Below are 115,343 nucleotides of genomic sequence, written 5' to 3' on the forward strand. Positions count from 1 at the left end.
CCTGACTTTGCTGGATCAATTCCAACCAAAGGTTAATATCGTAACTCCGTGATAATCAACCACTTCATATTCTGAAACCAGGATGGATCGGTTACCCACGAGTCTACTTAGTAGTCTCGTGGGTTTGAATGTATTAATTAAGCCTGTAGGCATCCTGTTTCGTTTTTAATTTTCTTTAAAACGCTCCTAATAGTTACAGAACAAAAGTCAATAACCGTAAAAAGAAAATTTCAAGTTTTGTAATTCGAAAGGAATTGTAAGCGCTTCCTATGTAGCTGAGCTTTTGTGAGAATATAAAAAAATGGAGTGATGGGGAATGCAGTTATATGCAAGTAAGAAACGAAAAATAATGATTAGCGGCCTTTTATTTGTTGGAATGATTTTAAGTTTTTTTGATCGCGTTGCCATAAATGTCGGGATTATTCCTATTGCAGATGAGTTTCATCTCAATACGTCCCAGACAGGTATTTTAATTAGTATATTTTTTGTTAGCTACTCACTCATGCAACCGCTTGGTGGATGGATGACCGATAAGTATGGCGCCAGAGTCATGGTTACTGTTTCTTTGTTTAGCTGGTCCTTGTTCACTGTAATGACTGGGTTTGCTTGGTCATTTATGTCTTTATTATTCATCCGTTTTCTGTTCGGGTTGGGTGAAGGGCCTTTCTATCCTGCCAGTATGTCCACTATAAGAGATAACTTCCCGGAAGAAGAACGGGGCCGGGCAAATTCGTTTTTCCTGTCTGCCCAAAATATTGGCGGGATATTAGGTACTGCACTTGCCGCTTCCATGGTGGTGGCATTCGGTTGGCGGGGCATGTTTACCATTGCCGGAATTCTAGGGATATTAGCTTCTTTCGGAATTTGGTTCATTCTTAAGCCTCAAGGAAATCAAGAGGTTAAAAAAGACAAACCGAAACAAAAAAAGGTTGCTCTGAAACTGTTATTTAAAATCGAAAATATTTGGAAACTCATAACATTCAAGTTTATATCAAATATTATCAACTATGGTCTGATCACTTGGATGCCTATATATTTGGTTAAAGAAAAAGGGGTGGATTTAATAGCCGCAGGAGGTTTATTGGCAATCCCTTATATTTTTGGTTTCTTGATGTTTAATGTAAGCGGGTGGCTTCTGGATAAGCATATGGCTAACCGGGAGAAGTATCTTGCCGCTGCAGGCGCTTTATTATCGGCAATTTTTCTCTTTTTAATGTCTAACGCCACGTCTATAGCTCTTATCATCACTTATCTCACTCTCAACTCCGTAGCACTGTCTTTCTTTGGAACGGTTCTTTATACGATCATCATCAAATACTCACCAAAGGAACTAACGGGGTCTGCCTCCGGACTCGTAACTTTTGCCGGTCAAATTGCAGGTGCGGTTTCTCCTTTAGCCCTCGGTTTGATTATCAGTTTGTTTAATGACTCCTATAATGCCGCTTTCCTGTTTTTGGTGATAATAGCGTTATTGGGAACGATTGTTGCCGTATCTATTAAAAATAATCAGGCACAACCCGCTAAAGAATACGAAAAAACAACTACAATTATATAAAACTGGCATTCTGCTTTTGAGGAGACAGTTTGAAGTGTCCTGAATCCACTTCTCTAAAATTGAAAGGGCTTTCTGTTCGAGGTATGATATTAGTAATAGGCTAGAAGGAGAATGAATCATGAATATTGAACAATTGGAATATATCATCAAGGTAGCCGAGGTTAACTCGATTTCCATGGCTTCAGAAAGCCTCCATATCTCCCAATCTGGAATCAGTATGGCCATTACGAGTTTGGAGAAGGAATTAGGTATAAAAATCTTCAAGCGGTCAAGGTTAGGAACCATACCTACAGAAGACGGAAAGGAAATCATCCAGAAAGCTCTTGAAGTATTAAGCAAATTGGAAGAAATAAGAGACAGTGCCCAAATACATTCAGATACGATGGAAAAAGAGTTACGCCTATCATCAACACAAGGTTTATTTCTAACGGTTTTGCCTAAATCCTTGGCCTTATTTAAGAAGAAGTATCCCGAGGTGAAAATTGTCATTGAAGAAAAAGGGGGACAAGAGATAACCGAAGAAGTACTGAATGGTAAGATAGACATCGGGCTATTGAATATCCCAAAGGTTAAACCAAAAGAAATTGAGTTGGAATTCCAACCTTTGATGGAAGCTAAAGTGATTGTGATGGTCAGTAAAAACTCCCCTTTAGTGAACCGTAAAAGCATAACCCCAAAAGAGCTAATGGACCAAAATTTGGTCATTTACAATGGACCAAGAATGAAGTCGTTCATTAAAGGTTTTTTTGATCATTACGGTGAGATGAATATTTTGTTTTTCACAAATAATACAGAGATCATCAAAAAAACCGTCGCTGAGGGATTAGCGATTGCCTTTTCTTATGATGTTGGAGTTAACAGCGACCCCTATTTCCTAAGCGGGGAACTTGTGGCCATTCCATTGGTGGAGCTGGAAAATAATACAATGGAATTCGGTTACGTTCGCTCTAAGAAGCAGTATTTTTCAAAAGCTGCTAGGGAGTTTATTAAATGTCTCGATTTCTATACTACTCTTAAATATTAGTTTCCTATAATGATAGGGAACTAATATTTTTTTATTTACATCAATATTTTTTATATTTATATCATATATCCTTATTTTACTTAAATATTATTTACATTTAAAATTAATATTATAACATTTTAAATATTTAAAAAGTTCAAAGGAAATAAAAATCGAAAGGGGAAACTTATGGTAACGACCCAGGAAGAGAAATTAGAGGTACTTCAAACAAAGTTGCAGGATTTCATCCAAAATGAATTGCTTCCATATGAACAGGAGCATGGATTGAACGCTGAAGAGGATATCCCGATGGAATCCATAAAATGGGCAAGGAAACGATCCAGGGAATTAGGATTTTACGGAATTAATCTCCCTGAAACATATGGTGGACAGGATGTTAGTTTAAAAGGCTTATGCATGTTCAAGGAAGAATTGGCCCGTTCCGGAGCGGTTTTATGGGGGCAGGTTATCGGCGAGATTGGCGGGCCGCTAAGAATTGGTCAGATGTTGGAAAGTTTTACACCGGAGCAAATAGAAAAATATGTGATGCCCGTTGTGACGGGAGAAGCGAGCTGCTGCTTTGCCCTTACAGAACCCAATGCCGGTTCGGATGCCTTTGCTATCGAAACAACAGCCGTTAAAGACGGAAATGATTATATATTAAACGGAAAAAAACATTTTATCAGTGCTGCCCCCTACGCTGATTTTGCCATTGTCATAGCGAAAGAATCCCGGAATGGAGAAAAAGAAAGAATCACTGCTTTCCTAGTTGATAAAAAAACACCCCAACATCCGGGGTTTGAACTAGGAGACATTCAAGTTCCGCTATCAGGTGAACGCATACATGCTGAATTGAATTTCAATCAATGTCGAGTGCCTGCCGCCAATATAATCGGAGAACCAGGAAAAGGGTTGCTGCTCGGATTGAAAAGAATAAACACAAATCGCGCTTCTCATGCCGCCGGCTTTGTCGGTATGGCTCAACACCTTCTCGATCTATCTATTGAACATGCCAAAACGCGAGTCCAACATGGCCGGCCCATCGGTGACTTCCAGGCAATTCAGCATATGCTCGCAGATATGGCGACGGAAATCTATGCCGCAAAGTGCATGGTCTATGATGTGGTTGAAAAAATTGATCAAGGAAAAGAGGATCGAGCCGGCACGTCCATGGCTAAGCTGTTTGCTTCAGAAGTAAATTGCCGTGTGGCTGACAAGGCTGTCCAAATCTTTGGCTCCAAAGGCTTGGTAAAAGGGCATCCAGTAGAAAAAATGTACAGGAGTGCTCGGATGTATCGGATTCTGAGCGGAACCTCAGAAATTCAAAAAAATACAATTGCTAAAGCATTATTAAAGGGGTAAATCCTTTTTCGAGGGAGGAAATATACATGCTGCATAAGTTGACATTTCAGTCACTGTTGAATAAAGGAATAAAACGATTCGGCGAACTGCCGGCTATTACCTTGTTGCCAGCCGGAGAAACGATAACCTACGACGAGTTATGGAAGAAAACAGAACTTATCACTTCTTATCTACTTCGTTTAGGTGCAGGAAGGGGTGTCCGCATAGCGACCATCATTCCAAACAGTTTGGAAAGTGTGATGTTTGGTTTGGCCATCCAGCAATGCGGAGCCACCTTGGTCCCATTAAGTGAAAAACTGGGGAAACGAGAAATACAATTCATTTTAAAGGAAGCAAAACCAGAAGTGGTCATAATAGCTACACAGACACACTTTGACACCTTCTTTGAGTATTTGGAAGAAATGAAGAAGGAAGATGTCCATGTCATTGGGCTCCCAGGCTTTCATATTAATTATCCGGAGGAGTTTGAATCGTTTCAATGGCCTGGCGAAATTAATAATCTAGACTTGCCATTAGCTGAAGAAGATGACATTGCACTTCTGTCATATACAGGCGGGACAACGGGTACACCCAAAGGCGTCATGCATTCCCAGAAAGGACTCGGCGCCGCCATACTTTCTGCAGCTATCGAAGACCCGCTGGACGACCGTGACCGGGTATTGCTAAGTACGCCCATTGTGCATTCAGCGGGTTCATTACTTTGGAGATCCCTTGTTTCGGGCGTCCATGTCTATGTGATGGGCTCATTCGACGCTGCAGCATTCATACAGGCGATAAGGGAACATAAAATCACGACGACATTCATGGTACCGACCATGTTATACAGGCTCCTTGATCAGACAAAGAAGATGGAATATGATATGAGCTCCATGCGCAATATCTTCTACGGCGCGTCACCAATTTCTCAAAAGCGCCTTAAAGAAGCTTTTGAAGTATTCGGGCCTATCATGCGCCAGCAATACGGCATGACAGAATGCAATATTGTCATTACCAGACTATCGAAGAGCGCTCATGTATGGGCTTATCATAACAATTCGGAAATTTTGAAAAGCTGTGGGAAACCGTGCATTCTTACAGAAGTTCGACTGATTGATGAAGATGGAAATGATGTAAAACCAACCGAGCTTGGAGAAATTATCGTAAAATCACCAGCAATGATGGTAGGCTATTATCAAAGACCGGATCTTACCCAAGAATACATCCGTGATGGCTGGTTCTACACTGGGGATATTGGTAAATGGGATGAAAGCGGTTACCTTTATATTGTGGATAGGAAGAAAGATATGATCATTACGGGCGGGATGAACGTATATTCTTCAGAAGTGGAGCGAGTGGTGAACCAGCACCCTTCCGTTGCATTAAGCGCTTGCATAGGCGTTCCTCATCCAGATTGGGGAGAAGTAGTGTGTGTCGTGGTATCACCGCGAGATGGTTCGAACTGTACTAGTGAGGAATTAATTGATTTCTGCAAACAAAGAACCTCTAAGTATATGGTTCCTAAAGTAGCCTATTTTCTTGATAAGTTCCCATTAACGCCGATTGGAAAAATAGATAAGAAAGAATTAAGAAAGATGTTTGCACAAGGTATTCTAACCATCTAGCAACATTAAGGCCTATAGCAAATATAAGATAGAGCAGAGGAATGCAAAAAAGGCCTCGCACGTTAACCTGGGATCAGGACGTGTGAGGCCTTTTTGTACTATATCCAAGGTGTATTTGGAATATGAATGTAATTAACGTTGCAGTGAATGTTACATGAATAGAGATAAACACTATAAAGGAAATGATACTGAAATATCAATTCATGAATGAAAAAAATAGAGGGTTAGGATATAATATATTATTGTATTGGAGGTTCATTCTGGACTTTCCTTTTTTTATGGGCTTCACTTGTTTATGTCCTCAATGTATGGGGAAATAAATTATAGTTGTATATGTTTTTATAATAATAATTAGAGTTAAGTAGAGGGGTTTGTTTTAATGGAATTCATAGGAAAATTTATTAGTGAGACAAATGATGTGTTATGGTCTTCCATATTGATCATCATGTTGGTTGGATTGGGTCTCTATTTTAGCATCCGCACGAAGTTTGTCCAATTCAGAATGGTAGGGGAAATGTTCAGGCTTTTGGGAGAAGGTGCCACTGCGGATAAAAAAGGTGTAACATCCTTTCAGGCATTTTGCATAAGCACGGCATCGCGGGTAGGAACGGGTAACCTTGCAGGTGTTGCCATCGCGATCACGACAGGCGGACCTGGAGCAGTTTTCTGGATGTGGTTAATAGCACTGATCGGATCTGCTTCCGCATTCATTGAAAGTACACTTGCTCAAATCTATAAGGTCAAGGATGGGGATGCATTCCGCGGCGGTCCTGCGTATTATATGGAAAAAGCATTGAATGCCCGTTGGATGGGGATCACTTTCGCTGTGTTGATTTCGCTTACATTTGGACTAGCTTTCAACTCGGTACAAGCCAATACGATTACGAGCGCATTCAATGAATCGTTTGGGATTGAAAAGTGGGTTACGGCAATCATCTTGGCTATGGTCACGGCTGTCATCATTTTTGGCGGGATCAAAATGGTTGCAAAGGTCTCTGAAGTCATCGTCCCGATCATGGCAGGAGCCTATGTGATAGTGGCATTGATTATCATCATAATTAACATTACCGAGTTACCTGGTGTCTTTGCTTTGATCTTTCAAAGTGCATTTGATGGAATAAAAGAAGTGGCTGGCGGAGTACTGGGAGCTGCCATGATGCAGGGAATCAAGCGCGGCCTATTTTCAAATGAAGCCGGGATGGGTAGTGCTCCAAATGCCGGTGCGACGGCTGATGTCAGTCATCCCGTCAAGCAAGGTCTCATTCAGTCTCTAGGTGTTTTTGTCGATACGCTCATCATTTGCAGTTCGACAGCCTTCATCATTTTGTTTTCAGGTCTTTATACATCGAAGGAAACGGATGGTATCGTCCTTACCCAAAATGCCCTCGGTACGGCATTGGGATCTTGGGCGGGTATTTTCCTTGCCATTATCGTACTGTTATTCGCCTTTAGTTCGATTGTTGGCAACTATTATTATGGAGAGTCGAACATCGGCTTCATCAATGAAAATAAGGTTTGGCTGAATGTCTATCGTATCGCAGTCGTAGGAATGGTGATATTCGGTTCGCTTGCATCACTGGATTTTGTTTGGGGACTGGCTGACTTGCTGATGGCCCTTATGGCCATTATCAACCTGATCGCCATAGCTTTACTTGGAAAGATCGCTTTTGCTGCACTGGCGGATTATCAAAAGCAAAAGAAAAGTGGGAAAAATCCAGTCTTCCATGTGAACAATATTAAAGGTTTGAAGAATGTGGAATGCTGGGGTGACCCATCCGATAATGTGGATGTGAAGAAGGAGGCCTAAGTTCTCATTAAGCTTACAAGTAAGTCCTTGAAAGGGGATTGTACTTGTAAGCTTTTTTTTGTCTTTTCCTGCCTTTTTTCATCATTATTGAATATTGCTACGTTTTTTACACAAAATACCTTTGTCTTTAATACCGCAATGATAATTTAAAAACTAGGAGTGAAAATAATGGATAGCAAGCAATCAAAAAATGAATCTTCAGAAGTTGCCGGAAGAATATATGATGTCAGCGATTATAAACGGGAAGATCCATTATCCTCTGGACTGGCCAGAACTCACGAACAAGTCTCCGATACTTATGCGGAAGGCGAAATAAAGGCAGTCATTGATGATGTAAACGGAAGAGATATTGAGATTGCAAAAGAAAGATCTAAAGAAGAAAGGTAATAAAATTTGTTTTTTTATGAACAAGAATTATCGCCTGCTATTTTGTTGATAAATCGGTTAGTTCCCCTAGCTTCTGATGAAACAAGAGCTAGGGGAAACATAATTAATAAATTCTTTCTGTCTCCAACTTTTGAAGCAATTCTTTCTTCGTTCTTGGGAAAAAGTCCCTTTCAGAAGGGTTCCTTGATTGAAGAAGGGCCTGAAACATTTCAAAAACCCACGGTTTCTCCAGATGTGCCTGCAGCAAAACGTCTTCATCATGGAAAACGGAAATAGGGTCCCCTTGGTATATGACCTTACCATCGTTCATGACAACGACTTCATCAGCCCATTGATAAGCTAAATTAACATCATGAGTTGATAGGATAATCGTTTTGTCAGGGTGATGGATACTGTCCAGCAGAGCCATGATCTGTCTTGAGAAATAAGGATCCAATCCAGCGGTAGGCTCGTCCAAGAGCCAGACATCGGGTTCCATGGCGAGTATCCCCGCAATGGCGACACGTTTTTTTTGCCCAAGGCTCAAAAAATGGGTAGGTCTGTCTTTCAGTTCCGTTACTTCCGTTTGGGCCATTGCCCAATTTACTTTCTCCTGGACCTTAATTCTATTCAATCCTAAATTCATCGGTCCAAACGATATATCCTGTTGTACATTAGCGGAAAAGAGCTGCGAGTCGGGATCTTGAAAAACGATCCCGACTTGCTTTCGTAATGATAATAATGATTTACGGTCATATTTCATTTTCTTGCCCTTAAATCTGATTGTTCCTGCTGTAGGTTGTAAAAGACCATTTAAATGGAGGAATAAAGTCGATTTGCCGGCACCATTATTGCCTAATAATGCAATCTTTTTACCATGTTGAATCGTTAGCGACAGATCGTTTAAAGCGAACGTTCCATCTGCGAATTGATGGGTGAGGCCTTCTATATGAAAAATATGCTCGTCCATTGTTGGTTGCCTCCAATTTACAAATATCCATTAATAAAGATTAAGCTTCCTAATATTGCAATCGCGATCAGCCAATTGCGTGAGGAATAGGCATAAGTATCCTCGATATAGGAAAGATTCTCCTGATAGCCTCTTGCGTTCATGGCCATCGTCAATTGCCCAGAGCGCTGCAATACTCCTAAAAATAAAGACGAGATTAGTAATCCGAGTGAACGTATGCCTTTCCTTAATGAAACATACCCCAACCGTGAAGCTTGTGCTTGGTGAATGGCCAAAGCTGTATCTAAAAAAATAAAGATGAAGCGATAGGTCAATTCTATTAAATCGATCAATAAGGAAGGCACTTTAAATTTTCGCAGCACGGATAGGATGACGGTAATGGGTGTAGTTAAGGTAAGGAAATATAAACAGCTGATGCTGCCCAATACGACAGTGATCAAATTGGCCACTGTACCGACGCTGTCATCGCTTATGAATATTTGCCAGTTCCCGACCTTCCAGGACCACCATATATTCGATATCGATGTAAATTTACTTGTGAAAGAAAAAAGGATGGTAATTGTTCCAGATAGTATAAAAAATCCTGGCAATAGAAGTAATTTAAGATAATAGGAAAGCGGGATTTTTGCCGCAAAAATGATTAAAGCGCTCATCACCGTAAAAGTGATGAGCGAAACGGCCATATCCCTTACCGTTAACGAAAACAGCAAAAGGGAAAGTGCAAAAACCATCTTTTCCAACGGATGTACATCCTTTAGCCCATTGAAATAGGCATATTTATCAATGAGTAACATGCTTCGATTTTTCTGCCAATTCTTGTTTGGTTTGCTTATTCCTTTGTCTCATCACGCCAATGAAGTATCCAATGAAACCGGCTCCGATTGCAGCTTGAAGCGCAAATAATAAGCTTTCGGTTTCTGCACCTGGCGGCTCCCAAATACTGTTGAACCATGGCTTGTATTCCGGATGGATCTTAGTGATGGCTTCCTCAGCTTCGCCGTCGGCACCGCCAAATTCCGTTCCTTGTTGGGTGATTAACGGTATGGTTGCAAGAATGACAACCAGGAAAAGCAGCAGTAGACTTTTTTTCATATTAACGGGCCTCCTTGGATAAAACTCGCAGCAATTTCAATTCACCTAGATTGTATTTTTTCAAGAAATTCATCACGACGACTGTCAATAACCCCTCACTGATTGCCAAGGGAATTTGGGTCAGGGCAAAAATCCCTGCAAATTTACTGAAAGAGGCCATGAATCCTCCTACCTCGGATGGAAACGCAAGAGCAAGTTGAACGGAAGTGACCACATAGGTTCCTAAATCTCCAAAAGCAGCTGCCAAGAAAACGGCAAGTGAAAAAGACCACCCCAATTTAGTTGCACCCTTGAAGACAAAGTAAGCAATGAACGGTCCGCAAACGGCCATGGAAAATGCATTGGCTCCTAATGTCGTCAATCCTCCGTGAGCCAGTAATACAGCTTGAAATAACAGAACGATGGAGCCAACGACACTCATGGCCAATGGTCCGAATAATATGGAACCCAAACCAACTCCGGTAGGGTGCGAAGAACTTCCGGTAACGGAAGGGATTTTTAAGGCCGATAAAATAAATACAAATGCGCCCGATAGGCCAAGTATCATTTTTGTTTCTGGGTTTTCCCTTACTTTGGACCTAATGGACCGGTAACCCAAGATTAAAAATGGAAGCGTCAAGGCCCACCAGAATATAGCCCATTCTATGGGTAAAAAGCCCTCCATGATATGCATGGCCAATGCCCGTTTTGGAACAAAAAGCAGTAAAATGACAAAATAAATAATTTTCCAATTGGTTCTTTTCATTCTTTCTCCTTTCAACACTTTTAATTTTTCTGATCAATCTTGAGAAGAAAAGCGGCGCCCAAAATAAAAAGCACTTCTCTCAAAGGAAAGAAGTGCGTAATGAACAGGAATTGTGCAGCATGAACCAACCATGGGCCATTCTGCCTGATCCGCACGCCCATCCTCGTAGGCTGAAACAGTTTCACGCTTCATGGCAGGTCTCCTGGCTTTGGTTCATCATCCCATTACATCCTTCCCATCTCATTTGACAGTGGATTAAAGTAATGGAACTTCCCTTTACAGTGGCGGGACCGCTCCGGATTTTCACCGGCTTCCCTTTTAAGCTGAATTCCGAGAAATTCAACACCATGAAACTTATGTAATTATTTTGAAAATTCTCGTATAGTTTACCATAAAGAAATTATTCCAGCTACACTATCTTTTTTTTTTCGGGACGAAGTTTGTTGCGAGGAAAGGATTGTAACTGGTTTTACACTATTAAACTTTTCTAAACAGTCGGAATAAACTATTGAATTTTGATAAAGTTGTTATATGATAGATTAAGTTAGTTAGAAATGTATAATAAAACCAAATATTTCATTTTAAAAGTGCCCTTGTGTGAATAAGCAAGGGATAATAGGGAAATCGGTGAAAATCCGATGCAGCCCCCGCTACTGTAAACGCTGATGAAATTGTCGATAGCCACTGGCCTGATGCCGGGAAGGGACAAAGTAAAATGAAGCGTAAGCCAGGAAACCTGCTTTTAAAATTGCATGATACTTTTCGGAGGGAAAGGTAGAAGGACTATGACGATTTTGGGAGGATTTGGCATGCTTGCCTTAGGCTCCCCATTCATATAGTTTTTTTAAAACCTTGACTCTAATGTTAAGGTTTTTTATTTTGCCTTTTCCCTGAACTCAGGAGGAAGAAGATGACTACTTGGAATTTGACGGGTACAAATACGCATCTGTTGATTTGTAATGGGAGCAGCTGCATGAAAAAGGGCGGGGAAGAAGTAACCCAAGCGATTCGCGATGAAATTGCTTTAAAAGGACTGGATCTGAAAATCCATACAACCAGGACACGCTGTAACGGAAGATGTAAGGATGCCTGCGTTGTGATTGCCTATCCCCAAGGAAACTGGTATCGAGTGGAAACGCCTGATTTCGGTCGGCAGATCGTCAGTAATATCGATGAGGGTGAGTTTGTTCCACAGATGATCTATAAATTCAATGATGGCGAAATGACCCCTAATCCAGATTTTCCTGCTCATACGGGTATTTCAAAGAACAAAGCGTAAAAGGAGATGTCTTAATGAGTACAAACGGTAAATTATTCGTCGTGGGCTTTGGGCCCGGGAATTTTGAACACATTACCAAACGTGCCGTCGAAGCCCTTCAAGAAAGTGACTACATCATTGGTTATAAAACTTATGTTGAACTCATTCAGGGACTGCTTACAAATCAAACGATCATTAGTACGGGGATGACTGAAGAGGTATCACGTGCACAGGAAGCAGTGAAACAAGCGGAGCTGGGAAAGAAAGTGGCGGTGATTTCCAGTGGGGATGCCGGAGTTTACGGGATGGCAGGGTTGGTTTATGAAGTATTGATTGAAAAAGGCTGGAAAGAAGAAACTGGAGTGGGCATTGAAGTCATTCCTGGCATTTCTGCAATCAACTCATGTGCGTCTTTACTTGGGGCACCAGTCATGCACGATTCGTGTACGATCAGCCTCAGTGATCATTTAACTCCTTGGGAACTGATCGCTAAAAGGGTTGAAGCAGCTGCAATGGCAGACTTTGTCATTGCACTTTATAATCCGCGAAGCGGCAGGCGGACCCGGCAAATTGTTGAAACTCAGAAAATTCTCCTTCGCTACCGCTCGCCGGATACACCTGTCGGGTTGGTGAAAAGTGCTTATCGCGATAGGCAGGATGTTGTTATAACCAATTTGCAGGATATGTTGAATCACGATATTGGAATGTTGACCACCGTCATTATCGGTAATTCATCCACCTTTTTATATGATGACAAAATCATCACACCAAGAGGCTATCAGAGAAAATATACTTTGAATTCGGAAAAGCAAACATTGAAGCCGCATCAGCGACTGCAAAAAGAAGCGGAACCGTGGGCATTAGATCAAGAAGCCTTAACCGAGTCCGCTGGAGGAGTTGGATTACTTACAAAAGCACCAGAAAAGAAGCCAGCTTCCTTTGAAATGGCAATGGAGGCCCTGTCAAGAGTCAAGGGTCAAACCGTTAAGCAATCCATTCAGCCGATTGTTCAGCAAAAAATGGAGTCGGTATTCGAACTTGCGGTTAGTCCAGGTGTGGCGAATAAACAATTCACTCCCAAACAAATGATGACACTTGCGGAAGTTGTCGGGGAAAAGGGAACGATGGAATACACGCCAAATCATAAAATCGTCTTAAAGATTCCGACAACGGAGCCGGAAGTCATTACGGGGAAATTGCAATCAGCAAACTTTCTTTTGTCGCCGATTGGAGATGTACTGACATTAAAAGCCTGTGATTTCTGTGATGGTGAAAAAGCGGAATCCATTCCTTATGCGGATGAAATACACCGGGTGCTTGGCGGAATGAAAATGCCCAAGGAACTGAACATCGGTTTTAATGGGTGTGGGATGGCTTGTTATAGTGCTGTGATGGATGATATCGGGATTGTCTTCCGAAAAGGGAAGTTCGACTTATTTCTTGGAGCTAAACCAGTTGGAAGAACAGCCCATCCGGGTCAGCCGGTTGCGGAAGGCATTGAACCGGAACAGCTTGTTGAACTGATCACCGACATTGTCGGGGAGTATAAGCAAAATGCCCATCCAAATGAGCGGCTTTTTAAATACTTCAAACGTTCGAAAAAGATACAGAATTTTTCTTATCAAGACATCGCTCCCAAAATAAACATAGAGCCTGCGCCTTGTGAAGACTAATCAAGAGGGGGAAAGAAAATGAAAGCAGTTTTGTTCGTAGGACACGGAAGCCGGTTGGCTTCGGGAAATGAAGAAGTCCGTCATTTTATTGAAAATATGATTCCGGCAATGAACGAGCGTTTCCTAGTGGAAACGTGCTTCTTGGAATTTGCGGCACCGAATATATCCAAAGGAATTGATAATTGTGTAAAACGAGGGGCTACTGAAGTTATCGTCATACCGATCATTTTGTTGCATGCAGGACATTCGAAATTACATATCCCAGCTGAAATAGAGGATGGGAAAACTAAGTATCCAGAAGTGAAATTCACATATGGCCAAACGATCGGGGTCCACCATGATGTATTGACGATCCTGACAGACCGTCTTGAGGAAGCGGGATTCGATACGGCCTCTGAACATTCTGAGACAGCGATATTGCTAATAGGCCGAGGTGGCAGTGATGCTGATGCAAATAGTGATATCTATAAAATTTCACGATTATTATGGGAAAAATTAAACGTTAAATGGGTCGAAACAGCCTTCATGGGTGTAACGGACCCGCACGTTGATGAAGGTATTGAACGATGCATCCGATTAGGGGCAAAAAAAATAGTGATGCTGCCATATTTCCTCTTCACTGGGGTGTTGATGGAAAGAATGGAGGATATGCTGAAAGGCTATCAAGAGCAATATCATGATCGAGAATTCATTTTGGCAAAGTATTTTGGATATCATCCAACATTACAGAACATTCTGCAAGAACGAGTAATTGAAGCCAGTGAAGGCAGGTCAAGCGGGGCGCGTGATTTGGAAAACTATCGTAAACATGTCGAGGAACATGGACATGCTCACCATCATCACCATCACGACCACGATCACGATCACGACCACGATCACGACCATCATCACGATCACGATCACGACCATCATCACGACCACGATCACGACCATGATCATCACCACGATCATGATGGGCAAGTGGTGGGGACATCAAAATGATTTTGTTCTTGGCGGGTACAAGTGATGCAAGGGAATTAGCGATTGAGATGCAGCAGGTGGGGTTCAAGGTTTTGGCAACTGTTGTAACCGAATCGGCGGCTAAGAGTTTGCAAGATTCTGGGATATCCACCCGGATTGGCCGATTATCTGCAGAAGATATGACATCTTTAATCTCTGCAAAAGGTTTTCAGGCTGTAGTCGATGCAAGTCACCCATTTGCCGAAGAAGCATCGAAAAACGCCCTTAACGGAGCAAAGGCAGCAAATGTTCCTTATATTCGTTATGAGCGTGAAAGTCAACGGTTTCAGAATGATAAATTGATAGTTGTCCGTGATTATGAGGAAGCTGCCAAGCTTGCCGCTGCAAAAAGGGGAGTCATCATGCTCACGACCGGAAGTAAAACACTATCCGTGTTCGCAAAAGAATTGGTAGGGCTCGAGAATACCAGAGTCATAGCGAGAATGCTGCCACGCATGGACAATATGGAAAAATGTGCACAGCTGGGCATCGAACAAAAAAATATCGTTGCGATTCAAGGGCCGTTTTCCAAAGAATTAAATAAAGCTCTATATGAACAATATGGGGTCACATTGATGATAACGAAAGAAAGCGGCAAGGTCGGTGCGGTTGATGAGAAATTGGAAGCCGCGTTGGAATGTGGAATTGAGACGATCATGATATCTCGACCGGATGTTGACTATCAGAATGTTCATTCCAGTTTTGAACATGTCATTGCCGAGTTGAATAATCAGTTAAATGAAAAATAGGAGGAATGCAAGATGGATTTTAAAACGGATTTTAAACCACTAACGGTAGACCCTGACAAAATATATGATTATAGTTTTTCAATCATTGCTGAAGAAATGGGCAATCATGATTTTTCTGAAGATGAATGGAAGATCGTCCGCCGGGTCATTCATGCTTCAGCGGATTTTGAATTGGGAAGAAGTGTAATAATCCATCCAAATGCCATTCAAGCTGGTGTGGAAGCCATTCGCAAAGGCAGACATGTCATTGCGGATGTTCAAATGATCGAGAGCGGTACAGGCAAAAAACGATTTCAAAAACATGGCGGGGACGTTCATTGCTATATTTCGGATCCGGATGTGATGGTCGAGGCAAAACGTTTGAATACGACAAGGGCGATCATTTCGATGCAAAAAGCAGTAAAGGAAAATGAAGGGGGCATTTATGCGATTGGCAATGCACCTACCGCTTTACTAGAGCTCATTCGTCTTATTAAAGAAGGGATTGCAAAACCGGACTTAATCATTGGAATGCCTGTTGGATTTGTTTCTGCAGCAGAATCGAAAGAGGAACTGGCTAAGATCACAGAAGTGCCATTCATTACGAATATTGGCCGAAAAGGTGGAAGTACTGTCACTGTTGCAGCATTGAACGCGATTTCCCTTTTAGCTGATAGTTAAAAAACATGGAAAAGAAAGTGAAAAAAGACCCCTCACAAATGCGTCATGGATATACGACGGGAGCATGTTCAACAGCTGTGACCAAAGCGGCATTGACCGCTTTGATCACGGGGGATGCACTAGAGGAGGCAACCATTTCCTTGCCAATCGGCCGAGATGCTACTTTCACTATTGAGAAATATGAAATATCGGAAAATGCGGTTAGTGCAGAAACGATTAAAGATGCCGGAGATGATCCCGATGCCACACATTTGGCCCATATTATCTCTACTGTCAGCTGGTCGGATGCACCTGGGATTATCTTGGATGGAGGGACCGGAGTTGGTCGTGTAACCAAACCCGGTCTTCCCGTTCCAGTTGGAGAGGCCGCGATTAATCCTGTACCGCGCAAAATGATTTTAACCACTGTGCAACAAACATTGGAAGAATTTAAGATCAATAGAGGAGTGAAGGTCGTCATCTCCGTGCCCGCAGGAGAAGAAATAGCGAAAAAAACATTAAATGGCCGCTTGGGGATTGTAGGAGGCATTTCCATTTTGGGAACAAGGGGCACTGTCGTCCCTTTTTCCAGTTCCGCCTATATGGCAAGTATCGTTCAGGCCATCAGTGTCGCCAAAGCGAGTGGGTGTGAACATCTTGTTTTAACGACTGGCGGGCGCAGTGAAAAGTATGCCATGGGTCTTCTCCAGGATTTACCTGAGGAAGCCTTTATAGAAATGGGTGACTTTGTAGGCTTCTCACTTAAGCAATGTAAGAGGCAGGGGATTAAAAAGGTATCACTGGTCGGCATGATGGGGAAATTCTCCAAAGTGGCCCAAGGTGTGATGATGGTGCATTCAAAAAGTGCCCCCGTCGACTTCGGCTTTCTATCGGAAATAGCCCAAAGCGTCGGAGCTGATGATGATCTTGTTCTTGAAATCAAGAATGCAAACACAGCGTCACAAGTCGGGGATATGATGTCAGCCATTAATAATTTTGACTTTTTTAATAAACTATGTGAATCCTGCTGTCACTCTGCCATTAACCAAGTGAAGGGCGGCATTGAAATGGAAACGGCGATTTATTCGTTGAAAGGACAATTACTGGGAAGGGCTGTTGGAATTGAGTCAATCGATTAAATTAATCGGGATAGGGGATAACGGTCAGGAAAGCTTGCTGCCCCAATATGCCCAATGGATAGAAGAAAGTGAAGTGCTGGTCGGAGGTGAGCGGGTCTTATCGTTTTTCCCGAACTATTCTGGCAAGAAGATTGTCATAAAGGGCGGTTTGAAAAAGGTGGTGGAACAACTGCAGGATGAAACTCGTCCAACAGTGGTTTTAGCTTCCGGTGACCCAATGTTTTATGGAATGGGAGGCTATCTTTCCAGCAAAATCAACATGGAGGTTTACCCATATTTCAGTTCAATTCAGCTTGCTTTTGCAAAAATGGGGGAAAGCTGGCAAGATGCCTTCCTCGTTAGCATTCATGGCCGCAGTATGAAAGGGCTGGCACAAAGGATTGATGGGAAAGCGAAAGTTGCCTTGCTTACTGATAGTGAAAATAGCCCCAATCAACTGGCAAAATATCTCCTTTCATTCGGAATGACGGAATACCGGGCATTTGTGGCTGAAAATCTTCAAGGGGAAACCGAAGAATCTGGCTGGTATGAACTTGATGAAATGATGGAGCGGGAATTCTCCCCGTTGAATGTCGTCATTTTGAAAAGAAAATCAGAAGGTCCAAGCTGGTCCTTGGGGATAGAAGATGAAGAATTTTCGCAGCGAAAGCCGGACAAAGGCCTCATAACCAAAAAGGAAATTCGGGTATTAAGCCTGCATGCGTTGAAACTCAGAAAAAACAGCATAGTTTGGGATGTTGGGACGTGTACGGGCTCAATGGCAATTGAAGCTGCCAAGCTTGCATCCGAAGGTCAAATTTTCGCGATTGAAAAAAATGAGCCTGATTTAGAAAACTGTTATCAAAACCAACGTAAATTCCGTACCGATATAACGGCGATTCATGGTAAAGCCCCGGAGGGATTGGAAAATTTCCCTGATCCTGATGCGATCTTCATTGGCGGGACTGGCGGCGAAATGGGAGAGCTGATCAACACTTGCTGTAAACGGCTTAAAGAAGGCGGCAGGATCGTTCTTAATGCTGCGACGATTGAGAATCTTTACCGGGCTAATGAGGCATTTGCGGAAGCTGGTTTTCACACTTCCATCATGCATGCGCAAATCTCCAGAAGTAAGCCAATATTGGGAATGAACAGATTTGTACCTCTTAATCCGGTTTATATCATTACTGCACAACGAAAGGAAGACATGAATGAGTAATCTTGGTACATTATATGGCCTTGGCGTGGGCCCTGGCGATCCAGAGCTAATTACAGTAAAGGCATTTCGCGTGATTCAGGAATCTCCGGTCATTGCGTATCCCAAAAAAAGAAAAGGGAGTAAAAGCTACGCCCATCGCATTGTTGAAGTTTACATTCGTCCTGAAGAAAAGGATATGCTGGGCCTTGTTTTTCCGATGACGAAAGATCAAGCCATTTTGGATCGGGAATGGAACGGAACGGTGGAAAAGGTTTGGCAAAAATTAAATGAAGGTAAAGATGTTGCTTTCGTTACGGAAGGCGATCCGCTTTTATATAGTACGTTCATACATATGATGAAATTGATGCAGGAGTTGCATCCCGAAGTCGAAATCAAGACAGTCCCGGGCATTTCTTCCTTTAATGGATCAGCGTCAAGGCTGGGCATCGCCTTGGCTGATGGTGATGATCATGTTGCAATAGTTCCTGCAAGGGATGATTATGAAGCGATGAAGAAGGCCATCGAAGATCATGATGCCGTGGTGTTCATCAAAGTGGCAAAGGTCATCGATTTAATGATTACCGTTTTAAAAGATTTGGACTTGCTTGAAAAGGCCTCGGTCGTAACCAAAGTCACTTCCGATGAGGAAGTGATTTGGAAAGTGAGTGAATTGGAAGGACTTGAACTAGAATACTTAACATTGATGGTGGTGAGAAAATGAAGATATATATTGTAGGTGCCGGCCCGGGTGACCCGGATTTGATTACTGTAAAAGGATTGAACATTCTCCAAACGGCTGATGTGATTTTATATACGGATTCATTAGTGAATGAAGAATTGATTGCTAAGGCAAAACCAGATGCCGAGGTGCTGAAAACGGCTGGAATGCATTTGGAAGAAATTGTTGGCATCATGGTTGATCGTGTTAAGGAAGGAAAGATGGTTGCCAGAATCCATACAGGGGATCCTGCCATGTACGGTGCAATCATGGAACAAATTGTCCTATTGAAGAAAGAGGGTATCGGTTATGAGGTGATTCCTGGCGTAAGTTCGGTGTTCGCCTCAGCAGCGGCAATAGGAGCAGAGCTGACCATCCCTGATTTAACCCAGACACTTATATTAACGAGGGCTGAAGGACGTACGCCTGTTCCGGAATTTGAGAAGTTACGTGATTTGGCAAGTCATCACTGTACGATTGCCCTTTTCTTGAGTGCGACCTTGACCAAAAAAATCGTTAAAGAACTTCAGGAAGCCGGTTGGAAGGATGATACACCGGTTGCAGTCATTCAACGGGCAACATGGCCGGACCAAAAAATCGTCCGCACCACGTTAGTGAACTTAGATGATGATATGCGTCAAAATGGCATCCGCAAGCATGCGATGATTTTGGCTGGATGGGCTTTGGACCCTGACATCCATGATAAAGATGAATACCGTTCCAAACTATATGATGCGAGTTTTACCCACGGTTTCAGAAAAGGTGTTAAACCATGATCATTGAATTGAAAGAAGCGGAACTTGCTCCCATTAAACGGTCCCACACTTATGCGATCGTAGCGATTACAAAGCATGGTGTCGAGCTGGCACGAAAATTACATACTGTTTTTTCGAATTCCGATCTTTATTACATGAGCAAGTTTGAAAAAGGGGACGAAGAGCATAAACAGATCCAGCTTTTTTCGGGCAGTGTCCGTATGCTATTGCCAGCTTTATTCAAGGAATATAAGGGAATCATATTAATTATTTCACTCGGGGCAGTCGTGAGGATGATTGCACCAATTTTGAAGGATAAGAAAACGGATCCAGGTGTCGTTGTCATTGATGACAAAGGAGAAAATGTTATCAGTGTACTTTCAGGGCATCTGGGAGGGGCAAATGAACTGACTAAGGAAGTTGCTGCAGCCCTTGATGCAAGAGCTATAATCACCACGGCTTCGGATGTACAAAAAACGATTCCTGTCGACTTATTCGGCCAGCGCTTCGGCTGGATTTGGGATTCCGCAGAAAAATTGACTCCAGTAAGTGCGTCCGTTGTAAATGAAGAGCATGTTGCCGTTGTACAAGAATCAGGTGAACGGAACTGGTGGTCTTATGATACGGCATTACCTGAACGAATTATCATATACCCATCCATTGAAGAAGCGCTTCAAGCAAAGCCGCAAGCAGCTCTGGTCGTGACTCACCGCATGCTTAAGCAGTCGGAAAAGAGAATCCTGGAAAATGGAATCGTATATCGTCCAAAGGTCATTGCTCTTGGTATCGGGTGCAATAGGGGAACGGCGGCTGCTGAAATTGAGCAGGTGATTGCAGAAACACTAGCCGATTTATCATTTTCATTAAAAAGCGTTAAGGCGATCTGTACAATTTCCTTAAAGAAAGACGAACTTGGCTTGATTGAAGTAGTTGAAAAATATGGCTGGGAATTCGTGTATTATGAACCGGAAGAGCTTAATCAAGCCAAAATCGAAGCGCCTTCGGATACAGTATTTAAATACACGGGTGCATATGGTGTGAGTGAACCGGCTGTGAGGATTTATACTAAAGCCGAACAATTGGAGCTGGTTAAGAAAAAATCGGGGAACGTAACCATATCAGTTGGGATCATTCCTTTTTAAGGAGGGAGAAACAAATATGAATGATAGAAGATTGGTAATTGCAGGTACCGGAAGCGGTGTCGGTAAAACGACATTGACCATCGGAATCATGGCAGCCCTCCAGAAGAAAGGCTATACCGTTCAAGGGTTCAAATGTGGTCCTGACTATATTGATCCTACTTATCATACTGCAGTTACAGGACGGGTTTCACGCAATCTTGACAGTTGGATGTTTGAACATGACACTGTTCGAGAAATTCTTAACAAAGCAGGTGCCGGAGCTGATATATCGATCATCGAAGGAGTCATGGGCTTCTTCGATGGCAAAAGCCCTTTATCCAATACAGGTTCGACGGCTGAAATCAGCATCATTACGCAAAGTCCTGTCCTGTTGGTAGTCAACTGTGCCAGCATGGCCCGGAGTGCAGCAGCCATTGTAAAAGGGTTTCAGGACTTTTCGATTGGCCCGAACATCATTGGGGTCATTGCCAATCAAGTGGGAAGTGCAGGTCATTACAAAATTGTCAAATCAGCCATTGAGCAAGAATGCAATGTACCGGTGCTCGGTTATATGAAGCGGGAAATGGATATTGATATTCCAAGCCGTCATTTAGGTTTAATTCCTGCTATTGAACGCGGTGAACTTAACCCTTTTTTCGACAAGCTTGCACAATTGGTCATGGAAACGATCGATATCGATCAGTTGTACCGTTTGTCCAAGACAAGCTCCGTTACCAGCGGAAACTCAAATATTTTTCAACCCAAAAATGAAAAGGACGTGTGCATTGCCGTCGCAAAAGATGCAGCCTTCAATTTTTATTATCAGGAAAACCTTGAGCTGCTTGAAGCATTTGGGGCGAACATCAAATATTTTTCTCCTTTAAAAGGGGAAGAAGTTCCATTGGATGCCGATGGTTTATACCTTGGTGGCGGTTTTCCTGAGGAATTTGCAGCTGAACTTTCCGGTAACATGGGTGCCATAAAATCCATCAGAAGCTCCATTGAAAAGGGGATGCCGACTCTAGCGGAATGTGGCGGTTTCATGTTTTTGAGCAAATCGATTGAAACAACTTCCGGAGAAACGCATCAAATGGCAGGAATGATACCGGGCAGGATTAAAATGCAGAAAAAGCTTGCAGCACTTGGGTATCGTGAAATTAAAGGAACTCCAGGCAATTTTTTAATCAATGATATGGAGCAGGCAAAAGGTCATGAATTCCACTACTCGACATTTGAAGCGGATGATGATCTTACACATGCTTATGAAGCCAAAGGCAGATTCGGTTCGAAACAAGAGGGGTGTGTATTGGGCAATCTTGTTGCAGGTTATACTCACTTTCATTTTGCTTCAAATCCAACACTAGCAAAGAACTGGATCAATGCTTGCTTAAAACAAAAAAACAGATCTGCCCATGAAACTATCAACTAGGAAAAAGGTATTTTTTGAAGCTTAAGAGGAGGCGCGAGCATGAAACCGGGAAAAGTTCACCTGGTCGGTGCGGGTCCCGGAGATCCGAAACTGATTACGGTATATGGACTGGAATGTATCCAAAAGGCGGATGTCATTGCATATGACAGGCTTGTCAATCCAGAACTATTAAACTATGCAAAAGAAGATGCAGAACTGGTGTATTGCGGGAAATCACCAGGGAAGCATCATCTCATTCAAAATGAAATACATGAACTTTTAGTGGAAAAAGCCTTACAGGGGAAAAACGTCACCCGTCTAAAGGGTGGAGATCCATTTGTCTTTGGGCGGGGCGGTGAGGAAGCGGAAATACTGGCTGCTAACGGGATTGAATATGATATCGTCCCAGGAATCACAGCGGGTATCGCAGCACCGGCTTATGCGGGCATCCCGGTAACCCACCGTGAACATGCCTCAAGTTATGCAATTGTGACAGGCCATGGCCGTGATTACAAGGGGCAGGATAACCTGAATTGGCAGGCATTGGCTCAAGGCATCGATACCATTGCCTTTTATATGGGAATAGGTAATATGCCGTTCATCTGTGAAAAATTGATGGAGCATGGCAGGGACGGTAAAACGCCAGTGGCCATCATTGAATGGGGTACGACAGATAAACAAAGGACGATTACCGGCACCTTAAGTTCGATTTCCTTGAAGGCTATAACAGAAGAAATTCAAAATCCGTCAATCTTTCTAGTTGGGGATGTCGTCCAATTAAGAGAAAAAATCCAATGGTTTGAAAGAGTGATTGAATCAGAGTCCATTAAGGAAGGGAATGAGTTGGAATGTCCATCATTCAAGAATTGAAGGAGCGCCGGGCAATAAGGAATTACGAAGAAAAAGAAGTGGAAGACGAAAAAATCAGGCAGTTATTGGAAGCGGCTACCTATGCTCCTAATGACCGATTGCGTGAACCTTGGAGTTTTTATGTTATCAAGGGGGAAGCGAAGCACCGTTATGAGAGATTGGCAGAAAGGTATTTACATGAACGCTTTCCGACCAAACCAAAATTGATTGACAGTTCACTGGAAGTTGTAAAGACGACACCGCTTATCATTGTCGTGACTTCTGACATTTTACCTGACGATCCAGATTCATCCGAAGACAATGTATTCGCTTCTTGTTGTGCCGTCCATTCGATGTGGCTAGCCGCAAAAGAACTTGGTCTTGGATTCGTTTGGCGCACTAGAGGAGTGGGTCTTGTCAGGGATGAACGCCTGCACGAATTTATCGGTTCACCGGAAAACAAAAAAGTGATCGGCACCATTTTTGTCGGATACCCTAAAGGCGATCAACCGGTTCCTGCTACTAAAAGGACTTCATACATAGAAAAAACAGTTTGGCTATGAAGGTAGGTGAGTGAGTGGCACGCAGAGGATTAATGCTTATTTATACGGGAAACGGGAAGGGGAAGACGACTGCCTCATTAGGGGTGACTTTAAGGGCAATCGGCAGAGGAATGACTGTTAAATACCTTCAGTTCATTAAATCTCCAGAGCGTACTTATGGGGAAGCATTGGCTTTGAGAAAATTAGGAGTTGAAATGGAACAGTTAGGTATTGGTTTTACATGGACCAAAACACCAGAAGAACATCGTGATGCCTTATCGTTAGCTTGGGAAAAGGCGAAACGGGCCCTTGCTGATACGGATATTGATTTACTTGTTTTGGATGAGTTGAACAATGCGTTAGCGATCTCCAAATTCCCGATTGAAGATGTCTTGCCATTGGAGGAAGTCATCGATGCCATTCGAAATCGTCCCGCTCATATGCATATAGTCATTACCGGCAGGGATGCCAGGCCGGAGCTTATGGAAATGGCGGATTTGGTTTCATCGATCGACGCGACCAAGCATTATTATGACGAGGGTATCGGCGCTGTCAAAGGATTAGAGTTTTAGGGGGTGAACGTAATGAAGGCACGATCCATCATGATACAAGGGACGTCATCTGATGTTGGGAAAAGTTTGATTTGTACGGCATTTTGCCGGGTATTTTCCAATAAAGGATTACGTGTCGTCCCATTCAAATCACAAAACATGGCTTTGAATTCTTATGTAACCTTGGATGGCGGTGAAATCGGACGGGCACAGGGAGTACAGGCGGAAGCAGCACGGATCACGGCAACGACCGATATGAATCCGATATTACTGAAACCGAAACAGGATATGGTTTCGGAAGTCATCGTGCACGGAAAGCATTTCCTTGATATGAATGCAAAAAGCTATCGGTCCCAATTTGTCCAGGAAGCCATGCCCATCATCCGTAAATCGGTGGAAAAACTTCAAGATGAATATGACATCATTGTACTCGAAGGGGCAGGAAGTCCGGCTGAAATTAACCTTAAGGACCGGGATATAGCGAATATGCGAATGGCTAAACTCGCGGATGCAGCTGTCATTTTAGTGGCCGATATTGATCGTGGTGGAGTATTTGCGTCCATTATCGGGACACTTGCCTTATTGGATCAAGATGAACGAGATAGTGTAAAGGGCATCATCATCAATAAATTTCGTGGCATGCGTGAATTATTGGACGATGGCATTGAATGGTTGGAAAAGGAAACCGGGATTCCTGTTCTCGGGGTGCTGCCCTATCTAGAGGTGAATATTGAAGCGGAAGATTCACTTGCCCTCTCTTCCTTACGTTTTAAAAAACCTAAAAAGGCTGAGTTTCCGATCGATGTTGCCGTCTTGAGATTTCCGCGGATCTCCAATTTTACTGATGTGGATCCTTTTTTTGATGAACCCGGAGTAGGTGTCCGCCTGGTAAGCAGTGTACATGAGTTAGGTAATCCCGATCTGCTAATTTTGCCGGGTACAAAAAACACGATGGAAGATTTAGAGTGGTTGAAACGTATGGGATTGGATCGGGCCATCAATGAACTGCGGAAACAAGGAACGATGATATTCGGCATATGCGGCGGTTTTCAAATGCTAGGGACAAAACTTTTTGATCCCGACGCGGTCGAGGGTGACGGTGAGAACGCGGAAGGGCTTTCGCTTCTTCCGGTGGAAACCATTTTTCAAGCAGAAAAGAAAACGGTACAAATGGAAGGTGTCCTTTCTTCCGGGATAATGGAAGGTCAAATGAATCTTAACGGTTTCGAAATACATTTAGGCAGAACGACATTGAAGTCACAAGTAAGGCCCTTTCTTTTATTGAAGGATGGAAGAGAGGATGGAGCCATTTCCAATGACAACAAGGTAATGGGAACATATCTTCATGGGATATTCCATAATCGCTTGTTCACTAGATTACTAGTTAACCAAATTCGACGGAACAAGGGGTTGGAAGAAGTGAAGGAAAACGTTCAAAGCGACTCGGAGCGCAGGGAGGAAGCTTACAATCTCTTGGCTTCCCATTTGGAAGAGAACATTGATATGGATACGATCTATCAATGGCTGCAGCTGGAAACTGCAGAAAGTTGAAAAGGGTCATTAGTTTAATGTTGATCATAGCCCTTTAACCTTTAAAAAAGATCAATTTAGAGCGATAATTCCTTTTATTTAGCCATTTTAAGTGACAGAGGCATACAAGATATGTTATGTTGTCTACTCTACATACTTTATACAAAATAAAAGGATGAGGTGTTCATATGAATAAAACAGAATTAGTGAGCAGTGTTGCAGCACAAGCTGAACTGACAAAAGACGACGCAAAAAAAGTAGTGGACGCATTGTTTGAAACAATCACTGCTACACTTGCTAAAGAAGAAAAAATCCAATTAGTTGGTTTTGGTACATTTGAAGTGCGTGACCGCGCTGCCCGTACAGGAAGAAACCCGCAGACTGGCGAAGAAATACAAATTGCAGCTAGTAAAGTACCCGCTTTTAAAGCAGGTAAGGAATTAAAAGAAGCTGTAAAATAAAAGCGTAACGAAAAAAACCTGGCGATGCGATATTCGCCAGGTTTTTTTGTATACTGTCTGATTTTAATTTGCGCTTGGAAGGCAGTGAATGACAGTCATTTTTATATATTCGATGCCATTTTCAAACGGAGGCGTATAGGGCGTTCTCATGACCAACAATGGAAGAAGCCCACTCCATGAAGCGGTAATGGAATGTAACACAAATGAAAAAAAATTATAGTACTTATTTTTAAGGTTTATACTGTGACTATGTTAGGCTAAGTAATAACAAGTTTTAAAACCAAAATAAAAGAGGTGAAAGATATGCTGAAGAAAATAATGAAAAAAATCAAACAGCTTTCCCAAGGCAGCAGTGAGCGAAGACATGGTCATTATCGCCGAGGCAGCAGCAGCAGCAGCCGAGGCTACAAAAGGTATCCCATGAGTGGAAGTGACCGCTACAAGAGAAAAGGGCGCGGCAGTAGCAGCTAATTCAATTTCTTTGACTTCAATGCAGCCTGCAGGTCCATTGAGATTTCTTTAATATCTGAATAAGGTTCTTGGATGCTTAATAACCTTTTCAGTAAATGCACGGTTTCTTTTTCTAACGAAAGCTCTTCTGTCCAAGGAAGAGTCTTTTTACTTTTGGAGGCGTACGTCGTATAAAGTACATATAGAAGTATTTCCCCCAAGTCGTAAAAATCCTGCCTTTTCAGCTGCAAAATGGATTCTTTAGTAAAATTGGCCGAATTGATCATTTTAGACAAACCAAAGTCTATCAAAATGGGCTGATTGTTCTTTAGTAAAATATTTGGTATACGTAAATCTTGATGGAAAATGTCATGGTCATGTAGATAAGATACTAAACCGACTAGCTTATCCAGAAAAAATAGAGACTCCTTCTCATTGAATGTTATATGATTCAAGAAAATATGGTCTTCCAAATTATCTCCTTCTATGAAATCCATCACAAAATAAACATTTCCCTCATGTGAAAATTTCTCGTGAAATTTGGGGATGTTTTTGTGGTTTAACATTCGTAATATGGAAATTTCATTTTCAAACTGCTTCAGCTCTTCTTTTCTGCGGCGTTTACTTTTCCGGAGCTGCTTGATCACTATATTTCCATTTATTTTCAAATCATTGCAAAGATAAATAATACCGTAGCTTCCTGTTCCGATTACAGCTTTCACCTCGTAACGGTAATTCAAAACCACTCCTTTTTTTAAAGGTATATCCACAAAAAATTGGTAGAACTTTCTAAATGTACGCAAAATTGAAACTTTCCTCACCACTTTCATCTATTCAAGTCAAGACCAAAAAAGTCCATTATTAATTAAGCTGGAAATATGAATGAACATGGATAGTTTAACACTGATTTTTGATAATGCGGTAATGAAAGTCTTTTCTTCGGGGAGTTCTTTTGATAGTTCACAATTAAAAATAAATTTTTCATATAATTTCACATTATGAAATTATATGGGTTTTTAAAAATATTAAGTTTACTATAATGAATTCATAATAAAAGAGTAGGAGGTGATAAGATGGATGGGCGCGAGTTGAGAAATTGCTTTGGTAAATTCCCAACCGGAGTCACGATAGTGAGCTGGTTTGATGGGAAAGTTCAAAAGGGGATTACTGTGAATTCATTTACCTCGGTTTCCTTGGATCCCCCGCTTGCTTTAGTATCAATTCATAAAGAAGCAAAAGCCTGCACGAGCATGAAAGACAAATCTTTTACCATTAATATCTTGTCGGATGAACAGGAATCCATAGCATGGCAATTTGCAGGCAGTAAACAGGATACGATTGAAATTGACTGGGATAACAAGGGGGTTTCGCCAAAAATAATTGGAAGTGTTGCCTGGATGGAATGCAAACCATGGAGAGAGTATGATGCTGGTGATCATGTATTGTTCATCGGTGAGATCCAGGAGTTACAATTCGAAGATTTGGAAGCGCTTACTTTTTATCAAGGGAAAATGGGGTCTGCTAAACAACTTGTAAAATAAGGGGGATTCTTATGGGCATTAAAACCGGCGAAGAATATATTAATAGAATTAAATCAAGGAAGCCAGAAGTCTGGCTTGGCGGAAGAGTGGTTGAGGATATTTATAATGAGCCAATTTTTAAACAGCCGATACAAGAAATTGCAAAGTTGTATGACATTCAACATGACCCGGAATATCAAGATGAAATCACCCACATTTGCAAAGAAACCGGAGAACGTGTTAACAATGCTTTCATATTCCCGAAGACATCGGAGGATTTGCAAAAAAGAAGTAAATTATTTGAAGTGTATGCAAGGATGACATATGGACTTATGGGGAGAACGCCGGACTTTTTAAATGTCGTGGTCACTTCCATGGCACATAACTCTTGGTTTCTTGATAAATACAACAAAGACTGGTCAAAGAACATCAAGGATTATTATACCTATATTCGTGACAATGATTTATTCTTAACGCATGCGATCATTAATCCTCAAAATGATCGAAGCAAGCAATCTCATGAGCAAAAAGAAACATATACCCACTTAGGGACCGTTGAGGAAAAAGAAGAAGGAATACTTGTACGCGGTGCAAAAATGTTAGCAACCCTGGCACCGATCACCGATGAGGTGATTATCTATTCTTTCCCAGGATTCACACCAGGGGATGAACGTCATGCGGTAGCATTTGCATTGCCGATCGATACGCCTGGACTGCGTATAATCTGCCGGGAACCAATGCAGGACGGAACACGCTCGATGTTTGACCATCCACTTGCCTCACGCTATGAGGAAATGGACGCCCTGCTTGTATTCAATGATGTCCTGGTTCCTTGGAACCGCGTCTTCTTATACAACAATGTGGAGGCGGCAAACCGCTTGTATCCAATGACGGGGATCGCTGAACAGCCTGCTCACCAATCGGGAGTGCGTGGATATATTAAACTGGCATTTGCCGTTGAGGTTGCTTGTAAAGTGGCAGACTCTATCGGGGTTGATGGATTCCTGCATGTACAGCGTGATTTGGGTGAACTTGTTCAATCCGTCGAAGTCATCCGTTCACTGCTTCGGGTAGCGGAATATGAGTTCACGATCAATGACTACGGTGAGGCCCGGCCAAATCCGGATGCATTGGAAACGATTCGCGGCTTCCTTCCGGAGATGTATCCCCGTGCCATAGAGGTGATACAGACCATAGGAGCTGGAGGGCTTTTGATGTCTCCGACAGGGGCCGACTTTGATAATCCGGAATTGCGAGTAGATATCGATAAATATTATGGAGGACGAAGCGGGGTTTCAGCGGAAGAGCGCGTTCGGGTGTTTAAACTGGCTTGGGATTTATGCGGGGAAGCATTTGGGCAGCGCCTACTTCAATACGAACGCTATTACACGGGTGATCCAGTTAGGAAAAGAGCGATTTTTTATAATAAATATAAGAAAAACAAGAACTTTACCATGGTGGATGAGGTGCTTAACAAACCGATGCAAATAGCCATCGATGCGGTTAAACAGTAATTTTTATAGTTGAATAGGGAGGGGGGGGGGACCGTCATGATCTCGTCCGTTGAGAAGCTAATAAAGATACTTGATTTATTCACAAATGAAGAACCCTCACTTGGAAATAAGGAAATAGCTGAAAAATTGAATATGAGTCCGAGCTCATCCCATCATCTAGTGAAAACGATGTGCAAGGATGGGATGCTGATCCAAGGCAAAGATCGAAAGTACCGGCTTGGTTGGAAGTTACTTGAGTGGAGCAGTAAAGTCATGTATCAGCAGGATATTCATTATGAGGCAGGTCCTATTATCAGTAATCTTGTCCTGCAATTTAGAGGTAATTCTCACATCGGTATGTTTCACGAAGGCGAAGTCAGGTTTGTGATGAAAATGTCGTCCCCTCATGCCGAGCATATGACCACATATATAGGAGCAAGAAAACCAGCTTATTGTACGAGCACCGGGAAAGTATTACTTGCCTTTAACCCATCCTTCATTCAGCCTACGCTTGCAAAAGGGCTTTTGAAGCACTCAACTAACACGATCACTTGCATTAATAAATTGAATGAAGAGTTAAAGGACATCCGCAAACAAGGATTTGCGATTAGTGATGATGAAAATGATTATGGGTTATATGGTGTGGCAGCACCCATTAAATCCTATAATGGCCAAGTCATTGCGGCACTTAACCTCGTCGGGGACCGAAATTATATGATTGGGAAAGAAAAAACGAGAATTATTCAGTCGGTAATTCGTTCGGCACAAATGATTTCAAAACAAGTTGGTTATATGTCGCTAGTGTGAATTTTTTGACTATTATGAAAACTGGAGGTAGTTTATTTATGAAAGGATATGCTCAATCTTCAAAATTGCAGGCTAGATCATTAAATCTAATGAAAGTTATTGAAGACAATAAAAATTTATTGAAACCGCCGGTTAATAACAAAGTGCTTTGGGAAGATTCCGAATTCATTGTCATGCTACTGGGTGGTCCGAATTATCGGCGTGATTTTCATGTAGACCCTTCTGATGAGCTATTTTATCAGATAAAAGGCTCCTGCTATGTAGAATGTATCAATCAAAACGGCGAACGCGAAGTAGTGGAGGTGAAAGAAGGGGAAATGTTCATGCTGCCGGCTGATGTACCCCATTCTCCTCATCGTGTATCTGATACTTACGGCATTGTCATAGAACGCAAGCGTGCTAAAGATGAGCTTGAAGATTTTGTTTGGTTCTGCGGGAATTGTAACCATGAGATGCACAAAGTTACGATCCAATTGACGAATATTGAGATCCAGGTGAAAGAAGCCATCGAGGCTTTCAACGGTAGTAAAGAACTTCGCACCTGTAGTGAATGCGGTCATGTCATGTCAGAAAACGTTGAGGCTTGGAAATGCGAATAGATTTTCATACACATATTCTTCCGTTGGACCTCCCGGACTTAACCGGTAAATTTGGTCAGGGACGCTGGCCAGTACTAGAGCGGAAATGTTCTTGCGGGGCGGATATCATGGTAAGCGGAAAGCTGTTCAGGAAAGTGACTGACCAGGTATGGGACGCGGAAAAACGCATTCAGGATATGGATGCCGAAGGAGTCGATATGCAGGTGCTCTCACCGGTGCCAGTGACATTTTCATACTGGGCGCCAATTGACCAGGCGCTATATATGTCACAGTTCCAGAATGATTTCATTGCTGAGACTGTGAACAGGCATCCTGACAGGTTCATCGGTCTCGGTACTGTACCGCTTCAGGATTTGAAAGTGGCAATTGGTGAAATGGAACGCTGTAAATTTGAGCTTGGCCTGGCGGGAATCGAAATCGGTACTAACGTAAACGGAGAGAATCTGGATTCACCTGTTTTATTGGAATTCTTCCAAATGGCTGAAAAATGGAATGTCCCGCTGTTTATACATCCATGGGAGACAATGGCAAAAGACCGAACGGAACGGCATAACCTCATGTATACAGTGGCGATGCCGAGTGAAACGGCATTGGCGGCAGCAAGCATTGCATGGAGCGGCGTCATGGAAAAGTTCCCAAATCTGAAAATCTGTTTTGCACACGGCGGGGGCTCATTTCCATATATTTTACCGCGGATCGATCAGGGGTGGGAAGTATGGCCTGAATTAAGAAAAACATCAATGCCACCAAGCCATTATGCACAAAAGTTTTATTTCGATTCCCTGAACTATGATACCCGGAATATTCAGTATCTGATTGACCGTTTTGGGTATAAGAAAGTGCTGATGGGTTCCGACTATCCATTTTTATTGAGAGAAAAGCCTCCAGGTCAAGTGATTGATGACACTCTAAATCTTTCAGATGAAGTGAAAGCGAATCTTCTAGGTCGAAATGCATTGAGGTTCTTAAATTTGGAATCGCGAGGGGAGAAGCATGGAAAAACAGATTAAAGCGCCAGAACAAGTGCTTGAGGAACTTGGGATCATGCTAGAGCCGCCAAGGAAAGCGGTCGGCAACTATGTCAGCCACGTCCGGGTGGGAAATTTGATATTCACATCCGGACAAGGTGTTGATGATTTCCACGGCAAGCTTGGCAAAGAGCTGACGGAAGAAGAAGGATATCAGGCAGCGAGGCAGTCCATGATTAATCTTCTGAGGGTGCTTAAGGATGAGCTTGGAGATCTATCCAGAGTGAAGAAGGTAATCAAAATTCTCGGAATGATAAATTCAACAGAAAATTTCACAGGACAGCCTAAAGTATTGAATGGTGCATCAGATCTGCTTGTTGCCGTGTTTGGAGAGAGGGGCAGACATGCCCGGTCAGCAGTGGGGATGGCCCAGCTTCCAAATAACACTGCAATTGAAATTGAAATGATTGTGGAAATACAAGATTGAGGCACTTGATTTCTAAGCCAGTGTCTTAATTAAAGGGGAGGGATGTTTCATGCAAGCAGCAAAAGCTAGTATAAATACAGCTAAATCGATAGATTGCCGGCACTTTATTAATGGGGAATTCCTGAATCCAAATCAATCCAAGATTTTTGACAATATCAATCCCGCAACGGAAGAAAAGCTTGGATGGGTTGCAGAAGGGGGTATAGAGGAGGTGAATCAGGCTGTTTCTGCAGCAAGACGTGCGCTTAAAGGTCCTTGGAGATCTTTTACCGATAATGAACGCTCTGCGCTTCTAAGGCGTATCGGCGATCTCATTTTGGAAAAGAAAGAAGAACTGACAATGTTGGAAACCCTTGATACAGGGAAACCATATACCCTTGCACTTGAAATGGACATCAAGCGTTCAGCTCACAATTTTCACTTTTTCGCGGACTATATCACTGCACTTGGTAATGAATCCTACAATCAGAACAACATTGCACTTCATTATTCTATTAGGCGGCCCGTAGGCGTGGTAGGAATGATAAATCCGTGGAATTTACCTTTGCTATTGTTGACGTGGAAATTGGCACCGTGCCTGGCAGCTGGCAATACAGCGGTTATGAAACCAGCTGAACTGACACCGATGACAGCGACAAAGTTAATGGAAATATGCAAGGAAGCGGGGGTTCCCGATGGAGTTGTCAACCTTGTGCATGGATATGGTGTAGATTCAGCAGGAGCCGCTCTAAGTGAACATCCGGACGTCGATGCGATTACATTCACAGGGGAAACAAAAACGGGAACAGCGATCATGAAAGCTGCCGCTCCCACATTGAAAAAAATCTCTTTTGAACTGGGCGGGAAAAATCCGAATATTGTATTTGCTGACTCGAATCTTGATGAAGTAATCGAAACGACATTGAAATCAAGCTTCATGAATCAAGGTGAAGTTTGTTTGTGCGGATCACGAATCTATGTTCAGCAAGGTTTGTATGACGAATTCCTTGAAAAGATGGTCGCGCGAACAAAAAAATTAAAAGTCGGTGATCCGTTTGATTCCGATACGGAAGTAGGAGCTGTAATAGGAAAAGAACATTATGACAAAGTGATGAGTTACATTGATTTGGCGAAAGAAGAAGGAGCGAGAATATTAACTGGAGGAAGAAGAGCAGGACAGTTTGAAAAAGGGTTTTTCATTGAACCGACAATCATTGCCGGAGTTACGCGTGAATCCCGTTGTGTACGGGAAGAAATTTTTGGTCCTGTGGTAACGGTCATGCCTTTCGAAACGGAAGAAGAGGCACTGGAGCATGCCAATGACACACATTACGGACTGGGGGCAACGATCTGGACCAATGATTTAAGGAGGGCGCATCGTGTCGCTTCTAAAATAGAAGCGGGCATTATCTGGGTGAATACCTGGTATTTACGTGATTTGCGTACACCTTTTGGGGGCATGAAACACAGCGGCATCGGCCGCGAAGGCGGATCGCATAGTTTCGAATTTTACAGTGAATTGTCTAACGTCACGATTAAATTATAAAGAAGGAGGGAGGTTCATGATCGTTAGTTTAACAGAATGGTCTGCCAGGTTTTTGAAAGCGGAAAAAACAGGAATGGGAATATCGGCCCCCACCAGTGAAATTCCGGATTTGGATGTGGAGGATGCCTATCAAATTCAGCTTGAAACGATTCGAATGAAAACCCAGTCCGGTCTGGAAGTATCAGGTAAGAAAATAGGCTTGACTTCTAAGGCTATGCAGGAGGTACTGGGAGTGAATGAACCAGATTACGGACATTTACTTGATGCGATGGAAATAGAAAATAACGGCTGTATTTCGAGTTTGCGGTTAATCCAACCAAAAGTGGAGGCAGAAGTAGCTTTTATATTAAAGAAAGATTTACATGGCCCCAATATTACGGTTGATGATGTAATCGAAGCAACTGATTATGTGGTTGCTTCGATCGAAGTGGTTGATAGCCGAGTGAAGGATTGGGAGATCAAACTTGCAGACACTGTGGCGGATAATGCATCATCGGGCTTGTATATTCTGGGAGATCATAAAATTCACTTGAGTGAAATCGACCTCCCTTCCATTCAAATGAAACTATATAAAAATGGCGAATTCATTAACCAAGGAACAGGTGAAGCAGTACTTGGAAATCCAGCAACGTGCGTAGCATGGCTAGCAAATGAACTGCATCGGTTTAAAGGTTCATTGAATGCTGGAGAAGTCATTTTATCCGGTGCATTATCAGCAGCGATCAAAGCGAAACCGGGTGACCGTTTTACTGCTGACTTTGGAGAAAAACTTGGAAAGGTATCGGTTAATTTTGAGTGAAAGGAGCCCAGCGGCCTTGAAAAAACTAAAAGTAGGCATTATTGGATCAGGTAATATCGGCACGGACTTAATGATGAAAATTCATCGGTCGGATATTCTGGAAATGTCGGTGATGATAGGTATCGACAAGGAATCGGAGGGTTTGAAGAAGGCTAGGATGCACGGACATCATGTCATTGAAAATGGCATGGATGGATTTTTGGAAAGGCCGGAGCTTGCAGACATTTTATTCGATGCCACATCTGCGAAGGCGCATGTTTTTCACTGCGAAGCTTTGAAAAAGATGAACAAGAAGCTGATAGACTTGACTCCTGCCGCAATCGGACCGTTCATTGTTCCTTCCGTGAATTTAAAAGAAAATTTGAATGAGGCGGTTGTTAACATGATCACTTGCGGCGGTCAGGCGACAATCCCCATCGTTCATGCGATCAGTCAAGTGGCCCAGGTCGAATATGCCGAAATAATAGCGACAATTTCCAGCAGGAGTGCCGGTCCCGGAACCCGTGCTAATATTGATGAGTTCACACAAACGACGGCAAGGGCCCTGGAACAGGTGGGTGGAGCGAAAAAGGGGAAGGCTATTATTCTGCTGAATCCGGCAGAACCGCCACTCATCATGAGGGATACGATTCATTGTCTGCTTCAACCGGATTCCTTTGATATGAAAGCAATAACAGCGTCCATAAATAAGATGGCGGAAAAAGTTTCTGAATATGTTCCAGGATACCGCCTGAAGACAGAGCCGATATTTGATGGGAAACAAATAACAGTCCTTCTGGAAGTGAAAGGGTTAGGAGATTTTCTCCCCGTATATGCAGGTAATTTGGATATAATGACGGCTTCAGCTGTAAAAGTAGGGGAAGAAATCGCTAAAAGCCAATTCGAACACTATGTTTGAAAAAGATAATCGGAACTGTAAAGGTGGGGTTCATTTGCGTAAAGATGTATTGGTGACTGAAGTTGCATTGCGGGATGGGAGCCATGTAGTGGCACATCAATTCACCATCGATCAAGTAAAGAACATGACTGGGAAACTTAGTGCTGCAGGTGTCCCTTATATTGAAGTGTCGCATGGAGATGGACTGGGCGGATCATCCTTACAATATGGTTTTTCAAAAGTGAATGATATTGAATTGGTGAAAGCCGCTGTTGAAGCTGCTGGCCAATCGGTTATTTCAGTACTTTTAATCCCTGGTATAGGGACAATCGACCAATTAAGAGAAGCCGCTCACGTTGGGGCGAAAATGGCGCGGATTGCAACCCATGTAACGGAAGCGGACGTCTCAAAGCAACATCTGGAAGCAGCGAAACATCTCGGTATGGAAGCAATCGGGTTTTTAATGATGTCTCACATGGCATCACCGGAAAAACTACTTGAGCAAGCCGTTTTAATGGAATCCTATGGAGCGGATGCTGTGTATGTTGTTGATTCGGCCGGTTCTTTTTTGCCCCAAGATGTGAAGGCGCGGATCCGTTTACTACGATCAAAGCTTAAAATTGATATTGGTTTTCATGCTCACAATAACTTATCGCTCGCTATGGCAAATTCACTTATGGCAATTGAAGAAGGGGCGAATAGAATCGATGGCAGCATCCGCTGTCTTGGTGCAGGTGCTGGTAATACCCAGACGGAAGTGCTTGTTGCCGTTCTGGATAGGATGGGTATCCGTACCGAAATTGACTTATATAAAATGCTTGATCTTTCGGAGGAAGTTGGAAATACAATCATGCCCAAGCCCCAGGAAATAACGGACTCTAGTTTAATCATGGGTTATAGTGGCGTGTACTCCAGCTTTTTATTGCATGCAAATAAAGCGGCGAAAAAGTATGGAGTTGACGCCCGGGATATTTTGATGGAGCTTGGTCGACAAAAAGTGGTTGGTGGTCAGGAAGATACCATAATTGAAGTAGCTGAGCAAATGGCATTTCAGAAAGAAGGGACTTTAAGATGAAACTAGATCAACTGGCAAAACGGGTAGCCGAATCGCAAAAAAATGGTCTTGAAATGGATAAGCTTACATTATACAATCCTGAACTAACAGTAAATCAAGCGTATGAAATTCAGAAGTTGAGCATTAATGAGACACTTACTGGTGATAACAGATTGATCGGATGGAAGATGGGCTTGACGAGCAAAGCCAAACAACAGCAAGTAGGGGTAGAGGAAGCAATCTATGGCAGGTTGACATCTGACATGGAACTAACTAAACCAGTATTAAAAGTTGGGGAACTCATTCATCCGAGAGTGGAACCTGAATTTGCTTTTTTGTTCAAGGACGAACTGAAAGGTGCAAATATAACGGCGAAAGATGTCTGGCCGGCTGTAGAATGTGTATTTCTTGCTCTTGAAGTTATTGACAGCCGTTATAAAAACTTTTCTTTTACACTTACCGATGTAGTAGCGGATAACGCATCCTCAGCCAAAATCCTGCTTAGCAATCAAGCTTATTCACCGTATCACACGGACTGGGCTCAAGCAGAAGTTACGCTTTATCAAAATGGTGAAATGCAAAAGAGGGGTCGCGGTGAAGCTGTGCTCGATCACCCGATTCATTCGATTGTGGAGCTTGTAAAAATGATTAACCGGGAAGGACTTTCCATCCAGGCTGGAATGATTGTTTTAGTAGGCGGAATTACAGATGCCGTATCGATACAGGCAAGCGATGAAATAATAGCAGATTACGGTGAACTAGGGAAACTGACATTACATGTTATAGCGTGAAATATGGCAAAGAGGAGGGAATATATTGCGTGAGGTCAATGCTTCGGAAGTGGTAGGTAATAGTAGATTTGGCCGTTTTCATATAATGGTCTTCATGTGGTGTTTGTTCGCAATTACCTTTGATGGATTTGATATAGCCATGTACGGAGTAGGTTTGCCTTTGATGATGGAGGAATGGAACTTGACGCCAGTCGAAGCTGGCGGAATTGCAAGTTACTCATTGTTCGGTATGATGGTGGGAGCACTCATTTTTGCACCTCTTGCGGATAAAATAGGGAGAAAAAAAGTGCTTGCCATCTGTATATGTCTATTCAGTGTTTTTACATTACTTTCAAGTTTTGCCCCGGATCCTGCCTTTTTCTCGGTTATGCGATTTATAGCGGCCTTGGGAATGGGAGGATTAATGCCAAACGTCATCTCCCTAATGGCGGAATACTCACCCAAAAAGAATAAGGTTCTCATTGTAACCGCTATGTACTGCGGTTATTCTATCGGAAGCATACTCGCTTCTTTAATTGGAATGTATGTGATGGAACAAATGAGTTGGAGGGTTTTGTATTGGATAGGGGCGCTTCCCTTGCTGGCACTGCCATTCTTCATGAAGCAATTTCCTGAATCGCTTTCCTATTATGTTATTCGAAAACAAGGAGAAAAGCTTGCTGGAATCCTGAATCGCATTGATCCAGACGGCGACTATAAAGAGTCGGACGATTATGAGTTTGCCAAAGTCCAAGAAAGGGCAAAGGGCTTTCCAGTCAAGAAACTCTTTGAAAATAAGCGCACTCTTAGCACATTTGCGTTTTGGGTAGCTGCCTTTAATTGTTTACTTATGGTATACGGACTCAATACATGGTTACCCAAAATCATGCAGCAGTCCGGATACGGCCTTTCATCCAGTTTATCTTTCAATCTTATATCGGGAATAGGACAAATTGGCGGATCGATAATTGGAGGGTATTTAGTTGGGAAAATAGGCCATAGAAGAGTACTTTTATCCCTCTGTGCCATGGGTACGGTCTGTTTTGTTATATTAGGTTTGACCTCAAATGCAGCAGCATTATATATTCTGATCGCTTTTGGAGGGGCCAGTACAGTCGGCACGATGAATTTGGCCAATACGTATATATCCGAGTATTATCCGCGGGAGATAAGGTCCACCGGGATAGGTTGGGCCTTGGCTTTTGGTAGAATTGGAGCGATTGTTGCCCCAACATTAATAGGATTACTGCTCGCTGCTAACTATTCACCACAAAATGCATTCATGGCCTTCACGGTTCCGAGCATAATGGCTGCCTTGGCGTTACTCGTTGTGAAAGAGAGGTATGGCAGCTATGATAAACTGCAGCTTGAGGAAAATATAAAACTAAAAGCTACATCGAATGTATAATATTGTTCTCTAGTAGATGGCCTATATGTCAGCGGACAGTCATGCAACTGTTCCCTGCCATATAGGCTATTTTTAGAGAATAAAAGATTTCACGAGTAAAGTTGGAGAATTCACGAGTAAACCAGCTAAATTCACGAGTAAACAGGCCAAACTCACGAGTAAAACAGCTAAATTCACGAGTAAAACGGCCAAACTCACGATTAAAGCAGCTAAGCTCATTAGTAAAACGGCCAAACTCACGATTAAAGCAGCTAAACTCATTAGTAAAGCAGCAGAAATCCCATGTAAACATCAATTTCACGAGTAAAACGGCCAAACTCACGAGTGAATTACGTAGCGAAACCCATTGATTAAAGTGCCGTTAAACTGCTGGGTAAATGGGGGTTATGCAAGATTGAAAGGTTAGTAACCCTAAATCATTAAGTTGAAAACTTTCCGTAATACGTTTGACAATTGGATTTATCGTGTTAATATAAAGGCAAATGAAATTTAATATACAATTTGTACCACTAGGGGTGCTTTATAGGTGAAAGTTGATTTTTACCGCAGAAGCTGAGATTAAAGTATGACTTTAAGACCCTTAGAACCTGATCTGGTTTATACCAGCGTAGGGAAGTGGGGTCTGGAACAATACGTTTCTGTATTATTTCAAGTACAACCACTTTCTTTACGTTTAAGAAAGTGGTTTTTTGTTTGCAAAAAAAGGGGTGATAAAAGGTTTTTTTCCGTAACATTTCTTGAAAAATATAATTTGGAGGTAATGGACATGAAGTTTTCAGAGGAAATTCGTCAGGAAGCTGATCATATTTGGGAAGCTAGTTTTAATCACCCGTTTGTTGCAGGAATAGGAGATGGCACATTGCCATTGGAGTGTTTCCGTTTTTATGTCATGCAAGATTCCTATTATTTATCTCATTTTGCTAGAGTTCAAGCTTTAGGGGCAGTCAAAGCTACGGATTTACATACAACAAGCAGGCTTGCGGGCCATGCACAAGGAACATATGAAGCGGAGTTGAAGCTTCATGAGAATTTTTCTGAGAGATTAGGCATCACAAAAGAAGAACGGGATAATTTCAAACCTGCCCCGACTGCTTATGCTTATACCTCCCATATGTATCGTGCGGCATATTCGGGACATTTAGGGGATGTTATTGCAGCTATCTTGCCGTGTTACTGGCTGTATTATGAAATAGGTGAAAGACTGCAAGGGTGCATGCCGGAAGAGCCGATTTATCAAGAATGGATAGCGGCTTACGGAGGGGAGTGGTTCCGCACTTTGGTGGAAGAGCAAATTGCGAGGCTTGATGAGATTGCTGAAAAAGTGACAGACGAAGATAAGGAAAGAATGAAAGAGCATTTTATCCTCAGCAGCCAATATGAATACTCATTTTGGGAAATGGCTTATCGTTTAGAGACATGGCCTGTGCATAAGGAAACACTAGAAGTATAAAGGGGAATGAAACAATGAAAAAAGGATTGAAATTAACGGACATATTGGTCACGATCGTAATTGCGGTAGCATTTGGAATCGTTTATATCCTTTGGGGTTCGATCTATTATTCCGTTAAACCATTCGGGTTACATTTGGATCAACTTATTTATGGAATGTGGTTTATAGCTGGCCCCGTCGCCTTTTTAATTTTACGGAAACCGGGTGTGGCACTTTTGGCGGAGATAGCAGCAGCTTCCGGGGAGTTCTTTCTTGGTTCACCATGGGGGCTGACCGTGCTGTTATATGGGGTGGTACAAGGTTTGTTCGCGGAACTGGTGTTCAGGGCGTTCAAATATAAAAAATTCAATATGCCGGTGGCCGTTTTAGCTGCGATAGCTTCCTGCCTGGCATCAGTTATCATGGATTTTGCATACGGGGAAATAGGTGCGCTTTCTACTTGGAATCTATCGTTATTCATGATAGCGAGGTTTTTGGGTTCCATATTCTTTGCAGGTGTGACTGCTTATTATCTAGTTAAAGTCCTGGAAGCAACAGGTGTAACTAATCTTGTGCGTCCGGTTTCAAATAAAGATTATGCAGAACTGGATCAAAAGTAGAGGTTGAGGGCCATGGAACCAATCGTTTTTGTTGAAAAGTTAAGAATGAAATTTCCCGGTGATGAATCTTTAATATTCAAGGACCTATCACTATCGTTTGATCAAGGAGAAAAAGTGCTATTGTTGGGACCATCAGGATGTGGTAAGTCGACTCTTTTACAAGTGTTAAGCGGATTGATTCCAAATTCTATCGAAGTACCGATGAAAACGGAGAAATTGAAATGCCCTTCTTCATGGGGATATGTTTTTCAAGACCCTGATAGTCAGTTTTGCATGCCATTTGCCGATGAGGAAATTGCCTTCGTCCTTGAGAATCTTTCCGTCCCTAAAGAAGAAATGAAAGAGAAGATTCAAAATCATTTCCGTAAAGTAGGATTGAACCTGGGCCATACAAGTATTGGAACATTATCAGGCGGGATGAAACAGCGTCTGGCAATCGCTTCAGTATTGGCCCTTGAACCAGACGTGATATTTTTAGATGAACCAACCGCCATGCTTGATCCGGAAGGAACGAAAGAAATCTGGGAATTGTTGAAGGAAGTCGGACGAGACAAAACGGTTATTATCGTCGAGCATAAAATTGACCATGTTTTAGAATTCATCGAACGAATCGTGCTTTTTAACGATGACGGTCAAATCATAGCTGATGGTCCAAGAGACACCATTCTTTCACTATATAAAAATGAAATGAAAGAGCATGGAATTTGGTTCCCAGGTGTTTGGGATGAATATATACAGAAGTATGCACCGGTTCGGGAACACCCATTTACAGATGATTCACCTCTTATGGTTGTGCAGGGCTTTAGCGGTTTTCGGAATAAAGAGGAAAAAATCAAGGTGGAAGAGCTGAAGGTACATTCAGGGGAATGGATTGTAATCAGGGGGGAAAATGGCGCGGGGAAGAGTACTCTTTTGCATGCACTGATGCAGTTCATAAAAACGAATGGTAAGTATGAATTATTGGGAACACCCATTAAAAAGGTGAAAAATCCAACGGATCATATGACGTTTGTCTTTCAAAATCCTGAGTTTCAGTTCGTTGCAAATACTGTATATGAAGAGATTGCTTATTCATTGAGAATTGATAAAAGGCCGCAACAAGAAATAGATGAGAGAGTCCGCTCATTGCTTAAAGTGTTCCGCCTGGAGGCATATCGGGATAAACATCCGTTTCAATTATCAATGGGTCAAAAGCGTCGCTTAAGCGTAGCCGCCTCAATCGTAATAGACAAAAAAATCATTCTCCTGGATGAGCCAACCTTTGGCCAAGATTCGAAAAATACCTTTGCATTACTGGAATGGTTTGAAGAATATCGAAGACGCGGAATAACAGTGATCATGGTAACTCATGACGATCATATTTCAAAAAACTTTGCAACCAGGATCTGGACGGTTAAGGACGGAAACGTAATTAGTGATGAAAACATTGCGCAATCAGGATTTGTGGATACCAAAGTTAAAAGGAGTGTCATGTAGATGAATGTTTCAAATGCAGAAACATGGCTCCATAGAATTAATCCAAGCCTTAAACTTGGTGTGCTGATTGTGTTATGCATCGTGGCGTTATTCATTCATGACCTTAATTATATGATGAATATCACCATTGGCGTATTACTTTTATTTTTGTTTTTTACCGGGCATTCGATAAAGCGCATCTTACTTTTGTCGATTCCCTTTTGTTTCATTTTTATATCCACCTCTTCTGCAATGATATTATTCGGGCAAGGTGAGACGCTTTGGTTTGAGTGGGGCCTTATATCGATTACGGAAGAAAGTTTCATGAGGGGATTACTGGTAGGCTTTCGAGCTTTGTTCTTTGCGATCCTTGGTTTAACTTTTTCCTTAACGACGAGACCAGTGAACTTGTTTTATTCGTTAATGCAGCAAGTTAAGCTTAAACCGAAATATGCCTATAGTTTCATGGCGGCATTAAGGCTGATTCCCATCATGATGGAGGAGTTCCAAACGATACGAAACGCGATGAAGGTACGCGGCTTCGAAAGGGGAAAAGGGATAAAAGCGTTATATTTTAAAATGAAAGCCTATTCCATCCCGTTGTTATCCGGAAGCATCAGACGTGCTCACCGAATCGCGGTTGCTATGGAAGCAAAGCGATTTACAGACACACGGGATCGAACATTCTATTATGAATTTGGGTTTTCAAAAAAGGACCATGGTTTCATTCTGTACTTTATCATCCTGTTGTTGGCCGGCTTTTATCTGTCGATTCAATTCCCGTTAGTTTCTATTTGATTTTATGAGATTGTAACTTTACTTGTTAGGAGTCCTTAGTATGAGTGCACATGAATTGCATATTATTTCTACTGGGAAACAGCCAATTGAAAAGTTTGTGGAAATCGCTTCAAACATTCAGGAACATGTTGATTTCTTTTATCTAAGGGAAAAGCATATGAGTGCATCGGAACTTTATCGAGCAGTGACCCTGCTACATGATAATAAGATTCCGCTTTCTAAGATAATCATTAATGACCGGGTGGATGTAGCTTGGGTACACAAAGTATTTGGTGTGCAATTGGCTTTTCATAGTTTAGATACAGAAGTCGTAAAAGGAGCTTTTCCAGGGATGAATGTTGGCTGTTCGATCCATTCCATAGATGAAGCGAATGCCGCATTCAGCAAAGGGGCCGATTACGCGATTTATGGACATGTTTTTGAAACGGCTTCAAAAATCGGCCTTCCTCCTAGGGGAGTTGAGGAGCTTCATGCAATCTCAAGAAATGTCAATCTTCCGATAATTGCGATAGGCGGAATAACACCTTTCAATTGCCAAGTCGTACTGGATGCGGGGGCACGTGGAATTGCGGTAATGTCAGGTGTCCTTGAAGCTGAAAATCCGATTGAAGTCGTTAAAGAATATTCGAAGTCTTTGGGAAAGGAGACATAAGATGAATTCCATATATGATGCAATCATTGTTGGGGGAGGAGTAATAGGTGGATCCATTGCTTTTCAATTAGCCAAACGAGGTAAAAAGGTCCTTTTATTGGAAAAAGATAGACTTGCCAGTAAAGCATCCAGTGCTGCAGCCGGGATGTTAGGGGCACAAGCCGAGTTAGAAGCTGATAACCCGCTTTTTACATTGGCAAGCCGAAGCAGGGGGATGTTTCCTGCACTGTCGGAAGAATTAAAGGACATAAGTGGAATAGACATCGAATTAGTGAACAAGGGCATGTTTAAGGTGGCGCTAACGAATGATCAGGTAACCGAGTTGAAGAACATGATCAGAGCCCAGCAAGATGCGGGACTTGAGGCTGAGTGGCTATCGACTGCCGAAATAAGGAAAACGGAACCGCTTCTATCGGATGAGATTAAGGGAGCCATGTTCATTCCGAAGGATGGACAAGTTTCTGCCACTAGGCTGTCGCTAGCTTTTACTGAATCTGCCGCTGCCCTTGGTGTAGATATAAAGGAATTTGTTCATGTCTCCGACTTAGTTACTGAAAACGGATGTGTAACGGGAGTGGTGACGAACATAGGTGCATTTTCAAGTGAAAATGTCATCGTGGCAGGTGGGGCTTGGAGTGCTTTCCTCCTTGAAAAATTTGGGATGAAACTCGACAGTTATCCTGTAAAGGGAGAGTGCTTTTCAGTCCTGACCGATCGTCCATTGCTTGAAAAAACGATCTTCTCGCATGGCTGCTATCTTGTGCCCAAAGTTGGCGGAAGAATCATTGTCGGGGCAACGGTTAAGGCGGGCACTTTCGATCAAAAGGTAAGTCTTGACGGGATTTCTACTTTAATAGAAAGAGCAACGCAATTACTTCCGGCGATTAAAGGAACCGAATTGGAAAAGACATGGGCAGGTATACGCCCACAAACTGGGGACGGCATGCCGTACTTTGGTGAACATCCGGCATGCAAAGGACTTTTCATTGCAACGGGGCACTACAGGAATGGCATCCTGCTTTCCCCGATTACAGGTGTACTTATAGCGGATATTTTAGAAAGGAAGATAAATCCCGAATGGTCCGCTTTTCGATTGGACCGTTCGATACAGACCCTTTTTTCTTAATGGAGGTGGATGAATTGGAATTGATCATTAACGGCGAAAAAATACGGATTCCTGCCGATGAATCAACAGTTACAGGGCTTTTGCAACACTTTAATTTACATCAAAAAGTAGTGATTGTTGAATTGAATGATGAAATATTAGCAAAAGAAAGTTTAAGTGAAACACTTTTGTCAAATGGAGACAAGGTAGAGATTGTACATTTTGTAGGAGGCGGATGATTATGTTAAAGATTGGTTCTTATGAATTTTCTTCAAGATTGTTATTAGGTACTGGAAAATATCCAAACTTCGATGTTCAAAAGCAATCAGTGGAGGTTTCGGAGACGGAAATATTAACATTTGCGGTCCGGAGAATGAACATTTTTGAAGCCAGTCAGCCAAATTTTTTGGAAAAGCTTGATTTGAAAAAATACACACTCCTTCCCAATACAGCAGGAGCTAAAACAGCCAAGGAAGCAGTGCGCATAGCCAATCTTGCAAAGGCATCTGGCTTATGTGACATGATTAAGGTAGAAGTCATTGGCTGCCAAAAAACACTGCTGCCTGATCCGATTGAAACTTTGAAAGCTGCTGAAGAATTAGTGAAACTCGGATTCACCGTATTACCCTATACTTCGGATGATGTGTTGCTCGCTAAACGCCTGGAGGAAGTGGGATGCCATGCAATCATGCCTGGAGCTTCACCAATTGGCTCTGGACAGGGCATTATAAACCCACTGAACTTACGATTCATCATGGAACAATCAGAGGTTCCAGTAATTGTAGATGCAGGGATTGGAACGCCCTCCGATGCGGCAATCGCCATGGAATTAGGGGCGGATGGCGTATTGCTTAACACTGCTGTTTCGGGAGCAAAAGACCCAGTCAAAATGGCGAAAGCAATGAAACTTGCCATTGAGGCAGGTCGATTAGGGTATGAAGCAGGAAGAATCGAAAAAAATGATTATGCGATAGCAAGCAGCCCAGTTGAAGGATTGAGCATTGGATGAATGAACGTTATTCACGTCAGGAACTTTTTAGCCCTATTGGAGCAGAAGGGCAATTGAAAATTCGCAAAAAACACGTTTTAGTGATTGGAGCGGGTGCTCTCGGTACGGGAACTGCGGAAGGTCTTGTACGAGCCGGAATTGGGAAACTCACCATTGTGGACAGAGATTATGTAGAGTGGAGCAACCTTCAAAGACAACAGCTTTATTGTGAAGATGATGCACAAAAAAGAATACCGAAAGCAGTGGCAGCGAAGAATCGTTTGAATGCGCTAAATTCGGACGTTATCGTAAATTCATATGTGGCGGATGTTTCGGTTGATGAATTGGCGAAGCTGGTTGAAGGCGTGGATTTAATAATGGATGCGACTGATAATTTCGACACCAGGATGCTTATTAACGATACTGCGCAAAAATATAAAATACCGTGGATTTACGGGGCCTGTGTAGGAAGTTATGGGATAAGTTACACGGTGATTCCAGAGGCGACCCCATGTTTGAATTGTTTGCTGGAAACGGTTCCAATGGGAGGACTGACATGTGATACGGCGGGAATCATCAGCCCTGCTGTTCAAACGGTCGTTGCTCATCAAATGGCGGAAGCTTTAAAAATCCTTGTCGAAGATCATGAATCTCTAAGAAACAAAATCGTTTCATTTGATCTTTGGAAAAATGAACATTCATCCATAAATGTAGCGCAATTAAAAAAAGACACTTGTTTGTCATGTGGGTCAAACCGAACGTATCCCCACCTCTCTTATTCAAATCGAACAAAGACTGCCGTTTTATGCGGAAGGGATTCTGTCCAGATTCGGCCGGCAATGAAGCTTGAACGAGACTTAGCGGAACTCGAAAATAATCTTCTCGCACAAGGTGGTAAGATCGTCAGGAATCCTTATTTACTTTCATTTACTATCGGAACCCATCGGTTGGTCGTTTTTAAAGACGGACGGGCATTGATTCATGGAACAAAAGATATTGCAGAGGCAAAAACGTTATATCACCGATTTTTAGGCTGAAACGTTTTCTCGTTTGAACAAAAGGAGCTTGGGTACCCAAGCTCCTTTTTCATTTATAAACTTAAGTAAAGTGAAAATACATCGTTACGTAAGGGCACCATCTCAGTACCAACAACAAAAAAATCCATGAAAGAGGCGAATATAATAGATTTAACAGATTATACGACAAAAAATATGATAATCTTAAATTTGAAAGTAATCCGTGCAGGGGTTAGTGGATTATATGGAAAATAATGGAAGTATTACAGAAGTAATTTACTATGTTAAAGCCTTGTTGAACAGCGAAGCGCAAAGCTCGACTGCGATCGCTTTTAAAGTGTAGGTACCAAATGGGAAAAAATGCTGTCATTTAGTCATCATTCTTATTTGCCAAGATTTAGCCATGATGGCTAACTGGTTAAACTAGTCGTGCTGCCCATTAGGAAAAGAACCATTACATATCCTCGTCCTGCTCATTCGTCATTTAATAGACCACTGCTCTAGACATAACAGATAGAAGCTGTCCGATTGATGAAATCAACACTCAGTTTGACCATAGGCCCATGCGTAATGAACTCATTATCAAAATACATATTAGCAAGGGGAAGCGAATTCATGACTATTTTAAAACTTAAGCCGATTTTTCAAGAAAGAATTTGGGGAGGGAGAAAGCTGGAAACGGATTTCCATTATTCGATTCCAAAAGGGCCAATTGGTGAATGCTGGGGAATATCCGCTCATCACCACGGAGAAAGCGTCGTTGAGGAGGGCGAGTTTAAAGGAGAAGTTTTATCTGCATTATGGAGCAAACATCGCAGCAAGCTATTTGGCGACTATAAAAGTGATGAATTTCCCTTGCTCATTAAAATCCTCGATGCAAATGATGATTTATCCGTACAGGTTCATCCTAATGATGAAGAGGCTTCAGAACTAGAAGGTGAACCGTACGGAAAAACAGAATGCTGGTATGTCATTGACGCAGAACCTGGTTCAGAAATCATCCTTGGTCACAAAGCTCAAACAAAAGAAGAAATGGTGAAGATGACATCGGAAGAAAGATGGGACGAACTGCTACAAAAACAGCCTGTAAAGCGCGGAGATTTCATATTTGTAAAAAGCGGTACCGTTCATGCAATTGGAAAAGGCATCGTCATCTTAGAAACGCAACAATCTTCTGATACAACCTATCGGGTATATGATTATGATAGAACGGATTCAGAAGGGAATAAACGTGAACTGCATCTCGAGAAAGCACTACAGGTAACGACCGTCCCTGATTCTCAGACAATTCATGCATCACAAACAGAAACGGCTGCCGGAGGGGAAAAAACATTCCTCATCCAAGTTCCTGAATTCACTGTCGTTCATCATAAAATATCAGGAACGGGATATCGGTTAGCAGGGAGAGATACCTTTCAATTAATCAGCATCATTGAAGGGAATGGAAAAATTGAATCCGAGAGTGAAGTGATGGAAGTGAAAAAAGGAGACCACTTGATCATGACGCGGGAACTGAAGGAATTGATTGCTTCTGGTGAAATGGAATGGATTACGAGTTTTATATAAGACGGTTTGCAATCTAACTTATTTGAAGTTTTCTTCTATGACATATGCCAAAGAAACAGACCATTTCCTTTTTGGTTTACTGTCTTTGCGGCGATATACATATTTTTCTTGAGCCATTTCACTAGCATATTCTTTCGTGCTATTTCAATTCAACTCTCGAGCAATAGTAAAAGGGTGGCGATTTAATTCTTTAGCCATTTTTCTAGTAGACCAGCCCAGCTTTTTTAGGGCTTCTAGTTTGTCCACGTTCAGATGTGGGAAGATGTGTATAGCTCATGGAATACCTACGTTAAGGGTTGTGTGATACCTTCATTTTACACGAAAAATTCATGGGTTTTATTTGTTTATTTTTAGCTCTTTTAGTAAAGATTGTTGTTTTTAAAATTAAACTATTTAAGGTTGATAGGAGCGGAAGTGCGAGACTCCTGCGGGAGCAGCGGGACAGGTGAGGACCCACAGGCTTTCCGCCGAGGAGGCTCACCGCCCGCCCTCTGGATAAGCGAGAATTGGAGGGGAAATCAACCACATCGAATTACTTGGTAAATGGCAACAACTATGCGAAAACAGTTTTTAGATGTCGTACTTAATAATACAATTTGTCTTAAGCAAAAAAACCACTCGAGTGGTTTTTTTTTTCGACGAAACATTCAGATGATAAATCAAGAAATAAAGCCCCTTTTTAAAAAAACTGAATATTATTTTAATTAAATGTCTAGACATTTATAAAAAAATGATCATAATAATAAATGTAAACGTTTTAGATTTTTGTTAATAAAATACAAAAGGGGCTGTAATAGTTATGAAACGAATTTTACTTGCATGTAGTTCTGGGATGTCTACGAGTCTATTAGTGACAAAAATGGAGCAGCACGCACAATCGATCGGGGAAGTTGCAAAAATTTGGGCAGTTGGTCAGGATAAAGCGAAGAAAGAAATGGCTGATGCAGATGTGGTGTTAATCGGACCGCAAATGAGTTTCCTTAAGGGAGAACTTCAAAAAGAGGCATCTAAATACAACATCCAAGTAGACGTAATCGATATGATGGCTTATGGATTGGCAGATGGAAAAAAAGCGTATGATCAAGCTCTTTCTTTGATAGGTAATAAATAATGGAGCAAGTAAAGCTGGAAGATCTCACGAGCGAACAGATTAATTTTCAATTGATATTATACAGTGGCAATGCGCGCAGTAAGGTGATTCAATCTCTACGTGAATATCGCGAGGGGAATGTGGCAGAATCAGAATCATTGCTTGCACAGGCTGAACAGGATTTAGCTATTGCCCACAACGTTCATTTCCAATTGGTTCAAAAGGAAGCGCAAGGTGAAAAGGTGGAATTTTCGATGCTGTTCATGCATTCTGAAGACCATCTAATGTCAACGTTAACAATGAAGGAGCTAGTGAAAGAGTTATTGGAAATTTTTAAAGCAAAAAATATCTAATCATTCATCTTTAATGGACGGGGGTCTACTATGTTTGAAAAGCTGAGTCAATTTCTCATTCCACTAGCTGCGAAGCTGAATAACAATCGCTATTTAGCGGTTTTACGAGACGCATTCATGTTAGCGTTTCCACTTACGATTTTCGGTTCTATTTTTGTCGTGGTAACCAATTTACCATTTCTTAACAAATTGTTAAGTGACGATGCCGTAATGACCCTACAATCTTCATTCGCAATTGCTTCGCAGGCCACCATGGGAATTCTGTCGGTGTTCGTAGTTTTTGGTATCGGATATTACCTGTCAAAGAGCTATGATGTTGAAGCTGTGTTTGGAGGCGTTATTGCGCTTGCTTCCTTTCTAATCTTAACACCATTTGCGATTGAAGCTGAATCTGGAGAAGTGGTCGCTAATGTCATTCCACTTGATCGGCTAGGCGCCAAAGGGATGTTCCTCGGGATGATCACAGCTTTCATTGCCGGTGAAATATATCGGAAAATTGTTCAAAGAGATATAACCATTAAGATGCCTGCAGGTGTACCGCCGGCTGTTGCAAAATCATTCGCTGCACTATTACCAGCCTTAATCACGTTAACGGTTTTCTTAGCGATAAATGTGATCGTTACACTAGGATTCAATACTAATTTACATGACTTTATCTATGATGTGATTCAGGCGCCGCTTGTTGGTCTTGGAAGTGGAATTATCCCGACTTTAATCGCTGTATTCTTTATACAGATTTTGTGGTTCTTCGGGTTACATGGTCAAATCATCATCAACTCTGTTATGGATCCCATCTGGGCAACTCTTGCTCTGGAAAACTTAGAAGCTTTCAGAGAAAAAGCTGAGTTACCGAATATCGTTTCTAAACCGTTCATTGAGGTATTTACTGTAGGGATGGGTGGTACAGGGATGACGTTGGCTGTAGTCATCGCCATCTTATGGTTCATGAAGAGTAAGCAAATGAAACAAGTAGGAAAGCTTGGTGTAGGACCGGGTATCTTTAACGTGAATGAACCAATTATCTTTGGGCTTCCGATTGTAATGAATCCAATCGTTGTCATTCCTTGGATCATTGCGCCAATGGTGGTAACAGGATTTACATATTTCACAATGGCAACTGGAATCGTCCCGAGGCCTACAGGAGTTACAGTGCCATGGACCGTTCCAATCGGGATAAGCGGCTATCTTGCCACCAATAGCTTCAGGGGTTCATTGTTGCAAATCGTTAATTTATTGATCGTATTCGTAATATGGTTTCCGTTCCTTAAAGCATTGGATAAAACGAATGTGAAAAAAGAAAGAGAAGCGGAAAATCAAAACAAAGCCTCATAAACACCAAGGCAGGCACATGAAAAAACATTAATCCAGGTTCAGGTAAACCATACTTGTATCCGGTTTAAAAGAATAGGGGGAAATTAAGTATGAAAACAATAGAAGAAACGACTGAAACTGTACAATACCATTTTCCAGAAGGTTTTTGGTGGGGGTCATCTGCTTCGGCCACTCAAACGGAAGGTGCAGCAGATATAGACGGAAAAGGCAAAAACATCTGGGATTACTGGTATGAAATTGAGCCAAATCGTTTTTTCAACGGCGTCGGACCTCAGAATACTTCTCAGTTTTACTATAAATATAAAGAAGATATAAAGTTAATGAAGGAAATTGGTCATAACTCTTTCCGGTTATCGATTTCATGGTCACGTATGTTCCCGAAAGGAAAAGGGGAAGTGAACACGAAAGCAGTGGATTTTTATAATTCGGTCATTGATGAAATGGTAGAAACAGGCATAGAACCATTCGTCAATTTATACCACTTTGATATGCCTATGGCCCTGCAGGAAATCGGAGGGTGGGAAAACAGGGACACCGTCGATGCGTTTGAATTCTATGCTGCGACTTGCTTCCAATTGTTCGGAGATCGTGTTGCAAAGTGGTTCACGCATAATGAACCCATTGTCCCGGTAGAGGGTGGATATTTATATAATTTTCATTATCCGAATATCGTCGATTTTAAAAAAGCGGTACAAGTTGGTTATCATACGATTTTATCCAGCGCAAAAGCGATCAAAAAGTATAGGGACATGAATATGGATGGCAAAATAGGGATTATATTGAACTTGACGCCATCATACCCGCGAAGCCAGAATCCAGCCGATTTAAAAGCATCAAAGATTGCCGATGCCTTTTTCAACCGTTCTTTCCTAGATCCATCTGTGAAAGGGGAATTTCCATCAGATCTTGTTGCAATCTTAAAAACTGAAGGATTCATGCCCGCTATGGAAGCAGGTGATTTGGATATAATCCAGCAAAATACGGTCGATCTGTTAGGAATCAATTATTATCAGCCTCGCCGTGTTAAGGCAAAAGAACATGCCCGTAACCTGGATGCTCCATTTTTGCCTGAACTGTATTTTGACAATTATGAAATGCCAGGAAGAAAAATGAATCATCACCGCGGCTGGGAAATATACGAAAAGGGCATCTATGATATTTTAATGAACGTAAAAGAAAATTACGGGAATATCGAATGCTTCATTTCTGAAAATGGAATGGGAGTGGAAGGGGAGGAGCGCTTCCGTGATGAAAATGGCATGATACAGGATGATTACCGAATCGAGTTCATTAGCGAACATTTGAAGTGGGCTCATAAAGCCATAAGCGAGGGTTCAAATGTTAAGGGGTATCACTTATGGACATTCATGGATAATTGGTCTTGGAGCAATGCTTACAAAAATCGATATGGCTTCGTGTCAGTCGATTTGGATAATGATGCCCAAAGAACGGTGAAAAAGAGCGGCTATTGGTTTAAAGAAGTGGCAAATCAGAACGGATTTTAAAAAATGGGGCCTGACTTTGCTACCTTTCCTAGGTACATGATGTATTTGGATTTGGCAGCATTTGTCTGCCCCTTTCCTGCTGAAATAGAAAAAGAATGAATCTTCAGAAAAATCGATTCTTTACAGTATAACCCGGTTATCTTAAAATGGAAAAAGCGGATGAAGTAAACTGTCTCGTGTTATTGTTAGTAGGAGCGAAGAAAAATGAATAAGTATGAAAAAATCTCTATTGAAATCAGAAAAAGGATCAAGCAAGGTTTTTATCGGATAGATCAGCCAATTCCTGATGAAATAACGCTTGCAAAAGAATTCGAATGCAGCCGGATGACAATGAAAAGAGGACTGGATATTCTTGTGGAGGAAGGGTTGCTTCTTAGAAAACGGGGGCATGGAACATTTATCGTCCAATCACCTGTAAATGACGAGAAAGTGAATGTCATCAGTGAAGAGACTCTCGGGTTGTCCAATGTGCTTCCGAACAGAAAAGTATCAAGCACGCTCATCGCCTTTGATGTACAATTTCCTGAAAAGGAAGTGGCCGATCAGCTTGCCATTAGCGAAGATACACCGGTTTATCATATTATCAGACTTAGAAATGTAGATAATGAGCCATATGTCATTGAGAAGACCTATATGCCAGTTGCGATTATTCCAGGAATAACAGAAAAAGTATTACAAGCATCCATCTATAATTACATACATGAAACACTAGAATTGAAGATTGGCGGTGCACATCGGAAAATCAGAGCAGACAAACCGAATGAACTGGACCAAATTCATTTAGGATGCCTGCCGGATGACCCGATTTTGGAGGTTGCACAGGTCGGCTATTTAAACAATGGGCTGCCTTTTGAATATTCTTTTTCCAGACATCGTTATGATAAATTCGTTTTCACGACAGTTACCATACGCAAATAATACATGTGAGGAGAGTGGAACCGTGATGTTATATGGAGCGATTGAAGCAGGAGGAACGAAATTTGTTTGTGCAGTAGGTGATGAAATAGGAAATGTGGTGAAGCGGATCGAAATTCCGACGACTGTTCCTGAGGAAACCATACCGGAAGTCGTCCGTTTTTTTTCGGAATACGAGCCTTTAGCGATTGGAATCGGTTCATTCGGTCCGGCCAATATTGACCCTGCCAGTCCAGCATACGGGAATATAACGACTACACCAAAGCCAGGCTGGAGGGACTTTCCCTTTTTACAAACGATTAAAAATGAATGTAATGTTCCTGTCGGTTTTCATACAGATGTAAATGCAGCCGCATTAGGGGAAGCGAGGTTTGGAGCAGCCGCAGGACTGGATAGCTGTTTGTATATAACAGTAGGTACCGGAATTGGAGCCGGTGCAGTAGTTGGCGGGCGATTATTGGAAGGGCTCTCTCATCCGGAAATGGGTCATATCATGGTCCGAAAACACCCAGAAGATTCTTACGAAGGCAAATGCCCTTATCATCGGGATTGTTTGGAAGGACTTGCATCCGGCCCCGCCATTGAGGGGAGATGGGGAAAACCTGCTGCACAATTAGCGGACAGACAAGAAGTTTGGGAACTGGAAGCCTATTATTTAGCGCAGGCGATCGCTCAATATATATTAATTCTATCTCCAAAGAAAATTATCCTTGGTGGGGGAGTGAGTAAACAACAGTTTGTTTTCCAAATGATTAGAAATCAGGTGAAAGAAGTACTTAATGGGTATGTTCCACTCCCAGAACTTGAAACCGAAATATCCGATTATATTGTAAAGCCCGGCTTAGGGGACGACGCCGGAATTATTGGTTCACTTTTGCTCGCGGATCTTGCTTATCAAAACGAAGTAAAAATTCGACTAACATAGTCAAGGTATCCAGATGTATGAGGTGGTACCCTTGGCTTCATATACAAATCCATTTGATCAGGTGTTAGTGGCACCTGGTCTTTTTGTTTAGATCATCTTTATTAACTGGTCTCTGGCACTGCGTTTTTTAAAAGAGCATTAAAGATATATATATGTAGAGTGAATGTAACAATGGAAAAGACAAATTAATGTGATGATTATCTCAATTTGAACGGAATACTGGACGCATTATAGACGACTGAAGGGATTGAATGGAACATGTTTTCTACTAGAGAGAAAAAATTACTGTGTTATCTTATGCAAGCAGAAAAGGAGACGACTGGTCTGGAATTGGCGGGCCACCTTCATATTACTTCAAGAACCATTCGTTCTATGATAAAAGACCTTTCGGCCATCCTTAAAGAGCATGGAGCGGAAATCATAGCCAGACATCGAAAAGGCTATCAGTTACACATACATGATCATTCAGCCTTCCGTAGCTTTATAAAGATTGTGGCTTTTGAACGAGTGAATAAACAGTGGATTCCAAGTGACCGAAGTGACCGAATTACTTTTCTCATCAAACGATTGCTCCTATCAGAGGATTACATAAAGCTAGAGATGTTGGCTGATGAACTTTATGTTAGTTTGTCAACTGTAAAAAATAGTTTAAAAGAGGTTCGAGAATTATTAACTAAATATGAGCTTGTAGTCGATAGTCGCCCCAATTATGGGTTAAAAGTTGTTGGAAATGAGTTGAAAATGCGTTTTTGTATCGCAGAATATGTATTTAATTCAGCGCAAAAGACTACGGAGTTGGTAGCTGATCCAGAAATGGCCGCCATACGTTCGATCATTTTGAAGCAAACCAAGAAAGCCGGAATTCAGCTTTCGGATATCGGCCTTTCCAATCTAGTGATCCATATCGCAATTGCCTGTAAGAGAGTGCTGCTTCACAACTATGTATCGATGTTGGATGAAGAAATAAAAAACTTTGAGGAACAAGCCGAATATCTTGTTTCGAAGCAAATTGTAACCGATATCGAAAAGTCATTCAACGTTACCTTTCCCAATTCAGAGGTTGCCTACGTCACACTCCACTTACTAGGAACAAAAATGGTTTCCTATACGAAAGCAAGTGATGCCTTGTATCCAGTTAACTTGATTAGCGAAGAAATCCTTACGCTCACAGTAAACCTGATTGATAAGGTTGAAAACGAACTGCAATTGGGCATTCACGACGATCAAGAGCTTATAAATGGACTTGGCATGCACCTCAAACCGGCAATAAATCGACATTATTATGGAATGAACATTCGAAATCCACTTTTAGCAGAAATTAAGCAAAAATATCCTCTTGCCTTCGATGCTGGAGTTGTGATGAGTAAGGCTCTTCATGATTCTTTGGGTGTTCATATAAATGAGGATGAAATTGGCTATTTAGCTCTTCATATTGAAGCGGCCATGGAGAGAAAACGTCTGAAACCTAAAACAAAACGGTGTGTCATTGTTTGTGCAACTGGTGTTGCAAGCTCTCAGCTTTTATATTATAAATTGAAGTCTGCCTTTGAGTCACACTTGGATATTGCTGGCACGATGAACTTATATGAATTAAGGAATTATCCACTAGAATCATTGGACTTCATCATAAGCACAATTCCGATTTATGATGACTTATCCATACCTGTTGTAGAGGTTAACACACTGCTCGGCAATCAGGACATCCTGCACATTGAAGCCTATATGGTGGATCATATAACGTTGGTTCTTGATTATACAGACCCAGAGCTCATGTATTTTCAAAAAGATCTGCAAACAAGAGAAGAAGTATTTGACTTTTTTGAAGCAGAACTTACTAAACTTGGAAGAATTCCTTCTGGTTTTAAAGAGGCAGTGATCGAGAGGGAAAAGATGTCACCAACGTGCTACGGTAATTTAGTTGCCATTCCCCATCCCATGCGCCCATTAACAAAGGAAACATTTTGGTCTGTTTTAACATTAAAGAAACCAATAGCGTGGGGAGATGAAATGGTTCAGTACATCTGTTTGTTGAGTGTACAGAAGGAATATGAAGATGAAATGCAAAAAATCTATCAATTTCTTGTTAAAGTGATTGAAACTAAAGCTTTGGTAGATCAGTTGATTAAGATCGAAAGATATGATGACTTTGAGCAGGTGATTAAAAGAATGGTAGAGTATAGTCCAAGATAATGATTTCCTCTTATTGGAGGAAAATGTTTGGATTCAAATGAAAGCGCTTAACAACTAAACTAAACATATCAAAGAGCTCGGACACCACTTTAAAATAGCATACTTGTTCTTTGGTGTTTTTTGTATCAGGGAATAAAATTAAACGTTTGAGAAACGGGGGCTGAAGATGAGTTTTAAAGAAAAGGCAAATGATGTCATGGGTTCTGCGGCTTATAAAATCAACAATCAAAAATATATTATGGCCATAAAAAAAGCGTTCGTCGTTCTAATGCCAGTGATAATTACAGGGGCATTTGCCATCTTGGTTTCCAGTATGATAATGAGCCCTGAAACAGGTTTAGCATCCTTTGACTTTTTTTCATTTCTAGCAGATTATCAGCCGATTATGAAAGCGATTCAATACGCGACACTAAACTTCCTTACGATAGGAGCTATCTTTTTAATTGGGTTGGAGCTTGGAAGAATAAACGGCAATCCTTCGTATTTCCCGGGAATCCTCGCCCTAATATCTTTCATAGCAGTCATCCCTACTACACTTGAATTAGTAGTGAATGAGCAGCCTCAAATGGTTGTTGATGTTCTCTCCAGGCAATTTACAGATCCAAAAAGTTTGTTTTTAGGAATGTTTATTGCCATTGTATCCGTAGAAATTTTTTCGAAATTAGAGTCGTTTGATAAATTGAAAATTAAAATGCCGGAGAGCGTTCCAGCAAATGTTGCCACATCGTTCTCAGCGCTGTTTCCATCGATTTTAACCGTAACCATCATTGCGACAATTGGTTTTGCGTTTCATCAAATAACAGGGATTTACTTGCATGAAGCAATTTATAATATTATTCAAAGACCACTTGAGAGTGTGGTTCAGGGATTACCGGGAATTCTAATTTTAATGTTTGTTGCCCAATTCTTCTGGGTGATTGGCATCCATGGAAATCAGATGATCAAACCAATAAGAGAACCTTTATTATTGGCAGCCATTACTGCAAACATGACCGCCTTCCAAGAAGGTAAAGAGATTCCGAATGTGATAACGATGCCTTTCTGGGACGTGTATATGAGTATAGGAGGTTCTGGGGTTACTCTCGGGTTATTGGCAGCTATCTTTATCGTATCTAAGCGTGAAGAAATGAAAAGTATCGCAAAACTATCATTTGGACCTGGCATTTTCAATATCAATGAGCCTGTTATCTTTGGGCTTCCGATCATGTTAAATCCGATAATGGCGATCCCATTTATCATCACGCCATTGATTACCGGAACGATTGGTTATATCGCTACCGTGACAGGGTTTGCTGCCAAGGCAGTTGTAATGGTTCCATGGACGACACCACCGCTTATCAATGCGTACTTATCTACGGCTGGAAGTATAGGAGCTGTCATTACACAAGTCATCTGTATCGTTGTATCTGTTTTGATCTATTTACCATTCGTGATGATGGCCAATGCAGGTGTTAAAGAAAAAAGAAAAAAAGAAGAAGATGAAGCCACAACTGTTAATGTCAGCGTATGATAGCGGGTAACTTCGACACTCCACATAGATGTGTTGATCTGTATGGATGCCCAATTGTATACCCCCAAGTGATCAGCTAGGTGAAGGTGAGGGAAAGAAATGACTGTAGAAACAATGGAAGTAGAAGTACCAGAGAATTTTATCCTAGGGGCAGCTGCGTCAGCATGGCAAACTGAGGGATGGTCCGGTAAGAAAGAGTCTCAGGACTCTTATCTAGATCTTTGGTATAAAAACGACAAGAATGTTTGGCATAATGGGTTTGGTCCTGCAATTGCGACTGACTTCTTTAATCGATATAAAGAAGATATAGCGCACATGAAAGAGATCGGATTAACGCATTTTAGAACGTCTATTAATTGGTCGCGTTTTCTGATCGATTACGAAAACGCAGTAATAGATGAGGAATATGCGAGTTATGTAGACAACGTTATTGACGAGTTAATTCAAAATGGTGTGGAGCCAATGATTTGTCTCGAACACTATGAAGTACCGGCATCTTTATTTGAAACATATGGTGGGTGGGAATCCAAACATGTTGTGGAGCTTTTTGTAAAGTATGCAAAAAAGGTGTTCAGCCGATATGGGGCAAAGGTAAAACATTGGTTTACCTTTAATGAACCGATTGTTATACAGACAAGGGTCTATTTAGACGCTCTCCGGTATCCTTATGAACAAAACACGAAGAAATGGATGCAATGGAATTTTAATAAAGCTTTAGCAACCGCAAAGGTTGTCCAATCATTTAAGGAACATGATTATGGACAGAAATATGAATCGAAAATAGGTGTTATTCTTAACCCGGAAGTAACCTATGCCAGGTCATCTGCTGAGAATGATAGGGAGGCAGCAAGAATCTATGATTTATTTTTTAATCGTGTTTTCTTGGATCCATCCATTAAAGGCGAGTATCCTCAAGAGCTATTTACATTGATGGATAAACATAAGATCACCTTTGAACATACATCTGACGAGCTCCAAATCATTAAAGAAAACACGGTCGATTATGTTGGATTGAATCTCTATTATCCTCATCGGATACAAGCACGTACTGCCGGTTGGAATGAATGTACGCCATTTCATCCGAGTTATTATTATGAGATGTTCAATCTTCCTGGTAAAAAAATGAATCCGTTCAGGGGTTGGGAAATTTATCCGAAAATTATGTATGACATGGCAAAGAGAATGCAAGAGGAGTACGGCAATATAGAATGGTTTATTGCTGAAAATGGCATGGGTGTTGAAAATGAGTACACCTTTAAAGATAATCAGCAGATTATACAGGATGATTACCGGATTGAATTTATTGGAGAACATTTAAAATGGTTGATCAAAGCGGTTGATGAAGGAGCGAATTGCAAGGGATATATGCTCTGGGCATTCACTGATAATGTGTCACCCATGAATGCTTTCAAAAACCGGTATGGGCTGGTTGAAATTAATTTAGACGATAATCGAAACCGGACTCTGAAAAAATCGGCTTATTGGTACAAAGATGTAATCCAAAATCGTGTAATCGTAGTGAAAGACGATACGGTGGTTAAATAAGAAGGAGGAATATATATATAATGGAAAGAATTATTTTAGCCTGTTCTGCTGGAATGTCAACATCGTTGGTTGTTTCAAAAATGAAAAAAGCTGCAAGCAAAAGAGGTGTTGAATATAATATTTATGCCATTCCTGAATCTTCAATTGGTGAGGAACTTACAAAGTCAAGTGATCATGTACTCGCTATTCTTTTAGGACCTCAAGTGAAATTCATGAAAAAAGCAGCTGAAAAAACAGCTGCACCGTATGGGATTCCTGTGGATGTCATTGATCCACAATCGTATGGAACGGCGGATGGAGATAAAATTCTAGATCTTGCTTTACAAATGGCTGCAAAAAATGATGATAAATGAGGAGGGAGAAGCATGCAAACAATCGAAGGAATGCAAACGGCAGCTCTCCAAATCATTTCATACTCAGGAGAGGCAAGGAGCCATTTTGTCGAAGCCATTCGTGAAGGACGGGCAGGACAATATCAGAAAGCGGATTTATTAATTAAAGCGGGGGAAGAAGCGTACAACAAAATCCACCAGGTGCATTTTTCCCTTATTCAAAAAGAAGCAAACGGAGAGATATTACCTTTCTCCCTGCTGTTCATTCATGCTGAAGATCAGATGCTGACAACGGAAACGTTAAAGATAATGGCTGTCGAAATGATTGAACTATGTAAAATGGTAGTCGAGGGAAAAACAGGATAACGGCTCGGTGCATGGAGCTTAAAAAATGGTGTTACCAGGACCTTGATAACTATAATAACCCCCTTTGGAAAATATCCATTGGGGGTTTTTTATTGGACTGAAGACTCTATCTGTAATCGACAACATCCACTTGCTTTTCATGAGAGATGTACTTTTATAGTAATAAATCGTATCTAGTACCTCAGAAAATCAGGTTGCTTCTCATCTCTCTTGATTCTCCAAATAGTCGATCGCTCTTTTTAACCGGTCAAGTCCGTCCAGCAGCTTAGCTTTGGGACATCCTACATTCAATCTGATAAAACAGCTCCCTGATTCTCCAAATGTTTCACCCGGCATGATCGCCACTTTACCTTGATGAACAAGGGCATCTTGTATTTGATTGCTGGAATAAGGTAGTTGCGAGACATCAATCCAGGCGAGGTAGGTGGATTCGGGTAGATGGAAAGAAAGCATCGGTAAGTGTTCCTTTAGAAAAAGCTGAATGATTCGCAAGTTGCCGTATACATATTCCACTAATTCGTCCACCCAATATTCACAATGATTATAAGCAGTGATCACTGCTTCCATTCCAAACACGCTGGCACTCGATAACCCATCTTTATTCTTCAAGGAAATAAGAAAGGCTTCACGAATATCCTTATCTGGTATAAGACAGTATGAACCTCCTAATCCTGGAGTATTGAATGTTTTACTGGCTGACGAGCAGATGCACAATGTATTTGGATCAATGGCCGAATGGACAATCGGTGTATGGGTATTCCCTTCATGGATGATGTCCATATGAATCTCGTCGGAAATGATGTAAACATCATATCGATTGCAAAGGGCTACGATTTTATTCAGTTCTTCACGTGTCCAGACACGACCTGTAGGGTTATGAGGGCTGCAAAGAAGTAACACTTTTGCTTTTGGATGCGCTAGTTTTTCTTCTAAATCTGAAAAATCGATCGAGTATGCTCCTTCATGATAAAATAATTCATTACTTGATATGATGCGTTTATTGTCTCGTATCGTTTTAAAGAATGCATCATATGCTGGTGTTTGAATCACCACGTGATCATCTTCTTCGGTCATTATCTCGATAAGCTTGGAAACGGAGTAGATGACAGAAGGGCTATAGGTAATCCAATCTTCTTCTATAGGACAAACAAAGCGTTTTTTATACCATTGGGTAATTGCGTCTTTGAATGGTAAGTGGTTCCAACGTGTATAACCAAAGATCCCATGTTGCAATCGTTGCTGAATGGCTTGCAAAATTTCAGGTGGGCTTTTGAAATCGGTATCCGAAATCGAGAAGGGGAGAAGGTTTTTCTCCCCGAATCGATCTTGCACGTAATCCCATTGCGTACAAAATGTCCCCCTGCGATCAATCTTCTCATTAAAGTCATGTTGCATGCTGTACAACTCCATTTTCAGGATATTTTATCCATTTGTGATTTTAATAGCCCAACTTGTGGACCAATGACTACTTGTAGATTATGTTCATCAAGAATCACAACTCCGAGAGCTCCACATTCTTCTTTCAAGATTTTTTCGTCGACCTTGTCCATGACATCCACGACGAGGCGAAGGCGGGTTACACAATTATCCAATGATTGAATATTTTCTTTACCACCTAGCGCGGACAATACTTTTTGGGCATTGTAGCTTGTTCCTTTAGTAGTGCTAGAATGGTTGCCAAGGTCATCACTCATCTTTTCCCGCCCTGGAGTCTTTAAATTGAACTTCACGATCGAATAGCGGAAAATCGTATAATAGAGACCAAACCATATCACGCCAACTACAAGAACGAGATACCATTTTGTAGCGAATCCTTGCATAATGCCGAAAATCACGAAATCAAGTATCCCGCCGTCTGTATTGCCAATGGTCACTCCTAGTAGCGCCATTATCATAAATCCTAATCCAGTCATAATGGCGTGAAGTAAAAACAAAGCGGGAGCTACAAATAAGAATAAAAATTCAATAGGTTCTGTAATACCTGTAACAGCAGTGGCGATCACACCAGATAATAATAGTCCCTTAATTTTCTTTCGATTTTCAACGCGAGCCGTATGGTAAATGGCTAATGCAACAGCTGGTAATCCAAACATGAAAGTGGGCATTTTACCTTGTGATAAAAAGGCCGTTGCAGCAGGGCTTATTGCACTTCCATTTTGTAATTGGGCATAGAATATATTCAATGCTCCCGAGATTGTTTTCCCATTGACAACCTCTGTACCACCAGCTTCCGTAAAACGGATCATCGCCACTAGGATGTGATGCAAGCCGAAAGGAAGTAATAATCGTTCACCAGCACCGAATAAAAATGGGCCAAAAATGCCAGAGTTATTTATGATGGCACCGATACCGGCGATGGCCGTTGCAAAAACCGGCCAAATCATTGGCAGTAGAAGCCCCACAATGGACAAGGTGAATGCGGTTACAATAGGGACAAATCGTGCTCCGCCGAAAAAGGCGAAAGCGTCTGGCAATTTAATTTCATAGAAACGATTATGTAACAAATACACGATAATACCAGCAATGATACCACCAAGTACACCCATTTCTATCGTTTGAAGCCCCATTACCATTCCTTGCCCAGCTTGGCGCAATTGTTCAGGATCTGCCAATGTTCCCGTTTCTGTTAAGTAAAAATTGATGGCTAAATTCATGATTACATACCCGGTAAAACCTGAGAAAGCAGCTACACCTTTTTCATAGCGCACCAGACCCATGGGAATGGCCATGGCAAATAGTACAGGTAAATAAGTAAAGGCAAAGCCTCCTATTGTCGCCAAGAAACTAAAGCTGAATTGAAGGAACGAATTATCCAAAAAAGGAAAGGCTTCGATGGTAGTCGGGCTTGTGAACGAGCTACCAATTCCTAATATCAGCCCCATGAATGCCAATAAAGCAACAGGAAGCATGAAGGTCTTGCCTAGCCCTTGGAAAAACTCCCAAAGCTGTGATTTTAGACGCTTATTATTTTTCATTATTCTGACTCCTTCCGGCGGATAAACATAGCTTAAATATACACTCACGACCGAAATTATCAATTGCTTACATACTACATGTATGAGCGTACATTTTTTGTATAGACAAACATTTCCGACCGTTTTAGACAAAGGGAAAAAGACCCGTAAAAGACAGCTCCAATTTCTACGGGTCTTTTAGGAATCTTTATACTTCTCCAAATAGGTTAAAATAATAAAATCCAAAATGATGCTTAACGGGAAACGGGAACTCATATCCATTTCACCATAATAGCAATTGATCACGTGTGCCTGGAAAGATAAATCGACTTCTTGTTGTAAGCGATTATTATGTTGACCCGTGATGGAAATCGTTTTAACGTTGCGTTTCTTTAAAAGTGAGGCGTATTCCAATGTGTAAAGCGTTTCGCCACTATAAGAAACTAAGATAGCTAAATCATCTTCACTTAAACTATTCGCGACACTTCTCAATTCATCCCAATCTTCACGGGCACTGCTTATTTTCCCGGAGAACATTAGTTTCCTTGATGCATCTACGCAAGGGGGAAGTGAATTTCCTACACCAAAGAACTCCACATGCTTACTGTCATGTATATATTTGGCTGCTTCACTTATTTTTCCTTCATCTATATAATCAATCGTGCTTTCTATCTCCTGCTTGACGCGATCGATATGTGTACTTAAGAATCCAGAATGAGAAAAAACAGTATTATGGGGCTCTTTTGTCACTTCTTTTTTTAATGAATATTTGAAATCTTGAAAGCCGCGAAACCCTAATTGCTGACATGTTCTACTAATGGTAGCTGTGGATACGAAGAGTTTTTTCGCTAGCTCATCTACATTCATATGCACTACAATCTCATGATGATGCAAAATGAACTCTAGCACGCCCATCTCTAATTGGCTCAGCCGTTCGCGGTGCTGAGACAAGCGCTTCAGAAAAACTTGCATGATACTCACCCTCTTTATTATGAATCAGACCTTGTAGTCTATCATAATCGTAAATTGAGAAAGTAGGAAGTTGAATATTATATTAGTGAGGCCATTTTAATAAAATTTCCGATGTGAAGTGTCATTATCGTTATTTTGGCTGTTTGCTTTTTATTGTAGTTTTGGGAAACAAAACAAGAAAGCGGTGTCTGCCTTATTGTGGCGGCACCGCTTTGTTATGGAACGATTATTTAAGCAGCTTACATATCATGACTGCTATTATGCTTCTGACGGGAGTGCTGTCTGTTTTTAACCTTATGAGAACCGCTTAACGGTGCAGGTTGACCTGGATTATTTCCTTTAGGAGCATTTTTTCGAATATCTTTACCATCGTTTTTGTTCATGTTCGATCCCTCCTATCTCTTAAGATAATCAGTCCGTGAAATTTTATTCACATACATATATTTGCAAACCTCGTACATGCTATGGATGGACACTATATTTAAGGAGCTGAACCCAAATGCAGGATAAACAAGATAAGCGAAGGACTTTCCAGGAAGCCCAGCAAAGTTATCAGCAAGTATTTGATGTATACTCATCCATTGAGAAAAACGCACCGAATTACGGAACGGAATTGAAACATGTGAAGCAGGAAGTGAACGAGGCCTATCAGCAAATACAATCTGCTTTAGTCACCGCTTCCGAACATCAGAAAGAACAATTGAAAAAATTCGAACAGGATATTCAGACAATCGTCAATGAGGTGAATTCTGGGGACTATTGAGTGACGGATTCTATCGTCATGAGTTTTGCGCGTATTACTTTTGCGTTTCCTGATTTTAGAATGGAATAGGCTTTTTGAAAAATGCAGAACATCTGCCATTTCAAAAAGCCTATCCTGTTTAAAGCCTAGAAATGAGGGAAATCATTGGTTTTTCTTTCTTTTTTTATTGTTTTGCCTTTGCATTTCCGATAATGGCGGTTCATTTCCCAATTCATCATTGTATCCAGCTCCATTACCTTGCGCTTTTGCAGCATTCATACCCGGTATAACATGATTTGCCTTTTGTTTTGTCATTTCGACACCTCCACCCATAGAATGCGATAATGTCGAATGATTATGTATGAAGTACTAATATGTTTTGCTGGAATAATTTATCAGGCCATAAATAGGGGTATTTTCATTAAAACTCATATCAGCAAGGCCTTCATAAATGCACTTTAATATGTGGGGGATTTTTTTCTATAAGGGAAACTTATCAAAAACAATAACTTTCTTGTTATTTACTTATACTCATTTCTATATTAGTATTAAGTTGAAGGAAAAGTTAGGGTGGGAGAAGAGAGAGAAAATTCGACAAACTAACTTTTTTACTTATATTTATAGTAAACATGGTTTCAGTGAACCAGGTTTTACTTTTATGTGCAGAATACGTTCTGACAGTTTAATAGGGGGTAATATTCATGACGAAAAATGACGTATACCAAGCGCGTAAGTCCTTTGAAATTGAAGGGAAACGCTACAACTACTACAGCCTAGACGCTATTGAAAAAGCAGGGGATGGCAAAGTATCACGCCTTCCATATTCCATTAAAGTATTACTTGAAGCGGTACTTCGCCAAGTAGACGGAAGAGTAATCACTAAAGAACACGTTGCGAACCTTGCTAAATGGGGAACAAGCGAGCAACAAGATATAGATGTTCCGTTCAAGCCATCACGTGTAATCCTACAAGATTTCACTGGTGTTCCAGTTGTTGTTGATTTAGCTTCTTTACGTAATGCTTTCGCAGCACTTGGTGGAGATCCTGACAAAATCAACCCGGAAATCCCGGTTGACCTTGTAATTGACCACTCTGTACAAGTTGATAAAGCTGGTACGATGGATTCCCTTGATGCCAATATGGATCTTGAATTCGAACGTAATGCAGAACGTTACCAGTTCCTAAGCTGGGCTCAAAAATCATTCAACAACTATCGTGCTGTTCCACCGGCAACTGGTATCGTTCACCAAGTTAACCTAGAGTACCTTGCGAACGTGGTTCACGCTGTTGAAACTCCAAACGGCGACTTCGAAGTATTCCCTGATTCTGTTTTCGGTACAGATTCACATACTACAATGATCAACGGTATTGGTGTTCTTGGTTGGGGTGTCGGCGGTATCGAAGCAGAAGCAGGCATGCTTGGACAGCCTTCTTACTTCCCAGTTCCAAAAGTGGTTGGTGTTAAACTGACTGGTCAACTTCCTAAAGGTACAACAGCTACTGACCTTGCATTGAAAGTAACACAAGTTCTTCGTGCACACGGCGTAGTTGGTAAATTCGTTGAGTTCTACGGCCCAGGAGTAGGATACCTTCCACTTGCTGACCGTGCAACAATCGCTAACATGGCTCCTGAATACGGTGCTACAGTTGGTTTCTTCCCTGTTGATGCAGAAGCGATCGATTACATGCGCTTAACAGGCCGTGATGAAAAACAAATTAAAGTGGTTGAATCATACTGCAAAGAAAATGGTTTGTTCTACTCTCCTGAAAACGAAGATCCAGCATACAATGATGTTGTGGAAATCGACCTTTCAGCAATTGAACCAAACCTTTCAGGCCCTAAACGCCCGCAAGATTTGATTCCACTTTCTCAAATGAAAAAATCTTTCCATGACGCCATCAACGCACCTATGGGCAACCAAGGTTTTGGCATGGACAATTCTGAATTGGATAAAGAAGTAACTGTTAAATTTGCCGATGGTAAAGAAACGGTAATGAAAACAGGTGCGATTGCAATTGCTGCAATCACAAGCTGTACGAACACTTCTAACCCGTACGTAATGCTTGGAGCAGGTCTTATTGCTAAAAAAGCAGTTGAAAAAGGCTTGACTGTTCCGGATTATGTAAAAACATCATTGGCACCAGGTTCTAAAGTTGTTACTGGTTACCTTCGTGATGCAGGTCTTCAACCATACCTTGATCAATTAGGATTCAACGTAGTTGGTTACGGCTGTACAACATGTATCGGTAACTCAGGTCCGTTGGCTGACGAAATCGAAGCAGCTGTTGCTGAAGCAGATCTTCTAGTAACTTCAGTACTTTCTGGTAACCGTAACTTTGAAGGTCGTATTCATCCACTAGTGAAAGCAAACTATCTTGCTTCTCCAACTTTGGTTGTTGCATATGCACTTGCTGGTACTGTGGACTTCGATCTTAACAATGATTCACTTGGTAAAGACAAAGATGGTAACGATGTATATCTTGCTGATATCTGGCCATCACAAGAAGAAGTTAACGCTGCTGTTAAAGCAACAGTTACACCGGAATTATTCCGTAAAGAATACGAAACAGTATTCAACGATAACAAACGTTGGAATGAAATCCAAACAAGCAACGAAGCGATTTATGCTTTTGATTCTAAATCAACATACATTCAAAATCCTCCATTCTTTGAAGGATTATCACCAGAACCGGGTTCAGTTAACCCACTTTCCGGCTTGCGTGTAGTTGGTAAATTCGGTGACTCAGTTACAACTGACCACATTTCTCCTGCAGGTGCAATCGGTAAAGATACACCAGCTGGTATCTATCTTCGTGAAAACGGTGTGAAACCGCGTGACTTTAACTCTTACGGTTCTCGTCGTGGTAACCATGAAGCGATGATGCGCGGAACGTTCGCAAACATCCGTATCCGTAACCAAGTTGCTCCAGGTACAGAAGGTGGATACACAACTTACTGGCCAACAGGCGATGTAATGGCTATCTATGATGCTTGTATGAAATACAAAGCAGATGGAACAGGTCTTGCAGTAATCGCTGGTAAAGACTATGGTATGGGAAGCTCTCGTGACTGGGCTGCGAAAGGTACTAACCTTCTTGGCATCAAAACAGTCATCGCTGAAAGCTTTGAACGTATTCACCGTTCTAACCTTGCATTAATGGGTGTTCTTCCACTTCAATTCAAAGAAGGCGAAAACGCTGAAACGCTTGGATTGACTGGTAAAGAGGCGATCGCAGTTAAAATCGACGAAACAGTTAAACCGCGTGATATCGTAACAGTTACAGCTACTGATGAAGCTGGAAACGTAAAAGAATTTGATGTACTTGTTCGTTTCGATTCCGAAATCGAAATCGACTACTACCGTCACGGTGGTATCCTTCAAATGGTATTACGTAATAAATTAAAAGGCTAATTTCAGCTTTTAGGAAGCGGTAAACCTACTTATCAGGTTTACCGCTTTTTTTGTGTCAAGTTTATGAAACAATGTGATATCATGTTATGATTTAAAGGAATTGCACTTTTCCGGAGATCCTTTTATTGTTAAGATGGAATAGGGAAGTTGTTCTATTTCTGGAAATGGACTAATATTTTTATTGTAATGGGACTAGGGGGACGAGTATGCTTAAAAAAATTATTGCTTCGGTGGCCTTACTATCACTTATTACTGTAGCGATCGTGCAGGCGATGGATAATGACTCAAAGGAAAATGACGAAAAAGATGCTTTAGGCGGATTGAAAATAGGAGCTAAAGCACCCAATTTCTCCCTGAAAACTTTGGATGGGAAACAAGTTGAATTATCGGATTATAAGGGCAAAAAGGTTATGCTGAATTTTTGGGCAACGTGGTGTCCGCCTTGCAAGAAGGAAATGCCGGATATGGAGAAATATACACAGCAAGCGGGTGATGATGTCGTCGTACTTGCCGTCAATATTGACCCCGAAAATGATGTACAAGCATTTGTAGAGGATAATGGAATTACATTTACCATACCGCTGGACAGTCAAAGTGCCAAAAATCCAGTGAATGAGCGCTACAAGATTCTTAGCATACCGACAACTTACTTCATCGACAAAGAAGGCATCATCAGGAATAAGGTAATTTCAGCCATGCAATTAAAAGATATGGAACGAAATATAAATAGTATGCAGTAGGGGAACTTTATGAAGTTCCACCAGTATTGAAGGAATTAGCGAAATTCGGTGCCCAAACCCGGCTTGGGGCGAGGAGGCTCCCGGACCGCCCGCGGAAAGCGAGTGCCTGGAGAGGAAATCAATGTCCATTGTACAAACCAAAAAAACTGAAGACAAACTCGATTTTCATCGAGGTTAGTCTTCAGTCTGACGGAGCCTTTATGAGGTTCCGTTTTTTGTATGTTAACAAAGTTGTCAAAATTTAATGGAAAAATCAAAAAAATCAAAAAATATGGTTAATGTTCATGGAAAAAGGGTTAAAGTATAGAGAGCCGATAATGGAATTTTAAACAGATTAAAAATCTGATAATTATGACAATTAAAGGGATGTAAACCATATAGTCATAATTTTACGTTAATTTGGCAATACTGAAAATTATATTAAAAATAAGTAGGTGAAAAGCATGAAAAAAAGAAAAAGGACATTTGAAGAATTAATTAAAGAAAACAAAAGGGAATTATTGATGGACGTTAAGCAAATGGAAAGACTTGAGGAACGTCTTGAAAAAAAACATATGCAAAAGGCCGAATAGGTTTTGCTTAAAAAGAGCCAGTACCATGAAGGTCCCTTCAAGGTGCTGGCTCTTTTTTCATGGCTTTTTCAAAAACTGGCATTCATGAATTTCCTCTTTTTTATCCATGATAAGAGAAGGATAAGAGAAGGAGGCGATAAAATGGGTAATCCAAAAAAAGATTCCAAACACTTTAGACCGAGCCATCTAGGGACACAACCAATAGCTGCAGGTGGGAATAACGGTAAGAAAATGCAGGACAAATCCGGGAAACATCCTCAGGTCATTCAAACTAAAGGCGAGTAATCAAGGCTTAATAAAGTAATCGTAATAATATTATGTAAATAAAAAAACATGAGGTGAAATTAATGGGCACAAATAAGCACAATCCGGATAATCGTTTGGATAATGTTGAAAAAATTCAAGATGCTATAGAAAATACGGAAGAAAACATAATCGCTGCAAATGAAACGTTATCATTCTCTTCAGGGGAGGAAAAACAGGCAATTCAGGCTAAAAATGAACGAAGAAGAAAGAGCATTGATGGAATGAAGGAAGAAATGCAAGATGAGCAGGAAGCACGGGAAAGCGGTTATAGTAACGATAATATGTAAGCAACTAGGTAAGGGGAGAAAGAGGCGGGAAATCTTTCTCCTCTTTTATTTAGGTTCATTGAAGGGAAGCAGCCCAGATTAAGACAGCTTAAATGAAATTTGCACAATTGTTATGGTAAAATGTTTATTGCAATAGAAATGAAAGTGGGGAAACAAAATGTTCATAGCTGAAAACGAAATTGAAGTGCGATATGCAGAGACAGATCAAATGGGTGTTGTTTACCATGCGAATTATCTTATATGGATGGAACTGGGCAGGACAAAATTGATAAATGATTTAGGATTTTATTATGCTGATATGGAAGCGGATGGCATCCTCTCACCTGTTATGGATATTCATGCTTCGTATAAAACCCCTGTTAGATATGGTGATAAGGTAAAAGTTAAAACCTGGATTGAAAAATATGACGGCTTGCGGGTCGTTTATGGGTATGAGATCGTCAATGGGAAAAATGAAGTGGCGGCTACTGGTCATTCTTCCCACGTTTGCGTTAAAAAGGAGAGCTTCCGCCCGATATCCATTAAACGCATGTATCCTGAATGGCATGAGGCCTATGAGAAAAATAAAAAGCAGGATGAATTGGTTTAATTACAATTATTGAGGTGAACAAAAATGGCTTTTGGAATTAAACGGGTAGATGTAGTAGCCTGGAAGCAGAAAATCGATCAAGGCCAAATAGCTTTTTTAACTCATTATTGGCTGGATGACCGATTTCCCGGTTGCAAGACGGTTACAAAAGTCGGATGTAAAGATTTACGGCGTTTATCGGAGTGGGGTAAGCAATACGGGCTTAAAAAAGAGTGGATTCATCACAGGAAGGATGGCTATTCACATTTCGATCTTTTAGGGGAAAAGCAAGCGGAAATTCTTAGGGCGGAAGATATTAAAGAGCGTCTGCTCGATTGAACAAGAAAAAACAGCGGTTACACCGCTGCTTTATTGTCAAGCGCTCTTTTCATAGTGAAATTCTGGTTCAGTCAGTTTTTCATTAAAAGTAATAAGTAAATCGTGACCATCAAAGTACCATAAATCTTTTTCTTCTACATAAAAATTAATCTCATTCATAGTTGTTGCGGCTGCAGCAGTTTCAGGTTCTTCCTGCATGATACCTAATGAAAAGCCGCTTTGGACGGTACTATGCCCGCCATATCTTACATAAAAGCGTAAATGAGAGCCTTCTTGAAGCCCCAGCTCATCAATATACCACTTAGCTGCTTGATCGGAAATGGTCAGTTTCATACTCATTCTCCTTCCTAGATGTTCGTTATTTAAGTATAAAGTAATTATGAAGTAGATGCGAATAATGTGCGTTCAAGAAAGGAAATAACCCATGGATATTATCTATAATATTTGTTTCATAACCCGAAAAAAATTCAACGAAGTCGAAGTGTTGATGCTATTTCGCCAAAAGAATCCCAATAAGCATAAATGGAATGGTATAGGCGGGAAGATAGAACAAGGTGAAACCATCGATGAATCGATGGAACGCGAAATTTTTGAAGAAACTGGATTGAAAGTAAGGGGGATGGCCTTTCGAGGGATCGTGACATGGAATCAAACGGGTGGAATGTATGTTTACAGAGCTGAAGATGCAGGGGGCGGGCTATCTGCCTGTGATGAAGGGGAACTTGCCTGGAAGCCATATCAATGGGTTATGGAGGCAATTGATGTTGTGTCCAACATAAAGTATTACCTAAAAGATATATTACAGGATGAACCACCACAAGAATTTGTCTGTACCTATGAAAATGAACAATTAATATCAGTCAAAAAAAAGCCTTTGCCTGATTGGGCAAAAGAATTGACTTTCAATTGAAAACCGCCCATGTGCGGTTTTTTTGCTTTTTCTGATTCCTAAGCTAAATATCACAAAGTAGCAGAAGAATATTAAGGATTTTGGTATTTTTATGCAAGATACTGAAGTTATTTATTGTGACGATTTACGGAAAACGAAATGTTAAAAGGGAGTACGGAAATATCCCGATTTATAAGGCAAGAGTATTTAAATATTAACTGGCAGGATTCCATAGAGGAACGAAAAGGAAATACTATTATACGACGAAATTGATTGCTCGGTTTCTAATCCGTAAGGTAGTTTCGCACACATATGAGTATCCACAAAAATAGCTGCAGATTCCTGCAGCTATTTTGTATTTCCCTTTTCTTTTTCTTTTGCTTCAGCCTCGGCAAGCTTTCTCAGCAAAACGGGTGTAGGCATATGCATGATTTGCTCTAAAGGCAAGTTTAGTGACTTGGATAACTTTAATGCGGTTTCCGGTGATATTTGCAATGGCTTCATGGCACTTTCTCCTATCGATATTTAATAGCTAGTTCCAGTGTAGCCTCTGTTCTTCAATTATTCAATCCTTACTTGACCATTTATCCACCATACTATTCATTTGATGGGCAGTTAAGGTAAAAGAATTTTAGGTCCTTTTACCTTGACAAAAGACTTAGATTGAGGCCAAAATAAAAATATGTGTAGTCTAAATGAATTATTTATTTGATCTGAATCTAATTATTTTTATTTGAATTGGATACAAAGGCCTATATAGTGTTGGTGGAATATCTTGGATCCGCTTTATCGTGAAATACAAAATCAGGGGGAGTGGGATATGGGGATCTTCATGAAAGCGAAGCCGGAAAAAGCAATCTGGTTTCAAAAAGCAAAAGAAACAGATGGCATATTGGATGTAAGCAGTGAACAGGTGAAACTGCAGGTGACTATCATCGATTTAACTGAATTCGATTTAAAGCTGATCCATGCCTTTAGAGAGGCAATCGAGCCCCAGGTAGAGGGAGTTGTTGATGCCTTTTATCAAACGATTCTGCAGGTTCCTGAATTGAAAGGGATTATTACGTCGCACAGCACAGTGGGAAAATTGAGGAAAACGTTAATTACTCATATGTTATCTTTATTCAATGGTGTGATTGACGATGAGTTTGTTGAATTACGGAATAAGGTGGCTAAGACTCATTATCGTATTGGCCTACAGCCCCTGTGGTATTCATCCGGTTTTCAAAATGTTCAAAATCACTTGCAAAGAATTGTCTTTGATCAAACCAAGAATGAAGAAGAACAGCGGGCATTAATATCAGCGATAGGAAAAATACTCAATCTGGAACAGCAGTTAGTCCTTGAGGCATATGAAGTGGAAAATTTAAATGCTAGGGAAAATCAATATAAAGAAATAAAAGAGGAAGTGAGAAGGAAAATCTCGTTAGTTAGTGAAGAAGTCTTGAATTTAAGTGAAGAAACAGATGCTTCCGTTAAGCAATTGATAGAAAACGGGCAATATATCAAATTGCAGATTGCAACGCGCGCTGAACAATCACTTCGTTCAAAAACAATGGCTGAAGAGGGACAGAATCGCATGCAAATCTTAACGGAAAAGATACAAAACCTTGTTATTTTCATGAAAAATGTTGATGAAAAGATCGTTTTATTAAACCAATCCTTCGTAAGCATTACCGAGTTTGTTAAGCTTGTACAGGGAATGGCCGACCAGACAAATTTACTTTCATTGAACTCAGCCATCGAGGCAGCACGGGCAGGTGAACATGGTAGTGGATTTGCGGTCGTTTCGAATGAGGTCAGGAAACTTGCTGAACAGACTAAAAAATCGATAACTGAAATAGATGCAATCGTACAAACATCAAATGAATATATGAAAGATGTTGTTGATTCAGTCCTAAGGGTCAAGGAAGTCGTTCAAGCAGGCGAGAAGGAATCGGAGTTAACAGAAAATTCCTTCAATGAAATAATCGGAGTCATCAAAGGGAATATAACGGATTCTGCAGAAATGGAAATGACAATTCAGGGATTAGTGTCAATCATCCAGGAAATCGGAAACGCCACTGAAATGGTTTCGAGGCATGCCGGTATCCTGAATAACACGGCAAATGAATTGTAGAATGGAAAATAGGCCCATGCATACGGGCCTATTTTTCACTTGGATATGGTGTGTTTTACAACCACTTTACCTTCGGTTCAGTTTTATCGATAATCCGCTTGATATTTGCGCGATGCCGGTAAAAAATGAAGATCGTTATTAAACTGATTACAATAATGAGCGCCAAATCTTCAATATGAAAAACTAAACTGTAGATGAGAGCAAGTAGACAAGCAATCATGGATGAAAGCGAGACATATTTGGATATGTATAAGGATATAAAGAAGATGATGACGGCAAAGACAAAAAACCATGGTTCATAAGCAAGAATGACACCAGCAGAAGTTGCCACCGCTTTTCCGCCCCGAAAGTTTGCAAAAATGGGAAACATATGACCGATTACCGCAATAACTCCAGCTAACAATAAATGCATGTCCACGCCTAGTATATACGGCAGAAAAGTTGCTAGGGTACCCTTAAGTATATCCATGATAGTAACGGTTAGCCCTGCCTTGACACCAAGTGTCCTGAAGGTATTTGTCCCGCCTAGATTCTTACTGCCATGCTCACGGATGTCGATTTTGTAGAAAGTTTTACCGATTATTAAACCGGAAGGAATCGAGCCGATCAGGTAGGCAGCCAGTATAGTGATAAATGTAAGCATTCTATTACCCTTTCTTTTAAGAAAAATCTTCTTTTTTTATCACGTTCAAGGGACGATTGTTCCCTTTTTCAAAAATAAACGTGTAGAAATAGCCAAAAACAGCCTTAAAATGCCTGTTAAGCTTCTCTTATTGTAACATTTTCGTGACAAAATGGTACGGCTGTCCAAAAAAAAATCCACTAAAAAAATGAATTTTCCTTGATGAACTTACATCTTTTGATATACGTTAAGTTCATGAAGGGTAAAAGGTTTAGCCTTCCTTATTTTCGTAAATATAAAATGAAGGATGCCTCCTTGTATAAATTGTTACAATACGTGGTAGTCTGTATGAACATAAAGGCAGTTAAGTGAGTCATGCCTTTTCGAAACCTATTATTTCTTGTATAATGGTTTTTCTTAATAATGGTAATCCGTAAAATACACTTGTTAAGGAATACTCTTTATTCAAATATTACATTTTATTATAAAGGGGATTGAAAAGAATGATAGAAAATCCAAGCAGAGAAGAAATGGGAAAGATGTTGAAAAATTCGAAGCGCATCGCTGTCGTTGGTTTATCTGATAACCCTGAGCGCACTTCATATATGGTATCGAAGGCTATGCAGGATAGCGGTTATGAAATCATCCCGGTAAACCCTGCTGTATCTGAAGTGCTGGGTGTGAAGGCAGTTAAAGCCCTGAAAGATATTGAAGGGCACGTCGATATCGTCAATGTTTTCCGCCGTTCAGAGTTCCTTCCTGAGATAGCCAAGGAATTTGCTGAAATCGATGCAGATATCTTTTGGGCGCAGCTAGGGGTGGAAAATGAAGAAGCGTATAATTTTTTGAAAGAAAAAGGATATACTGTCATCATGAATCGATGCATAAAAGTCGAACACGCCCTTACTAAGTAAAAATGAAGAGCGGAACTTCCGCTCTTTTTTTAAGGTATCGCTGTATCTCAACCCGGAGATAAACTAAAATGCAGGGAAAATTTAAGCCATTAAAGCTTAATTTGATTAAAATAATAAAAGTATATTTGCCAAATGAAAATTTACCGCTACAATTAGAATGGTAGCTATGATACGTTTTCATGTTCCAATCAAGGTGCTAACGCTAATAAAAGGGACGAAAAAAATAGAACACTTGTTCTTTATTCGTAAAAGTATTATACTTTTTATATGATATTAACGTATGAATGGATTTATTAAGCTAGTGAGTCATTTCATTGCAGTATGATTTGGCCCGGAAATTGTGTTTAGTAAGGAAAGGGGAATTTCTGTGGCAAAGAAAGTAAAAACAATCGAGTACAATGATGATGCAATTCAGGTACTGGAAGGACTCGAAGCGGTCAGAAAACGTCCCGGTATGTATATCGGCAGTACTGATGCACGCGGACTTCATCATTTAGTGTACGAGATTGTAGATAACTCCGTAGATGAGGCTTTAGCTGGATATGGAGACCAAATTAGTGTGAAAATACATAAAGATAACAGTGTAAGTGTGTCTGATAAAGGGCGCGGAATGCCTATTGGCATGCATAAATTAGGTAAACCGACGCCTGAAGTCATTTTGACGATTCTTCATGCTGGAGGTAAATTTGGACAAGGCGGATATAAAACGAGTGGAGGCCTTCATGGAGTCGGTGCTTCGGTCGTTAACGCGTTGTCTGAATGGCTTGTCGTGACGATCAAAAGGGACGGGTTCATTTACGAACAACGGTTTTTCAATGGCGGAAAGCCAGAAACCACACTGGAGAAAATCGGTAAAACCAATCAAGCCGGTACCAAGATCCACTTCAAGCCCGATCCAAAAATATTTTCGGTGACTACTTTTAATTATGAGATCTTATGTGAGCGTCTTCGCGAATCAGCCTTTCTTTTAAAAGGCATGAAGATAGAATTGACGGATGAGCGTAACGACCATAATGAAGTTTTTCACTATGAAAATGGAATTGAAGCGTTTGTCGATTATTTAAATGAAGAAAAAGAGACCCTTCATAGTGTAGTCAGCTTAGAAGGGGAACAAAATGGGATAGAAGTCGAACTCGCCTTTCAATTCAACGATGGCTATTCAGAGAATATTTTAAGCTTTGTCAATAATGTTCGTACAAAAGATGGAGGCACCCATGAGATTGGCGCAAAAACGGCCATGACACGGGCATTTAATGATTATGCCAGAAAGATGGGGCTATTGAAGGAAAAAGATAAAAACCTCGAAGGTACCGATATACGTGAAGGCTTGTCTTCAATCATTTCAGTACGTATCCCTGAAGAACTTCTTCAATTCGAAGGACAAACCAAGAGCAAGCTTGGAACAAGTGAAGCCCGTTCTGCAGTCGATTCCATCGTATCAGAGCACTTAGCCTACTTTTTTGAAGAAGATCCGACCACGAGTACCCTATTGGTTAAAAAAGCGATTAAAGCGTTCCAAGCAAGGGAAGCGGCACGCAAGGCTCGTGAAGACGCAAGAAGCGGGAAGAAACGGAAAAAATCCGATGCCATCCTTTCTGGGAAATTAACACCAGCTCAATCGAAAAATCCCGAACGGAATGAACTGTATCTTGTAGAAGGGGACTCTGCTGGGGGATCCGCTAAACAAGGACGAGATCGCCGTTTCCAAGCAGTTCTTCCATTGCGGGGTAAAGTTATCAATACGGAAAAGGCAAAACTGGCGGATATCTTTAAAAACGAGGAAATAAATACGATCATCCATGCCATCGGCGGAGGTGTCGGGGCGGAATTCAATACGCCGGACACTAACTATGATAAAGTGATCATCATGACTGATGCCGATACGGATGGAGCCCATATCCAAGTGCTGCTGCTGACATTCTTTTATCGCTATATGAAGCCGTTAATAGAGGCAGGAAAGGTTTACATTGCCTTGCCCCCTTTATATAAAGTGAGTAAAGGGACCGGGAAGAAAGAAGTCATTGAATATGCTTGGAGCGACGAGGAGCTTCAGGGAGCGATAGACAAGGTGGGGAAAGGCTATATGATTCAGCGCTATAAAGGGCTGGGTGAGATGAATGCCGATCAATTATGGGATACCACCATGAATCCGGAAACAAGGACATTGATACGTGTGAAGATCGATGATGGGGCACGTGCGGAAAGACGTGTGACAACTTTGATGGGAGATAAGGTTGAACCGCGTCGTAAGTGGATTGAAGCCAATGTCGCTTTTGGTCTCGAAGAGGAATCGAATATTTTAGATAATGAAAATATGTCGATTGAAGAGGAGGTCAATAACGATGGTATTTGAAGAAACGTTTCGGGATTTGCCGCTTGAAGAGGTAATTGGTGACCGCTTCGGGCGTTATAGTAAATATATTATTCAAGATCGGGCACTTCCAGATGCAAGGGACGGTTTAAAACCGGTGCAGCGCAGGATATTGTATGCGATGCATGTCGAAGGAAATACTCAGGAAAAAGGATTTAGGAAATCCGCAAAAACGGTCGGTAATGTAATTGGTAACTATCACCCTCACGGAGATTCATCCGTTTATGAGGCAATGGTTCGGATGAGCCAAGACTGGAAGCTGCGGAAGGTCATGGTCCAAATGCACGGAAACAACGGTAGTATTGATGGAGATCCGCCTGCTGCGATGCGATATACGGAAGCAAGGCTTTCATCGATTGCCTCCGAGATGCTGCGGGATATTGAAAAAAGGACGGTCGATTTTGTACCGAACTTTGATGATACTTCGGAAGAGCCCATTGTATTGCCTGCAATGTTCCCTAACCTGCTTGTAAATGGCTCTACAGGAATTTCAGCAGGCTATGCCACTGAAATCCCGCCACATCAATTAGGTGAAGTCATTGATGCGGCCATTATGCGAATCGATAAGCCGGAAGCGACTGTCGCTGACTTAATGACGGTCATTAAAGGGCCGGATTTTCCTACTGGCGGTATCATTCAAGGCATTGAAGGCATTCGTAAGGCCTATGAAACAGGTAAAGGGAAAATAATCATTCGCGGGTTGGCGGAAGTGGAAACGATTCGGGGCGGCAAACAGCAAATCGTCATCACTGAAATCCCATATGAAGTCAATAAAGCCAACCTTGTTAAGAAAATGGATGAGTTCCGTCTAGACCGGAAAGTGGAAGGTATCGCCGAAGTAAGAGATGAAACCGACCGTACAGGACTGCGCATTGTCATCGAACTGAAAAAAGAAGCAGATGCAAATGGAGTCCTGCATTATTTATACAAAAATTCCGATCTCCAAATTGCATACAATTTCAATATGGTCGCGATTTATAAAAAACGGCCAACATTGATGAGCCTGCCAAAAATGCTCGATGCATATATCGAACACCGTAAAGAGGTAATCGTGAACCGTTCACGTTATGAATTGCAAAAGGCACATGACCGGGCACATATCGTCGATGGTTTAGTGAAGGCTTTGTCTATATTAGATGAGGTCATCGCTGTCATCCGTGCATCTAAAGACAAACGGAATGCCAAAGATAACCTCATTGCTAAATTCGATTTTACAGAAGCGCAAGCTGAAGCCATTGTCTCCTTGCAGCTATACAGGCTGACAAATACGGATATTACAGCACTTGAAGCAGAGGCAGCGGAATTGAAAAACAAAATTGAGGAATTGACAAAGATTCTTGGCAGTGAAAAAGTTCTTCTTCAAGTAATTAAAAAAGAACTTCGATTCATTAAAAAGGGCTTTGATGACGGACGGCGTTCCAAAATCGAAAAAGAAATTGAAGAAATCAAAATCAATCTTGAAGTCTTGATTGCGAGTGAGGACGTGATGGTGACCGTGACGAAAGAAGGCTATGTCAAACGGACTTCGTTACGATCTTATGCAGCATCAGGCGGTCTTGATTTTGGCATGAAGGATTCCGATCGCCTGCTCCAGAGGTTGGAGATGAATACAACGGATGTCCTGTTGCTATTCACATCCAAAGGGAACTACCTCTATTGTCCAGTTCATCAGCTTCCTGATATTCGCTGGAAGGAAACCGGTCAGCATATCGCGAACATCATTCCAATCGACAGGGAAGAACAAATCATAAAAGCGATTCCAATCAAAGAGTTTGCCGTGCCGGAATTCTTAGTGTTCATCACGAAAAATGGTATGGTGAAAAAGACAGAATTAGCTTCCTATAAAGCCCAGCGTCATTCAAAACCGCTGGTTGGTGTCAATTTAAAAGGTGACGATGAACTTGTCGATGTCCATCATACCAATGGACAGGCTGACCTTTTCCTGGTCACCCATAACGGCTATGGTTTATGGTTTGATGAAGAAGAAGTAAGTATTGTCGGTGTTCGGGCAGCAGGAGTCAAAGGGATTAATTTGAAAGAAGATGACTATGTCATTGGCGGAAAGGTTTTGGCCAAGGATAGTAAAGAATCGATCTTTATCGTTACACAGCGCGGTGCCATAAAGAAAATGAAACTAACCGAGTTTGAAAAAACGAGCCGGGCAAAACGCGGTGTCGTGGTCTTGAGGGAATTGAAATCGAATCCTCATAGGGTCATTGGATTTGATATCATTAACAAAACGGACAGTCTATTCATTCTTTCTGAAAAGGGGACCATTGAAACGATTCATGCCGCTTCATTAAAAAACCATGATCGATATACGAATGGATCATTTGTTTTTGATGAAACGGTCAGTGGAAAAGCGAAAGAATTATGGAAAATATCATTGGAAGATGACTCCGCCATAGAGCAGTGAATCATTTTTTAAAACGGGATGCTGATCTTGATCAGCATCCCGTTTTATTTTCAAAAAATATCCTTCAAGAAAAAAACCACTTGCCCCGCACTACAAGTTGAGTCCTTTACGGAAGCATCTCTAAATTCAAAAATGACTTATTGAGTCAATTTTAAATCCTAGCATTATGAACCTAATATTATTAAGGGTGCAGCAAATAATTCAATTTTGAATTTTACCATTGATTGAATCAGCGTAACATAACGATTTATTTTTGGCACACTCCTTGCATATTGTTTAGTATGACTTCTTTATTTTTTGAATGAAGAAAGGGGAGGGCCAATGGATAGACCTTGGAAAAAACATATCCCGCAAGGAAATCCAAGCGAGATTGATATTCCTGAAATATCTTTGACAGAACTATTTTATCAATCCGTCGAACAATATTCGGATAAAACAGCGGTTACGTTCATGGAGCAGAGTTATACATATTCAGAGTTGGGGACGTTAGTGAAAAGATGTGCCCGCTTGCTTGCTGCTGAAGGGATTGGAAAGGGAGATCGTGTGGCTGTTATGCTTCCTAATTGTCCACAATATCCAATTGGTTTTTTTGGAACTCTTTTGAATGGAGCCATTGTTGTCCAAATCAATCCAATGTATAAGGCGAACGAATTAATACATGTCCTGAAAGACTCAGGTGCAAGGCACATCATTGTGCTAGATGATTTAGTGCCAATAGTTGAAGCCGTTATAGCTGAAACCGATGTTGAAAAGGTGTTGAGCGTGTCGCTGGAAAAGGGCAAATGTGAAATGACAAAAAAACTGCTATCTGTAACAGAAGCGGATTTCAGTGTGGAGATTGATCCTGCTAGAGATGTCGCCGTTCTCCAATATACAGGAGGAACGACAGGGCGTTCTAAAGGGGCGATGCTAACACATCGTAATATCGTAGCCAATACGCTGCAAAGTGCAGCAACTTCAAGAATCAATACTCAAAAGGGTAAAGAAAGGGTACTAGGCGTTTCCCCATTATTTCATGTTTACGGCATGACTTCAGGGATGAACCTGACATTTTATAATGGCGGGGAATTAATTCTTGTATCCAGGTTTGAGGTGACGGAGATTGTCGATATTATCAATGATCTTAAACCGACTATTTTTCCAGGGGTACCGACGATGTACATTGCTTTATTACAATATTACCAGTCCCATCCATTTGATTTGCATACATTGAAATCTTGCGTTTCGGGTTCGTCACCATTGCCATTGAATGTATTGTCAAGGTTTAATGAATTGAGCGGGACAAAGATTGCAGAAGGCTATGGCCTGTCCGAGGCATCACCGGTCACGCACCGGAATCCAGTTAGCGGCCTGCAAAAACCCGGAAGTATCGGGATTCCGATACAAAATACGGATGCCGCCATAATTGACAGTATTTCAGGAGAGCCTGCCCTCTTGGTTGATACTCCAGGTGAATTGGTCATAAAGGGTCCACAGGTAATGAAAGGTTATTGGGGCATGCCTGAAGAGACGCGGCAGACGATTCAAAACGGATGGCTGCATACCGGTGATATTGCCAAGATGGATGAAGATGGCTTCTTTTACATTGTTGGACGGAAGAAAGAAATGATCATAGCAGGCGGATTCAATATATATCCAATTGAAATTGAAGATATATTATACAGCCATCCTAAGGTTCTGGAAGCTGCCGTCTTTGGCGTTCCCGATCAATATCGCGGTGAAACGGTACACGCAGCGGTAGTTCTAAAACCAACTGAAAGAATAACTGAAAACGAATTGAAGGAGTATTGCCGAAAGCAGCTCGCTGCCTTTAAAGTCCCAAAAGCAATCACATTTGAAAGTGAACTTCCGAAGACGGCAGTAGGTAAAATCTTAAAACGCAAACTTCAGGAAAAACATATTGCTTATTCGGATAAAATATGAAAGCGTTAACAACCAATTCGCAGATAGAGGGGAATGCAAATGGACTTTCGCTTAGATGAAGACATCCTGTTATTAAAAGAAAATATACGCCAGTTTATCGAAGAGCAAATCGATCCATTTTCCATGCAGATAGAGGATGAAGACCATATCCCGGAATCCATTATAAATTTATCGAAGGAAATCGGGCTATTCGGGCTTAGTATCCCGGAAAGGTATGGCGGGCTCGGAATCGGGATGGTGGGAAAATGCGCTTTATATGAGGAAATCGGCAAAACACATAATGGATATACCACTCTGATTGGGGCCCATACCGGCATAGGTACGGTAGGGATTGTCGAAATGGGCAATGAAATGCAAAAGGAAAAGTATCTACCAGATATGGCAAGCGGTAATAGAATTGGCGCTTTTGCTTTAACTGAGCCTGCAGCGGGGTCACATGCTACGAATCTCAAAATGACGGCAGTTAAAAATGGCGATAAATATATTCTAAATGGGACTAAGCATTATATAACGAATGCTGATGTAGCAGATATTTTTACAGTTATGGCCGTAACGGACAAAGATAAAGGGGCAAAAGGAATCACCTCATTCATAGTAGAAAAGGATTTTCCGGGTTTTAGAGTTGGTAGCCTGGAAAGGAAGATGGGTCTTCGAGGCTCACATTCGGCCGAATTGGTTTTTGAAGATTGCGAGGTTCCTGCCGAAAACGTACTGGGGGACGTTGGACAAGGGTATGTAAATGCATTGAAGATCCTTGCAAATGGCCGGGCAGGCCTTGCTGCCCGTAATTTAGGGTCCTGTCAGTACTTGCTCGATCTATCTACTAAATATGCCACAGAACGTGAACAATTCAATGTCCCGATCATTGATCATCAAGCAGTATCCCATATGATTGCCGAGATGGCAATGGAAATAGAAGCACTTCGCTCATTCACATACCGGGTTGCATGGATGGTCGATCAGAAAGAAAAAATCATTAAAGAAGCGGCAATGCTAAAGTTGTATGGTTCGGAAGTATATAACCGTGTCGCTGATAAGGCCGTCCAAATTCATGGCGGTATGGGATACATGAAGGATTATCCAGTTGAACGTTTCTATCGGGATGCCCGAATCACTAGAATATATGAAGGCACGTCAGAAATCCAAAAAAATATCATTACCGGACAATTGAAGAGAAAATATCAAAACTAGTCTAATTGGAAAGCGGAGGGGTTAAAATGGATTTACGTCTATCAGATGAACAAAAAATGGTACAAAAAACAATACGCAAGTTCGTGGAAAATGAATTGATACCCTTGGAAAATGAAGTACTTCGCAATGAAATGGCAGGTAAACCTAGTTTGCCAGAGGGGACATTGAAAGATTTACAGGAAAAAGCAAAAAAAGCTGGGTTTTGGGGCATCAATACCCCGGAGGAATATGGCGGGGCAGACCTAGGGCAGCTTATGATGGCAATTGTCTTGATGGAAGTGTCAAAAACGTTTGTACCATTCAGCTTTGGAGGTTCGGCTGATAACATACTTTATTATGCAAATGAAGAACAGAAGCAGAAATATCTGATCCCTACGATTAATGGTGAGAAAAAGTCCTGTTTTGCCATGACGGAGCCGGGAGCTGGGTCCGATACGCGAAATATTAAAATGACGGCAGTAAAAGAAGGGAACGAATGGGTGCTTAACGGTGAAAAAACTTTCATTACCGGAGGAAATGATGCCGATTTTGTCATGGTCATTGCTGTAACAGACAAAGAACGTCATCAAGCAACCGGGACGGAAGGGGTAACCTGTTTCATTGTAGACCGTGATATGGGCTGGAGATCAGAGTATATCAATACGATGGGAGAATGGGGACCGGCCGGATTAGTTTTTGATAATGTTCGGGTACCCGAAGAAAACATCTTAGGGGAAGTGCATGGCGGTTATAAACTAGGCTTGGAATGGATTGGGTTTGCAAGATGGATCGTGGGCGCACGTGCTGTCGGTTCTGCCGAAAGATTGCTGCAAATGGCTATAGAATACGCTAAAGAACGAGTCACATTCGGTAAACCGATCGCGGAGCGCCAGGCCATCCAATGGCAGATAGCTGATTCGGCTGTAGAGATCGAAGCTGCAAGATGGCTTGTATTGAATGCGGCTTTTACACTTGATAATGGAGAAGACAACCGCCATTTAGCTTCAATGGCTAAACTCTATGGAGCCAATATGGGGAATCGGGTCGTTGATCGCGTATTGCAGATTCACGGTGGCATGGGCTATACGAAGGAGCTTCCCATCGAACGTTGGTACCGAGAGGCCAGGCTTTGGAGGATTTATGATGGTACGGATGAAATACAGCGTATGATTATTTCCCGAAATTTGATTAAGGGGCATGTTAAATTAGGACAATTCTTATAATAGATTAGGAGGAAACGATTATGGCAGGGAGATTTTCAGGGAAAACGGCTTTAGTTACAGGTGGAAGCAGGGGGATTGGCCGGGCGATCGTCGAACTATTTGCCAGTGAAGGTGCAAACGTGGCGATTATCGATATCAATGAAGAGGTTTTGACATCAACAGGAAATGAATTAAGGGATAAGGGGTATACCATTTTTACCAAAGTGGCCAATGTGGTCAATTCCGAAGAGGTGGAAGCATCCATAAAGGAAATAGCCGACACATTCGGATCGCTTGATATTCTTGTGAATAATGCTGGGGTCATCCGGGATAATCTACTTTTTAAAATGACCGATTCAGATTGGCAGACGGTAATGGATGTGCATTTAAAAGGTACTTTTTATGCAGTACGTGCCGCCCAGAAGCATATGGTTGCAAATAAATACGGAAGAATCATCAATATATCATCCACTTCGGCGCTCGGGAACCGCGGTCAGGCTAATTATTCAGCTGCTAAAGCCGGGCTTCAGGGTTTAACAAAAACATTGGCGATCGAACTTGGCAAATACGGGATAACGGCTAATTCGGTAGCACCAGGTTTTATCGAAACCGAAATGACGAAAGAAACAGCTAGGCGGGTGGGAGTGAGTTTTGAGCAATTCATCCAGGATAGGGCAAACAGTATTCCTGTTGCCAGAAGCGGTTTGCCAAGTGATATTGCTCATGCTGTTGCATTCTTTGCCGATGAAGCATCCTCATTCATTAGCGGGCAGGTTTTATATGTTGCGGGCGGTCCAAAAAATTAAGGGAAAAGGCGGGATGTTATGTTCAACGAAAGTATTGGAAAACGATCCAACCCCGTTAAAAATATAGTTGAACGGGGAGCCGTTAAAAAATTCGCATTATCGATTGGTGATCCCCACCCGATTTTCATTGATGAAGAAATAGGCAGGCAATCAAGGTACGGTACGAATATCGCTCCACCAACTTTCCCAAGGGTCTTTGATTTCGGGACGATTGAAAGCTTAAATCTCCCGAATAAAGGGTTGATTCACGGTGAGCAGATATATCGCTATAACAGGCCGCTGAAGGTAGGGGAAGAAATCACCTGTTATACGGAAGTGAAAGACTATTACGAGAAAAAAGGAAAACAAGGGGAAATGGGATTTCTAGCCTTTAAAAATTATGGGACGGATGCAAATGGGGAAATTGTCTTCACAGCTGAACAGCTTGTCATTATAAATGAAACGATCAGAAGGATGGTGATGAGTAAGTGACGACATTAACCGAACTTCATATTGGTGACTCGTTACATTCAATCGAGCTTGCACCTGTAACGCGACTGGACCTCATTAAATATGCCGGCGCATCAGGTGATTTCAATCCCATTCATACGATTGATGAGGAAGCAAAAAATGCTGGTCTTCCCGGTATCATCGCGCATGGAATGTGGACGATGGGAAACCTCGCAAAGCTTTTCAGTAATCTTTATGAAATTGGTTTTATCGAAGAATACAAGATTCGTTTCAAAGGTATGGTTTTCTTGGATGATGTCATAACTCTTCAAGCGGATCTAAAAGAAAAAAATGGGGATAGATATTTTTTCAACGTTGCGGCCACTAACCAGTCAGGTAAGGAAGCGATCAGTGGAGAGGTTATTTTTAAGACTTACTGAGGGAAAGTAGTGATGAAAATTATTTCATCACTACTTTTTTTGGAGCGAAATTCGACAATTTTAAAGGAGTTTCGAAAATTATCCAGAATTGTACTTAAAAAGAATTCTTTTTGCGGCGGTGAATAGTAATGAATCAAGTGAAACAGGATTCTCAGATTAATTTGCTCAAAGAGTCGACCTTTCCTGCACTAGTCGTGGATTCTGCAAATCGGATAAAGGATTGGGGCAACTACTTTAATCAATCGTTAAGTCAGGATGGTAATAATACACTAACCGAACAATTCGATGAGTGGCAATTTCTCGATAATAAAAGGCTTGCAGCTGCAAGGCTGCATGATAAGCGGTATATATTTTTATTAATGAAACAAATGGATGCTGACAATATTCTTTATATAGGCAGTGAAACAGAATTTTTGGACGATTTATTGATTGATGCGCATGAAACGGATAAATTGAATCGCGCACTGGATGCCATTATCGAAAATTCCTATGATGGAATATACATCACCGATCAAGATGGAATCACGCTTTATACGAATTCGGCAATCGAACGGATCACTGGCATACCAAAAGAGTATTATATCGGCAAATCGGTGGACCAATTAATTAAACGCGGCATACTGAATGCTTCAGTGACGCATAAGGTAGTGAAGCTGAGACGAACGGTATCAGTCGTACAGGATAATTTTGCTGGAAAGGAAACATTGATTACAGGAAGTCCCGTTTTTAATGCAGAAGGGGAAATAGAGCAAGTCGTTACGAATATAAGGGATTTATCCGATTTAAATGAACTGATGCATGAATTGACGAAAGTTAATGAACTGAATAATCAATATAAGCAGGAAATTGAAAAACTGCGGAAGATAACAAGCAAGGATGGAGTAGTTTTTGTCAGTGATAAAATGAAAATGATTTATGAAATTGCTGAAAGAATATCGGATATTGATGCGACAGTACTCATTCTGGGAGAAACGGGTGTTGGAAAGGATGTCCTTGCCCGCAATATTTATAATCGGAGCATCCGATCTAAAAAAGGAGATTTCATCAAAATAAATTGTGGGGCAATTCCCGCTGATTTATTGGAATCCGAGCTCTTTGGATATGAAGGAGGGGCATTTACCGGAGCCAACCAAAAAGGCAAACCAGGGATGTTTGAGCTGGCAGAGAGTGGGATCTTATTTCTGGATGAAGTCGGTGAGCTTCCCCTGCAACTTCAAGTGAAGCTGCTTCGGGCCCTTCAGGAAAGGGAGATTCAAAGAATCGGTGGTACAAAGCCAAAGAAGATCGATGTTCGCATAATAGCAGCCACGAACCGAAATCTATCGGAAATGGTCAAATCGGGTGAGTTTCGTGAAGACCTCTTTTATAGACTGAATGTCATTCCGATTACGATTCCTCCTCTACGGGAAAGAAGAGAGGATATCTTGGCATTGACTGACTTATTTTTAACAAAAGCAAACGAACAATATAAATTCTCAAAAGAAATAGATTCGCGGTTGAAGGAATATTTTTATCAACATGATTGGCCAGGAAATGTCCGTGAATTGATTAATATAGTGGAAAGGCTCGTCGTGCTGACGGATAATCAAATATTATCGATTAACGACCTTCCGGAAGAATATCAGCCGGAAAATCGAAATCAGCCGAACCTCAATGCTGCCCTAACTTTAAAAGAAGCGGTGGAAAGAGCCGAAAAGGAAATCTTGACGAAAGCGGCTCAAACCTACCAAACTACATATGAAATCGCAGAGGCCCTTGATTCCAGTCAGGCAACAATTGTGAGGAAACTTAAAAAATATCGATTAAAGGTCAGCGGAAAAGAATAGGTGAGTTTGAACAGCACCTCCATTGTTGGACACCATCCAACAGTGGAGGTGCTGTTTTTTTGACTAAAGTTCCTAATTATATTTAAGAGTTTTTGAGGAATAGCTTTATTACCTAATTTTTATGTGTTTTTAGTAAATTATTGGTTTAAAAGTTGTTTTTTTGTGCATTATTACCTGCTATTGCATGAAATGATTGTTGTTGTGAAGGTTATTTTTGGATCCCTTTCATTTTATTTCTTTATTTAATTCTTAGGTTGATTCAGAAATGATTTTTTCAGTCAATAGTGAATGACGGACATCCCGTATGGAATCGTTACTTTTGATTTTTACGATTCAATAATGAATTCACTGACTGGTGAATAGCCTTATTGTCGGTGAGTTAATCTTGGCACGGCACTTGCATTTATATACAGGAAATAATCTACATACAGGAAATTAATCTACGTAATGGTCCTTTAGTGGTGTGGAAGGGGTGAACGAACCAGACGATTACCATGGGTAAACCGTTATTAAAGAGAAGATGGAAACATTGGCTATCCCTACAAACAGCATATGCTTGTCTGCACAATTGTACCGCCTAGATTCATTAGGCAGAAAGAATGAGGACAAAAATCGCAAGGTGCATGTACTGTAATAAGTGGTCATTATAAATGAAAGCGCTAACAACCAACCGAGTGTTATATTCGCTACACCTAAGCTGTATCTGTAGGCGGAGAATATAGGGATATTAAACTTACTGTTCCACCCCGGGAGGTTGAGCCTGTGAGGAAAAAATTGAAAGTGTTATTCATCGTTTAGGTGTGCTTTCAAAATATGGACAGGATGGTGGGCCAGGGAATGATCAGCAAAGTGAAATTCAATAATTTTCAAGGAGGAAGTAAATGGAAATTTTGATCCAGCAGCTTTTTAATGGTTTGACGATTGGCAGCGTATATAGTCTTGTTGCCCTGGGATTGACGCTAGTATATGGAATTTTGCATATCCCGAACTTTGCCCACGGTGCCCTATATATGTTGGGTGGATATATCACGTTATCAATGATGACCTTATATGGGGTCAATTACTGGATTGCCATGTTCGTATCCATTATCGTTGTTGGTTTGTTGGGAGTCCTTTTGGAACGTTTCGTGTTTCGCCTGTTAAGGGAGGCACCTCCATTGCACGATAAGATAGCCGCAATCGGAATTCTCCTTTTTCTTGAAGCCTTTGCCCAATTTGTCTGGGGTGCCGACTTCCATACAATGACTTCTCCATATGGTCAAGTGGTCAATATCATGGGCCTAACGTTCACACTTCAGCGATTATTGATCATCGTATCAGCTATCGCAGTTATGGTTTTACTTTACCTTTTCCTAAAGAAGACTTATACCGGCTCGACGATAATAGCGATGTCCCAAAGCCGTGAAGGTGCTTCATTAGTGGGAATCAACATTAATAAAGTTGCGATGCTTACCTTCATGATATCGGGTGGATTAGCAGCCATAGCTTCATCTCTTGCATCACCGATTAACCTTGTTTTTCCCGGCATGGGGCATTTAGTCATCCTAAAAGCATTCGTCATTATCATATTGGGCGGGATGGGGAGCATCCCGGGGGCGATCGTAGGCGGATATATCCTGGGTTTCAGTGAGAGCCTGGGCGCAACTTATATTTCAAATGATTATAAAGACATCATTGCATTCATTCTTTTAGTCGTAATATTAACCGTGAAACCAACAGGTCTTTTTGCCAAGGGGGAGAGGTAGCGTGAAGATATTAACGAAAAGAAATGGGATTATCGCTCTTATCATCTTTGCTTTTTCATTCCCCTTTATCGCTCAAAACGATTATTATCTCCATATGCTGACACTTTCGTTCATCTGGGCGATAGCTGTTTATGGAATCAATTTATTATCAGGATATACTGGATATCTCTCGCTTGCACATGCTGGATTTTTTGCGATTGGAGCATATTCGCTTGGCCTCCTGACGGTAAAAGCGGAAATGAACTTTTGGCTGGCGCTTGTATGTGCATGTTTAATCACATGTGCAATTGGGTTTTTAATCGGTTTGATCGCGCTGAGGACAAAGGAACATTTTTTCGCGATTTATACCCTATGTGTAGGTTACATCATATATCTGGTCATCGATAAATGGGAGGGACTTACAGAGGGGGTTAGGGGATTGATCGGTATCCCTGCTCCTGGGAATATAGGGCCGATCACATTCGATACTGCAGCATCCCAATATTATCTAGTCCTCATTTTCCTGCTTGCAGTGATTTTAATCGTGTATCGAATTATACGCTCGTTGACCGGCAGGACGTATATGGCAATCAGGAACAGCGAGGACCTTGCACAAACGATTGGTATATCCACAATGAAGAATAAGTTAACCGCATTTGTCCTATCCACATTCTTTGCAGGTTTGGCAGGTGCTTTGTATGCTTCATTCATTCGTTTCATTGGACCTGATATCGGATCAACTGCCATAATGTTCGATCTATTGATGTATTTATTGGTTGGTGGAATAGGGACACTTTCAGGTCCGTTGGTAGGAACATTATTGTTAGTAATCCTTTCGCAGAATCTGCAATTCCTTCAAGAATATCGAATGTTGATATTCGGGCCATTGCTTACGGTGATCATTATCTTTTATCCGCGCGGAATCGCAGGGGCCTTCTTTGATTGGCAAAGAAAGCGAAAAGATAATGAACTGTCCAGGGTGAGAAGCGAAATGCACATAAAAGCTGAGGAGGGATGAAATTGCTAATCGAAACAAAGAATTTGACAAAGCGGTTTGGAGGATTGGCGGCCGTCAATAATGTGGATTTTACGATTGAAAAAGGTAGAATCAATGCAATAATCGGACCAAATGGAGCAGGAAAATCAACTTTTTTCAACTTGATCAGTGGCTTTCATCGACCAACTTCCGGGACGGTCCTTTTTAAGGGGATTGATATCACCAAACTTCCTGCCAATGAAATAGCGGGGCTCGGAATTTCAAGAACCTTTCAAACGACAAGCCTTTTTGATCAAACGACTGTGTTGGATAATGTCATTGTCGGTCATAGGCTGCGAACCAAATCCAATCTGGTGGATGCCATTCTAAGAACAAAACGTTTAAAAAGGGAGGAAGCGGCTTGCAGGGATAAGGCAATGGAGGTTCTTGATATTGTCGGATTGACGGAATCGGCTGACAGAATGGTCTCCAGCATCTCGCAGGAGGAAAAGAAACGGACAGCCATTGCCCTTGCCCTTGCGACTGAACCGGAAATTATCTTTCTTGATGAACCTGCTGCGGGAATCAATCCGGATGAAACGGAAGGCTTGACAGAACTGATTAAAAAATTGAATCGATCGGGACTGACCGTTTGTTTAATCGAGCACAAAATGCATATGATCATGAACTTGGCAGACCACATCATGGTCCTTAATTACGGAGAAAAAATTGCCGAGGGCACACCTAAGGAAATCCGCGGAAATGAAGCGGTGATTAAAGCCTATTTGGGAGGGAGTGCCAGTGCTTAAGTTAACCGATGTCGCCGTGAATTATGGAAGTTTCACTGCGATAAAACATGTGAATATCGAAGTTGCCAAGGGAGAGATCGTTGTATTGTTGGGAGCTAATGGGGCAGGTAAAAGCACGACTTTTCGTTCCATAAGCGGAATCAGTAAGCTGTCCAAGGGGGAAATTCATTTTCTGGGCATGCCGATAGGGGGCCGTGCCCCTGATAAGAATGTTAGGGAGGGGATCGTCCAGTGTGCCGAAGGACGTAAACTGTTTCCACAGATGAACGTCCAGGAAAATCTGAGGATGGGTGCTTATGTGCATCGAAAAAAGAAAGCGGAGATCAAGGATTCCTTGGAATACGTCTATCATTTATTCCCGATTTTAAAAGAAAAGCATCATGATGAAGCGGGAAGCCTGAGCGGCGGCCAACAGCAAATGCTCGCAATTGGAAGAGCCTTGATGTCGAAACCGAAATTGTTGATGCTTGATGAGCCTTCGGTGGGACTCGCTCCACTTATTGTCGAACAAATGTTTCGGGTCATTGAAGAAATAAACCGCGAAGGAATCACGGTCCTGCTTGCTGAACAAAACGCGAATGCTGCTCTCGGCATTGCAGATAAAGGATATGTTTTTGAAAATGGGGAAATTGTCGTTCAAGGGACAGCAAGTGAGTTATTAGCCAATGATGAAGTAAGGAAAGCGTATATTGGGGCCTGAAAAAATTGAATGGGGGATTTTTATGAAAAAACTGAAAGTATTATTTATTTTTCTCCTGCTAATGATCACTGTGTTGACTGGGTGCAATAAAGGGGATAGCCCTGTGTCAAGCAGTGGCAGTAAAGGCAAAAGTGAAAATGTCGTTAACATCGGTTTTAGCGGTCCTTTAAGCGGGGCAGCAGCGTTATATGGGAAACGGACATTGAATGGTGTGGAAATGGCTGTCAATGAAATTAACGATGCTGGTGGGTTTGAAGTAAATGATAAGAAATACACATTGAATTTAGTTTCGTTGGATGATAAATACCTTCCCAATGAAACAGGGTCGAATGCTAAACGGTTAATTCAGGAATATGATACGCCGATCATTTTTACGCCTCATAGTGGGGGTGTGCTGGCACTTCAGGTTTTTAATGAACAAGAGGAATTCATCATTGGGGCATATACGAGTGAACCGGCAGTTACCGATAGCGGAAATTCATTAACCGTTCGAATTCCACCGAATTACGAGGGGTATATTGAACCTTTTACAACATATGCAATGGAACATTTCGGCAAGAAAATTGCCGCTTTGCCAACATCTTCGCAATACGGTAAAGACTGGACGGAAGCCGTGCTCCCACATTGGGAAAAGCAAGGCGGAAAAGTCGTTTATAATTCATCGATTGATTTCGCCAAAGAAACCGATTTCTTTACGATTGTCACCAATGCCTTGAAAAAAGATCCTGATGTGCTATTTATCGGTGGTGCTTCGGAACCAACGGCAAAAGTAGCGAAGCAAGCTCGGGAGCTAGGGTTTAAGGGCGGTTTCATCATCATGGATCAAGCAAAGCTAGATCAAATGAAGCCGATTGCAGGTTCATATGAAACATTGGAAGGCTCGATTGGCGTTCTGCCACTGATGGACTCAGATGAAGAAGCAATACCTGCTTTCGTTGAGAAATATCAAAAGAATTATAAGGAAGATCCAAGCTCCGAAGTTGGTTTGAACTATATCGCCATGTATGCGTTTGTGGAAGCGATGAAATCTGCAGGCAGCGTTGATGATGCCAAGGCCATCCGTAAGCATATGCAAGATGGACTTTCAAATATAGGGCCAGATCAAAAAATATACGATATTCCCTCAATTGATGAAAATGGAGGATTTGCATCAACTATTGTCGTCGGTGCAGTAGAAAACGGGAAAGTAGTCCCTATCCGTTAACTGGGTAAAGGAATGAGGTATCCAGGGCCGGGGTAGTATGTTAGTTTGGCATTTTATTATATTACTTGTGCGTGTATCGTTCCCAAGTTTGGGGACGGTACACGTTTTTTTATTGTTGAAAGAATTTATACCAAAAATAGGTGGCTCCTATAGGTAAATTACGGCACTCAGAAAGGACTATCGATGCAAATTTATTTAATAAGGAGTCCGCCGGCATGTGGGTTTTGAGGAAAGAAAAATGGTAATTAACAAATTTTATAAAAATATCTTGTATCCGAGTAATGAAAACGCTATCATTGAATATAATATGAAATATAATTTCATTATTTTCTATTAAAAAATGAAATTATATTTAAGTAATTGTTTATGGGAGGATTTAATTGTCTATGGAAGAACACTTGCGTACATTAACGACCGAATTACGGAACGAAAAGACAATGAATATCGACAGTGTAAATACGATGGAAATCATTTCTGCAATCAATAAAGAAGATTATAAAGTGGCAGCAGCGGTTGAAGAGGTATTGCCAGAAATTGAAACGGTGGTTGAATGGGCTTGCGAATCGTTAAAAAAAGGAGGGAGACTCATATACATCGGAGCAGGAACGAGCGGAAGACTCGGTGTGCTGGATGCGGTGGAATGTCCCCCGACTTTCAGAACACCGCCTGATAGGGTACTGGGAATAATCGCAGGAGGGGAAAAGGCGTTCGTTCGGGCTGTTGAAGGAGCAGAGGATAAAGAAGAGTTTGGGGAATGTGATCTGATTGACGTGGGCCTTACAGCTAATGATACGGTTATTGGCATTGCGGCAAGCGGCCGTACCCCGTATGTGAAGGGCGCTTTACGTTATGCAAGAAAAGTCGGGGCTAAAGCGGTCGCTTTATCATGCAATAAAAACGCGAGCATCACAGAAGCAGCTGATATAGGGATTGAAGTGGTTGTCGGACCGGAAGTGTTAACAGGATCCACGAGAATGAAAGCGGCAACCGCACATAAAATGGTACTTAATATGATTTCAACGGCAACCATGATCCGGCTGGGAAAAGTCTATGAAAATCTGATGGTTGATGTAAATGTCAGTAATCAAAAACTGAAGGAACGTGCAATAAGCATCATAGAAACTGTAACGAATGCTGACTATGATCAAGCATTGAATACGCTTGAAAAGGCAAATAATCAAGTTAAGCCAGCGATTGTCATGATAAAAACGGCAACAAATTATGAAAAAGCAATGGAGTTACTGGAAAATGCGGATGGAGATGTCAGAAAAGCAATCTCGATCCATGAAGATTAAGGAGGGAAGAAATGGCTACAGGAGGATTATCAATCATACAGACGATGTTGAGCAAGCTGCCGCAATCTGAACAAAAACTAGCAGAATATATTCTCAAGAATCCTCATGAAGTTGTGAACAGCACTGTACAGGAATTAAGTACGTCTGCCCAAACAAGCGGGGCTGCTGTTATTAGGTTGTGTAAGTCGCTTGGCATAAAAGGATTTCAAGATCTGAAAATAAGGATTGCTGGAGATTTGATGAAGACCGTTGAACAGGGCTACCGGGATATCGAGCCTTCCGAATCACTGTATCGGATTGTGGAGAAAACAACGAGTAATTCGATTCAGACCATCCGGGACACATCTGAAATAATCGATCACGATAATCTCAAACATGCGATAACGCTGATGCTGAAAGCTAAAACCGTCCACTTTTGCGGTGTCGGTGCTTCGAATATAGTTGCGGCTGACGCTCAGCAAAAATTACTACGCATCAATAAAGGGGCAACGGCTTTTACAGATATGCATTTAGTTGCAACCTTGATTGCAAATGCTGATGAAAATGATATCGTTTTTGCCATTTCATTCTCAGGGGAAACACCTGAAGTTGTCAATATATTGAAGCTGGCAAAAGAACGTGGGGTCAAGACGATCGGGCTGACTCATTATGGCCAAACAACGGTATCTTCTTTGTGTGACGCCACACTGTATACATCCTTTTCGAATGAAGCACCGTTTCGAAGTGCAGCCACATCCTCACGATTGGCACAATTATATATGATTGACATTTTGTTTTTGGGGATGGCTTCAGAGCAATATGAAGAGACTGTTCACTATATTGATAACACCAGGTCTGCCATTAAATCGATGACAGATCGATATAAATGATTGATACGAGATTTGACAAAGGGGGCTTTTGAATGGGTAAGGGGGATAAGTACACCAGTTTAGCCGAAGAATTATTGGGGAAATTAGGCGGGGCATCAAATGTTGCCGATGCTGCACATTGTATGACCAGACTAAGGGTACTGCCAATCGATCGTTCGAAAGTAAAAATGGAAGAAATAAAAAATACTGAAGGCGTATTTGGCGTCATTGAAGAGGAAACGATACAAATCGTCCTCGGGCCAGGCGTGGTGAACAAGGTTCATACAGAATTTGAAAAGCTTTTGGAAGATTCTTCAGGCAATTTGAACTTAAAGGAAGTGGCCTCGAAGAATAAATCAGAGATTGATAGGAAAAATGCAAAACCTTTTAAACTTTTTTTACGCAGGATTGCAAGTATTTTCATCCCTTTAATTCCCGCCTTAGTGGCATCAGGTTTGATTACCGGTATTACAAAAGCAATCGTTCAAGCAGGCTGGCTAGCAGCAGAATCACAGTTAGCCATCATTTTAACCGTTATCGGATCGGGGCTGTTTGCCTACTTGGGGATTTTGGTTGGGACCAATGCAGCAAAAGAATACGGTGGATCACCTGCACTTGGTGCAGTAGCGGGTATCTTGGTCATCAACCCCGCCGTCGGCGACATTTCATTGTTTGGTGAAAATTTGCTCCCTGGCCGCGGTGGCTTGATAGGAGTCCTCTTTGCAGCTATTTTCATAGCCTTGGTGGAAAAACAGGTCAGGAAATTCATTCCTCAATCACTGGATATCATTTTGACGCCAACCATCGCTTTACTCATTACTGGGATTGTCACTTACATTGTATTTATGCCGGTAGGTGGGTTTTTATCGGATGCCATTACGACTGGGTTATTGAATGTATTGGATTTCGGCGGTGTTGTAGCTGGATTCGTCCTTGGTGCTGCCTTCCTCCCTCTCGTCATTACTGGTTTACATCAAGGTTTAACGCCTGTCCATCTAGAATTGATAAATTCGATTGGAGATGATCCACTGCTTCCCATTTTGGCGATGGGTGGCGCAGGCCAAGTGGGAGCGGCATTTGCCATCTATATGAAAACGAAGAAAGCAAGTTTGAAGAGAGCAATCGGAGGAGGCCTTCCTTCCGGGATGCTTGGTATCGGCGAACCTCTTATATTTGGAGTGACCCTGCCATTGGGCCGGCCTTTCTTAACGGCATGTTTAGGTGCAGGAGTAGGCGGAGCATTCCAGGCTCAATTCGGAATCGCAACGTCGTCGATCGGTGTGTCCGGACTGCCGCTTACCTTTTTAGTTCATCCAAACCAAATCGCTCTGTTCCTAGCTGGATTGTTCATTTCCTATATAGCAGGATTTATTTTTACGTATCTGTTTGGATTTAAAGATGAAATGGCGGTTGAATTCAAGTGATCGGAATCTCTTTTTATCTACAAGACCCGCATGCAGAAACACAAATCATACATGCTGCTGACCTGGGAGTGAAGAGAGCATTTACCTCGCTTCATATTCCTGAAGAAAAGGTCGACCTCGTGAAGAGAATGATCAGACTTTTAAAGCTTTCAGAGTCCTACGGAATGGAAATCCATGCAGATGTCTCAATAAAAACGCTTGATCATTTGGGGATTAGCAAATTTACGGATTTATGGCCATTAGGTATTAAAGGTATTCGCCTTGATGATGGATTTGATAAAGAAACGGTCATATCTTTATCCAAGGTGTTTTCACTTTCACTGAATGCAAGTACGTTGAATGAAGATGAACTTTTAGCCGTGCTTGGAGGCGGTGTGGAACCGGAAAATCTGATAGCTTGGCACAACTTTTATCCAAGGCCTGAAACGGGCCTTGAGGAAGAATTCTTTCATGAACAAAATCGAATGTTCAAGAAATACGGCATACCGATCTTTGCTTTCATCCCAGGTGCAGGAAGTAAACGCGGTCCAATTCATGAAGGTCTTCCAACGCTTGAAAAACACAGGTTGATGAATCCTTACGCTGCCGGTATCGAGCTGTTTCAGCATGTGGAAGGAGTTTACGTTGGAGATCAAGGAACGGAGAATAATCTGCTTGAGAATCTGACCGCTTATAAAAATCAAAATATTCTAACTGTTAGAGCGGAATCCCGACTCTTGCAAAGCGGTCCGTACGAATTGAGGCCAGATGTTTCTCAAGATGTTTTCCGGCTGCAGAATACCCGGGTCACAGCAAATGTTGAGCCGAGTAATACAGTTGCACGCAGCCTTGGATCCATAACGATGGACAATGATGGTTACGGAAGATATCGGGGAGAGGTCCAAATTTGCAAGAGAGACCTAGGGGCAAATCACCGAGTTAATGTGATTGGGCGAATCATAGAAGAAGATATTCCCTTGCTGTCCCTTCTAATGCCTGGTCAAACGATAAAACTTATAATTGAGTGACCAATTGGGCTCTATGAATCAATTATACAGGGATAAATGATATATTTCATGATGGCTTGTTTAAAAGAGGCGGCTGACGGGATTCCCAATGCTGCCTTGATTTTTTTATAGGATCTATATAGTTCTTTTCCATTCATTTATACCCCTTCATCGATGTGGTTATGGAATTGCTGCTAAAAGAACTAAAAAGTATACAAGGGAGGAAGCCTAAATGATAAAAAGGATATGTGCCCCTGCTGGAATCGCATTATTCTTAGGTTTTATATCCATTCTGGGAGGGAATGCGACAGCAAAAGGATCAGAGACTGAAAAAACGGTATCGGATATTCAGGAAATCGTAGCAAACATGACAGTCGATGAAAAAGTCGGACAAATGCTCATGCCGGATTTTCGCAATTGGCAAAAACAAGGAGAAGCGAAGGCGACGGGGTTTATTGAAATGAACTCAGAAGTTGCAAGCATCATCAAAAAATATCATCTGGGCGGTGTTATTCTGTTTGCTGAGAATGTAGTCGATACCGAACAAACGGTTCGGCTCACCGATGGTTTGCAGATGGCAAGCCCGGACCTTCCGCTGTTCATAACGATTGATCAGGAAGGGGGAATCGTAACTCGCCTTCAAACTGGAACGAACCTTCCTGGTAATATGGCACTTGGTGCAGCCAGAAAGGAGAGTTATGCTTATCAATCTGGAGAAATCATTGGCAAGGAACTGTCGTCACTTGGCATAAATGTCAATTTTGGGCCGTCTGTCGATGTCAATAATAATCCTGGAAATCCCGTTATTGGCGTTCGTTCCTTCAGTTCTGATCCGGAACTTGTAGCAAAGATGGGCATTCAGACGATAAAAGGATTGCAAAATCAGAACACGATAGCAACGACCAAGCATTTCCCCGGCCACGGAGATACAGCAGTCGATAGTCATTATGGTCTCCCTCTTGTTTCTCATGATAAAGAACGTTTGCGTTCCATCGAGTTGATGCCTTTCCAAAGGGCAATCGATGCTGGAGTTGATATGATGATGACTGCACATGTTCAATTTCCTGCATTCGATGACACTACGTATATCAGTAAAAAAGACGGTCAAGAGATTATGGTTCCTGCGACGTTGTCACATAAGGTCATCACGGGTTTATTACGTGAAGAAATGGGTTTTGACGGTGTTGTGGTTACAGATGCATTGAATATGAAAGCCATCGCGGACAACTTCGGACAGGAAGAAGCTGTTGTCCTTGCATTGAAGTCAGGAGTTGATATTGCATTGATGCCTGCACAGGTTAATTCGCTTCAAATGGAAAAGAATTTAACCTCTGTATTCAATGCAGTGAAGGCAGCAGTGGCAAGCGGGGAAATTCCTCTAAATCAAGTCAATCAATCTGTAACGAGGATACTTGAACTGAAAGTGAAAAGAGGGATATTAAACCCTGATGAAACTCCGATCGATAAAAAAATCGAAACCGCGCTTCAAGTGGTAGGGAATGAAGATCATTTGAAAAAAGAAAGGAAAATCGCGGAAGATGCCATCACCTTATTGAAAAATGAAGACAAAACATTGCCTTTCAAACCCAAGAAAAATGATAAAGTTTTAATTCTTGCTCCTTTTGATGACCAAGTTGAATCCATGTCCAGGAGCATTAGCGAATTAGCTGTTAAAAAGAAAATAAAGAAAGTCCAAATAACGGGTATGAGTTTTTCAGGAAAGTCATTTACAGATCAAGTGGCCAGACTCATTGATGAATCGGACTTTGTCATAACTGGTTCCTATGTTGTCAAAAACGATCCGGCTGTCAATGATGGAGTGATCGATGATAGCATTCAAGATTCTTCGAAGTGGGCAACAGCCTTCCCTAGAGCGGTCATGAATCATGCTAATAAGAAAGATAAAGAATTTGTTTTAATGAGTTTAAGAAACCCTTATGATGTTGCAAACTTTGAAGAAGCGAAAGCGGTTCTTGCTGTTTACGGGTTCAAAGGGTATTCGAATGGGCGTTATAGACAGCCGAATATCCCGGCAGGCATCTCGACCATTTTTGGAGAATCAAAACCAAAAGGCACGTTGCCGGTCGATATACCATCAGTAACTAAGCCCTCTGAGAGTCTTTATAAATTTGGATATGGATTAGATATTAAATCTGGAAGACCCATTAAAAAATAGGGAGAGAAGCTCTTTGAAAAGAATGATAATCCTTTTTACCATTTGTCTGTTGACTTTCGGCATTGTTTCCTCAAAAAGTGTAACCGCTGTTAAAGAGAAGAAAAAACAAAAGGTCAGTCCCGGTATTGAAGTCCTTTTAAAAGAAGAAAAGAACGTGTTAAGCGGAAAGAAAGTCGGCTTGATTACGAACCCAACTGGCATCGATTCAAAATTAACCAGCATCGTCGATCTACTTCATGATGATCCGGACATTAATTTGACAGCGTTATTTGGTCCTGAACATGGAGTGCGTGGAGATGCGCAAGCTGGTGCAAGCGTTGAATATTATATTGATGAAAAAACAGGGTTGCCCGTTTATAGCTTATATGGCAAAACGAAAAAACCGACGCCTGAAATGTTAAAGGATGTTGAGGTCCTTGTTTTTGATATCCAGGATGTCGGAACACGCTATTACACTTATATCTACACGATGGCATATGCAATGGAAGCAGCCAAAGAAAATGATATCCCCTTTATCGTGCTGGACCGGCCGAACCCGCAAGGCGGGGAGTCGGTAGATGGGCCGGTACTTGAACCTGAATTCTCATCGTTTGTCGGTTTGTACCCAATACCGCTTAAGCATGGGATGACAGTTGGGGAACTCGCGACTTTGTTCAATAAGGAATTTAAAATTGGTGCAGATCTTAAGGTCATCAAGATGAAAGGCTGGAAGCGAGATATGGACTATGATGATACTGGTCTCCCTTTTGTCTTGCCGTCACCGAATATGCCGGCAGTTTCCACTACTTTCGTGTATCCGGCTACAGGCTTGATCGAGGGAACGAATGTCTCGGAAGGCAGAGGAACGACTAAACCATTCGAGTTGATTGGTGCTCCTTATATAAACAGTGATGAGCTTGCTGGGAAATTAAATGAATTAAGGTTACCTGGCGTAAAATTCAGGGCAGCCTCCTTTACACCTACATTTTCAAAACATGCAGGTAAACTCAGCCACGGAGTGGAAATTTATATAACGGATAGAGAGGAATTCAAGGCTGTCCCTACTGGACTTCACATCATCAAGACCATTCAGGATCTATATCCTGGTGATTTCGAATTCCTTGCAGCCAAAAATTTCAATTTATTGATTGGCAATGGCTGGGTAATGTCAAGAATTGAAGAAGGTTCATCAGTAAATGAAATCATGAAAGAATATCAAGTAAAGCAGGATGCTTTTAAAAAGGTTCGTAAAAACTACTTGCTCTATAAATAAATGAAAAAAGAAAAGTCCGGTTGGACTTTTCTTTTTTTTATGAACTTTCGATGGATGAGTAAATCGCTAAGACTTTATTCCTGAATATAGCCAACTTTATATATGAAATGAAGTTCTAAAATGGAAGGAACCGTTGTCTAATAGAATATGGGGTTTGCCCTAAATCAGTAATTGACAGGAGGAAAGCGGGATGAAAAAATATCTTCAAAAAATTGGACGTTCCTTGATGCTGCCAGTAGCCGTATTGCCGGCAGCCGCCATTTTAATGGGGATCGGTTATTGGATAGATCCGGCAGGATGGGGAGCGGGAAGTCCGTTAGCGGCTTTCTTAATAAAAGCAGGTTCTTCGATCATTGACAATATGGCTATCTTGTTTGCTGTTGGAGTGGCGTTGGGGATGTCGAAAGGAAAAGATGGAGCCGCGGCTTTAAGCGGACTGGTAGCCTATCTAGTTGTAACGACATTGCTTTCCACGGACTCTGTAGCGATGTTGCAGGGAATTGATGCAAAGGATGTAAATCCAGCATTTGTGAAAATAGAAAATGCATTTGTCGGAATCCTCTCGGGCCTTATAGCGGCAGCTATGTATAATCGGTTCAGTAAGGTCGAGCTGCCGGATGCACTCGCTTTCTTTAGCGGTAAACGCCTTGTACCGATCCTTACTGCGGTTGTCATGTTACTGGTTTCCCTTATATTATTCTTCGTATGGCCACTCATCTACTCATGGTTAGTTATATTTGGGGAAGGAATAAGTGAATTAGGTGCTGCTGGAGCAGGACTCTATGGATTCTTTAATCGGCTTTTGATACCAACAGGTTTACATCATGCGTTAAACTCTGTATTCTGGTTCGATGTAATAGGACTTAACGATATCGGTAAATTCTGGGCTGGAACAGGAATAAAAGGAACCACAGGCATGTATCAAGCCGGATTCTTTCCCGTCATGATGTTCGGTTTGCCGGCAGCAGCCCTTGCCATGTACCATACCGCAAAATCACGGAAGAAAAAACAAGTTGCCTCATTAATGCTCGCAGCCGGTTTCGCTTCATTTTTCACAGGCGTCACTGAACCGTTGGAATTTGCTTTCATGTTTGTTGCACCAGCCCTATTCGTTGTGCATGCCTTATTAACAGGAATATCATTAGCTATTGCTGCGACTTTTCAATGGACAGCAGGGTTCGGTTTTAGTGCTGGATTCATTGACTTTGTATTAAGTTCAAGATTACCACTGGCAAATGAACCGTATATGCTACTTCTTCAAGGACTGGCTTTTGCTGTCATCTACTATTTCTTATTCCGATTCTTGATAACAAGATTCAATTTAATGACTCCTGGCAGAGAAGATGATACAGAAGATGAGCTTGATGGCGGAGGAGGGACTGCGGAAGCAGACAGCGGTCAAGGCGGGAATAATGAGAGTAAATTCTTTGGAATGGCTTCCGCTATTTATGAGGGATTAGGCGGAGACGCAAACGTTACATCTGTAGATAACTGCGTTACCCGTTTAAGAGTTGAAGTGGAAAATATGGGGGCTGTCGATCAGAATAAAATCAAATCAACAGGGGTTGCTGGAATCAATATCGTGGGTCCCCAAAGCATTCAAGTCATCGTAGGGACACAGGTACAATTCATAGCTGATGAAATTGAAAAAATCCGGCGGCAATAAGTCTGGATAAACTGCATTTTGCCTTATAATGCAAAAATCTACGATCAGAATTATATTTTCTGATCGTAGAGATTTTTATGATAAAGTACTTATTTTTTAACGCACAAAAGATTTATCTTTATAAACTCTGCTCTTAAAATAGAATAAAACGAATCAATGTTCTATAATATATAAGGGTATCGAATGAAGGATTTGCCATGGAGCTTGGAGAACTAGTAATGAAGAACGTCCGCCAATCATTGATACTTCGGTGATGAAGGCTATATACATACATATCAACCTAAAAACATGATTGTATAGGGTACTAAGATACTGAGCAAGCGATATCTTATAAATTTTTTCTACCTTTTAATATAAGGGAGGTTCCGGTCATGTATAAACAAAAAACCAAAGAAACTGACAGTAGTGTCATTGAGTTCATTGAGAACGTCGATAATCCGAAAAAACGTGAAGATGCATACGAATTGTTGGATGTTTTTACCGAAACGACAGGTTGTGAGGCAAAGATGTGGGGACCGAGCATAATTGGGTTCGGTACCTATCATTATAAATATGAATCAGGTCACGAAGGCGATGCCCCGCTGGTGGGCTTCTCGCCTCGAAAAGCAAAAATCAGTTTATATTTTGCTCCGGGAGACAAAAAAAGAGAAGAATTGTTACAGGCATTTGGTAAACACACTTCCGGAAAAGCGTGTGTGTACATCAATAAAGTTGCAGATATCGATATTAACGTATTGAAAGAATTGATTATTCAATCTGTCAAGTTTTTGAGAGATACATACCCGGACAATGAAATATAATAAAATGTATGTTTAAGAGGAACAAGAAAGCGAGTGGGAACGAAAATGAGAAAAATTAAAGTGGGCATAGTTGGATACGGATTGTCAGGAGCTACTTTTCACGCGCCATTACTAAGCGTTTTAGAGCAATTTCAAATAGCGAAAGTAGTCAGCTCCAATAAGGAAAAAGTCCAAAAAGATTTGAAAGATGTGGAAGTGGTAAGCAGCTTAGAGGAAATTCTTGAAGACCCGTCCATTGATTTGGCTGTTATTACGACACCGAGTGGTTTACATTATGAAATGGCCAAGCAAAGCTTGTTAGCAGGCAAGCATGTCGTCCTTGAAAAGCCAATGGTAGTGGAAGCTTGGGAGGCGGAGGAGCTCATTAAGATTGCCGAGGAAAAGAATTTGCTATTAAGTGTCTATCATAACCGGAGATGGGATAATGACTTTTTGACCGTGAAAAAACTTATGGATGATGGAGTGCTTGGGGAAATCAATACATACCAAGTCCATTATGATCGATACCGGCCTGTGGTCAGGGATAGATGGAGGGAAAAACCAGGCCCGGGATCAGGCATGCTTTATGATTTAGGATCACATCTCATCGATCAAGCACTTCATTTGTTTGGATTGCCGCAATTCGTTTTGGCAGATGTATTTTCCCAAAAAGAAAATGCTGAAACGGATGATTATTTCCATGTAATATTAGGATATGAAAAGCTGAGAGTTATCTTGCATTCTGGCTCAATCGTTCCGTTTAATGGACCGCGCTATCAGGTGCATGGAAGTAAAGGATCATTTATCAAGTACGGACTTGACTGCCAAGAGGCAGCCCTAAGTGAGGGTAAAAAACCGTTGGATGACTCTTGGGGTGCAGATGAACCTGAATTCTATGGTAAGCTGATTACGGTTGAAGGTGAAAATGAGACACATGAAACCATTGAAACACTGCATGGATCTTATTTAACATATTACCAATCAATTGCCGATAGTATATTGAGCGGGAAAAAAGCTCCAGTAACCGCCCAAGAGGGATTATCGGTCATTAAAATCATTGATGCGGCTTTTGAAAGCAGTAAAGGGAAAAAAGCCGTATATATTAAATGAAATTCATTTTCCCCTTATAACAATATAAATGAGAAAAACTGAATGATAAGCGGCCTTATTCTCAGAAATAAGGTCGCTTTTTATTTTGGCTAAATAAAATCATTAACTTAAGGAGCAAATACCCGTGAATTCGAATATTACGCAAGATTTTGAGCTGTTTTCACATGAAATTGGAGCGAATATCCGAGAGTTGGAAGCGTTACTCGTGAATTCGTGCCATTTACTCGTGAATTCGGAGCAAATACTCGTGAAATTCATCCATTTACTCGTGAATATGGAGCAAATACTCGTGAAATTGACGCATTTACTCGTGAGTTTGAAGCAAATACCCGTGAATTCGAATATTACGCAAGATTTTGAGCTGTTTTCACATGAAATTGGAGCGAATATCCGAGAGTTGGAAGCGTTACTCGTGAGTTAGTGCCATTTACTCGTGAATTCGGAGCAAATACTCGTGAGATTCATCCATTTACTCGTGAAAATGAAGCAATTACTCGTAAATTCGGATGTTACGCAAGATTTTGAGCTGTTTCAGCATGAAAATGGAGCGAATATTCGAGAGTTGGAAGCGTTACTCGTGAATTCGTGCCATTTACTCGTGAATTCGGAGCAAATACTCGTGAAATTCATCCATTTACTCGTGAATATGGAGCAAATACTCGTGAAATTGACGCATTTACTCGTGAATTTGAAGCAAATACTCGTGAAATTGACGCATTTACTCGTGAATTTGAAGCAAATACTCGTGAATTCGGATATTACGCATGAATTTGAGAAGTTTCCGCATGAAATTGGAGCGAATATCCGAGAGTTGGGGACGTTACTCGTGAATATACAGTTTTGGAGGATTTCAATCGTTATAAAATTCATAATGAAAACCCCCGTATAGCACCTGCTACTCGGGGGTTCGTTATGCGGTATAAAACATGAAATGCTTTTTAGGATAATGCCTTTGCATGAAGAGATCGTTTTTGCCAAGCCATGGTAATCATCAAAGTAATGAATAAAAGGATAAGGCCCAACATGAACGGATAGGTGATGTGGACATCATACATCATTCCGGCAAGTGTAGGTCCGAGCACATTTCCGATGCTCATATACGCATTATTCATACCCATTGCAAAGCCCTGCTCATTCCCTGCCATCTTGGAAATCAGTGTGTTAAGAACTGGACGCAAAATGGAAGTGGAAAGGAAGATGATAAGCGAAATCAAAAAGAAAATCAGGTAACTTGTAGCAAAAAGTGATAGAAGGAAACCGATTGCTGCAACACTGATAAAGATATTCAGCACATTCACTTCCCCGAATCGCTGTACAATCCGGTCGACGACAAACAGTTGCACTATTACACTGACGATACCGGTTGCTGTAACCATGACAGCGATGTCCTTAGGACTTGAATTGAATTGATTATCAAGATAAAGGCCAATTACAGATTCATATGCCATTAAGCCAAAGCTCATTACAAGAGTAATGATGAGTGGGATGAAATAAGGCATTTTCACGGATAAGGCAATCTTACGAATCATCGTTTCAGTTTTTGCATCCATGGATTGTGTAACCTGGGCCGTTTCGCTTTCTTTTAAAACAAAAATCGAAAATACCACAGCTGATAGGGATACCAGCGCAGAAATCAAAAAGGGAAACTTCAAGCCAAAGTCAGCTAAAAAACCTCCAATTCCCGGACCGACTACAATTCCCAGGGACATGGCGGCAGATACTAAACTATTGCCTTTGGCGCGTTGATCAAATGTGGTGATATCGGCTACATAAGCAAAAATTGCGGGTATAAGCAAAGCTGCTCCGATCCCGCCAATGATACGTGAAGCATATAATAACCAAATGGAATTGACTGCATAAAAAATAAACATGGATAATGTCAAACCGACTAATCCATAAATAATCATTTTTCTGCGCCCGAATTGGTCAGTCCATTTTCCGGCAATTGGCGAAAAGATAAGTTGTGCACCTGCGAATATGGCGATCATTAGGCCAGCGGCGGTTCCGCCTTGATTAATGGAGGCCAGGTATGCTGGTAAAATGGGAATGATGATACCGAAACTTCCTATTGCTATAAACATATTGATCATGAGGATAATGATCTTTTTGCGTTGTTCTGCTGACATGGACAGCCTCTCTCTCTCTTTAAAAATCAATAACCAATTTAATTCGCATGGTTAATTTTTTGATACGTTAATTATGTTATAGTTTTAGATAGATAGTGTCAATAAGAAAGGATTGTCAAACATGAATTCAAGTGAATTGTATAATTTACATCTAGAGATCAGGGAACTAAGCAGCCTATCACAGGAATTGGTTGAACCGTTATTGGTTAAATATGATTTAACTTCTGTACAGTATCGCGCATTGCAATTAATAGTCTTGAATGAATCCATAGCTGTTAAAGATGTTTCGAATCATTTGAAGATTAAACCTGCAGCAGGAACTGCACTAATTGATCGGCTTGAACGGAAGAAGTTGATTGAGAGGGTACACAGTGAGGATGATCGGCGGGTAGTTTTTATCCAATCCACCGAAAGTGGAAGGAATACCTATCATTCCATCAATCAGTGTTTTACCAAAATTTTTCGTGACTTTTATAGCGTCCTAAATGAAGAGGAAACGGAACGTCTCAAACAAATCGTTGGGAAACTTACCGAACATCTGTCGTCATGCATAGAGAATAAAATATAGTCTTCCTGACGTGTACAGTTTCCATTATAATAGAAAGAAGAAGCACTATATATTTATTAAAGCAGTGAATTTCACTGTTTTTAGGTAGTTAATTATCAGAATAATTAAAAAATATACTAAGTATAAACGTCATTCAATAATTTTTTTATGGTGTAAGTAATCCATTAAAGAAGATATGACGGCTGGAAAATGAAAATGTATCAAAAGGAAAAGAAGTTTTTTTCTCAGGATTCATCATGACGAACCAGGCAGGGTGCTGATTACAAAGAATCTGAAAAGAAGGAGATGGTAAAATGATTTCCCCATTAACCCCAATGGATTGGAAGCGCAGGGCCGTAAAATATTATCCTCAAAAAGTGGCAATCATCGATGAAGAGAAAGAGTTTACATATAAGGAATTCGGGCAGCGAATAGATCAACTTTCCAAAGCATTGCATTCTTCGGGAATTGAAAAAGGCGACCATATTGCAGTAATGTTGCCAAATACGCATTATATGTTGGAATGTTTTTATGGCATTTGTCAAATGGGAGCGGTAATGGTTCCTTTGAATTATAGGCTTGCTGCAGAGGATTTGGAATATATCATCAAGCATAGCGATTCAAAAATGTTGATAGTCGATGAAGAATTCACCGCTCCGATCGAAAAGATCATTACTAGACTATCATTGGAAAAAATCATTATCGTGCCTGTTGAAGGACATGAAACCACTTTACCTGGGATAGACTATGAGAATTTCATTTTGCATGCAAATGATGATGGACTGCCAGAGGTTACAATGGATGAAAATCAACTTTTGACTATAAATTACACGAGTGGAACGACTTCAAAACCAAAAGGGGTAATGTTGACCCATCGCGGGAATTACATGAATGCAGCTAATTTCATTTATCACCTTGGAGTGAAGCATGACGATGTATACTTACATACCCTGCCAATGTTTCATGCAAATGGGTGGGGGGGTGTATGGTCGGTAACGGCTACTGGCGGGACCCATGTATGTTTAAGGAAAGTTGATCCTCCTCTTATTCTCAAATTATTCGCCCAGCATAATATTACATTGTTATGTGGAGCACCTACTGTCGTCAATATGCTAGTGAATGATCCTAAAGCAAAAGAAACAAATATCAAAGTGCGTCCAAGGATGGCAACAGCAGGTGCTCCTCCAGCAGCAGCGCTTATACAAAAGGCACAAGAAATACTTGGTTTGAATATGATTCACGTTTATGGATTAACAGAAACTTCCCCTTTCATCCTATATAACGAGTGGAAGGATGAGTTTGAAGCTAAATCGGCGGACGAACAAGCAATAATAAAAGCAAGACAAGGTATTGAATTGGTTTTCAATGGGGAAACGATGGTAGTCAATCAAGATGGAAAAGCAGTCGCTTGGGATGGAAAGGAACTGGGGGAAATCATTACTCGCGGCAATGTTGTAATGGAAGGATATTATAAGGATCCGCAAAAGACGGCCGAAGCAATTCGGGATGGATGGTTTCATACAGGGGATCTGGCAGTGACCTATCCTGATGGCTATATTGAAATACAGGACAGGGCTAAGGATTTAATCATTTCCGGGGGAGAAAATATTTCTTCAACAGAGGTGGAAGGGGTATTGTATAAACATCCAGATGTTTTGGAGGCAGCGGTCATTGCCATCCCACACGATAAATGGGGAGAAACGCCTAAGGCAATCATTGTGTTGCACCCCAATGCGGAAGTGACAGAAAATGAGATCATTACCTTTTGCCGTTCAAACATGGCTCACTTTAAAGCACCGACAAAAGTTGAATTCGTAGAGTCTTTACCGAAAACGGCAACAGGTAAGCTACAAAAATACCGTTTGAGGGAAATCCATTGGAAAGGATCGAAAAAGGTAAATTAAAGGCTTTCATAGGAACGGGATATATATTAAGTGAATGTCATAAAAAGAAAATCAAATGAAGTATTGCAATTACCAAGACCAAGAATGCATTTAAATAAGCATTCTTGGTTTTTTATAATCATGGAAAGCGCCATTTCCTCTGTAATACTAGGAGCGGGATAGATTAATTAACGAGGGCTTCTAAATGAAAGATTTGACTTAGTGTAATATATATACGTTATTTTAGATAAACTTGGTTTTTTACCACTAGCATAGACTGATACATGATAAGCATGTTTTCCGGAATAATATGCTGCTATTAAACTATTAGGACTGCCAGCAAGTGCTGATGCCAGTGCAGTAGCTACTCCTGCTGGTGCGGTTGGGCCACCTGCAAACACAAGAGTACTTACGATGCTTAACCATGTTGTTCCCTTTTGATGAGCCTTTACCATCTTTCCTAATTGGGTATTTGTTAGTTTAGCTTGATGAGCAATAGGTTTGCTCATTTCAATGATGCTTGCTGTTGGTTGTATTTGTATAACATCATCACTAATTAATTTGACTTCCACAATGGGGGTGACTGTTGATGAAGGTATTGTTTCATTTTTCTCTTCGGCCAATGTATTGGGGACATGTGAGAATACTAATAAACTTATTATTAGTATTAAAAATAAGGTCTTTTTCTTCATTTTCATAACACTCCCTTATACTTTTTTGAAAATTTGGTATAATATCATACTATATAACTATATGTAGGAGGTCAGGATAAATATGGAAAATAAGGAAAAAAGTTTTAAAACAGTGAAAATTGTACTTATTTCTATATGTCTAGGTTTTATAATCAGGATGTCCTCAGTAATAATAGCTGGTCGAAATTTATTTTCTATGTACAACATAGACCTATTAATTTTATTTATAGCAATAATTGGATTAATTATATGGTTGAATAAAAAGAAAAAAAGAATCTAATTATTCGGTTTGGAGACAAAAGGGGTCCTTTAGCGGTGTCTGGAGGAACCGTTCAAACCCTTTAATCCCATTAGTCTTTATTCTGACTTAGTGTTAGTTTTTATAAAAAAATCATTATTTCCGGATAATTAGAGTGGGAACTTTCATAAATGGATTTTGTGAATTCGTTAAAAATAAAAGGCGGGAGGAAAAACAGATTGTTTTTCGTCCCGCCTTTTTTTATGAAAAGCACGAAAAATTTAAATAAACCTAATGAGATCATATTATATGAAGAAACTAGAAGCACATCAAAAAACAAACGATGATCTATTAAAAATTCTGTAAATTTAAATGAAACATTATAACGTTATATTGATTAGTTCGGCAAAATATGATAATCTGTTTTTGTAAAGAGAAATGTAATGAATTCTTACACAATTCAGTGTAACCGTATACAAAGTACTTGCAATCGATAGGAAGTATCGAAAAGGATGAGGGAAATGACAGATACGTTAGTTCTAAAGAATGTAAAGATGTTAGAGGGAAATGCAGCGGATATCATACTGGAAAATGGGATGATTAAAGAAATCGCACTACCCGGAACTGCAACAGGAGATAAGATATTAGATTATGATCAAAAAGTTTATGTTTCTAGCGGATGGATTGATATGCATGTACATGCTTTCCCGGAATTCGATCCTTATGGTGATGAAGTTGATGAAATTGGATATAAAACTGGTGTAACAACGGTCATTGATGCAGGAAGCACGGGGGCAGATAGGATATCTGATCTGGTTAGCAGTTGTGAAAATTCCAAAACGAATGTTTTCGCCTTTCTGAATATTTCGCGGATTGGATTGAAAAGGATTGATGAGTTATCGGATATTTCATGGCTGGACGAAGGAGAATTAAGGAAGGCAATTTCCAAGTACGAGGATTTTGTCGTTGGACTTAAAGCGAGAATAAGTAAAAGTGTGGTTGGTCCAAATGGTGTCGAGCCATTAAAAATCGCAAGGAGGTTCTCGGCTGAAACTGGTTTACCATTAATGGTCCATATCGGTTCAGGGCCACCTGATATTAAGGAAGTCCTTGAATTACTTGAGGAAAAGGACATTATTACCCATTTTTTAAATGGTAAAGCGAATAATTTATTTGATGTAAGAGAAGAGCCGCTGCCTGAGTTCAGTAAGGCGATTGAACGTGGTGTCCATTTGGATGTAGGTCATGGAACGGCAAGCTTTTCTTTTAAAACTGCCGAAATGGCGAAAAAGCGGGGAATCCGCTTCAATACGATCAGTACGGATATATATCGGAAAAACAGAGAGAATGGGCCAGTTTTTAATATGGCAAATGTGCTAACAAAATTTTTGTACCTCGGTTATCCATTAAAAGAGGTAATAGATGCCGTTACGGTCAATGCAGCAGCTTGGTTGCATAAACCAGAGCTTGGCAGGATTTCAACTGGGGATATTGCGAACTTGACCTTATTCTCGATCGAGAAAGAGCCGACTCTTTTATTGGATTCCGAAGGTGAAAAAAGGATGGCAGAAAAAAGAGTTGTTGTAAAAGGAGTGGTTATAAATGGAGAATTCATTGAACGCTAAATACGGTTTGAAAAGAGTCATCAATGCAAGCGGAAGAATGAGCATATTGGGGGTTTCTGCCCCGACTGACACAGTGATGGACGCGATGAAAAAAGGTGGGCAAAATTATGTTGAAATTTCTGATTTAGTCGATAAGTCAGGCCAGCATATAGCGAATTTGCTTCATTCTGAAGCAGCGGTCGTCGTAAACTCAGCATCAAGTGGAATTGCGCTTTCTGTAGCGGCGATCGTGACTGAAGGAAACAGAAGGAAAAGTGAAAGGCTTTATCAAGATCTTATTCAAAAGAATGAAATCATCATGCTGAAAGGCCATAACGTTCAGTATGGTGCACCGGTTGAAACCATGATTTACCTTGGTGGCGGAAAATTGGTTGAAGTTGGGTATGCAAACGAAGGGAAGGCAGAACATATTGCGGATGCCATTAATGAAAATACTGCCGCCATTTTATATGTGAAATCGCATCATGCTGTTCAGAAAAATATGATATCGGTCGAAGAAGCGTGGGAAGTGGCCAAAAAGAATAGTATCCCTCTGATTGTCGATGCAGCAGCTGAGGAGGATTTGAAAAAATATGTACAATTCTCCGACTTGGCGATCTATAGTGGATCAAAAGCCATTGAAGGACCCACGTCAGGTATCGTTGCTGGCAGAAAAAAATATATCGAATGGGTAAAGGTTCAACTGCACTGTATCGGAAGGAGCATGAAGGTTGGAAAGGAAACTACCTTTGGGCTGCTTCAGGCATTGGATGAGTATTTTGTCAAGATAGATAATAGCGAAAAAGAAAAAGCTAGTTTACAAGTTCTCACATCACTTGACTCCATTGATGGCGTAAAAGTAACGATAGTGCAGGATGAAGCCGGCCGCGCCATATATAGAGCCCGTATTTCCATTGATCCTTTGATAACGAAAACGACGGCGAAAGAAGTGAACGAGCAGCTCAGAAATGGGAATATTGCCATTTATACACGTGATTATGGGATACGGCAAGGCTTTTTCGATATAGATCCGCGTCCATTGCAGGGTGATGATATAAATGTCATTGAAGCACAATTAAGAACCATATTAGGAGGAAAACAAGGATGACAAACATAAATAAACGGTTATTGAATGATCGTGTAGCCTTAAATGTACTTGCAAATAGTGTGGAAAATGCAGTGGAAGTCTTTGAAGCTGCGGAAGGCCATGTATTGGTTGGTGTACTCTCAAAGGATTATCCAACTGTCGAAGCTGGTGTTACAGCAATGAAAGAATACGGGGAAGCCATTGATGAGGCCGTTTCAATAGGATTGGGCGCGGGCGATAATAGACAGGCAGCAGTTGTCGCAGAAATAGCAAAATACTATCCAGGCAGTCATATTAATCAGGTTTTTCCGGCTGTTGGTGCTACGAGGGCCAATTTAGGCGATAAGGATAGCTGGATAAATTCTCTTGTTTCTCCAACTGGGAAAGTCGGTTATGTGAATATCTCCACTGGTCCAGTAAGTGCAGGTGCAAGTGAAACTGCCATTGTGCCTATCAAAGCTGCCATTGCGCTTGTTCGCGATATGGGTGGAAATGCTTTGAAATACTTCCCGATGAAAGGCCTGAAGCATGAAGATGAATATCGTGCTGTTGCAAAAGCTTGTGGTGAAGAGGGGTTTGCATTGGAACCGACAGGTGGAATCGATTTAAGTAATTTCGAGACCATATTAGAAATTGCATTAGAAGCAAAAGTGCCTAAAGTCATTCCCCATGTATATTCTTCCATCATCGATGAAGAGACTGGTAAAACGAATGGGGAGGATGTACGGAAATTATTGGCCATGACAAAAAAATTGGTTGAAAAATATGCCTAAAAGGATTGTGGCATTCGGGGAAGTTATGATGCGTTTGCAGGTACCAGGGTATGAATTGCTATCACAGGCTAACACTCTGCAATACTCCTTTTCGGGCACGGGAGTAAACGTAGCTTCTGCGATGACAAAACTAGGACATGATGGGTATGTTGTGACCAAGTTACCGGATAACCCACTTGGGGATTCAGCGATTTCAGCTTTGCAGCGCTTAGGAATTGGAAGGAACTTCATCTCTAGAGGCGGCAAATACATGGGGATGTACTTTTTGGAAAATGGATTTGGACAGCGGGCGAGCCGTGTCACATATTCCAATCGACTGGAAAGCAGTTTTAATACAGCCACCTTATCCGATTATGATATGGATATGATTTCGGAAAGTACGGATATCATCCATTTTTGCGGAATCACGCTCGCAATGGCGGAAAATGTACGGGAAAGTATGAAGGCGCTGGCTGGAAAAGTCAAAGAAAGAGGCGGTACAGTCTGTTTCGATTGCAATTACCGTCCCTCTTTATGGGAGGGAGGTTACGCTGACGCAAAGCCTCATTATGAAGAAATGCTTTCTTTGGCTGATATCGTCATGATGAATGAGAAAGACGCCCTATATATTTTAGGAATGAAGTCAGAAAGCTCCACAAGGGAAGAGCAGCTTATTGAGTTGATCCCTGAAGTGGCCAAGAAATTCAATATTCAATCGATAGCAGGGACACATCGTTCGATCAACAGTGATAATAGCCATACATTGAGGGGGTATATATACAAGGAAGTGACATTTTACTTTTCCGATATCCTATCATTTTCCGTATATGATAGAATAGGTTCAGGCGATGCCTACACCAGCGGAATCCTGCATGGCGAATTGCTAGGATTTTCCCCTGAAAAGGCAGTTCGGTTTGCGGCTGTAT

The 115,343-nt window shown here is 41.3% G+C and carries 116 protein-coding genes, 1 pseudogene and 3 riboswitches (2 of these 120 running past the window's edge); of the genes and pseudogenes, 99 read left to right on the top strand and 18 right to left on the bottom strand.

Translation table 11 applies throughout. The annotated features are described in order from the left end of the window. The 7 genes from ABOA58_RS11565 to ABOA58_RS11595 all read left to right on the top strand — a co-directional run. Positions 1-52, top strand: the final stretch of a protein-coding gene (locus tag ABOA58_RS11565) for an alkyl/aryl-sulfatase (RefSeq protein WP_350302405.1). Its footprint begins 1,940 nt before the window's first position; the window shows 52 of its 1,992 coding nt (coding positions 1,941-1,992); its start codon lies beyond the left edge, outside the window; it ends in the stop codon at positions 50-52. 264 nt (positions 53-316) lie between these two features. After that, positions 317-1,555 (top strand): MFS transporter, encoded by a 1,239-nt coding sequence (locus ABOA58_RS11570; protein WP_137018436.1) that lies wholly within the window; start codon positions 317-319, stop codon positions 1,553-1,555. Positions 1,556-1,673: 118 nt separating this feature from the next. Then, the gene (locus ABOA58_RS11575) at positions 1,674-2,579 is read left to right on the top strand and encodes a LysR family transcriptional regulator (RefSeq protein WP_350302406.1); all 906 of its coding nucleotides are present in this window, start codon (positions 1,674-1,676) and stop codon (positions 2,577-2,579) included. A gap of 168 nt (positions 2,580-2,747) precedes the next feature. Beyond that, complete coding sequence (locus ABOA58_RS11580) at positions 2,748-3,920, top strand: acyl-CoA dehydrogenase family protein (protein WP_350302407.1); 1,173 nt, start codon at positions 2,748-2,750, stop codon at positions 3,918-3,920. 26 nt (positions 3,921-3,946) lie between these two features. Beyond that, positions 3,947-5,521 carry a class I adenylate-forming enzyme family protein gene (locus tag ABOA58_RS11585; protein ID WP_350302408.1) on the top strand — a complete coding sequence of 525 codons (1,575 nt, stop codon included), beginning with the start codon at positions 3,947-3,949 and terminating at the stop codon, positions 5,519-5,521. A gap of 379 nt (positions 5,522-5,900) precedes the next feature. Beyond that, positions 5,901-7,328: an alanine/glycine:cation symporter family protein gene (locus ABOA58_RS11590; protein ID WP_350302409.1), complete on the top strand. Its 1,428-nt coding sequence runs from the start codon at positions 5,901-5,903 to the stop codon at positions 7,326-7,328. A gap of 168 nt (positions 7,329-7,496) precedes the next feature. Then, the gene (locus ABOA58_RS11595; protein WP_137018441.1) at positions 7,497-7,715 is read left to right on the top strand and encodes a YozQ family protein; all 219 of its coding nucleotides are present in this window, start codon (positions 7,497-7,499) and stop codon (positions 7,713-7,715) included. A gap of 103 nt (positions 7,716-7,818) precedes the next feature. Here the strand turns inward: ABOA58_RS11595 and ABOA58_RS11600 are convergent, their stop codons facing one another. The 5 genes from ABOA58_RS11600 to ABOA58_RS11620 all read right to left on the bottom strand — a co-directional run bounded on the left by ABOA58_RS11600 (position 7,819) and on the right by ABOA58_RS11620 (position 10,693). Further along, positions 7,819-8,664 carry an energy-coupling factor ABC transporter ATP-binding protein gene (locus ABOA58_RS11600; protein WP_350302410.1) on the bottom strand — a complete coding sequence of 282 codons (846 nt, stop codon included), beginning with the start codon at positions 8,662-8,664 and terminating at the stop codon, positions 7,819-7,821. A gap of 17 nt (positions 8,665-8,681) precedes the next feature. Further along, entirely contained in the window at positions 8,682-9,458 is a 777-nt protein-coding gene (gene cbiQ / locus ABOA58_RS11605) for a cobalt ECF transporter T component CbiQ (RefSeq protein ID WP_350302411.1), read from the bottom strand. After that, a complete protein-coding gene (locus tag ABOA58_RS11610; protein WP_137018444.1) occupies positions 9,445-9,756 on the bottom strand; it encodes an energy-coupling factor ABC transporter substrate-binding protein in 312 nt (103 codons plus the stop codon). The genes cbiQ and ABOA58_RS11610 overlap by 14 nt, the downstream gene beginning before the upstream one ends. A gap of 1 nt (position 9,757) precedes the next feature. Then, positions 9,758-10,501: an energy-coupling factor ABC transporter permease gene (locus ABOA58_RS11615; RefSeq protein ID WP_350302412.1), complete on the bottom strand. Its 744-nt coding sequence runs from the start codon at positions 10,499-10,501 to the stop codon at positions 9,758-9,760. Positions 10,502-10,534: 33 nt separating this feature from the next. Further along, positions 10,535-10,693, bottom strand: coding sequence for a hypothetical protein (locus tag ABOA58_RS11620; RefSeq protein ID WP_350302413.1), 159 nt, complete (start codon positions 10,691-10,693; stop codon positions 10,535-10,537). Further along, a riboswitch (cobalamin riboswitch) is annotated at positions 10,677-10,866 on the bottom strand. Its footprint overlaps the gene before it by 17 nt. 203 nt (positions 10,867-11,069) lie before the next feature. Next, a riboswitch (cobalamin riboswitch) is annotated at positions 11,070-11,259 on the top strand. A 152-nt stretch (positions 11,260-11,411) separates the two neighbouring features. On the opposite strand from ABOA58_RS11620, the gene ABOA58_RS11625 reads away from it, so the two are divergent. The 17 genes from ABOA58_RS11625 (at position 11,412) to ABOA58_RS11705 (ending at position 26,541) form a co-directional block, all read left to right on the top strand. Next, entirely contained in the window at positions 11,412-11,780 is a 369-nt protein-coding gene (locus tag ABOA58_RS11625) for a (2Fe-2S) ferredoxin domain-containing protein (protein WP_350302414.1), read from the top strand. A gap of 14 nt (positions 11,781-11,794) precedes the next feature. Further along, on the top strand, positions 11,795-13,432 hold the full coding sequence (cobJ, locus tag ABOA58_RS11630) for a precorrin-3B C(17)-methyltransferase (protein ID WP_350302415.1): 1,638 nt from the start codon (positions 11,795-11,797) through the stop codon (positions 13,430-13,432). Positions 13,433-13,450: 18 nt separating this feature from the next. Beyond that, entirely contained in the window at positions 13,451-14,413 is a 963-nt protein-coding gene (locus tag ABOA58_RS11635; protein ID WP_350302416.1) for a sirohydrochlorin chelatase, read from the top strand. Continuing rightward, the gene (gene cobK / locus ABOA58_RS11640) at positions 14,410-15,180 is read left to right on the top strand and encodes a precorrin-6A reductase (RefSeq protein WP_350302417.1); all 771 of its coding nucleotides are present in this window, start codon (positions 14,410-14,412) and stop codon (positions 15,178-15,180) included. Before ABOA58_RS11635 ends, cobK begins: the two co-directional genes overlap by 4 nt. A 12-nt stretch (positions 15,181-15,192) precedes the next feature. Next, positions 15,193-15,840 carry a precorrin-8X methylmutase gene (locus tag ABOA58_RS11645; RefSeq protein ID WP_034312499.1) on the top strand — a complete coding sequence of 216 codons (648 nt, stop codon included), beginning with the start codon at positions 15,193-15,195 and terminating at the stop codon, positions 15,838-15,840. Between the two features lie 5 nt (positions 15,841-15,845). Next, complete coding sequence (locus tag ABOA58_RS11650) at positions 15,846-16,958, top strand: cobalt-precorrin-5B (C(1))-methyltransferase (protein ID WP_350302418.1); 1,113 nt, start codon at positions 15,846-15,848, stop codon at positions 16,956-16,958. Continuing rightward, positions 16,942-18,156, top strand: coding sequence for a precorrin-6y C5,15-methyltransferase (decarboxylating) subunit CbiE (cbiE, locus tag ABOA58_RS11655; protein WP_350302853.1), 1,215 nt, complete (start codon positions 16,942-16,944; stop codon positions 18,154-18,156). The genes ABOA58_RS11650 and cbiE overlap by 17 nt, the downstream gene beginning before the upstream one ends. Continuing rightward, positions 18,149-18,856 carry a precorrin-2 C(20)-methyltransferase gene (cobI, locus tag ABOA58_RS11660; RefSeq protein WP_098371853.1) on the top strand — a complete coding sequence of 236 codons (708 nt, stop codon included), beginning with the start codon at positions 18,149-18,151 and terminating at the stop codon, positions 18,854-18,856. Before cbiE ends, cobI begins: the two co-directional genes overlap by 8 nt. Further along, positions 18,853-19,629, top strand: coding sequence for a precorrin-4 C(11)-methyltransferase (cobM, locus tag ABOA58_RS11665; protein ID WP_318291661.1), 777 nt, complete (start codon positions 18,853-18,855; stop codon positions 19,627-19,629). Before cobI ends, cobM begins: the two co-directional genes overlap by 4 nt. After that, on the top strand, positions 19,626-20,750 hold the full coding sequence (locus ABOA58_RS11670) for a cobalt-precorrin 5A hydrolase (protein ID WP_350302419.1): 1,125 nt from the start codon (positions 19,626-19,628) through the stop codon (positions 20,748-20,750). Before cobM ends, ABOA58_RS11670 begins: the two co-directional genes overlap by 4 nt. A 16-nt stretch (positions 20,751-20,766) precedes the next feature. After that, complete coding sequence (locus ABOA58_RS11675) at positions 20,767-22,158, top strand: cobyrinate a,c-diamide synthase (protein ID WP_350302420.1); 1,392 nt, start codon at positions 20,767-20,769, stop codon at positions 22,156-22,158. A 39-nt stretch (positions 22,159-22,197) separates the two neighbouring features. After that, positions 22,198-23,007: a uroporphyrinogen-III C-methyltransferase gene (gene cobA / locus ABOA58_RS11680; RefSeq protein WP_350302421.1), complete on the top strand. Its 810-nt coding sequence runs from the start codon at positions 22,198-22,200 to the stop codon at positions 23,005-23,007. After that, positions 22,986-23,549, top strand: a complete 564-nt coding sequence (locus tag ABOA58_RS11685) for a nitroreductase family protein (RefSeq protein WP_350302422.1) — start codon at positions 22,986-22,988, stop codon at positions 23,547-23,549. The genes cobA and ABOA58_RS11685 overlap by 22 nt, the downstream gene beginning before the upstream one ends. A 14-nt stretch (positions 23,550-23,563) precedes the next feature. Next, positions 23,564-24,100 (top strand): cob(I)yrinic acid a,c-diamide adenosyltransferase, encoded by a 537-nt coding sequence (locus ABOA58_RS11690; RefSeq protein ID WP_350302423.1) that lies wholly within the window; start codon positions 23,564-23,566, stop codon positions 24,098-24,100. Positions 24,101-24,112: 12 nt separating this feature from the next. Beyond that, entirely contained in the window at positions 24,113-25,630 is a 1,518-nt protein-coding gene (locus tag ABOA58_RS11695) for a cobyric acid synthase (RefSeq protein ID WP_350302424.1), read from the top strand. 167 nt (positions 25,631-25,797) lie between these two features. Further along, positions 25,798-26,070, top strand: coding sequence for an HU family DNA-binding protein (locus ABOA58_RS11700; RefSeq protein ID WP_063233522.1), 273 nt, complete (start codon positions 25,798-25,800; stop codon positions 26,068-26,070). Positions 26,071-26,373: 303 nt separating this feature from the next. Continuing rightward, the gene (locus tag ABOA58_RS11705; protein WP_153246085.1) at positions 26,374-26,541 is read left to right on the top strand and encodes a hypothetical protein; all 168 of its coding nucleotides are present in this window, start codon (positions 26,374-26,376) and stop codon (positions 26,539-26,541) included. On the opposite strand, the gene ABOA58_RS11710 is transcribed toward ABOA58_RS11705, so the two are convergent. After that, positions 26,538-27,266: a protein kinase domain-containing protein gene (locus ABOA58_RS11710; RefSeq protein WP_350302854.1), complete on the bottom strand. Its 729-nt coding sequence runs from the start codon at positions 27,264-27,266 to the stop codon at positions 26,538-26,540. The two genes, ABOA58_RS11705 and ABOA58_RS11710, sit on opposite strands and share 4 nt — an antisense overlap. A gap of 327 nt (positions 27,267-27,593) precedes the next feature. Here ABOA58_RS11710 and ABOA58_RS11715 point away from each other — a divergent pair, with 327 nt between their 5' ends. Genes ABOA58_RS11715 through ABOA58_RS11770 form a run of 12 tightly spaced genes read left to right on the top strand, consistent with a single transcriptional unit; the run spans position 27,594 to position 38,827 of the window. Then, positions 27,594-28,061 (top strand): flavin reductase family protein, encoded by a 468-nt coding sequence (locus ABOA58_RS11715; RefSeq protein ID WP_350302425.1) that lies wholly within the window; start codon positions 27,594-27,596, stop codon positions 28,059-28,061. A gap of 11 nt (positions 28,062-28,072) precedes the next feature. Then, positions 28,073-29,554, top strand: a complete 1,482-nt coding sequence (locus ABOA58_RS11720; protein ID WP_350302426.1) for a 4-hydroxyphenylacetate 3-hydroxylase family protein — start codon at positions 28,073-28,075, stop codon at positions 29,552-29,554. Positions 29,555-29,590: 36 nt separating this feature from the next. Further along, positions 29,591-30,340: an IclR family transcriptional regulator gene (locus ABOA58_RS11725; RefSeq protein WP_350302427.1), complete on the top strand. Its 750-nt coding sequence runs from the start codon at positions 29,591-29,593 to the stop codon at positions 30,338-30,340. 38 nt (positions 30,341-30,378) lie between these two features. Next, positions 30,379-30,939: a 3-hydroxyanthranilate 3,4-dioxygenase gene (locus ABOA58_RS11730; RefSeq protein ID WP_350302428.1), complete on the top strand. Its 561-nt coding sequence runs from the start codon at positions 30,379-30,381 to the stop codon at positions 30,937-30,939. Further along, entirely contained in the window at positions 30,924-31,949 is a 1,026-nt protein-coding gene (locus ABOA58_RS11735) for an amidohydrolase family protein (protein WP_350302429.1), read from the top strand. Before ABOA58_RS11730 ends, ABOA58_RS11735 begins: the two co-directional genes overlap by 16 nt. Then, positions 31,933-32,394, top strand: a complete 462-nt coding sequence (locus ABOA58_RS11740) for a RidA family protein (RefSeq protein ID WP_350302430.1) — start codon at positions 31,933-31,935, stop codon at positions 32,392-32,394. Before ABOA58_RS11735 ends, ABOA58_RS11740 begins: the two co-directional genes overlap by 17 nt. A gap of 49 nt (positions 32,395-32,443) precedes the next feature. Beyond that, on the top strand, positions 32,444-33,919 hold the full coding sequence (locus ABOA58_RS11745; RefSeq protein ID WP_350302431.1) for an aldehyde dehydrogenase: 1,476 nt from the start codon (positions 32,444-32,446) through the stop codon (positions 33,917-33,919). Between the two features lie 16 nt (positions 33,920-33,935). Then, the gene (locus ABOA58_RS11750) at positions 33,936-34,718 is read left to right on the top strand and encodes a 2-keto-4-pentenoate hydratase (RefSeq protein ID WP_350302432.1); all 783 of its coding nucleotides are present in this window, start codon (positions 33,936-33,938) and stop codon (positions 34,716-34,718) included. 16 nt (positions 34,719-34,734) lie between these two features. Beyond that, entirely contained in the window at positions 34,735-35,616 is an 882-nt protein-coding gene (locus ABOA58_RS11755; RefSeq protein WP_350302433.1) for an acetaldehyde dehydrogenase (acetylating), read from the top strand. A 34-nt stretch (positions 35,617-35,650) separates the two neighbouring features. Beyond that, positions 35,651-36,670 carry a 4-hydroxy-2-oxovalerate aldolase gene (gene dmpG / locus ABOA58_RS11760; protein ID WP_350302434.1) on the top strand — a complete coding sequence of 340 codons (1,020 nt, stop codon included), beginning with the start codon at positions 35,651-35,653 and terminating at the stop codon, positions 36,668-36,670. After that, positions 36,667-37,440 (top strand): 2-keto-4-pentenoate hydratase, encoded by a 774-nt coding sequence (locus ABOA58_RS11765; protein WP_350302435.1) that lies wholly within the window; start codon positions 36,667-36,669, stop codon positions 37,438-37,440. The genes dmpG and ABOA58_RS11765 overlap by 4 nt, the downstream gene beginning before the upstream one ends. Before the next feature lie 25 nt (positions 37,441-37,465). Next, a complete protein-coding gene (locus tag ABOA58_RS11770; RefSeq protein ID WP_350302436.1) occupies positions 37,466-38,827 on the top strand; it encodes an MFS transporter in 1,362 nt (453 codons plus the stop codon). Between the two features lie 72 nt (positions 38,828-38,899). Here ABOA58_RS11770 and ABOA58_RS11775 read toward each other — a convergent pair whose 3' ends face one another. After that, positions 38,900-39,088, bottom strand: a complete 189-nt coding sequence (locus ABOA58_RS11775; protein ID WP_350302437.1) for a hypothetical protein — start codon at positions 39,086-39,088, stop codon at positions 38,900-38,902. Positions 39,089-39,328: 240 nt separating this feature from the next. Continuing rightward, positions 39,329-39,458, top strand: a riboswitch (TPP riboswitch). A 135-nt stretch (positions 39,459-39,593) separates the two neighbouring features. On the opposite strand from ABOA58_RS11775, the gene tenA reads away from it, so the two are divergent. From tenA to manA, 10 genes are all read left to right on the top strand, one after another. Beyond that, positions 39,594-40,277, top strand: coding sequence for a thiaminase II (tenA, locus tag ABOA58_RS11780; RefSeq protein WP_350302438.1), 684 nt, complete (start codon positions 39,594-39,596; stop codon positions 40,275-40,277). 14 nt (positions 40,278-40,291) lie between these two features. Continuing rightward, complete coding sequence (locus tag ABOA58_RS11785; protein ID WP_350302439.1) at positions 40,292-40,876, top strand: ECF transporter S component; 585 nt, start codon at positions 40,292-40,294, stop codon at positions 40,874-40,876. A 12-nt stretch (positions 40,877-40,888) separates the two neighbouring features. Then, positions 40,889-42,352: an ABC transporter ATP-binding protein gene (locus ABOA58_RS11790; RefSeq protein ID WP_350302440.1), complete on the top strand. Its 1,464-nt coding sequence runs from the start codon at positions 40,889-40,891 to the stop codon at positions 42,350-42,352. After that, positions 42,353-43,129, top strand: coding sequence for an energy-coupling factor transporter transmembrane component T family protein (locus ABOA58_RS11795; protein ID WP_350302441.1), 777 nt, complete (start codon positions 42,353-42,355; stop codon positions 43,127-43,129). It begins immediately after the preceding gene. 40 nt (positions 43,130-43,169) lie between these two features. Continuing rightward, positions 43,170-43,781, top strand: a complete 612-nt coding sequence (gene tenI / locus ABOA58_RS11800; protein ID WP_350302442.1) for a thiazole tautomerase TenI — start codon at positions 43,170-43,172, stop codon at positions 43,779-43,781. A 1-nt stretch (position 43,782) separates the two neighbouring features. Then, a complete protein-coding gene (gene thiO / locus ABOA58_RS11805) occupies positions 43,783-44,907 on the top strand; it encodes a glycine oxidase ThiO (protein WP_350302443.1) in 1,125 nt (374 codons plus the stop codon). A gap of 14 nt (positions 44,908-44,921) precedes the next feature. Next, complete coding sequence (gene thiS, locus ABOA58_RS11810; protein ID WP_063233541.1) at positions 44,922-45,125, top strand: sulfur carrier protein ThiS; 204 nt, start codon at positions 44,922-44,924, stop codon at positions 45,123-45,125. A gap of 2 nt (positions 45,126-45,127) precedes the next feature. Beyond that, positions 45,128-45,895 (top strand): thiazole synthase, encoded by a 768-nt coding sequence (locus ABOA58_RS11815; RefSeq protein WP_350302444.1) that lies wholly within the window; start codon positions 45,128-45,130, stop codon positions 45,893-45,895. After that, positions 45,892-46,911 carry a thiazole biosynthesis adenylyltransferase ThiF gene (locus tag ABOA58_RS11820; RefSeq protein ID WP_350302445.1) on the top strand — a complete coding sequence of 340 codons (1,020 nt, stop codon included), beginning with the start codon at positions 45,892-45,894 and terminating at the stop codon, positions 46,909-46,911. The genes ABOA58_RS11815 and ABOA58_RS11820 overlap by 4 nt, the downstream gene beginning before the upstream one ends. A gap of 594 nt (positions 46,912-47,505) precedes the next feature. Continuing rightward, positions 47,506-48,456 carry a mannose-6-phosphate isomerase, class I gene (gene manA, locus ABOA58_RS11825; protein ID WP_350302446.1) on the top strand — a complete coding sequence of 317 codons (951 nt, stop codon included), beginning with the start codon at positions 47,506-47,508 and terminating at the stop codon, positions 48,454-48,456. Positions 48,457-48,477: 21 nt separating this feature from the next. Here the strand turns inward: manA and ABOA58_RS11830 are convergent. Then, positions 48,478-48,733, bottom strand: a pseudogene (locus tag ABOA58_RS11830) (helix-turn-helix domain-containing protein); the annotation flags it as partial. A 522-nt stretch (positions 48,734-49,255) separates the two neighbouring features. Between ABOA58_RS11830 and ABOA58_RS11835 the strand changes: the two are divergent. The 11 genes from ABOA58_RS11835 (at position 49,256) to ABOA58_RS11885 (ending at position 60,519) form a co-directional block, all read left to right on the top strand. After that, positions 49,256-49,567, top strand: coding sequence for a PTS sugar transporter subunit IIB (locus tag ABOA58_RS11835; RefSeq protein WP_350302447.1), 312 nt, complete (start codon positions 49,256-49,258; stop codon positions 49,565-49,567). Then, a complete protein-coding gene (locus ABOA58_RS11840; RefSeq protein WP_057913677.1) occupies positions 49,567-49,899 on the top strand; it encodes a PTS lactose/cellobiose transporter subunit IIA in 333 nt (110 codons plus the stop codon). Before ABOA58_RS11835 ends, ABOA58_RS11840 begins: the two co-directional genes overlap by 1 nt. 30 nt (positions 49,900-49,929) lie before the next feature. Next, entirely contained in the window at positions 49,930-51,231 is a 1,302-nt protein-coding gene (gene celB, locus ABOA58_RS11845; RefSeq protein ID WP_350302448.1) for a PTS cellobiose transporter subunit IIC, read from the top strand. A gap of 89 nt (positions 51,232-51,320) precedes the next feature. After that, positions 51,321-52,736, top strand: a complete 1,416-nt coding sequence (locus ABOA58_RS11850; protein WP_350302449.1) for a glycoside hydrolase family 1 protein — start codon at positions 51,321-51,323, stop codon at positions 52,734-52,736. Between the two features lie 204 nt (positions 52,737-52,940). Further along, entirely contained in the window at positions 52,941-53,654 is a 714-nt protein-coding gene (locus ABOA58_RS11855) for a GntR family transcriptional regulator (RefSeq protein WP_350302450.1), read from the top strand. Between the two features lie 25 nt (positions 53,655-53,679). Further along, on the top strand, positions 53,680-54,576 hold the full coding sequence (locus ABOA58_RS11860) for an ROK family protein (RefSeq protein ID WP_350302855.1): 897 nt from the start codon (positions 53,680-53,682) through the stop codon (positions 54,574-54,576). A gap of 258 nt (positions 54,577-54,834) precedes the next feature. After that, complete coding sequence (locus ABOA58_RS11865; RefSeq protein WP_350302451.1) at positions 54,835-56,766, top strand: BglG family transcription antiterminator; 1,932 nt, start codon at positions 54,835-54,837, stop codon at positions 56,764-56,766. A 166-nt stretch (positions 56,767-56,932) separates the two neighbouring features. Further along, positions 56,933-58,276 (top strand): PTS sugar transporter subunit IIC, encoded by a 1,344-nt coding sequence (locus ABOA58_RS11870; protein WP_350302452.1) that lies wholly within the window; start codon positions 56,933-56,935, stop codon positions 58,274-58,276. A gap of 99 nt (positions 58,277-58,375) precedes the next feature. Beyond that, positions 58,376-59,821 carry a glycoside hydrolase family 1 protein gene (locus ABOA58_RS11875; RefSeq protein WP_350302453.1) on the top strand — a complete coding sequence of 482 codons (1,446 nt, stop codon included), beginning with the start codon at positions 58,376-58,378 and terminating at the stop codon, positions 59,819-59,821. Between the two features lie 20 nt (positions 59,822-59,841). Further along, positions 59,842-60,174: a PTS sugar transporter subunit IIB gene (locus tag ABOA58_RS11880; RefSeq protein WP_057913684.1), complete on the top strand. Its 333-nt coding sequence runs from the start codon at positions 59,842-59,844 to the stop codon at positions 60,172-60,174. Positions 60,175-60,186: 12 nt separating this feature from the next. Continuing rightward, positions 60,187-60,519 (top strand): PTS lactose/cellobiose transporter subunit IIA, encoded by a 333-nt coding sequence (locus ABOA58_RS11885; RefSeq protein WP_350302454.1) that lies wholly within the window; start codon positions 60,187-60,189, stop codon positions 60,517-60,519. A 201-nt stretch (positions 60,520-60,720) separates the two neighbouring features. Here ABOA58_RS11885 and ABOA58_RS11890 read toward each other — a convergent pair whose 3' ends face one another. From ABOA58_RS11890 to ABOA58_RS11905, 4 genes are all read right to left on the bottom strand, one after another. Further along, complete coding sequence (locus ABOA58_RS11890) at positions 60,721-61,914, bottom strand: MalY/PatB family protein (protein ID WP_350302455.1); 1,194 nt, start codon at positions 61,912-61,914, stop codon at positions 60,721-60,723. A 17-nt stretch (positions 61,915-61,931) separates the two neighbouring features. Next, positions 61,932-63,494, bottom strand: a complete 1,563-nt coding sequence (gene malX, locus ABOA58_RS11895; RefSeq protein ID WP_350302456.1) for a maltose/glucose-specific PTS transporter subunit IIBC — start codon at positions 63,492-63,494, stop codon at positions 61,932-61,934. A 177-nt stretch (positions 63,495-63,671) separates the two neighbouring features. Then, positions 63,672-64,445 carry a MurR/RpiR family transcriptional regulator gene (locus ABOA58_RS11900; protein ID WP_350302457.1) on the bottom strand — a complete coding sequence of 258 codons (774 nt, stop codon included), beginning with the start codon at positions 64,443-64,445 and terminating at the stop codon, positions 63,672-63,674. A gap of 239 nt (positions 64,446-64,684) precedes the next feature. Beyond that, positions 64,685-64,828, bottom strand: a complete 144-nt coding sequence (locus tag ABOA58_RS11905) for a small acid-soluble spore protein P (RefSeq protein WP_083450736.1) — start codon at positions 64,826-64,828, stop codon at positions 64,685-64,687. Between the two features lie 116 nt (positions 64,829-64,944). Here ABOA58_RS11905 and ABOA58_RS11910 point away from each other — a divergent pair, with 116 nt between their 5' ends. Then, positions 64,945-65,208 (top strand): hypothetical protein, encoded by a 264-nt coding sequence (locus tag ABOA58_RS11910; RefSeq protein WP_350302458.1) that lies wholly within the window; start codon positions 64,945-64,947, stop codon positions 65,206-65,208. Between the two features lie 141 nt (positions 65,209-65,349). Here the strand turns inward: ABOA58_RS11910 and sspO are convergent, their stop codons facing one another. After that, the gene (gene sspO, locus ABOA58_RS11915; RefSeq protein ID WP_034312428.1) at positions 65,350-65,502 is read right to left on the bottom strand and encodes a small acid-soluble spore protein O; all 153 of its coding nucleotides are present in this window, start codon (positions 65,500-65,502) and stop codon (positions 65,350-65,352) included. Positions 65,503-65,888: 386 nt separating this feature from the next. Here sspO and acnA point away from each other — a divergent pair, with 386 nt between their 5' ends. The 7 genes from acnA to ABOA58_RS11950 all read left to right on the top strand — a co-directional run bounded on the left by acnA (position 65,889) and on the right by ABOA58_RS11950 (position 71,412). Continuing rightward, the gene (gene acnA, locus ABOA58_RS11920; RefSeq protein WP_137023029.1) at positions 65,889-68,600 is read left to right on the top strand and encodes an aconitate hydratase AcnA; all 2,712 of its coding nucleotides are present in this window, start codon (positions 65,889-65,891) and stop codon (positions 68,598-68,600) included. A gap of 206 nt (positions 68,601-68,806) precedes the next feature. Further along, positions 68,807-69,340, top strand: a complete 534-nt coding sequence (locus ABOA58_RS11925) for a TlpA disulfide reductase family protein (protein ID WP_350302459.1) — start codon at positions 68,807-68,809, stop codon at positions 69,338-69,340. A gap of 443 nt (positions 69,341-69,783) precedes the next feature. Then, complete coding sequence (locus ABOA58_RS11930; protein WP_072272906.1) at positions 69,784-69,912, top strand: FbpB family small basic protein; 129 nt, start codon at positions 69,784-69,786, stop codon at positions 69,910-69,912. A gap of 141 nt (positions 69,913-70,053) precedes the next feature. Further along, positions 70,054-70,197 (top strand): acid-soluble spore protein N, encoded by a 144-nt coding sequence (locus tag ABOA58_RS11935; RefSeq protein WP_057275900.1) that lies wholly within the window; start codon positions 70,054-70,056, stop codon positions 70,195-70,197. Between the two features lie 62 nt (positions 70,198-70,259). Next, complete coding sequence (gene tlp / locus ABOA58_RS11940) at positions 70,260-70,505, top strand: small acid-soluble spore protein Tlp (RefSeq protein ID WP_230176396.1); 246 nt, start codon at positions 70,260-70,262, stop codon at positions 70,503-70,505. A 157-nt stretch (positions 70,506-70,662) separates the two neighbouring features. Continuing rightward, the gene (locus tag ABOA58_RS11945) at positions 70,663-71,094 is read left to right on the top strand and encodes an acyl-CoA thioesterase (RefSeq protein WP_350302460.1); all 432 of its coding nucleotides are present in this window, start codon (positions 70,663-70,665) and stop codon (positions 71,092-71,094) included. Positions 71,095-71,118: 24 nt separating this feature from the next. Next, the gene (locus ABOA58_RS11950; RefSeq protein ID WP_101221898.1) at positions 71,119-71,412 is read left to right on the top strand and encodes a hypothetical protein; all 294 of its coding nucleotides are present in this window, start codon (positions 71,119-71,121) and stop codon (positions 71,410-71,412) included. Between the two features lie 36 nt (positions 71,413-71,448). Here ABOA58_RS11950 and ABOA58_RS11955 read toward each other — a convergent pair whose 3' ends face one another. Then, on the bottom strand, positions 71,449-71,745 hold the full coding sequence (locus ABOA58_RS11955; RefSeq protein ID WP_101221899.1) for a HesB/YadR/YfhF family protein: 297 nt from the start codon (positions 71,743-71,745) through the stop codon (positions 71,449-71,451). A 91-nt stretch (positions 71,746-71,836) separates the two neighbouring features. Here ABOA58_RS11955 and ABOA58_RS11960 point away from each other — a divergent pair, with 91 nt between their 5' ends. Further along, a complete protein-coding gene (locus tag ABOA58_RS11960) occupies positions 71,837-72,322 on the top strand; it encodes an NUDIX hydrolase (protein ID WP_350302461.1) in 486 nt (161 codons plus the stop codon). A gap of 327 nt (positions 72,323-72,649) precedes the next feature. Here the strand turns inward: ABOA58_RS11960 and ABOA58_RS11965 are convergent, their stop codons facing one another. Next, a complete protein-coding gene (locus ABOA58_RS11965) occupies positions 72,650-72,805 on the bottom strand; it encodes a YycC family protein (protein ID WP_350302462.1) in 156 nt (51 codons plus the stop codon). Positions 72,806-73,121: 316 nt separating this feature from the next. Here ABOA58_RS11965 and ABOA58_RS11970 point away from each other — a divergent pair, with 316 nt between their 5' ends. Next, the gene (locus ABOA58_RS11970; protein WP_350302463.1) at positions 73,122-74,420 is read left to right on the top strand and encodes a globin-coupled sensor protein; all 1,299 of its coding nucleotides are present in this window, start codon (positions 73,122-73,124) and stop codon (positions 74,418-74,420) included. A gap of 55 nt (positions 74,421-74,475) precedes the next feature. Here the strand turns inward: ABOA58_RS11970 and plsY are convergent, their stop codons facing one another. Then, positions 74,476-75,063, bottom strand: coding sequence for a glycerol-3-phosphate 1-O-acyltransferase PlsY (plsY, locus tag ABOA58_RS11975; RefSeq protein ID WP_350302464.1), 588 nt, complete (start codon positions 75,061-75,063; stop codon positions 74,476-74,478). Between the two features lie 482 nt (positions 75,064-75,545). Between plsY and ABOA58_RS11980 the strand changes: the two genes are divergently transcribed. The 26 genes from ABOA58_RS11980 (at position 75,546) to ABOA58_RS12105 (ending at position 106,377) form a co-directional block, all read left to right on the top strand. Continuing rightward, the gene (locus ABOA58_RS11980) at positions 75,546-75,956 is read left to right on the top strand and encodes a CoA-binding protein (protein ID WP_241588751.1); all 411 of its coding nucleotides are present in this window, start codon (positions 75,546-75,548) and stop codon (positions 75,954-75,956) included. Between the two features lie 367 nt (positions 75,957-76,323). Next, positions 76,324-78,309 carry a DNA topoisomerase IV subunit B gene (gene parE, locus ABOA58_RS11985; RefSeq protein WP_350302465.1) on the top strand — a complete coding sequence of 662 codons (1,986 nt, stop codon included), beginning with the start codon at positions 76,324-76,326 and terminating at the stop codon, positions 78,307-78,309. Next, positions 78,299-80,743, top strand: a complete 2,445-nt coding sequence (gene parC / locus ABOA58_RS11990; protein WP_350302466.1) for a DNA topoisomerase IV subunit A — start codon at positions 78,299-78,301, stop codon at positions 80,741-80,743. Before parE ends, parC begins: the two co-directional genes overlap by 11 nt. A gap of 321 nt (positions 80,744-81,064) precedes the next feature. After that, positions 81,065-82,666 carry a long-chain-fatty-acid--CoA ligase gene (locus ABOA58_RS11995; protein WP_350302467.1) on the top strand — a complete coding sequence of 534 codons (1,602 nt, stop codon included), beginning with the start codon at positions 81,065-81,067 and terminating at the stop codon, positions 82,664-82,666. A gap of 39 nt (positions 82,667-82,705) precedes the next feature. Continuing rightward, a complete protein-coding gene (locus tag ABOA58_RS12000) occupies positions 82,706-83,857 on the top strand; it encodes an acyl-CoA dehydrogenase family protein (protein WP_063233560.1) in 1,152 nt (383 codons plus the stop codon). Between the two features lie 26 nt (positions 83,858-83,883). Further along, positions 83,884-85,059 carry an acyl-CoA dehydrogenase family protein gene (locus ABOA58_RS12005; protein ID WP_034312384.1) on the top strand — a complete coding sequence of 392 codons (1,176 nt, stop codon included), beginning with the start codon at positions 83,884-83,886 and terminating at the stop codon, positions 85,057-85,059. Positions 85,060-85,079: 20 nt separating this feature from the next. After that, on the top strand, positions 85,080-85,844 hold the full coding sequence (locus ABOA58_RS12010) for an SDR family oxidoreductase (protein WP_350302468.1): 765 nt from the start codon (positions 85,080-85,082) through the stop codon (positions 85,842-85,844). Positions 85,845-85,862: 18 nt separating this feature from the next. Then, positions 85,863-86,315, top strand: coding sequence for a MaoC family dehydratase N-terminal domain-containing protein (locus tag ABOA58_RS12015; protein ID WP_101221909.1), 453 nt, complete (start codon positions 85,863-85,865; stop codon positions 86,313-86,315). Then, the gene (locus ABOA58_RS12020) at positions 86,312-86,713 is read left to right on the top strand and encodes a MaoC/PaaZ C-terminal domain-containing protein (RefSeq protein WP_350302469.1); all 402 of its coding nucleotides are present in this window, start codon (positions 86,312-86,314) and stop codon (positions 86,711-86,713) included. Before ABOA58_RS12015 ends, ABOA58_RS12020 begins: the two co-directional genes overlap by 4 nt. A 128-nt stretch (positions 86,714-86,841) precedes the next feature. Then, on the top strand, positions 86,842-88,539 hold the full coding sequence (locus ABOA58_RS12025; RefSeq protein ID WP_350302470.1) for a sigma-54 interaction domain-containing protein: 1,698 nt from the start codon (positions 86,842-86,844) through the stop codon (positions 88,537-88,539). 881 nt (positions 88,540-89,420) lie between these two features. Beyond that, a complete protein-coding gene (locus ABOA58_RS12030; protein WP_063233567.1) occupies positions 89,421-90,284 on the top strand; it encodes a branched-chain amino acid ABC transporter permease in 864 nt (287 codons plus the stop codon). A gap of 1 nt (position 90,285) precedes the next feature. Continuing rightward, entirely contained in the window at positions 90,286-91,281 is a 996-nt protein-coding gene (locus ABOA58_RS12035) for a branched-chain amino acid ABC transporter permease (protein WP_413017334.1), read from the top strand. Beyond that, a complete protein-coding gene (locus ABOA58_RS12040; RefSeq protein ID WP_413017336.1) occupies positions 91,278-92,048 on the top strand; it encodes an ABC transporter ATP-binding protein in 771 nt (256 codons plus the stop codon). The genes ABOA58_RS12035 and ABOA58_RS12040 overlap by 4 nt, the downstream gene beginning before the upstream one ends. Then, entirely contained in the window at positions 92,041-92,748 is a 708-nt protein-coding gene (locus ABOA58_RS12045) for an ABC transporter ATP-binding protein (RefSeq protein ID WP_350302471.1), read from the top strand. Before ABOA58_RS12040 ends, ABOA58_RS12045 begins: the two co-directional genes overlap by 8 nt. A 22-nt stretch (positions 92,749-92,770) precedes the next feature. Beyond that, positions 92,771-93,952 (top strand): ABC transporter substrate-binding protein, encoded by a 1,182-nt coding sequence (locus tag ABOA58_RS12050; RefSeq protein WP_350302472.1) that lies wholly within the window; start codon positions 92,771-92,773, stop codon positions 93,950-93,952. 386 nt (positions 93,953-94,338) lie between these two features. Continuing rightward, positions 94,339-95,247, top strand: a complete 909-nt coding sequence (gene murQ, locus ABOA58_RS12055; protein ID WP_350302857.1) for an N-acetylmuramic acid 6-phosphate etherase — start codon at positions 94,339-94,341, stop codon at positions 95,245-95,247. Positions 95,248-95,258: 11 nt separating this feature from the next. Next, positions 95,259-96,116: a MurR/RpiR family transcriptional regulator gene (locus ABOA58_RS12060; protein ID WP_350302473.1), complete on the top strand. Its 858-nt coding sequence runs from the start codon at positions 95,259-95,261 to the stop codon at positions 96,114-96,116. A gap of 32 nt (positions 96,117-96,148) precedes the next feature. Then, positions 96,149-97,519 (top strand): PTS transporter subunit EIIC, encoded by a 1,371-nt coding sequence (locus ABOA58_RS12065; RefSeq protein WP_350302474.1) that lies wholly within the window; start codon positions 96,149-96,151, stop codon positions 97,517-97,519. Then, the gene (locus ABOA58_RS12070; RefSeq protein WP_350302475.1) at positions 97,516-98,526 is read left to right on the top strand and encodes a MupG family TIM beta-alpha barrel fold protein; all 1,011 of its coding nucleotides are present in this window, start codon (positions 97,516-97,518) and stop codon (positions 98,524-98,526) included. Before ABOA58_RS12065 ends, ABOA58_RS12070 begins: the two co-directional genes overlap by 4 nt. 211 nt (positions 98,527-98,737) lie before the next feature. Further along, a complete protein-coding gene (locus ABOA58_RS12075) occupies positions 98,738-100,681 on the top strand; it encodes a glycoside hydrolase family 3 protein (protein WP_350302476.1) in 1,944 nt (647 codons plus the stop codon). A gap of 13 nt (positions 100,682-100,694) precedes the next feature. Next, positions 100,695-101,933: an exo-beta-N-acetylmuramidase NamZ family protein gene (locus ABOA58_RS12080; RefSeq protein WP_413017349.1), complete on the top strand. Its 1,239-nt coding sequence runs from the start codon at positions 100,695-100,697 to the stop codon at positions 101,931-101,933. A gap of 190 nt (positions 101,934-102,123) precedes the next feature. Beyond that, complete coding sequence (nagE, locus tag ABOA58_RS12085; RefSeq protein ID WP_350302477.1) at positions 102,124-103,599, top strand: N-acetylglucosamine-specific PTS transporter subunit IIBC; 1,476 nt, start codon at positions 102,124-102,126, stop codon at positions 103,597-103,599. 371 nt (positions 103,600-103,970) lie between these two features. Beyond that, positions 103,971-104,399 carry a DUF1801 domain-containing protein gene (locus ABOA58_RS12090; RefSeq protein WP_350302478.1) on the top strand — a complete coding sequence of 143 codons (429 nt, stop codon included), beginning with the start codon at positions 103,971-103,973 and terminating at the stop codon, positions 104,397-104,399. Positions 104,400-104,444: 45 nt separating this feature from the next. Beyond that, on the top strand, positions 104,445-105,488 hold the full coding sequence (locus tag ABOA58_RS12095) for an oxidoreductase (RefSeq protein WP_350302479.1): 1,044 nt from the start codon (positions 104,445-104,447) through the stop codon (positions 105,486-105,488). 124 nt (positions 105,489-105,612) lie between these two features. Next, positions 105,613-105,909 carry a hypothetical protein gene (locus ABOA58_RS12100; protein WP_350302480.1) on the top strand — a complete coding sequence of 99 codons (297 nt, stop codon included), beginning with the start codon at positions 105,613-105,615 and terminating at the stop codon, positions 105,907-105,909. A gap of 33 nt (positions 105,910-105,942) precedes the next feature. Continuing rightward, the gene (locus tag ABOA58_RS12105; protein ID WP_350302481.1) at positions 105,943-106,377 is read left to right on the top strand and encodes a hypothetical protein; all 435 of its coding nucleotides are present in this window, start codon (positions 105,943-105,945) and stop codon (positions 106,375-106,377) included. A 49-nt stretch (positions 106,378-106,426) separates the two neighbouring features. On the opposite strand, the gene ABOA58_RS12110 is transcribed toward ABOA58_RS12105, so the two are convergent. Beyond that, positions 106,427-107,614, bottom strand: a complete 1,188-nt coding sequence (locus ABOA58_RS12110) for an MFS transporter (protein ID WP_350302482.1) — start codon at positions 107,612-107,614, stop codon at positions 106,427-106,429. A gap of 121 nt (positions 107,615-107,735) precedes the next feature. Between ABOA58_RS12110 and ABOA58_RS12115 the strand changes: the two genes are divergently transcribed. Together ABOA58_RS12115 and ABOA58_RS12120 are read left to right on the top strand one after the other, a co-directional pair. Further along, entirely contained in the window at positions 107,736-108,182 is a 447-nt protein-coding gene (locus ABOA58_RS12115) for a MarR family winged helix-turn-helix transcriptional regulator (protein WP_350302483.1), read from the top strand. A 293-nt stretch (positions 108,183-108,475) separates the two neighbouring features. Beyond that, positions 108,476-110,065, top strand: coding sequence for a long-chain-fatty-acid--CoA ligase (locus ABOA58_RS12120; RefSeq protein ID WP_350302484.1), 1,590 nt, complete (start codon positions 108,476-108,478; stop codon positions 110,063-110,065). A 167-nt stretch (positions 110,066-110,232) separates the two neighbouring features. Here the strand turns inward: ABOA58_RS12120 and ABOA58_RS12125 are convergent, their stop codons facing one another. Continuing rightward, entirely contained in the window at positions 110,233-110,736 is a 504-nt protein-coding gene (locus ABOA58_RS12125; protein WP_350302485.1) for a hypothetical protein, read from the bottom strand. Between the two features lie 759 nt (positions 110,737-111,495). Between ABOA58_RS12125 and ABOA58_RS12130 the strand changes: the two genes are divergently transcribed. The 4 genes in view from ABOA58_RS12130 to ABOA58_RS12145 are tightly spaced (each overlapping or abutting the next) and all read left to right on the top strand, a layout consistent with a single transcriptional unit that may run on beyond the window. Next, the gene (locus tag ABOA58_RS12130) at positions 111,496-112,599 is read left to right on the top strand and encodes an amidohydrolase/deacetylase family metallohydrolase (RefSeq protein WP_350302486.1); all 1,104 of its coding nucleotides are present in this window, start codon (positions 111,496-111,498) and stop codon (positions 112,597-112,599) included. Then, a complete protein-coding gene (locus tag ABOA58_RS12135; RefSeq protein WP_350302487.1) occupies positions 112,577-113,686 on the top strand; it encodes a DgaE family pyridoxal phosphate-dependent ammonia lyase in 1,110 nt (369 codons plus the stop codon). Before ABOA58_RS12130 ends, ABOA58_RS12135 begins: the two co-directional genes overlap by 23 nt. Then, positions 113,683-114,438, top strand: a complete 756-nt coding sequence (gene dagF, locus ABOA58_RS12140) for a 2-dehydro-3-deoxy-phosphogluconate aldolase (protein WP_350302488.1) — start codon at positions 113,683-113,685, stop codon at positions 114,436-114,438. The genes ABOA58_RS12135 and dagF overlap by 4 nt, the downstream gene beginning before the upstream one ends. After that, positions 114,431-115,343, top strand: the 5' portion of a protein-coding gene (locus tag ABOA58_RS12145) for a sugar kinase (RefSeq protein WP_350302489.1). The gene runs 101 nt beyond the window's last position; 913 of the gene's 1,014 nt are visible here — the first part of the coding sequence; the start codon lies at positions 114,431-114,433; its stop codon lies off the right edge, out of view. The genes dagF and ABOA58_RS12145 overlap by 8 nt, the downstream gene beginning before the upstream one ends.

Source organism: Peribacillus frigoritolerans (assembly GCF_040250305.1).
Taxonomy (GTDB): domain Bacteria; phylum Bacillota; class Bacilli; order Bacillales; family DSM-1321; genus Peribacillus.

What these genes read in the sequence shown, in the direction of transcription:
- ABOA58_RS11570 (WP_137018436.1), top strand. Translation starts at nt 317, where the DNA reads ATGCAGTTATATGCAAGTAAGAAACGAAAAATAATGATTAGCGGCCTT.
- ABOA58_RS11575 (WP_350302406.1), top strand. Translation starts at nt 1,674, where the DNA reads ATGAATATTGAACAATTGGAATATATCATCAAGGTAGCCGAGGTTAAC.
- ABOA58_RS11580 (WP_350302407.1), top strand. Translation starts at nt 2,748, where the DNA reads ATGGTAACGACCCAGGAAGAGAAATTAGAGGTACTTCAAACAAAGTTG.
- ABOA58_RS11585 (WP_350302408.1), top strand. Translation starts at nt 3,947, where the DNA reads ATGCTGCATAAGTTGACATTTCAGTCACTGTTGAATAAAGGAATAAAA.
- ABOA58_RS11590 (WP_350302409.1), top strand. Translation starts at nt 5,901, where the DNA reads ATGGAATTCATAGGAAAATTTATTAGTGAGACAAATGATGTGTTATGG.
- ABOA58_RS11595 (WP_137018441.1), top strand. Translation starts at nt 7,497, where the DNA reads ATGGATAGCAAGCAATCAAAAAATGAATCTTCAGAAGTTGCCGGAAGA.
- ABOA58_RS11600 (WP_350302410.1), bottom strand. Translation starts at nt 8,664, where the DNA reads ATGGACGAGCATATTTTTCATATAGAAGGCCTCACCCATCAATTCGCA.
- cbiQ (WP_350302411.1), bottom strand. Translation starts at nt 9,458, where the DNA reads ATGTTACTCATTGATAAATATGCCTATTTCAATGGGCTAAAGGATGTA.
- ABOA58_RS11610 (WP_137018444.1), bottom strand. Translation starts at nt 9,756, where the DNA reads ATGAAAAAAAGTCTACTGCTGCTTTTCCTGGTTGTCATTCTTGCAACC.
- ABOA58_RS11615 (WP_350302412.1), bottom strand. Translation starts at nt 10,501, where the DNA reads ATGAAAAGAACCAATTGGAAAATTATTTATTTTGTCATTTTACTGCTT.
- ABOA58_RS11620 (WP_350302413.1), bottom strand. Translation starts at nt 10,693, where the DNA reads ATGAAGCGTGAAACTGTTTCAGCCTACGAGGATGGGCGTGCGGATCAG.
- ABOA58_RS11625 (WP_350302414.1), top strand. Translation starts at nt 11,412, where the DNA reads ATGACTACTTGGAATTTGACGGGTACAAATACGCATCTGTTGATTTGT.
- cobJ (WP_350302415.1), top strand. Translation starts at nt 11,795, where the DNA reads ATGAGTACAAACGGTAAATTATTCGTCGTGGGCTTTGGGCCCGGGAAT.
- ABOA58_RS11635 (WP_350302416.1), top strand. Translation starts at nt 13,451, where the DNA reads ATGAAAGCAGTTTTGTTCGTAGGACACGGAAGCCGGTTGGCTTCGGGA.
- cobK (WP_350302417.1), top strand. Translation starts at nt 14,410, where the DNA reads ATGATTTTGTTCTTGGCGGGTACAAGTGATGCAAGGGAATTAGCGATT.
- ABOA58_RS11645 (WP_034312499.1), top strand. Translation starts at nt 15,193, where the DNA reads ATGGATTTTAAAACGGATTTTAAACCACTAACGGTAGACCCTGACAAA.
- ABOA58_RS11650 (WP_350302418.1), top strand. Translation starts at nt 15,846, where the DNA reads ATGGAAAAGAAAGTGAAAAAAGACCCCTCACAAATGCGTCATGGATAT.
- cobI (WP_098371853.1), top strand. Translation starts at nt 18,149, where the DNA reads ATGAGTAATCTTGGTACATTATATGGCCTTGGCGTGGGCCCTGGCGAT.
- cobM (WP_318291661.1), top strand. Translation starts at nt 18,853, where the DNA reads ATGAAGATATATATTGTAGGTGCCGGCCCGGGTGACCCGGATTTGATT.
- ABOA58_RS11670 (WP_350302419.1), top strand. Translation starts at nt 19,626, where the DNA reads ATGATCATTGAATTGAAAGAAGCGGAACTTGCTCCCATTAAACGGTCC.
- ABOA58_RS11675 (WP_350302420.1), top strand. Translation starts at nt 20,767, where the DNA reads ATGAATGATAGAAGATTGGTAATTGCAGGTACCGGAAGCGGTGTCGGT.
- cobA (WP_350302421.1), top strand. Translation starts at nt 22,198, where the DNA reads ATGAAACCGGGAAAAGTTCACCTGGTCGGTGCGGGTCCCGGAGATCCG.
- ABOA58_RS11685 (WP_350302422.1), top strand. Translation starts at nt 22,986, where the DNA reads ATGTCCATCATTCAAGAATTGAAGGAGCGCCGGGCAATAAGGAATTAC.
- ABOA58_RS11695 (WP_350302424.1), top strand. Translation starts at nt 24,113, where the DNA reads ATGAAGGCACGATCCATCATGATACAAGGGACGTCATCTGATGTTGGG.
- ABOA58_RS11700 (WP_063233522.1), top strand. Translation starts at nt 25,798, where the DNA reads ATGAATAAAACAGAATTAGTGAGCAGTGTTGCAGCACAAGCTGAACTG.
- ABOA58_RS11705 (WP_153246085.1), top strand. Translation starts at nt 26,374, where the DNA reads ATGCTGAAGAAAATAATGAAAAAAATCAAACAGCTTTCCCAAGGCAGC.
- ABOA58_RS11715 (WP_350302425.1), top strand. Translation starts at nt 27,594, where the DNA reads ATGGATGGGCGCGAGTTGAGAAATTGCTTTGGTAAATTCCCAACCGGA.
- ABOA58_RS11720 (WP_350302426.1), top strand. Translation starts at nt 28,073, where the DNA reads ATGGGCATTAAAACCGGCGAAGAATATATTAATAGAATTAAATCAAGG.
- ABOA58_RS11725 (WP_350302427.1), top strand. Translation starts at nt 29,591, where the DNA reads ATGATCTCGTCCGTTGAGAAGCTAATAAAGATACTTGATTTATTCACA.
- ABOA58_RS11730 (WP_350302428.1), top strand. Translation starts at nt 30,379, where the DNA reads ATGAAAGGATATGCTCAATCTTCAAAATTGCAGGCTAGATCATTAAAT.
- ABOA58_RS11740 (WP_350302430.1), top strand. Translation starts at nt 31,933, where the DNA reads ATGGAAAAACAGATTAAAGCGCCAGAACAAGTGCTTGAGGAACTTGGG.
- ABOA58_RS11745 (WP_350302431.1), top strand. Translation starts at nt 32,444, where the DNA reads ATGCAAGCAGCAAAAGCTAGTATAAATACAGCTAAATCGATAGATTGC.
- ABOA58_RS11750 (WP_350302432.1), top strand. Translation starts at nt 33,936, where the DNA reads ATGATCGTTAGTTTAACAGAATGGTCTGCCAGGTTTTTGAAAGCGGAA.
- ABOA58_RS11765 (WP_350302435.1), top strand. Translation starts at nt 36,667, where the DNA reads ATGAAACTAGATCAACTGGCAAAACGGGTAGCCGAATCGCAAAAAAAT.
- ABOA58_RS11775 (WP_350302437.1), bottom strand. Translation starts at nt 39,088, where the DNA reads ATGAGTTTAGCTGCTTTAATCGTGAGTTTGGCCGTTTTACTAATGAGC.
- tenA (WP_350302438.1), top strand. Translation starts at nt 39,594, where the DNA reads ATGAAGTTTTCAGAGGAAATTCGTCAGGAAGCTGATCATATTTGGGAA.
- ABOA58_RS11785 (WP_350302439.1), top strand. Translation starts at nt 40,292, where the DNA reads ATGAAAAAAGGATTGAAATTAACGGACATATTGGTCACGATCGTAATT.
- ABOA58_RS11790 (WP_350302440.1), top strand. Translation starts at nt 40,889, where the DNA reads ATGGAACCAATCGTTTTTGTTGAAAAGTTAAGAATGAAATTTCCCGGT.
- ABOA58_RS11795 (WP_350302441.1), top strand. Translation starts at nt 42,353, where the DNA reads ATGAATGTTTCAAATGCAGAAACATGGCTCCATAGAATTAATCCAAGC.
- tenI (WP_350302442.1), top strand. Translation starts at nt 43,170, where the DNA reads ATGAGTGCACATGAATTGCATATTATTTCTACTGGGAAACAGCCAATT.
- thiO (WP_350302443.1), top strand. Translation starts at nt 43,783, where the DNA reads ATGAATTCCATATATGATGCAATCATTGTTGGGGGAGGAGTAATAGGT.
- ABOA58_RS11815 (WP_350302444.1), top strand. Translation starts at nt 45,128, where the DNA reads ATGTTAAAGATTGGTTCTTATGAATTTTCTTCAAGATTGTTATTAGGT.
- ABOA58_RS11820 (WP_350302445.1), top strand. Translation starts at nt 45,892, where the DNA reads ATGAATGAACGTTATTCACGTCAGGAACTTTTTAGCCCTATTGGAGCA.
- manA (WP_350302446.1), top strand. Translation starts at nt 47,506, where the DNA reads ATGACTATTTTAAAACTTAAGCCGATTTTTCAAGAAAGAATTTGGGGA.
- ABOA58_RS11835 (WP_350302447.1), top strand. Translation starts at nt 49,256, where the DNA reads ATGAAACGAATTTTACTTGCATGTAGTTCTGGGATGTCTACGAGTCTA.
- ABOA58_RS11840 (WP_057913677.1), top strand. Translation starts at nt 49,567, where the DNA reads ATGGAGCAAGTAAAGCTGGAAGATCTCACGAGCGAACAGATTAATTTT.
- celB (WP_350302448.1), top strand. Translation starts at nt 49,930, where the DNA reads ATGTTTGAAAAGCTGAGTCAATTTCTCATTCCACTAGCTGCGAAGCTG.
- ABOA58_RS11850 (WP_350302449.1), top strand. Translation starts at nt 51,321, where the DNA reads ATGAAAACAATAGAAGAAACGACTGAAACTGTACAATACCATTTTCCA.
- ABOA58_RS11855 (WP_350302450.1), top strand. Translation starts at nt 52,941, where the DNA reads ATGAATAAGTATGAAAAAATCTCTATTGAAATCAGAAAAAGGATCAAG.
- ABOA58_RS11860 (WP_350302855.1), top strand. Translation starts at nt 53,680, where the DNA reads ATGTTATATGGAGCGATTGAAGCAGGAGGAACGAAATTTGTTTGTGCA.
- ABOA58_RS11865 (WP_350302451.1), top strand. Translation starts at nt 54,835, where the DNA reads ATGTTTTCTACTAGAGAGAAAAAATTACTGTGTTATCTTATGCAAGCA.
- ABOA58_RS11870 (WP_350302452.1), top strand. Translation starts at nt 56,933, where the DNA reads ATGAGTTTTAAAGAAAAGGCAAATGATGTCATGGGTTCTGCGGCTTAT.
- ABOA58_RS11875 (WP_350302453.1), top strand. Translation starts at nt 58,376, where the DNA reads ATGACTGTAGAAACAATGGAAGTAGAAGTACCAGAGAATTTTATCCTA.
- ABOA58_RS11880 (WP_057913684.1), top strand. Translation starts at nt 59,842, where the DNA reads ATGGAAAGAATTATTTTAGCCTGTTCTGCTGGAATGTCAACATCGTTG.
- ABOA58_RS11885 (WP_350302454.1), top strand. Translation starts at nt 60,187, where the DNA reads ATGCAAACAATCGAAGGAATGCAAACGGCAGCTCTCCAAATCATTTCA.
- ABOA58_RS11890 (WP_350302455.1), bottom strand. Translation starts at nt 61,914, where the DNA reads ATGCAACATGACTTTAATGAGAAGATTGATCGCAGGGGGACATTTTGT.
- malX (WP_350302456.1), bottom strand. Translation starts at nt 63,494, where the DNA reads ATGAAAAATAATAAGCGTCTAAAATCACAGCTTTGGGAGTTTTTCCAA.
- ABOA58_RS11900 (WP_350302457.1), bottom strand. Translation starts at nt 64,445, where the DNA reads ATGCAAGTTTTTCTGAAGCGCTTGTCTCAGCACCGCGAACGGCTGAGC.
- ABOA58_RS11905 (WP_083450736.1), bottom strand. Translation starts at nt 64,828, where the DNA reads ATGAACAAAAACGATGGTAAAGATATTCGAAAAAATGCTCCTAAAGGA.
- ABOA58_RS11910 (WP_350302458.1), top strand. Translation starts at nt 64,945, where the DNA reads ATGCAGGATAAACAAGATAAGCGAAGGACTTTCCAGGAAGCCCAGCAA.
- sspO (WP_034312428.1), bottom strand. Translation starts at nt 65,502, where the DNA reads ATGACAAAACAAAAGGCAAATCATGTTATACCGGGTATGAATGCTGCA.
- acnA (WP_137023029.1), top strand. Translation starts at nt 65,889, where the DNA reads ATGACGAAAAATGACGTATACCAAGCGCGTAAGTCCTTTGAAATTGAA.
- ABOA58_RS11925 (WP_350302459.1), top strand. Translation starts at nt 68,807, where the DNA reads ATGCTTAAAAAAATTATTGCTTCGGTGGCCTTACTATCACTTATTACT.
- ABOA58_RS11930 (WP_072272906.1), top strand. Translation starts at nt 69,784, where the DNA reads ATGAAAAAAAGAAAAAGGACATTTGAAGAATTAATTAAAGAAAACAAA.
- ABOA58_RS11935 (WP_057275900.1), top strand. Translation starts at nt 70,054, where the DNA reads ATGGGTAATCCAAAAAAAGATTCCAAACACTTTAGACCGAGCCATCTA.
- tlp (WP_230176396.1), top strand. Translation starts at nt 70,260, where the DNA reads ATGGGCACAAATAAGCACAATCCGGATAATCGTTTGGATAATGTTGAA.
- ABOA58_RS11945 (WP_350302460.1), top strand. Translation starts at nt 70,663, where the DNA reads ATGTTCATAGCTGAAAACGAAATTGAAGTGCGATATGCAGAGACAGAT.
- ABOA58_RS11950 (WP_101221898.1), top strand. Translation starts at nt 71,119, where the DNA reads ATGGCTTTTGGAATTAAACGGGTAGATGTAGTAGCCTGGAAGCAGAAA.
- ABOA58_RS11955 (WP_101221899.1), bottom strand. Translation starts at nt 71,745, where the DNA reads ATGAAACTGACCATTTCCGATCAAGCAGCTAAGTGGTATATTGATGAG.
- ABOA58_RS11960 (WP_350302461.1), top strand. Translation starts at nt 71,837, where the DNA reads ATGGATATTATCTATAATATTTGTTTCATAACCCGAAAAAAATTCAAC.
- ABOA58_RS11965 (WP_350302462.1), bottom strand. Translation starts at nt 72,805, where the DNA reads ATGAAGCCATTGCAAATATCACCGGAAACCGCATTAAAGTTATCCAAG.
- ABOA58_RS11970 (WP_350302463.1), top strand. Translation starts at nt 73,122, where the DNA reads ATGGGGATCTTCATGAAAGCGAAGCCGGAAAAAGCAATCTGGTTTCAA.
- plsY (WP_350302464.1), bottom strand. Translation starts at nt 75,063, where the DNA reads ATGCTTACATTTATCACTATACTGGCTGCCTACCTGATCGGCTCGATT.
- ABOA58_RS11980 (WP_241588751.1), top strand. Translation starts at nt 75,546, where the DNA reads ATGATAGAAAATCCAAGCAGAGAAGAAATGGGAAAGATGTTGAAAAAT.
- parC (WP_350302466.1), top strand. Translation starts at nt 78,299, where the DNA reads ATGGTATTTGAAGAAACGTTTCGGGATTTGCCGCTTGAAGAGGTAATT.
- ABOA58_RS11995 (WP_350302467.1), top strand. Translation starts at nt 81,065, where the DNA reads ATGGATAGACCTTGGAAAAAACATATCCCGCAAGGAAATCCAAGCGAG.
- ABOA58_RS12000 (WP_063233560.1), top strand. Translation starts at nt 82,706, where the DNA reads ATGGACTTTCGCTTAGATGAAGACATCCTGTTATTAAAAGAAAATATA.
- ABOA58_RS12005 (WP_034312384.1), top strand. Translation starts at nt 83,884, where the DNA reads ATGGATTTACGTCTATCAGATGAACAAAAAATGGTACAAAAAACAATA.
- ABOA58_RS12010 (WP_350302468.1), top strand. Translation starts at nt 85,080, where the DNA reads ATGGCAGGGAGATTTTCAGGGAAAACGGCTTTAGTTACAGGTGGAAGC.
- ABOA58_RS12015 (WP_101221909.1), top strand. Translation starts at nt 85,863, where the DNA reads ATGTTCAACGAAAGTATTGGAAAACGATCCAACCCCGTTAAAAATATA.
- ABOA58_RS12025 (WP_350302470.1), top strand. Translation starts at nt 86,842, where the DNA reads ATGAATCAAGTGAAACAGGATTCTCAGATTAATTTGCTCAAAGAGTCG.
- ABOA58_RS12030 (WP_063233567.1), top strand. Translation starts at nt 89,421, where the DNA reads ATGGAAATTTTGATCCAGCAGCTTTTTAATGGTTTGACGATTGGCAGC.
- ABOA58_RS12040 (WP_413017336.1), top strand. Translation starts at nt 91,278, where the DNA reads ATGAAATTGCTAATCGAAACAAAGAATTTGACAAAGCGGTTTGGAGGA.
- ABOA58_RS12050 (WP_350302472.1), top strand. Translation starts at nt 92,771, where the DNA reads ATGAAAAAACTGAAAGTATTATTTATTTTTCTCCTGCTAATGATCACT.
- murQ (WP_350302857.1), top strand. Translation starts at nt 94,339, where the DNA reads ATGGAAGAACACTTGCGTACATTAACGACCGAATTACGGAACGAAAAG.
- ABOA58_RS12060 (WP_350302473.1), top strand. Translation starts at nt 95,259, where the DNA reads ATGGCTACAGGAGGATTATCAATCATACAGACGATGTTGAGCAAGCTG.
- ABOA58_RS12065 (WP_350302474.1), top strand. Translation starts at nt 96,149, where the DNA reads ATGGGTAAGGGGGATAAGTACACCAGTTTAGCCGAAGAATTATTGGGG.
- ABOA58_RS12075 (WP_350302476.1), top strand. Translation starts at nt 98,738, where the DNA reads ATGATAAAAAGGATATGTGCCCCTGCTGGAATCGCATTATTCTTAGGT.
- nagE (WP_350302477.1), top strand. Translation starts at nt 102,124, where the DNA reads ATGAAAAAATATCTTCAAAAAATTGGACGTTCCTTGATGCTGCCAGTA.
- ABOA58_RS12090 (WP_350302478.1), top strand. Translation starts at nt 103,971, where the DNA reads ATGTATAAACAAAAAACCAAAGAAACTGACAGTAGTGTCATTGAGTTC.
- ABOA58_RS12095 (WP_350302479.1), top strand. Translation starts at nt 104,445, where the DNA reads ATGAGAAAAATTAAAGTGGGCATAGTTGGATACGGATTGTCAGGAGCT.
- ABOA58_RS12110 (WP_350302482.1), bottom strand. Translation starts at nt 107,614, where the DNA reads ATGTCAGCAGAACAACGCAAAAAGATCATTATCCTCATGATCAATATG.
- ABOA58_RS12115 (WP_350302483.1), top strand. Translation starts at nt 107,736, where the DNA reads ATGAATTCAAGTGAATTGTATAATTTACATCTAGAGATCAGGGAACTA.
- ABOA58_RS12120 (WP_350302484.1), top strand. Translation starts at nt 108,476, where the DNA reads ATGATTTCCCCATTAACCCCAATGGATTGGAAGCGCAGGGCCGTAAAA.
- ABOA58_RS12125 (WP_350302485.1), bottom strand. Translation starts at nt 110,736, where the DNA reads ATGAAGAAAAAGACCTTATTTTTAATACTAATAATAAGTTTATTAGTA.
- ABOA58_RS12130 (WP_350302486.1), top strand. Translation starts at nt 111,496, where the DNA reads ATGACAGATACGTTAGTTCTAAAGAATGTAAAGATGTTAGAGGGAAAT.
- ABOA58_RS12135 (WP_350302487.1), top strand. Translation starts at nt 112,577, where the DNA reads ATGGAGAATTCATTGAACGCTAAATACGGTTTGAAAAGAGTCATCAAT.
- dagF (WP_350302488.1), top strand. Translation starts at nt 113,683, where the DNA reads ATGACAAACATAAATAAACGGTTATTGAATGATCGTGTAGCCTTAAAT.